The 115,343-nt window shown below is 37.4% G+C and carries 90 protein-coding genes, 4 tRNA genes and 5 pseudogenes (1 of these 99 running past the window's edge); 59 read left to right on the plus strand and 40 right to left on the minus strand.

What is annotated here, in order from left to right; translation table 11 throughout:
- The 3 genes from FY048_RS00005 to FY048_RS00015 all read left to right on the plus strand — a co-directional run.
- Window positions 1-5,758 (plus strand): BapA/Bap/LapF family large adhesin (locus FY048_RS00005; protein ID WP_446089683.1); only part of this gene is annotated, 5,758 nt, incomplete at its 5' end.
- A 145-nt stretch (window positions 5,759-5,903) separates the two neighbouring features.
- Window positions 5,904-7,559 carry a poly alpha-glucosyltransferase gene (locus FY048_RS00010; RefSeq protein ID WP_446089684.1) on the plus strand — a complete coding sequence of 552 codons (1,656 nt, stop codon included), beginning with the start codon at window positions 5,904-5,906 and terminating at the stop codon, window positions 7,557-7,559.
- Window positions 7,556-9,286, plus strand: a complete 1,731-nt coding sequence (locus tag FY048_RS00015) for a CapA family protein (protein ID WP_446089685.1) — start codon at window positions 7,556-7,558, stop codon at window positions 9,284-9,286. The genes FY048_RS00010 and FY048_RS00015 overlap by 4 nt, the downstream gene beginning before the upstream one ends.
- A gap of 5 nt (window positions 9,287-9,291) precedes the next feature.
- Here the strand turns inward: FY048_RS00015 and FY048_RS00020 are convergent, their stop codons facing one another.
- Window positions 9,292-10,008: a metalloprotease gene (locus FY048_RS00020; protein WP_446089686.1), complete on the minus strand. Its 717-nt coding sequence runs from the start codon at window positions 10,006-10,008 to the stop codon at window positions 9,292-9,294.
- An 81-nt stretch (window positions 10,009-10,089) separates the two neighbouring features.
- Between FY048_RS00020 and FY048_RS00025 the strand changes: the two genes are divergently transcribed.
- Entirely contained in the window at window positions 10,090-10,419 is a 330-nt protein-coding gene (locus tag FY048_RS00025; RefSeq protein WP_446090273.1) for an MGMT family protein, read from the plus strand.
- A 74-nt stretch (window positions 10,420-10,493) separates the two neighbouring features.
- Here FY048_RS00025 and FY048_RS00030 read toward each other — a convergent pair whose 3' ends face one another.
- The 5 genes from FY048_RS00030 to carA all read right to left on the minus strand — a co-directional run bounded on the left by FY048_RS00030 (window position 10,494) and on the right by carA (window position 16,712).
- On the minus strand, window positions 10,494-10,931 hold the full coding sequence (locus tag FY048_RS00030) for a universal stress protein (protein WP_446089687.1): 438 nt from the start codon (window positions 10,929-10,931) through the stop codon (window positions 10,494-10,496).
- Between the two features lie 124 nt (window positions 10,932-11,055).
- Window positions 11,056-11,688: a CatB-related O-acetyltransferase gene (locus tag FY048_RS00035; protein WP_446089688.1), complete on the minus strand. Its 633-nt coding sequence runs from the start codon at window positions 11,686-11,688 to the stop codon at window positions 11,056-11,058.
- Between the two features lie 74 nt (window positions 11,689-11,762).
- Entirely contained in the window at window positions 11,763-12,239 is a 477-nt protein-coding gene (gene greA / locus FY048_RS00040; protein WP_016137256.1) for a transcription elongation factor GreA, read from the minus strand.
- An 88-nt stretch (window positions 12,240-12,327) separates the two neighbouring features.
- On the minus strand, window positions 12,328-15,558 hold the full coding sequence (gene carB, locus FY048_RS00045) for a carbamoyl-phosphate synthase large subunit (RefSeq protein WP_016137257.1): 3,231 nt from the start codon (window positions 15,556-15,558) through the stop codon (window positions 12,328-12,330).
- A gap of 14 nt (window positions 15,559-15,572) precedes the next feature.
- Window positions 15,573-16,712, minus strand: a complete 1,140-nt coding sequence (gene carA, locus FY048_RS00050) for a glutamine-hydrolyzing carbamoyl-phosphate synthase small subunit (RefSeq protein WP_446089689.1) — start codon at window positions 16,710-16,712, stop codon at window positions 15,573-15,575.
- Window positions 16,713-16,835: 123 nt separating this feature from the next.
- Between carA and FY048_RS00055 the strand changes: the two genes are divergently transcribed.
- Complete coding sequence (locus FY048_RS00055; protein WP_446089690.1) at window positions 16,836-16,994, plus strand: hypothetical protein; 159 nt, start codon at window positions 16,836-16,838, stop codon at window positions 16,992-16,994.
- 29 nt (window positions 16,995-17,023) lie between these two features.
- Entirely contained in the window at window positions 17,024-17,611 is a 588-nt protein-coding gene (locus tag FY048_RS00060) for a hypothetical protein (RefSeq protein WP_446089691.1), read from the plus strand.
- Window positions 17,612-17,670: 59 nt separating this feature from the next.
- Here FY048_RS00060 and FY048_RS00065 read toward each other — a convergent pair whose 3' ends face one another.
- Both FY048_RS00065 and yhbY read right to left on the minus strand, forming a co-directional pair.
- Window positions 17,671-18,204: a DOMON-like domain-containing protein gene (locus tag FY048_RS00065; RefSeq protein ID WP_016137260.1), complete on the minus strand. Its 534-nt coding sequence runs from the start codon at window positions 18,202-18,204 to the stop codon at window positions 17,671-17,673.
- A 16-nt stretch (window positions 18,205-18,220) separates the two neighbouring features.
- Window positions 18,221-18,544: a ribosome assembly RNA-binding protein YhbY gene (gene yhbY, locus FY048_RS00070; RefSeq protein ID WP_446089692.1), complete on the minus strand. Its 324-nt coding sequence runs from the start codon at window positions 18,542-18,544 to the stop codon at window positions 18,221-18,223.
- Between the two features lie 199 nt (window positions 18,545-18,743).
- Between yhbY and rlmE the strand changes: the two genes are divergently transcribed.
- From rlmE to FY048_RS00090, 4 genes are all read left to right on the plus strand, one after another.
- Window positions 18,744-19,394, plus strand: a complete 651-nt coding sequence (rlmE, locus tag FY048_RS00075; protein ID WP_016137261.1) for a 23S rRNA (uridine(2552)-2'-O)-methyltransferase RlmE — start codon at window positions 18,744-18,746, stop codon at window positions 19,392-19,394.
- Between the two features lie 133 nt (window positions 19,395-19,527).
- Entirely contained in the window at window positions 19,528-21,423 is a 1,896-nt protein-coding gene (ftsH, locus tag FY048_RS00080; RefSeq protein ID WP_035366433.1) for an ATP-dependent zinc metalloprotease FtsH, read from the plus strand.
- 135 nt (window positions 21,424-21,558) lie between these two features.
- Window positions 21,559-22,410, plus strand: coding sequence for a dihydropteroate synthase (gene folP, locus FY048_RS00085; protein ID WP_446089693.1), 852 nt, complete (start codon window positions 21,559-21,561; stop codon window positions 22,408-22,410).
- Between the two features lie 134 nt (window positions 22,411-22,544).
- Window positions 22,545-22,859 (plus strand): DUF5713 family protein, encoded by a 315-nt coding sequence (locus FY048_RS00090; RefSeq protein ID WP_005038721.1) that lies wholly within the window; start codon window positions 22,545-22,547, stop codon window positions 22,857-22,859.
- Here FY048_RS00090 and FY048_RS00095 read toward each other — a convergent pair whose 3' ends face one another.
- The gene (locus tag FY048_RS00095) at window positions 22,860-23,201 is read right to left on the minus strand and encodes a hypothetical protein (RefSeq protein ID WP_446089694.1); all 342 of its coding nucleotides are present in this window, start codon (window positions 23,199-23,201) and stop codon (window positions 22,860-22,862) included.
- A 77-nt stretch (window positions 23,202-23,278) separates the two neighbouring features.
- Window positions 23,279-23,364, minus strand: a tRNA-Leu gene (locus FY048_RS00100).
- A 195-nt stretch (window positions 23,365-23,559) separates the two neighbouring features.
- On the opposite strand from FY048_RS00100, the gene FY048_RS00105 reads away from it, so the two are divergent.
- Window positions 23,560-25,323 (plus strand): alkaline phosphatase D family protein, encoded by a 1,764-nt coding sequence (locus tag FY048_RS00105; protein ID WP_446089695.1) that lies wholly within the window; start codon window positions 23,560-23,562, stop codon window positions 25,321-25,323.
- A 103-nt stretch (window positions 25,324-25,426) separates the two neighbouring features.
- Here FY048_RS00105 and FY048_RS00110 read toward each other — a convergent pair.
- Window positions 25,427-25,512 (minus strand) — tRNA-Leu (locus tag FY048_RS00110).
- 11 nt (window positions 25,513-25,523) lie between these two features.
- A tRNA-Cys gene (locus FY048_RS00115) sits at window positions 25,524-25,597 on the minus strand.
- A 152-nt stretch (window positions 25,598-25,749) separates the two neighbouring features.
- Between FY048_RS00115 and folD the strand changes: the two genes are divergently transcribed.
- Both folD and FY048_RS00125 read left to right on the plus strand, forming a co-directional pair.
- Window positions 25,750-26,598 (plus strand): bifunctional methylenetetrahydrofolate dehydrogenase/methenyltetrahydrofolate cyclohydrolase FolD, encoded by an 849-nt coding sequence (gene folD / locus FY048_RS00120; protein WP_446089696.1) that lies wholly within the window; start codon window positions 25,750-25,752, stop codon window positions 26,596-26,598.
- 225 nt (window positions 26,599-26,823) lie between these two features.
- Complete coding sequence (locus FY048_RS00125) at window positions 26,824-27,492, plus strand: class I SAM-dependent methyltransferase (protein WP_446089697.1); 669 nt, start codon at window positions 26,824-26,826, stop codon at window positions 27,490-27,492.
- Between the two features lie 22 nt (window positions 27,493-27,514).
- On the opposite strand, the gene FY048_RS00130 is transcribed toward FY048_RS00125, so the two are convergent.
- Both FY048_RS00130 and FY048_RS00135 read right to left on the minus strand, forming a co-directional pair.
- Window positions 27,515-27,937: a hypothetical protein gene (locus tag FY048_RS00130; RefSeq protein ID WP_003650088.1), complete on the minus strand. Its 423-nt coding sequence runs from the start codon at window positions 27,935-27,937 to the stop codon at window positions 27,515-27,517.
- A 117-nt stretch (window positions 27,938-28,054) separates the two neighbouring features.
- Window positions 28,055-29,386, minus strand: a complete 1,332-nt coding sequence (locus FY048_RS00135) for an MFS transporter (protein ID WP_446089698.1) — start codon at window positions 29,384-29,386, stop codon at window positions 28,055-28,057.
- Window positions 29,387-29,760: 374 nt separating this feature from the next.
- Between FY048_RS00135 and glpK the strand changes: the two genes are divergently transcribed.
- Both glpK and glpD read left to right on the plus strand, forming a co-directional pair.
- A complete protein-coding gene (gene glpK / locus FY048_RS00140; RefSeq protein ID WP_446089699.1) occupies window positions 29,761-31,269 on the plus strand; it encodes a glycerol kinase GlpK in 1,509 nt (502 codons plus the stop codon).
- 150 nt (window positions 31,270-31,419) lie between these two features.
- Window positions 31,420-32,937 (plus strand): glycerol-3-phosphate dehydrogenase, encoded by a 1,518-nt coding sequence (glpD, locus tag FY048_RS00145; protein ID WP_446089700.1) that lies wholly within the window; start codon window positions 31,420-31,422, stop codon window positions 32,935-32,937.
- Window positions 32,938-32,978: 41 nt separating this feature from the next.
- On the opposite strand, the gene FY048_RS00150 is transcribed toward glpD, so the two are convergent.
- On the minus strand, window positions 32,979-34,811 hold the full coding sequence (locus FY048_RS00150; RefSeq protein WP_446089701.1) for a phosphoenolpyruvate carboxykinase (GTP): 1,833 nt from the start codon (window positions 34,809-34,811) through the stop codon (window positions 32,979-32,981).
- 389 nt (window positions 34,812-35,200) lie between these two features.
- On the opposite strand from FY048_RS00150, the gene FY048_RS00155 reads away from it, so the two are divergent.
- The 8 genes from FY048_RS00155 (at window position 35,201) to FY048_RS00190 (ending at window position 42,277) form a co-directional block, all read left to right on the plus strand.
- Entirely contained in the window at window positions 35,201-36,139 is a 939-nt protein-coding gene (locus tag FY048_RS00155) for a diacylglycerol/lipid kinase family protein (protein WP_016137273.1), read from the plus strand.
- Complete coding sequence (locus tag FY048_RS00160; RefSeq protein WP_446089702.1) at window positions 36,120-36,878, plus strand: metallophosphoesterase family protein; 759 nt, start codon at window positions 36,120-36,122, stop codon at window positions 36,876-36,878. Before FY048_RS00155 ends, FY048_RS00160 begins: the two co-directional genes overlap by 20 nt.
- A 190-nt stretch (window positions 36,879-37,068) precedes the next feature.
- Complete coding sequence (locus tag FY048_RS00165; protein ID WP_002120604.1) at window positions 37,069-37,359, plus strand: co-chaperone GroES; 291 nt, start codon at window positions 37,069-37,071, stop codon at window positions 37,357-37,359.
- Between the two features lie 58 nt (window positions 37,360-37,417).
- Window positions 37,418-39,052 carry a chaperonin GroEL gene (gene groL, locus FY048_RS00170; RefSeq protein WP_446089703.1) on the plus strand — a complete coding sequence of 545 codons (1,635 nt, stop codon included), beginning with the start codon at window positions 37,418-37,420 and terminating at the stop codon, window positions 39,050-39,052.
- 292 nt (window positions 39,053-39,344) lie between these two features.
- Complete coding sequence (locus FY048_RS00175) at window positions 39,345-39,488, plus strand: hypothetical protein (RefSeq protein ID WP_446089704.1); 144 nt, start codon at window positions 39,345-39,347, stop codon at window positions 39,486-39,488.
- Window positions 39,489-39,629: 141 nt separating this feature from the next.
- Window positions 39,630-39,767, plus strand: a complete 138-nt coding sequence (locus FY048_RS00180; RefSeq protein WP_446089705.1) for a hypothetical protein — start codon at window positions 39,630-39,632, stop codon at window positions 39,765-39,767.
- Between the two features lie 944 nt (window positions 39,768-40,711).
- Window positions 40,712-40,894 carry a hypothetical protein gene (locus FY048_RS00185; protein WP_446089706.1) on the plus strand — a complete coding sequence of 61 codons (183 nt, stop codon included), beginning with the start codon at window positions 40,712-40,714 and terminating at the stop codon, window positions 40,892-40,894.
- A 696-nt stretch (window positions 40,895-41,590) separates the two neighbouring features.
- Window positions 41,591-42,277 (plus strand): O-antigen ligase family protein, encoded by a 687-nt coding sequence (locus FY048_RS00190; protein WP_446089707.1) that lies wholly within the window; start codon window positions 41,591-41,593, stop codon window positions 42,275-42,277.
- Window positions 42,278-42,290: 13 nt separating this feature from the next.
- On the opposite strand, the gene FY048_RS00195 is transcribed toward FY048_RS00190, so the two are convergent.
- Window positions 42,291-43,280, minus strand: coding sequence for a right-handed parallel beta-helix repeat-containing protein (locus FY048_RS00195; RefSeq protein WP_446089708.1), 990 nt, complete (start codon window positions 43,278-43,280; stop codon window positions 42,291-42,293).
- A 146-nt stretch (window positions 43,281-43,426) separates the two neighbouring features.
- On the opposite strand from FY048_RS00195, the pseudogene FY048_RS00200 reads away from it, so the two are divergent.
- Together FY048_RS00200 and FY048_RS00205 are read left to right on the plus strand one after the other, a co-directional pair.
- Window positions 43,427-43,790 (plus strand): annotated as a pseudogene (locus FY048_RS00200) (hypothetical protein).
- Window positions 43,790-44,394, plus strand: a pseudogene (locus tag FY048_RS00205) (N-acetylmuramidase domain-containing protein). The pseudogenes FY048_RS00200 and FY048_RS00205 overlap by 1 nt, the downstream one beginning before the upstream one ends.
- Before the next feature lie 67 nt (window positions 44,395-44,461).
- Here the strand turns inward: FY048_RS00205 and FY048_RS00210 are convergent.
- Together FY048_RS00210 and FY048_RS00215 are read right to left on the minus strand one after the other, a co-directional pair.
- Window positions 44,462-45,568 (minus strand): annotated as a pseudogene (locus FY048_RS00210) (tyrosine-type recombinase/integrase).
- Between the two features lie 276 nt (window positions 45,569-45,844).
- Window positions 45,845-46,219 carry a diacylglycerol kinase gene (locus tag FY048_RS00215; RefSeq protein WP_016137277.1) on the minus strand — a complete coding sequence of 125 codons (375 nt, stop codon included), beginning with the start codon at window positions 46,217-46,219 and terminating at the stop codon, window positions 45,845-45,847.
- Window positions 46,220-46,325: 106 nt separating this feature from the next.
- Between FY048_RS00215 and FY048_RS00220 the strand changes: the two genes are divergently transcribed.
- Entirely contained in the window at window positions 46,326-47,288 is a 963-nt protein-coding gene (locus tag FY048_RS00220; protein WP_016137278.1) for an MBL fold metallo-hydrolase, read from the plus strand.
- A gap of 45 nt (window positions 47,289-47,333) precedes the next feature.
- On the opposite strand, the gene FY048_RS00225 is transcribed toward FY048_RS00220, so the two are convergent.
- Entirely contained in the window at window positions 47,334-48,476 is a 1,143-nt protein-coding gene (locus FY048_RS00225; protein WP_446089709.1) for a glycerophosphodiester phosphodiesterase, read from the minus strand.
- A gap of 263 nt (window positions 48,477-48,739) precedes the next feature.
- Between FY048_RS00225 and FY048_RS00230 the strand changes: the two genes are divergently transcribed.
- Both FY048_RS00230 and FY048_RS00235 read left to right on the plus strand, forming a co-directional pair.
- Window positions 48,740-51,835, plus strand: a complete 3,096-nt coding sequence (locus FY048_RS00230) for a multidrug efflux RND transporter permease subunit (RefSeq protein ID WP_446089710.1) — start codon at window positions 48,740-48,742, stop codon at window positions 51,833-51,835.
- Window positions 51,836-51,907: 72 nt separating this feature from the next.
- Window positions 51,908-52,483: a DUF4112 domain-containing protein gene (locus tag FY048_RS00235; protein WP_013197011.1), complete on the plus strand. Its 576-nt coding sequence runs from the start codon at window positions 51,908-51,910 to the stop codon at window positions 52,481-52,483.
- A 49-nt stretch (window positions 52,484-52,532) separates the two neighbouring features.
- Here FY048_RS00235 and htpX read toward each other — a convergent pair whose 3' ends face one another.
- Together htpX and FY048_RS00245 are read right to left on the minus strand one after the other, a co-directional pair.
- On the minus strand, window positions 52,533-53,438 hold the full coding sequence (gene htpX / locus FY048_RS00240) for a protease HtpX (protein ID WP_446089711.1): 906 nt from the start codon (window positions 53,436-53,438) through the stop codon (window positions 52,533-52,535).
- 247 nt (window positions 53,439-53,685) lie between these two features.
- Entirely contained in the window at window positions 53,686-54,555 is an 870-nt protein-coding gene (locus tag FY048_RS00245; RefSeq protein WP_446089712.1) for a lytic transglycosylase domain-containing protein, read from the minus strand.
- A 504-nt stretch (window positions 54,556-55,059) separates the two neighbouring features.
- Between FY048_RS00245 and ttcA the strand changes: the two genes are divergently transcribed.
- A complete protein-coding gene (ttcA, locus tag FY048_RS00250) occupies window positions 55,060-55,965 on the plus strand; it encodes a tRNA 2-thiocytidine(32) synthetase TtcA (RefSeq protein WP_003650120.1) in 906 nt (301 codons plus the stop codon).
- A 205-nt stretch (window positions 55,966-56,170) separates the two neighbouring features.
- A complete protein-coding gene (locus FY048_RS00255; protein ID WP_002118641.1) occupies window positions 56,171-56,554 on the plus strand; it encodes an SCP2 sterol-binding domain-containing protein in 384 nt (127 codons plus the stop codon).
- 90 nt (window positions 56,555-56,644) lie between these two features.
- Here the strand turns inward: FY048_RS00255 and FY048_RS00260 are convergent, their stop codons facing one another.
- Window positions 56,645-57,754, minus strand: a complete 1,110-nt coding sequence (locus FY048_RS00260) for a transglycosylase SLT domain-containing protein (RefSeq protein ID WP_446089713.1) — start codon at window positions 57,752-57,754, stop codon at window positions 56,645-56,647.
- 372 nt (window positions 57,755-58,126) lie between these two features.
- Between FY048_RS00260 and FY048_RS00265 the strand changes: the two are divergent.
- The 7 genes and pseudogenes from FY048_RS00265 to FY048_RS00295 all read left to right on the plus strand — a co-directional run.
- A pseudogene (locus FY048_RS00265) lies at window positions 58,127-58,273 on the plus strand (transcription elongation factor GreB); the annotation flags it as partial.
- Between the two features lie 140 nt (window positions 58,274-58,413).
- Entirely contained in the window at window positions 58,414-59,730 is a 1,317-nt protein-coding gene (locus FY048_RS00270; RefSeq protein WP_446089714.1) for a hypothetical protein, read from the plus strand.
- Window positions 59,731-59,810: 80 nt separating this feature from the next.
- Entirely contained in the window at window positions 59,811-61,481 is a 1,671-nt protein-coding gene (locus tag FY048_RS00275) for a site-specific DNA-methyltransferase (protein WP_446089715.1), read from the plus strand.
- A gap of 9 nt (window positions 61,482-61,490) precedes the next feature.
- On the plus strand, window positions 61,491-64,193 hold the full coding sequence (locus tag FY048_RS00280; protein WP_446089716.1) for a DEAD/DEAH box helicase: 2,703 nt from the start codon (window positions 61,491-61,493) through the stop codon (window positions 64,191-64,193).
- A gap of 6 nt (window positions 64,194-64,199) precedes the next feature.
- Window positions 64,200-65,303 (plus strand): hypothetical protein, encoded by a 1,104-nt coding sequence (locus tag FY048_RS00285; RefSeq protein ID WP_446089717.1) that lies wholly within the window; start codon window positions 64,200-64,202, stop codon window positions 65,301-65,303.
- A 3-nt stretch (window positions 65,304-65,306) separates the two neighbouring features.
- Complete coding sequence (locus tag FY048_RS00290) at window positions 65,307-66,434, plus strand: hypothetical protein (RefSeq protein ID WP_446089718.1); 1,128 nt, start codon at window positions 65,307-65,309, stop codon at window positions 66,432-66,434.
- On the plus strand, window positions 66,434-67,090 hold the full coding sequence (locus FY048_RS00295) for a hypothetical protein (protein ID WP_446089719.1): 657 nt from the start codon (window positions 66,434-66,436) through the stop codon (window positions 67,088-67,090). Before FY048_RS00290 ends, FY048_RS00295 begins: the two co-directional genes overlap by 1 nt.
- 33 nt (window positions 67,091-67,123) lie before the next feature.
- On the opposite strand, the gene greB is transcribed toward FY048_RS00295, so the two are convergent.
- From greB to gmtY, 4 genes are read right to left on the minus strand one after another with little or no spacing between them, the layout of a single operon-like run.
- Window positions 67,124-67,594 carry a transcription elongation factor GreB gene (gene greB / locus FY048_RS00300; protein ID WP_446089720.1) on the minus strand — a complete coding sequence of 157 codons (471 nt, stop codon included), beginning with the start codon at window positions 67,592-67,594 and terminating at the stop codon, window positions 67,124-67,126.
- On the minus strand, window positions 67,591-68,202 hold the full coding sequence (gmtX, locus tag FY048_RS00305) for a gamma-mobile-trio protein GmtX (protein WP_446089721.1): 612 nt from the start codon (window positions 68,200-68,202) through the stop codon (window positions 67,591-67,593). The genes greB and gmtX overlap by 4 nt, the downstream gene beginning before the upstream one ends.
- Complete coding sequence (gene gmtZ, locus FY048_RS00310; protein ID WP_446089722.1) at window positions 68,192-70,960, minus strand: gamma-mobile-trio integrase GmtZ; 2,769 nt, start codon at window positions 70,958-70,960, stop codon at window positions 68,192-68,194. Before gmtZ ends, gmtX begins: the two co-directional genes overlap by 11 nt.
- Window positions 70,957-72,267, minus strand: a complete 1,311-nt coding sequence (gene gmtY, locus FY048_RS00315) for a gamma-mobile-trio recombinase GmtY (protein ID WP_446089723.1) — start codon at window positions 72,265-72,267, stop codon at window positions 70,957-70,959. The genes gmtZ and gmtY overlap by 4 nt, the downstream gene beginning before the upstream one ends.
- A 108-nt stretch (window positions 72,268-72,375) precedes the next feature.
- Here gmtY and FY048_RS00320 point away from each other — a divergent pair.
- The 5 genes and pseudogenes from FY048_RS00320 to FY048_RS00340 all read left to right on the plus strand — a co-directional run.
- Window positions 72,376-72,729: pseudogene (locus tag FY048_RS00320) on the plus strand (GreA/GreB family elongation factor); the annotation flags it as partial.
- An 89-nt stretch (window positions 72,730-72,818) separates the two neighbouring features.
- A tRNA-Ser gene (locus FY048_RS00325) sits at window positions 72,819-72,908 on the plus strand.
- Window positions 72,909-73,247: 339 nt separating this feature from the next.
- Window positions 73,248-77,246, plus strand: coding sequence for a delta-poly-L-ornithine synthetase PosA (posA, locus tag FY048_RS00330; RefSeq protein ID WP_446089724.1), 3,999 nt, complete (start codon window positions 73,248-73,250; stop codon window positions 77,244-77,246).
- Between the two features lie 464 nt (window positions 77,247-77,710).
- Window positions 77,711-78,589: a MetQ/NlpA family ABC transporter substrate-binding protein gene (locus FY048_RS00335; protein ID WP_446089725.1), complete on the plus strand. Its 879-nt coding sequence runs from the start codon at window positions 77,711-77,713 to the stop codon at window positions 78,587-78,589.
- Window positions 78,590-78,899: 310 nt separating this feature from the next.
- The gene (locus FY048_RS00340) at window positions 78,900-79,967 is read left to right on the plus strand and encodes a hypothetical protein (protein WP_446089726.1); all 1,068 of its coding nucleotides are present in this window, start codon (window positions 78,900-78,902) and stop codon (window positions 79,965-79,967) included.
- A gap of 240 nt (window positions 79,968-80,207) precedes the next feature.
- On the opposite strand, the gene FY048_RS00345 is transcribed toward FY048_RS00340, so the two are convergent.
- Window positions 80,208-80,714 carry a hypothetical protein gene (locus tag FY048_RS00345; protein WP_446089727.1) on the minus strand — a complete coding sequence of 169 codons (507 nt, stop codon included), beginning with the start codon at window positions 80,712-80,714 and terminating at the stop codon, window positions 80,208-80,210.
- 1,518 nt (window positions 80,715-82,232) lie between these two features.
- Here FY048_RS00345 and FY048_RS00350 point away from each other — a divergent pair.
- The gene (locus FY048_RS00350; RefSeq protein ID WP_446089728.1) at window positions 82,233-82,787 is read left to right on the plus strand and encodes a TetR/AcrR family transcriptional regulator; all 555 of its coding nucleotides are present in this window, start codon (window positions 82,233-82,235) and stop codon (window positions 82,785-82,787) included.
- A 100-nt stretch (window positions 82,788-82,887) separates the two neighbouring features.
- Here the strand turns inward: FY048_RS00350 and FY048_RS00355 are convergent, their stop codons facing one another.
- On the minus strand, window positions 82,888-83,493 hold the full coding sequence (locus tag FY048_RS00355) for a nitroreductase family protein (protein WP_446089729.1): 606 nt from the start codon (window positions 83,491-83,493) through the stop codon (window positions 82,888-82,890).
- Between the two features lie 58 nt (window positions 83,494-83,551).
- Entirely contained in the window at window positions 83,552-84,688 is a 1,137-nt protein-coding gene (locus FY048_RS00360) for a glycerate kinase (RefSeq protein WP_446089730.1), read from the minus strand.
- 397 nt (window positions 84,689-85,085) lie between these two features.
- On the opposite strand from FY048_RS00360, the gene FY048_RS00365 reads away from it, so the two are divergent.
- The 5 genes from FY048_RS00365 (at window position 85,086) to epmA (ending at window position 91,046) form a co-directional block, all read left to right on the plus strand.
- Window positions 85,086-87,494 (plus strand): FdhF/YdeP family oxidoreductase, encoded by a 2,409-nt coding sequence (locus FY048_RS00365; RefSeq protein ID WP_446089731.1) that lies wholly within the window; start codon window positions 85,086-85,088, stop codon window positions 87,492-87,494.
- Window positions 87,495-87,572: 78 nt separating this feature from the next.
- Window positions 87,573-88,358 carry a formate dehydrogenase accessory sulfurtransferase FdhD gene (gene fdhD / locus FY048_RS00370; protein ID WP_446089732.1) on the plus strand — a complete coding sequence of 262 codons (786 nt, stop codon included), beginning with the start codon at window positions 87,573-87,575 and terminating at the stop codon, window positions 88,356-88,358.
- Window positions 88,359-88,508: 150 nt separating this feature from the next.
- Window positions 88,509-88,901 carry a YkvA family protein gene (locus tag FY048_RS00375; RefSeq protein WP_174744009.1) on the plus strand — a complete coding sequence of 131 codons (393 nt, stop codon included), beginning with the start codon at window positions 88,509-88,511 and terminating at the stop codon, window positions 88,899-88,901.
- 106 nt (window positions 88,902-89,007) lie between these two features.
- Window positions 89,008-90,075: a 4-phosphoerythronate dehydrogenase gene (locus FY048_RS00380; protein ID WP_446089733.1), complete on the plus strand. Its 1,068-nt coding sequence runs from the start codon at window positions 89,008-89,010 to the stop codon at window positions 90,073-90,075.
- Window positions 90,072-91,046: an EF-P lysine aminoacylase EpmA gene (gene epmA / locus FY048_RS00385; protein WP_446089734.1), complete on the plus strand. Its 975-nt coding sequence runs from the start codon at window positions 90,072-90,074 to the stop codon at window positions 91,044-91,046. Before FY048_RS00380 ends, epmA begins: the two co-directional genes overlap by 4 nt.
- Before the next feature lie 59 nt (window positions 91,047-91,105).
- On the opposite strand, the gene FY048_RS00390 is transcribed toward epmA, so the two are convergent.
- The gene (locus FY048_RS00390; protein WP_446089735.1) at window positions 91,106-92,098 is read right to left on the minus strand and encodes a Tim44 domain-containing protein; all 993 of its coding nucleotides are present in this window, start codon (window positions 92,096-92,098) and stop codon (window positions 91,106-91,108) included.
- Window positions 92,099-92,180: 82 nt separating this feature from the next.
- Complete coding sequence (radA, locus tag FY048_RS00395) at window positions 92,181-93,569, minus strand: DNA repair protein RadA (RefSeq protein WP_016137303.1); 1,389 nt, start codon at window positions 93,567-93,569, stop codon at window positions 92,181-92,183.
- 489 nt (window positions 93,570-94,058) lie between these two features.
- Between radA and FY048_RS00400 the strand changes: the two genes are divergently transcribed.
- The 6 genes from FY048_RS00400 to FY048_RS00425 all read left to right on the plus strand — a co-directional run bounded on the left by FY048_RS00400 (window position 94,059) and on the right by FY048_RS00425 (window position 99,560).
- Window positions 94,059-95,465, plus strand: a complete 1,407-nt coding sequence (locus tag FY048_RS00400) for an amino acid permease (protein ID WP_016137304.1) — start codon at window positions 94,059-94,061, stop codon at window positions 95,463-95,465.
- A gap of 140 nt (window positions 95,466-95,605) precedes the next feature.
- Entirely contained in the window at window positions 95,606-95,830 is a 225-nt protein-coding gene (gene lptM, locus FY048_RS00405; protein ID WP_016137305.1) for an LPS translocon maturation chaperone LptM, read from the plus strand.
- A gap of 22 nt (window positions 95,831-95,852) precedes the next feature.
- Window positions 95,853-97,103, plus strand: coding sequence for a diaminopimelate decarboxylase (gene lysA / locus FY048_RS00410; protein ID WP_446089736.1), 1,251 nt, complete (start codon window positions 95,853-95,855; stop codon window positions 97,101-97,103).
- A gap of 5 nt (window positions 97,104-97,108) precedes the next feature.
- Complete coding sequence (gene dapF, locus FY048_RS00415; RefSeq protein WP_446089737.1) at window positions 97,109-97,954, plus strand: diaminopimelate epimerase; 846 nt, start codon at window positions 97,109-97,111, stop codon at window positions 97,952-97,954.
- Window positions 97,955-98,032: 78 nt separating this feature from the next.
- Window positions 98,033-98,956 carry an ADP-ribosylglycohydrolase family protein gene (locus FY048_RS00420; protein WP_446089738.1) on the plus strand — a complete coding sequence of 308 codons (924 nt, stop codon included), beginning with the start codon at window positions 98,033-98,035 and terminating at the stop codon, window positions 98,954-98,956.
- A gap of 1 nt (window position 98,957) precedes the next feature.
- A complete protein-coding gene (locus FY048_RS00425) occupies window positions 98,958-99,560 on the plus strand; it encodes an alpha/beta fold hydrolase (protein WP_446089739.1) in 603 nt (200 codons plus the stop codon).
- Between the two features lie 48 nt (window positions 99,561-99,608).
- Here the strand turns inward: FY048_RS00425 and FY048_RS00430 are convergent, their stop codons facing one another.
- Window positions 99,609-100,232, minus strand: coding sequence for a LysE family translocator (locus tag FY048_RS00430; protein ID WP_446089740.1), 624 nt, complete (start codon window positions 100,230-100,232; stop codon window positions 99,609-99,611).
- Between the two features lie 174 nt (window positions 100,233-100,406).
- On the opposite strand from FY048_RS00430, the gene xerA reads away from it, so the two are divergent.
- The 5 genes from xerA (at window position 100,407) to gyrA (ending at window position 107,103) form a co-directional block, all read left to right on the plus strand.
- The gene (gene xerA / locus FY048_RS00435; protein ID WP_080547634.1) at window positions 100,407-101,300 is read left to right on the plus strand and encodes a site-specific tyrosine recombinase/integron integrase; all 894 of its coding nucleotides are present in this window, start codon (window positions 100,407-100,409) and stop codon (window positions 101,298-101,300) included.
- Window positions 101,290-101,871, plus strand: a complete 582-nt coding sequence (locus FY048_RS00440) for a phosphohydrolase (protein ID WP_446089741.1) — start codon at window positions 101,290-101,292, stop codon at window positions 101,869-101,871. The genes xerA and FY048_RS00440 overlap by 11 nt, the downstream gene beginning before the upstream one ends.
- A 450-nt stretch (window positions 101,872-102,321) precedes the next feature.
- On the plus strand, window positions 102,322-103,071 hold the full coding sequence (locus FY048_RS00445; RefSeq protein ID WP_004643793.1) for an electron transfer flavoprotein subunit beta/FixA family protein: 750 nt from the start codon (window positions 102,322-102,324) through the stop codon (window positions 103,069-103,071).
- Window positions 103,072-103,088: 17 nt separating this feature from the next.
- Complete coding sequence (locus FY048_RS00450; RefSeq protein WP_016137313.1) at window positions 103,089-104,021, plus strand: electron transfer flavoprotein subunit alpha/FixB family protein; 933 nt, start codon at window positions 103,089-103,091, stop codon at window positions 104,019-104,021.
- A 367-nt stretch (window positions 104,022-104,388) separates the two neighbouring features.
- Window positions 104,389-107,103, plus strand: coding sequence for a DNA gyrase subunit A (gene gyrA, locus FY048_RS00455; protein ID WP_446089742.1), 2,715 nt, complete (start codon window positions 104,389-104,391; stop codon window positions 107,101-107,103).
- 50 nt (window positions 107,104-107,153) lie between these two features.
- Here gyrA and FY048_RS00460 read toward each other — a convergent pair whose 3' ends face one another.
- The 8 genes from FY048_RS00460 to FY048_RS00495 all read right to left on the minus strand — a co-directional run.
- Window positions 107,154-108,800 carry an ArnT family glycosyltransferase gene (locus FY048_RS00460; RefSeq protein WP_446089743.1) on the minus strand — a complete coding sequence of 549 codons (1,647 nt, stop codon included), beginning with the start codon at window positions 108,798-108,800 and terminating at the stop codon, window positions 107,154-107,156.
- Between the two features lie 9 nt (window positions 108,801-108,809).
- Complete coding sequence (locus tag FY048_RS00465; RefSeq protein WP_446089744.1) at window positions 108,810-109,190, minus strand: GtrA family protein; 381 nt, start codon at window positions 109,188-109,190, stop codon at window positions 108,810-108,812.
- Complete coding sequence (locus FY048_RS00470) at window positions 109,190-110,170, minus strand: glycosyltransferase family 2 protein (RefSeq protein WP_446089745.1); 981 nt, start codon at window positions 110,168-110,170, stop codon at window positions 109,190-109,192. Before FY048_RS00470 ends, FY048_RS00465 begins: the two co-directional genes overlap by 1 nt.
- Window positions 110,167-110,961, minus strand: coding sequence for a ChbG/HpnK family deacetylase (locus tag FY048_RS00475; protein WP_446089746.1), 795 nt, complete (start codon window positions 110,959-110,961; stop codon window positions 110,167-110,169). The genes FY048_RS00470 and FY048_RS00475 overlap by 4 nt, the downstream gene beginning before the upstream one ends.
- Before the next feature lie 259 nt (window positions 110,962-111,220).
- Window positions 111,221-112,312 carry an A1S_2622 family ABC transporter permease subunit gene (locus FY048_RS00480; RefSeq protein WP_446089747.1) on the minus strand — a complete coding sequence of 364 codons (1,092 nt, stop codon included), beginning with the start codon at window positions 112,310-112,312 and terminating at the stop codon, window positions 111,221-111,223.
- A complete protein-coding gene (locus FY048_RS00485; protein WP_446089748.1) occupies window positions 112,309-113,439 on the minus strand; it encodes an ABC transporter permease in 1,131 nt (376 codons plus the stop codon). The genes FY048_RS00480 and FY048_RS00485 overlap by 4 nt, the downstream gene beginning before the upstream one ends.
- A gap of 3 nt (window positions 113,440-113,442) precedes the next feature.
- A complete protein-coding gene (locus FY048_RS00490; protein ID WP_446089749.1) occupies window positions 113,443-114,564 on the minus strand; it encodes an HlyD family secretion protein in 1,122 nt (373 codons plus the stop codon).
- 12 nt (window positions 114,565-114,576) lie between these two features.
- Window positions 114,577-115,343 carry the 3' portion of a TolC family protein gene (locus tag FY048_RS00495; protein ID WP_446089750.1) on the minus strand. 721 nt of this gene lie beyond the right edge of the window, so 767 of the gene's 1,488 nt are visible here — the last part of the coding sequence; its start codon lies beyond the right edge, outside the window; it ends in the stop codon at window positions 114,577-114,579.

Below are 115,343 nucleotides of genomic sequence, written 5' to 3' on the forward strand. Positions count from 1 at the left end.
TAACGGTACTAACTACACCGTAACAGCAGCGGATATTACCAACGGCTTTATCACAGCAACTCTTGCGGCAACAGCGGCAGATCCTGTGACTGGCCAGATTGTGATTCATGCTGAGGCTGTAGATGCACAAGGTAACGTCGATGCAGCTGATGCAGATGTAACAGTAACACTCGATGTTACTCCACCAGATATCACTACAACTGTGTTAGCAATTGACCCAGTTACTGCTGATAACATCCTAGATGCCATCGAAGCTGGCGGAACTGTGACCTTAACGGGTACGTTAACCAACATTCCTACAGATGCGGTCACAACAGGTGTTGTGGTGACTGTAAATGGTGTTGACTATACTGCAGCCGTGGATGCAGCAACGGGTCTTTGGACTGTTGATGTAGCTGGTAGTGGCCTTGCAGCAGATACAGATTTAACTGTTGATGCTAAAGCTACCTTCACAGACCTTGGTGGTAATAGTAGTACTCTTCAAGATACACAAACTTATACTCTTGCAGGTTCTATTACTGCCTTTGACAACACTGATCATGCAGTTCTTAGTCCGCAACCATCTCTTGTGGGCGATGATGTAAGTCTAGGCAGTACTTCTTATTTAGTACTTACCTCTGTAGCAGGTTTAGACCTTCAACTGGGTGGTAATTCTCTAGGATTTACTGTCGCTGCTGGTCATGAAGGCGATGTAACTTTCCAATATAGTGGCTTAATCGACGCAGCTGTACTTTCTGATTACCAGTTAGTAGTTCAAAAGTTCAATACAACCACTAACCAATGGGAATCTATACACGGTGATGCGGGTTCATCCTTAATTAGCTTGCACTTGTTAGGTATCGGCACAGGAAATGTTCCTGGTGCAGTCCTTGATGGTTTAGATGCTGGTCAATACCGTGCCTTCTTAGCCTACGATGGATTGTTAGGAATTGGCGTGTTAGGTACTCTTTTTGCGACTATGGATGATTATGATTTGTCTGTAGCAGGTGGATATGAAATTGGTAATGCCGAAGGTAACGTGATTACTGATCCAGATCCAACAACAGGTGAAGTCGATCAAGTAACTGCCAATACTTATGTTTCCTCAGTGAATGGTCATCCGATTGATGCTGATGGAGAAACATTTGCAGGTACTTACGGAACAATTACTTTCTATCAAGATGGTAGTTATGTTTATGTACCAAATGCAGATGGTTCTGGTGTAGGTCAAACTGATGTATTCACCTACACGTTAACTGACTCAGTAACAGGAGCAACAGGACAAGCTAATCTTAATATCGTGTTTGATTCGATTCGTGCAGCTGATAACCTTGTTGAGGTTGAACTCAATCCACAATATCAATTGGTGGGTACAGAGACTGATTCAGCATTCTATGGCGTTCTATTGAATGTTGGAAACATTGTTGACTTACAATTACTCACTGTAGATACAGTTGACTTTAATGTTGCTGCTGGTCAGGAAGGTGTTGCAACATTTAGCTTCAATAGCTTGATTGGTGCATCTGCCTTAGGTGACTACAATGTTGTGTTGCAAAAATACAATGATGTGACAGGACAATGGGAAGCTGTGAATGGTACAGGTGATCGTTCATTACTGAACTTGACCCTACTTGGTTCTACACCAACTGCACAAATAGGTGGACTTACAGAGGGTGAATATAGAGCATTCTTATCATTCAATGGTTTGGTAGGTGGAGCAGTAGCTGTAACATTAAACGGCAGTGTAGATATTTATAACCCTGCAGTTATTACTGGTTACGATGTTGTAGCAGCTCATGGCAACCTAATCTCTGATCCAAATACAAATGGTGATGTTGATATTGCTACACCTAACAGCATTATCAGCGAAGTTAATGGTATTGCCGTTGGTGCATCTCCAACTGAAATTATCGGCACTCACGGTACTTTACTCATCTATGCAAATGGTGATTATACTTACACGCCAAATGCGGATAGTGCTGGTTTAGGTCAAGTTGATCAATTTACCTACACCTTGTTAGACCCAGCTTCTAATACAACTTCACAAGCAACATTCTATGTACATCTAGATAGTAAAGTTGTGGATATGAATTGGAATGCAGCTGATCCATCGCAACCTGCTACTGTAACGATTACAGCAGTTGATGATGCAGTAAATGCTGCAATTGCTGCTGAGCCTCATCTCATCGAAGATGACAGAGCATTGGGTAGTGCAACTTATCTTGCATTGTTATCGTTGGCCGGTATCAATCTACAAGCTCCTTTACCATTCGTGAATAGTACTGTGAACTTCAATGTAGGTGCTGGTGAAAATGGTACTGCAACCTTTAAATACAGCAGTTTAATCAATGAAGGCGCGCTTGGTGATTACCAACTCGTAGTTCAAAAATTCAATACTGTAACAAACAGTTGGGAGTCTATTACTGGTAGCAGTGAAGCTTCTTTACTGAATCTAAGCGTATTGGGTATAGGTGTGAACGCAACACCAGGGGTAGTTGTTGAAGGACTTGATGAAGGTCAATACCGTGCCTTTATGACCTACAACGGTCTATATGGTAAGAGTATCCTAGGTACCTTAACTGGTACGATGGATGTCTATGATCCAAATCAAATTGACTTTACTGGTTTAGCAACAGAAGGCAATATCATTACTGGTCTTGGCGTAGGTACAAATGCTGATACTGTAACTGGTTTCACAATCGTTGATTCAGTTACCGTGAACGGTGTGACTACGAATGTTGATCCAAATACTGGCACAATTATTCAAGGTCAATACGGTACGCTTCAAATATTCGCGAATGGTGATTACATCTATACGCCGACTAATACGAATGCAAACCTAGGCCAAGTTGATCACTTCACTTATACATTGTCTGATCCTCTGGGCGGTAATATTAGTGCAAGCCTAGACTTCACCATTGGCAATAACACACCAGTGATTGCGGTTGATGACCTTGCTGTTGCAGTAATTAACCCTGAGTATCTGCAAATTGGCAACGATGTAGCTGTAGGCAGTACCACTTATCTAGCATTATTATCATTGACTGATAATTTTGACTTCCAGGCAGGTGGACAAAGCGTCAACTTTACTCTGACTGATGCGACTTTAAATGATATAACGTTTAACTACAGTGCGCTTATCAGTGCGAGTTTATTAGCTGATTACGTGCTTGTAGTTCAGAAATTCGATACTGCAACTAACCAATGGGTAGCTGTAAATGGTACTGGAGATGCTGACTTACTCAGTCTTGCCGCCTTTGGTGGAAATTCGGTGACATTGGAAGGTCTAGCTGCTGGTCAATATAGAGCTTATATGACTTATGCAGGCGGTGGTGTCGGAATTAGTCTACTAGGTACATTGTCAGTTCAAAAAGATGTATTTGATGCGACAAATATCACAGGCTACAGTACACAAGTCGCTGAAGGTAACGTTATCCATGATGTTGGTCTAAATGGACACGCAGATACTGCTTCTGGTTTCAGTACAGTAACTAGCGTTGACTTTAATGGCACAGCACATGCGGTTAATGCTACAGGTGTAACAACCATTATTGGTGACCACGGTACATTGTCAATCTACGCTAATGGTAATTACAGTTATCAACCAAATGGCGATGCAACAAGTCTTGGACAAGTTGATCAGTTTACTTACACCTTGTCAGATGGTCTAAATACATCGCAAGCGACCTTGTATCTCCATATTGATAGCGACGCTGTTGATATGACTTGGAATACAAGTGACCCATCACAACCTGCTGACATCACAATTACTCCTGTAGATGCAATCGATAATGTGGCTTCTGCTGCTGTAGATATCGTGCCTCAAGGCGACCTTGGTGTAGCTGTCGGTTCTGCAACTTATTTAGCACTGATAGGCATTACAGAAAACTTAAATGTTTCCTTGTTAGGAACTCCAAATGTTGGATTTACGATTGCCTCTGGACATGAGGCAGATGTGACATTCGCATATGCTCCATTGCTTTCACTATCGTTGTTTAATGACTATAAAGTTGTCTTGCAACAAAAAGGTGCTGATGGCACTTGGCATAATATTGATGGTGGTTCGAGTACCGGTTTACTTAATATTGGTTTATTAGGAAGCGGTGGTATCGGTGTAACTGTTCCAGACTTAGGTCAAGGTGAATACCGAGCATTTATGGTTTACACCGGATTGGGTGTAGGTATTCTAGGTACAATGAGTGTAGTGAAAGATGACTTCAATTATACAGTTGCTCCTACCAATACAGCTGTAGTTGCAGATGGTAATGTGTTGACTGATGATGTAACGACCTTAACTACACAGGTTTCAACTGTAACTTCTGAGGTTGTAGGTGCGTTACCACAAACTGTTGGAACAGATACAGTTATAAACGGTGCATACGGTACATTGGTGATTTCTACAAATGGCCATTACACCTATACACCAAATACAACTGATACAAGTGCAATTGGTAAAGTGGATTCATTCACTTACACAATCCGTGATGTATTAACAGGAGCAACTGATACAGCGACATTACATGTTCAAGTTGGTTCGCCTGATGTAACTATCGTATGGGATGCTGCTAACCCAGCAAATGATGGAGTAGTACAGTTAACTGCTAATCCTGACCACGTTATAACAACTACAGATTTCTCAAATGCTGAGGATCTACCGGTAGATGTGGTAAGCCCTGTAGTTTCTGTAAATCTCATCGGTTCTAATTCGGTGTTCTCTGATCAGTTTGTAGTAGGAGCTGGAACAGTTGCTAATATTGATTTATCAGCGGTTTATACAGCGCAACCTTTAGCAAGCTTATTACCGACAGTAAGTTATGTGATCCAAAGCTGGAATGGTACAGCGTGGGTGAATACAACTTACTCAGGTTCTCAAACTGCTCTAGGAAGTGTGGCAACTATTCAAGCTGGTAGTGTTGCATTCCAAGATGCTGTTGAGCATTTAGCTGCAGGTACCTACCGCGTACAATATACGTTAACAGGTGTTTCACTTGGAGCGACTTCACTAGATACGAATGTTTCTACGACTACAGTTCATCTAGATACTTATCGTTCAGATTGGATCAGTGGAAATGTATTAGCAGGAGACAACATCGGTGGAGTAGCGGATACAGGCATACTATCTCATGAGGGAGCTAAACTCCAAGTTTGGGATAATGCTCAAAGTGCGTATGTTGATGCAGTTGGACAAACAATCAATACTGGTAACGGTCTATTGATTATGCAATCAAATGGTGAATATGAGTATCGTCCAAATGATGTGACTATAACTACACATTTGGCGTCTACAGATAGTATTAACTATAAGATTGTGTCTGTAACTGGTGGGGTTGAATCTCAATCAACATTAACGATTGATTTGACACATCCTGATTACAATCTACTTTATTCTAGTACTTCTGCGAATGATACATTCACTACAGGTACTGGTTCAGACACTGTGATTTACCAAGTGTTAAATAACGTTGCTATAGGCAATGGTGGTAATACTGGTGGTAACGGTGTAGATAGTTGGACTGACTTCCATGTGGGTAATGTTGCTACAGATAAACAGGCTGATCTGATTGATATCAGAGGATTACTCGATGGAGCCCAAACAGACGCCAATATTGGAGAGTATCTAAATGTCACTGTAAGTGGTGGTAATACAACAATCCAAATTGACCGTGATGGGTTAACTGGACTAATTTTACCTACAAATAACTTTACGACATTGTTAGTCTTGCAAGGTGTTTCTACTACTGAGGCAGAGTTACTTAATAATGGTCAAATTATCTATTAATAGATAATTAACCAAATAAAAAAAAGAGCCTTCGGGCTCTTTTTTTATGTTTAAACAATACGTTAACTTAGCTTTTAACTTGTCCGTGCTATGATGTATTGAAAATTTTATAGAACAACAATTAACGAATAAGGACTAAATTCGAGTGACGGCATTTTTAAAATTCCAAAGACAAATGAACCTTTGGTTAGAACAAGTTGTTCAGCACGTTCCGAGTCTTAAACAGGATATTATTTTATTTTTATCTTATGGTCCTAAAGATCGGAGATGTAGCGTTTGGCACAGTGAGAAAACAAATTTAGAGCAGGCTAAAAAACAACTATTAGATTTTATTAATGGCCAATTTGTACAGCCACCGTTGGCTGAATATATAAAAATTGATGTGGCATATAACTTAACCAAACAAGCTTGGAAGGAAGTAGAGCAGCAGGTTCACCATCAATTTCATAACAACCACTACCGTAAAGGCATTGGTTTTAATGAACACTGTTCAGTAGCTTTTCTTGAGCAAGAGATTTATGGAAAAGCAATCATTCGAGGCTTGAGCTACGACAAACCAAACTTTTTTGATGGAACAAATCTAAATTATGCCGTTAAGCAAAAATATAACGTTCCAAAACCACAGATTAAATTACAAGAACTGCAAGACATTTGGACTTTTGATACCTACGCAGCATTTTATGAAAATGAGGAATTTATTAACTTAGCGAGTGGTTATGATGTAAATGGAATTAGAGGAGTTTCAAGCAATAAAAAACAGCATTTTCAGCATCTAATTGAACAAAATTCGGCATTTCTGCATGACCAGATTCAAGAAAATGGCAAATTTATATATGGCTATTTTTCTGCCTATGATCGTGATATTCGTAACTATAATACGGTGCGCCACTGTACCTCAGTGTATGCCTTACTAGAAACTTTTGAAGTGCAGAGCAAGCCAGAATATTGGCCCAAAATACATGCTGCCATTCACTATGCACTGACCAACTTTTATAAAGAAAAAGACTCAGAAACAGCCTTTATGATTGATGGTAAAGAAGGGGAGTTCGAAATCAAATTGGGTGCTAATGCAGCCGCTATTTTAATGTTAACGAAATATCAAGAAATTACTCAGAAAAGTGATTATCAAAAATATGCAGAGAAACTCGCAAATGGTATTTTAAAATTGATAGATTCAAATGGCTCAACAACTCATGTATTAAATTATCCAGATTATGATTTAAAAGAAAGATTTAGAATCATTTATTATGATGGTGAAGCTGCTTTAGCATTATTACGTTTATATCAAATTAACCAAGATTCTAGATTATTAGAAACTGTTAAATTAATGTTTGAGTGTTTTATTGAAAAGAGATATGAAAAATATCATGATCATTGGTTAAGTTATTGTACAAATGAACTCACTAAAATATGCCCCGAAGATAAATATTTTATTTTTGGTTTAAATAACTATTTAAAACATTTTATTTTTATTAAAAATCGAAAAACAACATATGCAACTTTATTAGAAATGCTAATGGCTGCTTATAAAATGGTGAACCGTTTAAAAGAGCAGGGGCGTACAGCACTTTTTGAGCAGGCGTATATGCCTGAGCTTAAAAAGCTAATTGAGTTTAGAGCTGATTTTCAAACTACAGGATTTTTTTATCCGGAAATGGCAATGTATATGGCTCGGCCAGATAAAATTTTACATGCATTTTATATTCGTCATGACCGTTTTCGAGTACGGATTGATGACCAAGAACACAACTTATCGGGTTACATCGCTTACGTTAAAGACTACAAAGGTGATGAGCCATGAAGTATCAACCCGTTGAGATCAAGCTATTAGCACATATCGACACTACAAGTTTTGAGGAAGCTTTATGGCAATTCGAATTTGACGATGATATTTCAACACTACTGCTAATCGACTACGCATTAGAACAATTTCAGCAAAAAAGTGTACAAGCTCAAGATGGCTATGTTGTGCCTGAACACCTATCTGAGCAACTAGGTCAGCAAAATCTAGGCTTAAAGCCCTCGGAACATTACACCTTCATTGAACTATTGCAGTTGCTAATTTTTACTCAAGCAGCAGATGTAAAAGATGCTTTAAGCAATATGCTTTGCGGTACACATGAGCAAGCCTATTTGATTTTGTCAAAAAGAGCTGCTACCTATAATTTAAATTTGAAAAAAGAAAATACACAGAACCAGTTAAAATATTTGTTTTTATTAGTTAGAAATATTTATAGCCATCTAGCTGAAATCAGAAAACTATTCTTTATAAAAGAGCTGAATTTTAAAGGAAAGTCTTATCTTCCTCAGACGCCATTAATGGCACAGAATGTAGTAGAGGTCTTATATCTTACCAATTCATTTAGAAAAATTTATCTAACGTTCTTTGAAGAAAACCAGACCATCGGTTTCTTTTTATTCTTAGATGATATTCATCGTGCTGAGCACTTAATTCCTTATTATCATTGTTTTCAAGCACAGACTGTAAAACCTAAAGTTTGCTTTACCCAAAGCGGCATTATTAACATTTTAGGTGATACCTACTTTGGGGAAATCTACACCGAAAAACGTAATGCTAGAGGGCAGACAGATGCTCTACAACAATATGGATATAGTTATTCCTTTGAAAAAATAAAAGCTTTTTTAGGGAAACATGACGTAAATATCGCTAATTTTGAAGCAGTCTTTTCTTTAGAAAACCAATCTCCTTTAGTACATAAAAAGTCATTTATTCTTAAAGCTGATGCCGAACAAACATTAGCAGAGTTCAAAAATATTCACCTTAACCATGTGGTACTGGCGAATAACCATTTAAAAGATTACGGAGATCGCGGATTAGTCTATACATTACAACAATTTGATCAGGGTAATATTTCTTATATTGGGGCAGGGACAAATCAAAAAGATGCTCATAGCCATTTTGAAATCACTTTTAATAACAAGCATTACGCTATTTTTAACGGCTATTGGCACAGAGATACAGCCTATCTAGATTATGATTTTTATGCCTTAGCTCATAAGAGTGGAGTCGCGTGTTTAAATGGAGTTTTACTTGAACAAATTGCTCGCTATAAACTGACTCACCCAGAGCATAAAATTATTGTTATTTGCCATTGGGGCATCGATTTTAAGCCTATTACAAAGGAACAGAACAAGCTTGCTGATATTTTGACTCAAGCAGGTGCCGACCTTGTTATCGGTCATGGTGCTCATACCATCCAACCAATTAAAGTTATTCATCAGAAGCCTGTGGTATTTGGTATTGGCAATGCAGTTTTTAATAGCAATGGTGAATATACAGAGCAAAACGCTTTGCCGTATGGATGTATAGCACGGCTAGATTTGTCAAAAGATCGACTGCGTTTATATCCAATTTATACCAATAATTTGAAAACATTTTGGCAGCCGTATCCAGTCAATGAGGGCGACTTTTCAGAGGCCAGCAGTTATATGACTTCATTACTGACCCCTGAAAATTATTATGTAGCCCAAGATGATTTAGGTTTTTATCTCGAACTGAGTTTTTAAAATCTTTATGGGTAACGTTGGTAATTTTCTAAAATTGTTTGAAGTTGGACTGGTGTAAAACCTAAATTTCTAAGTCCACCGCTGCCACGTTTACATTCAGCGCTCGCCATGATGTTGGTTGGTGTGCGCTTTGTGGCATTCGGTGCACAGACATGTTTTAGTCCAAATACATGCCCCATTTCGTGTACGCTGCCAGCCTGAATATTATAATTAAGGCGATTCCAGTCTAATAAAACAAAAGGTTTACCATTATTGCGAAATGCTCTACTCGTTACATCTTCAAATTTCCATTTGGTTGAATAGGCATCATAAATAAAAACGATGACTTCCTTGCTGGCAGTTCTTTTAGGAAAACAGGTGTTTACACTGGCAGGAATGGTCTCAGTCGTAATTGGGTAGGGCTGGTTAATCTGTTGTTTTAAATCGCAATGTAATTTTGAAAACTCTTCGTAAGGGATATAACGGTGTAATTTGAACTTAAAAATCTTGTTATTTTTATCATCTACATAATATTTATTTAATATTTTGATTTCTTTACGCATTTGATGATGATTATCAAACTTTGTAGCTTCTGGAGAATTAGTAGTAAAAACGAAAGTAACAGGAACGATAGGACGACCATCTGTAGATACTTTAGGTACTTCTCCCGAAGGAATAGGGGGGCGAGTAGTGCAAGAAACGCACAGTAAAGTCCCAGTAATCACTAATAATGTTTTTTTCATGCAGATTTCCCTCAAGCCCACCTTGGATTGCATTTAGTTTTAGTCAAATTTTTTTATATGATATGAATTATGTCAATTTTTATGGAGTCCATTTTGACAACTCAGTATGAACTACATCGGCAGATTTTAGAAGTCATTACTTTGATTCCTTACGGAAAAGTCGTAACTTATGGGCAAGTGGCTCGAATGGCAGGGTTACCTACACATGCGAGATTAGTGGGCTATGTTTTGAAACATCTTGAAGCGGATCATCAAGTCCCTTGGTATCGGGTTATTAATTCTCAAGGCAAAATTAGCCTAAGCAAATTTAATGAAAAAGGTGAAAATGTTCAACAGTTAAAGCTAGAAGCTGAAGGAATCTATTTGTTAAATGGTAAAGTAAACTTAAAGCAATTTGCTTGGCAGCCTTAAAGGGACTAAAAAGGTTATTTATTTAAAAATCATTGCCTAAATTATTAGAGTTAACAAAATAGGCAATATGAAAGTTATCGAACAATTAAAACAGGAATATGACTTTCGCCTAAGACTTTTTGTGCAACGCTACCAAGTACAAGTTTTCGGACCCCTGTACGGCCATGAGAACCCATGACAATAAGATCTGCATTTAAATCTTGAGCGGCTTGAATAATTTCTTCATGGACAACAAAACCTTCAAGTAATTTGGTTTCGACAGTAATGCCTTCATCGGCAAACTCTTGTTTTGCGTGTTCTAAAATGTCGAGTAAATAGGTTCTTGTTCGTTCAATTAACTCATTCGTTTGACCGGTTTTTACGTAGGCGTCAGCAATAAACGGATCAAGAGCCATAACTTGCACAACCGTAATTTTGCTATTTAACGCTTTTCCCAGTTTAATTGCCTCTTTCATGGCAATCATAGAAGTTTCAGAACCGTCAATTGGGACAAGAATATGTTGATATAACATGAGTATTTTCCTTATTGTAATGATGCTTATTTATTCAATACTTTATACTTATTTTTTGACGATTTAAATTCAAGCACGTAATCATTTGTGATTTTATAACAACAAATTTTTGTAGATATATTTTTTATAGATTCCGTAAATTTTCCATATGTGTAGATAACGCATCTATATCTTCAGTCTGTAAATATTCACGTATTTTTAAAATTTGCTTCTCATCTAAATCATATAGTTTTAAAGCAAGCAATTTTTCGATTTGTTCTTGAGGGAAACGATATTTAATAATTTTTGCAGGTACACCACCTACAATTGCATAGGGTGGAACATCTTTAGTTACCACAGCTCCAGTTGCAACCACTGCACCTTCACCAAGATTGACCCCTTGCATAATCATTGCACGGCTACCAATCCAGCACCCATCGGCAATTACAGTATCACCAGCTGCTAAAAAGCTACGGGTATCAAAAGGAAAAGTCGAAATCCAATCTTGTCTATGAAGTTGGTTACCACCCATCATAATGACGCATTCAGCGCCAAAACAAACAAAATTACCAATATGAAGTTGATCAATCGGTTTGTCAGGTGTCGAGGCTTTGTCATGTAAATAGCGGACGACACAACGTTCAAAACCTTGATCCCAATAGGCTGAGTAATATGAGTAATTACCTTTAATATGGATATTCGGGTTTTTAACAGTTTTATGGATAAATTCAAATTCACACCAATGACGAACTGGAGTGTTAATTAAAGAGTTATCCATGTGTGACTTCCCAAAAATATATCAATGGTATTGAATAAAAACCCCTCATAAAGAGGGGCTAGTTGTGCATTATCTTAGAGATATTCTACACTTACGACTTCATATTCGACTTCGCCTTGAGGAGTCACGATTTTCACTTCATCGCCTTCACTCTTACTCAAAAGACCACGTGCGATTGGTGAGTTCACCGAGATTTTATTAATTTTAAAATCTGCTTCGTCATCGCCAACAATCTTATAAGTTTTACGTTCTTCAGTATCTAGATTTTCAATCGTTACTGTCACACCAAAAACAACACGGCCATTTTGCTCAAGTGTTTTAACATCAATTTCTTGAGCAGCGCCTAATTTACCTTCGATATCCTGAATACGACCTTCACAGAAACCTTGCTGTTCACGCGCCGCATGATATTCAGCATTTTCCTTTAAGTCACCATGTTCACGTGCTTCTGCAATGGCTTGAATAATACGTGGACGTTCAACAGATTTTAAATGTTGTAATTCTTTCTCTAAGGCAATTTTACCTTCAGGGGTCATTGGATAGCGTTGCATTTTGGTCCCTCTTAATTTGAGAAAACACAGTTAAAAAAAATGAAAAAATCCCGCCACCGATAAGGTGACGGGACTTATCGGTAACAAATTAACCTACAGTTAAATCTTGCAAGCGGTATACATCCATTGGCAATTTCACATCAAAAGCTTGGCAAACAGCTTCTGCACCATTGATAGTCGTTGTGTAATACACTTTGCCTTGTAGGGCAGCACGACGAATCATTGCAGAGTCATATTGAGCCTGTTTACCTTCAGTTGTATTGACAATAAGGTGTATTTCACCATTTTTCAAGCGGTCAACAATATGTGGACGACCTTCAGTTACTTTATTCACAGATTCACACTCTAAACCTGCTTCTTTAAGAACTTTGTATGTACCACCTGTTGCAAGAAGCTTGAAGCCATATGCAGCTAATTTCTTAGCGATATCAGCAATATATTTCTTGTCAGATTCACGTACTGATAAGAAAGCATTTTTGACTTCGCCTTCGGTTGGTAAACCAGGTAAGCGATCATTTGAGCCTAAAACAGCTTTATAGAATGCTTCACCAAATGTTTTACCAACACCCATTACTTCACCTGTAGATTTCATCTCAGGTCCAAGCATTGGATCTACGCCTTGGAATTTAGCGAATGGGAAAACAGCTTCTTTCACAGCAAAGTGTTTTGGAATGATTTCTTTAGTAAATCCTTGAGATTCAAGCGATTGACCAGCCATACAACGTGCAGCTACTTTTGCTAAAGAATCACCAATACATTTCGATACAAATGGAACTGTACGTGAAGCACGTGGGTTAACTTCAAGAACATACACATCTTCGCCTTTAACTGCGAACTGTACGTTCATCAAACCAACCACACCAAGTTCTTTTGCCATCGCAACAGTTTGACGACGCATTTCATCCTGAATTTCTTTAGATAAAGAATAAGGAGGAATTGAACATGCAGAGTCACCTGAGTGAATACCTGCTTGTTCGATGTGCTGCATGATACCGCCGATCACAACGTCTTTACCGTCAGATACACAGTCAACATCAACTTCAGTTGCATCATCAAGGAAACGGTCAAGAAGAACAGGGGCTTCGTTAGATGCTTGAACTGCTTCACGAAGGTAACGTTTAAGCTCTTCTTCGTTATATACGATTTCCATTGCACGACCACCTAATACATAAGATGGGCGAACAACTAACGGATAACCTACTTTCGCAGCTTCAGAGATACCTTCTTCAGCAGATTTTACAATGCTGTTGTTGGGTTGACGAAGCTGTAAACGTTGAATCATTTGTTGGAAACGTTCACGGTCTTCTGCACGGTCAATTGCATCTGGTGATGTACCAATAATTGGTGTACCTGCTTCTTCTAAAGCACGTGCCAATTTAAGAGGTGTTTGACCACCGTACTGTACGATCACACCTTTTGGCTTCTCAGTCCGTACAATTTCAAGTACATCTTCAAGTGTTACAGGTTCGAAGTACAAACGATCTGATGTGTCGTAGTCAGTAGAAACAGTTTCAGGGTTACAGTTAACCATGATTGTTTCATAACCATCTTCACGCATTGCTAATGCAGCATGTACACAGCAGTAGTCAAATTCAATACCTTGACCAATACGGTTTGGACCACCACCAATAACCATGATCTTGTCACGATTTGATGGGTTTGCTTCACACTCTTCATCGTAAGTTGAATACATATATGCAGTACCAGATTCAAACTCGGCAGCACATGTATCAACACGTTTGTAAACTGGGTAAACACCCAAATTCCAACGTTGTTTACGGAATTGCTTTTGTGAAATACCCATGAGGTCAGCAATACGCAGGTCAGATAAACCTTTGCGTTTGAAAGCACGGATATTGTCAGCGTTTAAGTCACCAAAACCTAAAGATTTTACTTCAGCTTCAGTTTTAACGATGTCTTGAATTTGGATGAGGAACCAACGGTCAATTTTGGTTGCTTCAAAGACTTCATCTAAAGAGAAACCATGACGGAAAGCATCTGCTACATACCAGATACGCTCAGGGCCTGGAACTTTAAGCTCTTTTAAAATGGTTTCTTTTGCATTTGTTGCACCAGCTTCGATTTTTTCATCAAAACCGCTTACACCAACTTCAAGACCACGTAATGCTTTTTGTACAGATTCCTGGAAGTTACGGCCAATAGCCATGACTTCACCAACAGATTTCATCTGAGTGGTTAATACAGGTTCTGCTTGTGGGAATTTCTCGAAGTTAAAACGAGGAATCTTCGTTACAACATAGTCAATCGATGGTTCGAAGCTTGCAGGAGTCACGCCACCAGTGATGTCATTTTTCAATTCATCAAGAGTATAACCAACAGCAAGTTTTGCTGCGATTTTTGCGATTGGGAAACCTGTTGCTTTAGAAGCAAGAGCAGATGAACGTGATACACGAGGGTTCATCTCAATGACAACCATACGTCCATCTTTCGGGTTAATACCGAACTGAACGTTAGAACCACCTGTTTCAACACCAATTTCTCGAAGAACTGCAACCGAAGCATTACGCATCAATTGATATTCTTTGTCTGTTAATGTCTGAGCAGGAGCAACGGTAATTGAGTCACCCGTGTGAACACCCATTGGATCGAAGTTTTCGATCGCACATACGATAATACAGTTGTCGTTTTTATCACGAACAACTTCCATTTCGTATTCTTTCCAGCCAATTAAAGATTCATCAATCAATAACTGGTGAGTAGGAGAGAGGTCAAAACCACGTTCACAAATCTCAAGGAATTCTTCGCGGTTATATGCAATACCACCGCCCGAACCACCCATTGTAAATGATGGACGGATAATGACTGGAAAACCAAAGCCTGACTGGATTGTTAAAGCTTCTTCCATTGTTTCAGCAATGGCAGCTTTTGGACATTCCAAGCCAATTTTACGCATAGCGATATCGAAGAGTTTACGATCTTCAGCTTTCTCAATCGCTTCTTTGCTTGCGCCAATGAGTTCAACATTATATTTAGCAAGAACACCGTGCTCATCAAGTGCGAGGGCACAGTTCAATGCAGTTTGACCACCCATAGTTGGCAATACTGCATCTGGACGTTCTTTTTCAATAATCTGTGCAACTGTTTGCCAAGTAATCGGCTCAATGTAAGTTGCATCAGCCATTGAAGGATCTGTCATGATGGTTGCTGGATTAGAGTTAACCAAAATAACACGATAGCCTTCTTCACGAAGTGCTTTACACGCTTGAGCACCTGAGTAGTCAAACTCACATGCCTGTCCAATCACAATCGGGCCAGCACCAATAATTAAGATGCTTTTAATATCCGTACGTTTAGGCATTATTCGCTCCGTAATTACTGTTTAGATGCTTCGATAAGTTCGATGAAATGATCGAACAAAGGTGCACAATCATGTGGACCAGGGCTTGCTTCAGGGTGACCTTGGAAGCTGAAAGCTGGTTTGTCTGTACGGTGGATACCTTGTAAGGTGCCATCGAACAATGATTTATGCGTTGCTTTTAAGTTAGCCGGTAAAGTTTCTGCATCTACAGCAAAACCATGGTTCTGTGAAGTAATCATCACTGTACCATCTTCAAGATCTTGTACAGGATGGTTAGCACCGTGGTGACCATGGTTCATTTTTACAGTTTTTGCGCCAGAAGCGAGTGCCAGAATTTGGTGGCCTAAGCAGATACCAAATACAGGTAATGTTGTGGTTTCAACAATAGTTTTTACAGCTTCGATCGCATAATCACAAGCAGCTGGATCGCCAGGACCATTTGAAAGGAATACGCCATCCGGATTAAGTGCCAATACTTTTTCAGCCGGAGTTTCTGCAGGAACAACGGTTAATTTACAACCGCGATCTGCAAGCATACGCAAGATGTTGGTTTTGACACCGTAATCGTATGCAACTACATGGTATTTTAATTCAGGTTGAGAGAAGCCTTGGCCTAAGGTCCATGAACCTTCAGACCATTCAAAACCTGTTGGATCACAACATTCTTTTGCCAGGTCTAAACCGTTTAAGCCACCAAAAGCACGTGCTTTTGCAATAGCTTCTTCTTCCGTAATATTTTCGCCAGCAAGGATACATCCGTTTTGAGCGCCAGTCTGACGTAAAATACGAGTCAGTTTACGAGTATCGATATCTGCAATAGCAATAACATTATGCGCTTGCAAATATTCACTCAACGACTGCTCAGCACGGAAATTACTGTGTAGTAGGGGAAGGTCACGAATAATTAAACCATTTGCCCATACTTTATGGATACGACCAGATTCAACGTCTTCCGCGTTGCAACCAGTGTTACCAATATGAGGGTAAGTTAATGTCACAATTTGTTGTGCATAACTTGGGTCAGTCAAAATTTCTTGATAGCCTGTCATGGCTGTGTTAAAAACGACTTCTCCAGTCGTACTTCCCGATGCGCCGATTGACGTTCCTTTAAAGATCGTTCCATCTGCGAGGGCTAAAATGGCGGGGATGCTCAAACCAAAGCTCCTGAATTTCGGCTGTAAAAAAGCGAGTAGACCCAAAAAAGATCGGCGATGTTTGGATAAAACATGCCCTCCCTATCGGTCTGCCCGCTTGTAACTTAACAGCGCATTATACGCATGGAACCCTCTAAAGTCTATTTCTTTTCTGCTAAAAAATATAATTCATTGCTTGCTTTTTATAAAAAAATTATCCACTCATCTGAATCCGATACTTTTGATAAATTGTCTGACAATTTGCAAGGCGAATTCTTGAAACTGGATTTATTGTATTGCTAGTTAAAAAATAAACAATATGAGGAAATAGTATGAGCAATAATGAAGTTTCAAAAGAGGTGAGTGAAAAAACTCAAGCAGTAGTTGAATCAGTAAAAGCTGAGGTTAATGAAGTGAAAGAAACCATAGCTGCGACTACAACTAAGGCTAAAAAAACAGTAACCGCTAAAACTGCACAGGTAAAAGAAACTGTTGCTGAAAAAACTGAGCAAGTTAAAGAAGTTGCTACGGAAGCAAAAGCTCAGGTAAAAGAATCAATTACTGAAACTCAAGAGCAAGTCAAAGAAGTTTTAAGCGAGACTCAAGAGAAAATTGAAGCTGAAACTCACGAATTAAATAAGAATATTCAAAATCAAATTGGTCAAATTAAACAAGATATTTTACAACGTCTTGATGTAATTAAAGCTCAGTTTAGCACTTCACAAGAAGGGTTGTCTGACCTTAAAAATGCTTTGAAAGCAGAAATTAATGCCCTTATTGAAGATTTAACAAAAGTGAGCAAAGAGCTTAAAGGTGATATTAGCCAGATTTCTTTGAAGCACAAAGATTCTCTAAGTGAAAGTATTAAGCGTACTAAAAATAATGCAGTCGAAGCTTGGAATAAAGCAAGAGACAATTAATGATCTCTGCTTTGGTCCAACTATAAAAAAGCGAGAATTAATTTCTCGCTTTTTTATTTTTAGAACTGATGTAACCAGTCACGTTTATTATGGAAATCTGCACTTTTTCCACTATGCTGCATTGCATAGTACTGCATACCATCTTTAGTCTTTAAAACTGTAGTTAAACCTAAATAAAGGTTTGACCATTTCAAGCGATGCTGTTGCATAAATTGCCCTAAATCGAGACTAACATTTAAGCCATAGTGAGTGCGCTTGAGGTGGTTCAGTTCAATATCGTAAGCAGCAAGGGGAGGTATGCTTTCTGGATAGCGATATTCTTCAAACTGATATGACTGCCATGCTTGAGAAGGGGAAAGATTAATTTCCCGATAATAATCTTCATCATGCACGCCAACAAAAATCTCGAAACAAGTTTCTTCCCACAAAAAATCTTGACGTGGATGACCCACGACTTCTTGAGGCCAGATAATAAGTTGATTTGGATCACGAATCCAAAAACCGATATTTAAGGACGATGCTTGCTGTTCAATTGCGCCAACAACAGAAACAGCATAAAAACGATCAAAAGCTGAAAGTTCGTAACTTGCCATAGTTTGTCAAATTAAATTAGTTTGCTAGGTGAGCGTGACGAACAAGATTAGACAAATGTTGGTTTTGTTTAGCTGCCTTTTTGTAAAGCAAAACAATTTTACCAATTTTTTGCACAGCTTGAGCACCTGTTGCGTCAACAATTGCGTCAATTGTTGCGGTACGCGCTTCACGGTCTTCACCAGCAATCTTAACTTTAATAAGTTCGTGGTCATTTAAAGCACGAAGCGTTTCTTCGATTACCGCGTCTGTTAAGCCTTGTCCACCAATCATGACAACCGGATTAAGCACATGACCAATTTGACGTAAACGTTTACGTTCATGGATAGATAAAGCGGCCATTAAAAATACCTGATTTTAAAAACGGCTTAGTATAGCAAAAAACTTAAATCCAGATGTACGAAAAACTGTATAAATAATCGATCAACATTATTGGAAAAAAACTGTAAAACTTAGTGAGATTACGCTACATCCGTACTGTAATGAGAGTAATTTTCACGTACAATGAACGATCAGAAGTTTTTTTGATATTTAGTGAGTTATGGCAACACGCATTACAAACCAGAAACTGTCGAAAAGTAGTCGTGTATGGATGAGGGAACATCTGGACGATCCTTTTGTAAAAAAAGCACAAAAGGAAGGATATCGCGCTCGAGCAGCTTATAAACTTCTTGAAATTCAAGAAAAATATAAGTTGATTAAGCCAGGCATGACTGTAGTAGATTTAGGTGCGGCTCCTGGTAGTTGGTCTCAAATCGCTGGGAAACTTGTTGGTAGCAAAGGTTTAGTCATTGCTTCCGATATTTTACCTATGGATGCTTTGCCTGATGTCACTTTCTTACAAGGAGACTTTAGAGAAGAAGATGTATTTGAAAATTTGTTAAATATTTTAAATGGGCGACAAGTAGACATTGTAATTTCTGATATGGCCCCCAATACATCTGGTAATAGGGCTGTTGATCAACCTAGACAGATTTACTTATGTGAACTGGCTTTAGATTTTGCTCAAAAGGTTCTTGGTCCGAATGGACAACTTGTAGTTAAAGTGTTCCAAGGCACAGGATTCGATGAGTTTCGTAAACAAGTAGTTGATAGTTTTGATGTGTTAAAAACAGTAAAACCAGCAGCTTCTCGGGCACGATCTAAAGAAGTTTTTTTGGTTGGACAAGGGCGTAAGAAAGCATTGCGATAAAGTTTACTTGCCAAGCTCCTAAAAATTGTGCATTTTGTACTTTTAGGTTATCCGCAAGCAATACAGTTGCTGCTTTTATGACGATCGGCCAAGTTTGGGCATGATCAAATTAGATCGATATGGGAATAAAGCTTTGAGCGATTACTTCAAGAATGCCGTATTGTGGCTAATAATACTTGGTGTTCTGATTTTAATTTTCAGTAATATCAGTGACCGCAACAAGCCTACTGCGATGAAATATTCAGATTTCGTTGCAGCGGTGAATAGTGGCCAAATTAAGCAAGTCACAATTGACGGTTTAAATATTAATGGTGAAAAAACTAACGGATCACAGTTTGAAACTGTTCGTCCGCAAGTTGAAGACACTGAGCTTATGCCAAGCTTAAATAAACAAAATGTTGTTGTTGAGGGAACAGCTCCACAACGTCAAGGCATTTTGATGCAACTTCTCATTGCTAGTTTCCCTGTACTGTTAATCATTTTGTTATTCATGTTCTTTATGCGTAACATGGGTGGTGGTGCAGGCGGAAAGAATGGACCGATGAGTTTTGGTAAGTCGAAGGCAAAAATGCTTTCTGAAGACCAGATCAAAGTCAATTTTTCTGACGTCGCCGGCTGTGATGAAGCAAAACAAGAAGTTGTTGAAATTGTAGATTTCTTAAAAGACCCTGCAAAATTCAAACGTTTGGGCGCTACTATTCCTCGTGGCGTACTTATGGTTGGTCCTCCGGGCACTGGTAAAACGTTATTAGCTAAAGCAATTGCTGGTGAAGCGAAAGTTCCTTTCTTCAGCATTTCAGGTTCTGACTTTGTAGAAATGTTCGTGGGTGTGGGTGCGTCCCGTGTCCGTGATATGTTTGAGCAAGCGAAGCGTCACGCGCCATGTATCATCTTTATTGATGAGATTGATGCAGTTGGTCGTCACCGTGGTTCAGGTACAGGCGGTGGTCATGATGAGCGTGAACAAACCTTAAACCAGATGCTTGTGGAAATGGATGGTTTTGAAGGCAATGAAGGCGTAATTGTTATTGCTGCAACTAACCGTTCTGATGTGCTTGATAAAGCATTATTACGTCCAGGTCGTTTTGACCGTCAAGTAATGGTTGGTTTACCGGATATTCGTGGTCGTGAACAAATTCTGAATGTACATTTGAAAAAGTTACCTTCAGTTACAGGTGTTGACATGAAAGTGTTAGCACGTGGTACACCAGGTTTCTCTGGCGCACAATTGGCAAACCTTGTTAACGAAGCTGCATTATTTGCTGCACGTCGTAATAAGAATACTGTCGACATGCATGACTTTGAAGATGCAAAAGACAAAATCTACATGGGTCCAGAGCGTAAGTCGATGGTTCTACGTGAAGAAGAGCGTCGTGCAACTGCTTATCATGAAGCTGGTCATGCAATTGTTGCAGAAATTTTGCCAGGTACAGATCCTGTTCATAAAGTAACAATCATGCCGCGTGGTTGGGCTTTGGGCGTAACTTGGCAGTTACCTGAGCAAGACCAGATTAGCCATTATAAAGACAAGATGCTAAATGAAATTGCGATTTTGTTTGGTGGTCGTATTGCTGAGGAAGTGTTTATTCAACAGCAATCTACTGGTGCTTCAAATGACTTTGAGCGAGCTACTAAAATGGCGCGTGCAATGGTTACTAAGTACGGTATGTCTGACAAAATGGGTGTAATGGTTTACGAAGACGAAAACCAAAATGGCTTCTTTGGAAATGTAGGTAGCCGTACGATTTCTGAAGCAACTCAACAGTTGGTTGACGAAGAAGTACGCCGTATTCTTGATGAGCAATATAAAGTTGCGCGTAATATCTTGGAAGGTAATAAAGATATTGCACATGCAATGGTAAAAGCTTTGATGGAGTGGGAAACCGTTGATCGTGATCAAATTCGTGACATTATGGAAGGTCGTGAACCACAACCACCTAAAGTCTATGTTGCTGAAAATCCAGTGGCTGCATTTGAACCACCAAAAGATGGTCCATCTACACCACCACCATTACCAGCAATGAACTAAATTAGTTAAAAAAAAGAGCCACAGTCATGTGGCTCTTTTTTTATGCATGTATTTCAGACAAAGCCGAAAAGAAATCAGCAGTATATCGAGCACAGACTTGTTAAAATGTTGCCGAATATTAAATTGGAGCTTGTTATGCAGCTAATGCCTTTACCTAAGCAAATTCTACAATGTGGACAGCTTCAGTTAGATTTATCACAGCCTCACGTTATGGGCATTTTAAATGTCACACCGGACTCTTTTAGTGATGGTGGAAAGCATAATCAAGTGGATCAGGCTATTGCGCATGCGCTAATCATGATAGAGCAGGGTGCTACCATTATCGATATTGGTGGGGAATCTACGCGTCCAGGGGCATCTGAAGTAAGAGTAGAAGAAGAAATCAGAAGAGTTGTACCTGTGGTTAAGGTTTTAGCTAAACATGATGTAATTCTGTCGATTGATACGAGTCAGCCTGATGTCATTCGTGCAGCGAAAGAAGCGGGTGCTCATATTTGGAATGACGTACGTGCGCTTACTCGACCAAACGCTTTAAAAACTGCGGTAGAGTTAGATATACCTGTAGTGATCATGCATATGCGTGGTGAGCCCACTACAATGAATCAACTAGACCAATATACGGATGTAACGTTAGATGTAATACAAGAGCTTCAGCAGCGCGTGGACGAGGCTTTAACTGCGGGCGTAAAAAAACAGAATATTATTATTGATCCGGGGTTTGGTTTTGCAAAAAATGCACAGCAAAACTTAAAATTATTAAATGAATTTTGGAAGCTCCATGGAATGGGTTATCCAATTTTATCTGGTCTTTCTCGTAAACGTTTTATTGGAGAAGCTTTAAAGGGTGTAGCTGCAGATCAGCGTGCGGTGGGGAGTGTGACGGGTCATTTGCTCAGTATTCAGCAAGGAGCATCCATTGTTCGTGCACATGATGTAAAAGCTATGCATGAGGCAATTCTTGTTTGGAAAGCGATGGAAAAAGCTTGAAGAAAATAGGCTTTTATAATCTGATTATGATTAATTGATTTCATAGATTAGATGGTTAAGTCAGGGAAAATTGTCGTTATTGTTTTAAAAATATGTTATAAGCGGCAGGTTTCTGCTGCTGTGTAAACTTTTGTATGTTCGAAGACTTACTTCTCCCAATGTTTGATGATGAGTATTATCCAGATATTTTAGTCGCTGAACTCAAGCAGTTAATTGAACAATTTGCCAAAAAAGTTCAAAAGTCTGCTTTAGCTGATCAGGATATCTATCGCTATGCTCATCAAACTGTTATTGAAATTAATGAAATGAAACCACAGTTTGAAGATCTGGATTCTTCGCTAGATGATAGCGCTGCTGACTATATTGCTGAAGCAATGATGATGGTGGCACAAGGTGCGGGATATTTAGATCTTGAGATGGAAGAGCTGGTGATGAATCGAGAGTGGTGATTACTCTCGATTCTCAACATTTTCAAATGCATCTAACAAATGACAAGATGCCTTTAAATGAATTTCATCTATTTCTTTAATTTTTAACACTAAAATACCATTCTCTTGGTATTCGGCATCTGCTAATAAACTGATCCAATAAGTTTCTCGTTTTTCTTCTAATGCTTTGAATTTATCTATTATCTGTTTAGGTGCTTTAATTAAATAATCATCTTTGGTGATAGAGCAGCGAGAAAAGTGCCAGTTGTCATCTTTAAAAGAAATAGTGCCAGAAAAAAGATCTGTAGCGTAAACCTTGGATATGGAAAGGATGCTACACAGAAGTAATAATATTCTTATCATAAAATTCATTTTTAATTAGGCATAAAAAAACCAGCTTACGCTGGATTCTTTGTAACACCAAATTCAATATTTGAAAATGGTGCCCGGGGCCGGACTCGAACCGGCACGCTTTGTGGGCGGGGGATTTTAAATCCCCTGTGTCTACCTATTTCACCACCCGGGCATGTGCGCAATAATAGATGACAAGAAGCAGATTGGCAAGAGAAAATCAGATAGTTTGCTTTATTTTCAATCAGTTCGTACATCTATTTAAAGATAAGATCTATTTAAGTCATAATTTCTTCATCAAATTGATATCAGTTGTTCATCTTCTGTACCTAAGTTTAAAGCACTCATTGCTTAAAACTTAGGTAGTTGTATGTCAGAGAAAATTTCACGCCGAGAATTAATTCAAAAAAGTCTATTCGGTTTTGGGGCGCTGTCTTTGCCTGTAGCTTTTACAGGTTGTAATGATGGTTCAGACGATGAAAATACAGAGGCACAAGCAGATTTTTTACATGGAGTTGCGAGTGGCGACCCTTTACAAGATAAAGTGATTTTATGGACACGATTAACACCACTAGACCTTAGTGCACGTCTTAAAGTAGCTTGGGAAATTACTACTGATAATCAGTTTAAACAGAATTTGAAGACGGGAGTGGTTGAAACGACCAAGACTGACGATTTCACCGTAAAGGTAGATGCAACAGGACTACAGGCAAATACTATTTATTATTATCGTTTCCGTTTTGGTAATAAAGTTTCCGCTGTTGGTCAAACTAAAACACTACCAATAAGCACTAATAAAGTTAGTTTTGCAGTTTGTTCTTGTTCTAACTATCCTGCGGGTTACTTTTATGTTTACCGTGAGATGGCAAAGCAAAATGTCGATGTAGTTATTCATTTGGGTGATTATATTTATGAATATGGGGCAGGTGGCTATGCGACGGAAGACGCCGCAAAACTTGGCCGAACCTTACCATCCGATAATAATAAAGAAATTATTAAATTAGATGATTATCGCAAACGTTATGCGCTATATCGTCAAGATAAAGACTTGCAGGCAGCTCACCAGCGTCATCCTTTTATTGTCATTTGGGATGATCACGAGTTAGCAAATGATGCTTGGCGAGATGGGGCAGAAAATCATCAGGATAAGGAAGGGCCTTTTTCTGATCGTAAGTTAGCTGCTCTACAAGCTTATTTTGAATGGATGCCTATTCGTCCCGTTTCTAGTACAGATCATCTAAATATTTACCGACAGTTTAATTTTGGCTCACTCGTACAGTTAACAATGCTAGATACACGCATTATTGCGCGAGATAAACAGCTTGAATATGCTGATTACATGACAGCTGCTGGTTTGAATGCTCAAAAGTTTCAGACTGACTTAACGAATCCAAAGCGTACTTTAATGGGTTATACACAAAGGGATTGGTTGGTTGATAAATTGAAGCAATCTACAGCAACATGGAATGTGATTGGTCAGCAAGTCTTAATGAGTAAGATGTGGATTCCTGCTGAGTTATTGTTGTCTTTAGGGCAAATTACTTCGGGTGGAGCTTCGGCTGAAACCTTGGCTAAAATGAATGCTCAAATTACAGAATTAGTCACTTTGAAATTACGTTTAGAGCAGGGTGATCCAACTTTAACCGCTCAAGAAAAGGCGCGAGTCACAACAGTGGTGCCGTATAACCTTGATGCTTGGGATGGTTATTATGCGGAACGTGAAACCGTATATGAAAACTTAGCAAATTTAAATAAGAAAGTTATTGTTCTGGCAGGCGATACTCATAATGCATGGGCATCTTATTTGCATAGCCAAAAAGGTCAGTATGTTGGGGTTGAACTGGCGACAAGTTCAGTTTCTTCACCGGGTCTTGAAAAGTATTTGAGTATTCCAATCGCTCAGTTGCAACAATTTGAATTTGCCTTTACTACGCTTATTGATGAATTGGCTTATTGTAATTTAAATCAGCGAGGTTATTTGGTGGTTACACTAGATGATAAGCAGGTGCAGTCAGACTGGATTTTTGTAGATTCAATTAAAAGTGCAGAATATAAAGTAGATGCAAGTCGAAACTTTCAATTGGTGTTGGATAAGAATTTAACACCTGAAAAAGATAAGCAAAAAACTGCTTAAATAGATCGAGTGGAGAAGGATGCTAATAGGCATCCTTTTTTATAGGCATAAAAAAACCAGCTTACGCTGGATTTTTTATTGCACCATTTTCTATACTAGAAAATGGTGCCCGGGGCCGGACTCGAACCGGCACGCTTTGTGGGCGGGGGATTTTAAATCCCCTGTGTCTACCTATTTCACCACCCGGGCTTTACCAAATTTGGAGGCGGAGGTCGGAATCGAACCGGCGTCCACGGAGTTGCAGTCCGCTGCATGACCACTCTGCCACCCCGCCTACATTTGGTGATGCACATATTAGCAACCTTTAGAAAAAAAACAATACTGTTTTTAGTGAAGATGAACATAAAAGCAACATCTAGAATAAAATTGTCCAAATAATCATGTATTATTGGCATATTAAATTCATGTCTACCTTGGAGATGTGCTGTGGCATTGGTTTTAGACGGTCGTGCATTAGCAAAGCAAATTGAAGAAAATTTGTCGGTACGTGTTGAGGCTTTAAAAGCTAAAACAGGTCGTACCCCAATTTTGGCGACTATTTTAGTTGGGGATGATGGCGCATCTGCAACTTATGTACGCATGAAAGGAAATGCTTGCCGTCGAGTAGGTATGGACTCTTTAAAAATTGAATTACCAGAAGAAACTACAACAGAACAATTATTAGCAGAAATCGAAAAGCTTAATGCCAATCCAGATGTTCACGGTATTCTTTTACAACATCCAGTACCTGCACAGATTGATGAGCGTGCATGTTTTGATGCGATTTCGTTAGCTAAAGATGTCGATGGCGTAACTTGTCTTGGTTTTGGCCGTATGGCAATGGGTGAAGCTGCATATGGTTCAGCAACACCTGCTGGCATTATGACCATTTTAAAAGAAAACAATATCGAAATTGCGGGCAAACATGCAGTTGTTGTTGGCCGTTCTGCAATTTTAGGTAAACCAATGGCAATGATGTTGTTGCAAGCCAATGCAACAGTAACGATTTGCCATTCACGTACTCAAAATTTAGCTGAACTCGTTAAACAGGCTGATATTATTGTTGGTGCTGTAGGTAAAGCCGAACTCATCCAAAAAGATTGGATTAAACAAGGTGCAGTGGTGGTCGATGCTGGTTTTCATCCACGCGATGGCGGTGGTGTAGGCGATATTCAGCTACAAGGTATTGAAGAAATTGCTTCTGCTTACACACCAGTACCGGGTGGTGTTGGTCCAATGACAATTACAACTTTGATTCGTCAAACTGTAGAAGCAGCTGAAAAAGCTTTAGGTTAATTTAATTTATTCACGACGGCGTCCTACCGTTTAACGCAAATGTTAGGAGCTCGTATGTTACTTTTCTTTCGGGATGAGTAGCGAAGCTACGCAAGACCAAAACGGTTGCTGTAATTAAAGCAGTGGAATTGAAGTAACTAGCCACTATCATGCTTTAAGCTACTGTTTTAGTCTTGCTCGCGATGCAGATGATCAAATAGTAATTATAAATTGTTGAGCTTATTTATGAGCTGCACCTTTCAACTTACCAAAGCCCCTGAACATTTACTTCAAGCCTTGCATGAAGTCATTCCTCATTGTGAGTTGATGGTACAACAGTTACCAGAAACACCTATTTCTTTATGGTTGATTCCACCCATTTTCCCAACTGATCGCTTAGATGATGAGGTTATTCGCCGCATCTGGAATGACACGCCATATTGGATTTTTTGCTGGGCATCTGGTTTAGCAATGGCGCAGTGGTTACTTTCAGAGCCACATCATGTTAAAGATAAAGTTGTTCTAGATTTTGGTGCAGGTTCGGGTGTTGTTGCAATTGCAGCTAAAATGGCGGGTGCTAAAAGAGTAATTTGTTGTGATATTGATCAAGTTAGTCTGAATGCTTGTCGCGAAAATGCTGTGTTAAATGATGTTGAGCTGGAATATCTGGACGATTTATATAAAGCAGAGCAAGTTGATGTTTTATTGGCTGCTGATGTTTTGTATGACCAGTGCAACCGTTTCTTTTTAGATGAATTTTTGAAATTTGCGCCAGAGGTTTGGGTCGCAGATAGCCGTGTTAAAAACTTTAGTCATCCAAAATATCAAAAAATTGATGAAAGAAGTGCATCAACATGGCCAGATCTTGATGAAGCTAAAGAATTTAGAAATGTAAGTTTTTATAAGACGCTGTAAAAGAACAGCGTCTTAATTTAGATTATGAGCAAGTATAACGAACCACTTTTAACGTACTTGGGCGTGCTTCAAGTGCTTGGCGAGTCGCATAGTCTTCGCCATTGTTTAAGCTTGGCGTATTCGATAAACCAAATGAGGCACGAGTTTCGCCCAATTGAACGCCATAATGTTCTTGTTGAGCCGGATTTGAAATCTCATTAATGCTTAGAACTGATAATTTATAAACTTTTTGAGCACCTAATACATTTTGACAAGCACGTTGCAATTTACGTTCGTCTAACTGCTGATTAGTGCGGCTAGCCAATGTATAAGCTAAAGTTGCCGAAGTTTTTGTTTGGTTTTCAATTTGATAGCCAGTTGAGCCATTATATTGTCGAGGGGTGGTCTGACAAGCAGTTAAAATAAACATACTGCTTAATGCCAAACATAAAATACTTCTATTCATCAGTATAATCCTTATATTCTTATCTCTAGTATCTCATAAAATACAGCGATTGTTGGGGCTTAATCGCACGATTTAAGCTAACATCAGCTGGCGATATTAACTCTTATTGGTAAAATATTAATGTTCTTTAATTTTTGAATGATGCTTAGTATCTTTCATAAAAATATAAATAATAAGTGAAATGAAGATCATAATACTTACATAAATAAAGTACCAAGATTCATGTCCAGCTTCTTTAAAACTTAAAGCAAAGAACTCTGCTGTACCGCCAAACAATGTATTGGCAATCGCGTAGGGTAAAGCTACCCCTAAAGCCCGAATATGCGCAGGAAATAGCTCTGCTTTAACCACGGCATTAATTGAAGTGTAGCCAGTTACCATGACTAGGCCTGCCAAGCATAACCAGAAAGCAGTCCAATAATTCTGTGTGGTTGCAAGCGCATTAAATAAAATATAAGTAAATAAAACCCCAGTTACACCAAAGGCAATCATAAGTGGTTTACGCCCGATCCGGTCTGACAAAGCACCGGCTACAGGTTGTAAGCACATGAAAATAAATAGCGCTAAAGTGGTAATTTGAGTGGCTTCGGGTTTTGTAAATCCGGAAGTATTCACTAAATATTTTTGTAGGTACGTGGTGTAGGTATAAAAAGCTAAAGTTCCGCCAGCAGTTAAAAATAATACTGTAAAAGCTTCTTTCGGGTAGTGCTTGAATAAGGCAAACATGCCTGATTCTGGTTGGTCTTTTTCAGCTTGAGCATTTTTAAAAGATTGTGTTTCTAATAAGCCACGACGAATACGGAACACAACAATTGCAAGTAAAGCGCCAATAAAGAATGGAATGCGCCATCCCCAATCATGCAACTGTTGTTCGGTTAATACCACTTGTAAGATTAAAAGAACACATAGAGCTGTCAGTTGTCCTGCAATTAAGGTGACATATTGGAAACTTGAGAAAAAACCACGCCGATTTTTTTCAGCCATTTCACTTAAATAAGTGGCACTGGCACCATATTCACCGCCTACGCTTAAGCCTTGAATTAAACGAGCGACGACTAATAAGAGAGGGGCAAATACACCAATACTTTCATAACTTGGCGTCACAGAAATAAGAAGTGAACCCACACACATCAAAGTAACGGAAAGTGTAAGACCTGCTTTACGCCCTTTGCGGTCTGAATAGATTCCCATAATCCATGCACCGATCGGGCGCATTAAAAAACCTACAGCAAAAATTGCAGCCGCTTGAAGAAGTTGAGCTGTTTGACTTCCTTTTGGGAAAAATGCATGAGCAAAATAGAGCGTAAATGCGGCATATACGTACCAGTCGTACCATTCGACAAGGTTGCCCGCAGAACCACCCAAAATTGATTTTAGGCGAGTTTTTGTATCTAAATTAGAGTGTGGAGTTGTTGCTGTAGAAGGTTGATCAACCATGGGTCGCTCCATGTTTCGCTTGGGTTGAATGCTAAAAAAAGAGAGGAATTATTCTGTTTTACATATTATCTAGAGGAGTATTTCACTTTATTTTTTTTATGTCTGTAAAACAATGTTTGTTATTTTGAGCAAAGGAATAAGTTAAATCTTTATGTGATTTCAAATTAGTTAATCAGCATATTTTCATAATCTAATTCTAAAATTTCGTATATTATTTTTTCCAACTAGTCAGAAATTGACAAAGAATGAGCAATGTTTAGGTGATGAAGTCCTGTATATCTTAAAAATAATGATATATTCCAAAGAAAATTTTGAATAAATACAGTTAGACATGATGTTTTGGCATTGTGAACTAGATGTGTGTGGATAATGAAAGGGACATTCAGATGTCAAATTGCCCAAAAAAATATATTGTTGCTTTTGATCAGGGAACAACAAGCTCAAGAGCAATTGTTTTAGATCATGATGCTAACGTTGTAAGTATTGCTCAAAAAGAATTTACTCAGATTTATCCGCAGCCAGGTTGGGTTGAGCATGATCCTATGGAAATTTGGGCGACGCAAAGTGCTGTTTGGGTAGAAGCTCTAGCTCAAGCTGGTATCAAGAGCGAACAAGTTGCAGCAATTGGGATTACAAATCAGCGGGAAACCACAATTGTATGGGATAAGAAAACAGGAAAACCTATTTACAATGCAATTGTTTGGCAAAGCCGTCAAACTACAGAAATATGTAATCAATTACAAAAAACGGGTTGGCAAGAATATATTCGTAAAACAACAGGTTTAGTCATTGATCCATATTTCTCTGCCACCAAAATAAAATGGATTTTGGACCATGTAGAAGGAAGCCGTGAACGTGCTGAGCGAGGGGAGTTATTATTTGGTACGGTCGATACATGGTTAATCTGGAAGTTAACTAACGGGGCAGCCCACGTCACTGATTTCACCAATGCTTCGCGAACAATGCTTTTTGATATTGAAAAGCTCGCATGGGATGAAAAACTTTTACAAGCTTTAGATATTCCCAAAGCAATGCTACCCGAAGTTCGTAGTTCATCTGAGGTGTATGGTTATACCCATACCATTAGTGGACAAGAAGTGGGGATTCCGATTGCAGGTATAGCTGGGGATCAACAAGCTGCTCTTTTCGGACAAATGTGTGTAGAACCTGGACAAGCAAAAAACACTTATGGTACAGGCTGCTTTCTATTAATGAACACGGGTAAAAAGATTGTCCGTTCAGAGCATGGTTTACTGACGACGATTGCGTGTGGTGCAAATGGTGAAGTGAACTATGCTTTAGAGGGCGCCGTGTTTAATGGAGGCTCTTGCGTACAGTGGCTGCGTGATGAGCTAAAAGTAATTAAGAATGCTAAAGACTCTGAGCTTTATGCAACACGTGTAAAAGACAGCAATGGTATATATGTTGTACCTGCCTTTACAGGTTTAGGTGCTCCCTATTGGGACCCGACAGCGCGTGGGGCAATCTTTGGTCTCACTCGTGGAGCAAGTATAGAACATATTATTCGTGCAACTTTAGAGTCAATTGCTTACCAGACAAGGGACGTACTTGATGCCATGCAGCAAGATGCAGAAGAAGAGCTTCGTACACTTCGAGTGGATGGTGGGGTAACTGCTAATAATTTCTTAATGCAATTTCAGGCTGATATTTTAGCCACTCCAGTTGAAAGACCAACTATGAAAGAAACAACAGCCCTAGGCGCTGCTTTCCTTGCTGGTTTGGCAACAGATTTCTGGCAAGATTTGAATGAATTAAGGAATAAGTCAGCCATAGAAAAAGTTTTTGAACCACGTGCCAGCCTTGAAGAAACTGAAGTCATGTATAAAGGATGGTTGAAGGCAGTTCAGCGTAGTCAAAATTGGGCAGAGGATTGATTTTTTCTTAAATTAATTAAATTGTAGAGTAATCAATGAGGAGCTTACCTAGTAGGTATTTAAAATTGATTATTCTGCTTTTTTGATTGTTGTTTCATCCATTTGATGTTTTAATTTTTAATAAGATAAACAATAAAAAGAAAATGAGAAATGACAGTACAAGCTAATGATTATTCGAAAATATATAACATTGCCGTGATTGGTGGCGGTATTAATGGCGTCGGTATTGCTAATGATGCAGCAGGCCGTGGCTTATCGGTATTTTTATGTGAAAAAGATGATTTAGCTAGTCACACCTCATCTGCGAGCAGTAAATTAATTCACGGCGGTTTACGCTATTTAGAACATAAAGAATTTCGGTTGGTTAGAGAAGCTTTAGCAGAGCGTGAAGTCTTGTTGGCTAAAGCTCCACATATTATTAAACCAATGCGTTTTATTATGCCTCATCGACCACATTTGCGCCCAGCGTGGTTAATTCGGGCAGGCCTATTTTTTTATGATCATTTAGGGAAACGAGAAAAATTATTAGGGTCAAATCTTATTTATTTCAAAGAAGATAGTCCCCTAAAACCTGCTATAACGCGTGGATTTGAATATTCTGACTGTACTGTAGATGATGCGCGTCTTGTAGTGTTAAATGCGCTACAAGCCAAAGAGAAGGGTGCCAAAGTTGTAACGCGGACAAGATGTGTTAAGGCTTATAGACAACAAGAATTGTGGCATTTGGAACTACAAAGCGGGACTGAGTCTTATCAAATACGTGCAAAAGCCTTGGTGAATGCAGCAGGCCCGTGGGTCGAAGAACTTATTAGTGAAAAACTACAATTAAAATCGCCATATCAAATTCGCCTGATTCAAGGAAGTCATATTGTTGTGCCTAAACTGTATGATTGTCATAAAGCTTTTATTATGCAAAATGAAGACCGACGTATTGTGTTCGCGATTCCTTATTTAGAGCAATACACATTAATAGGTACGACAGATCAGGAATATTTGGATGATCCTCAAAAGGTAGAGATTACAGAAATAGAAATTGATTACCTTTTAACGGTGACAAATTCACATTTTAAAAAGCAGCTCACCCGTGCAGATATCGTCAGTCAGTTTTCTGGAGTCCGAGCGTTATGTGATGATGAGTCAGATAATCCTTCGGCAGTTACACGTGACTATACTGTGGCACTGCAAGTGGAAGACAAAACAACTCCCTTGCTGTGCGTATTTGGTGGAAAGATTACAACCTATCGGAAATTAGCGGAATCTGCCCTAGAGGAACTTAGTCCGTTTTTTACAGATATGGGAGAGGAGTGGACTGCAAATGAAGTATTACCTGGGGCAGAGAATTGGACCACACTTGAAGATTTAGTTATAAAAATTCAAAACCAAGTGGAAGGGGTAACCGATCAGCTTGCTACGCGCTGGGCAAATGCCTATGGCTCTAGAGTTTGGAATATTTTGCATGAACGAAAAGCTCTTGAGCAGTTAGGGCAAAATTTTGGTCATGGTTTATTTGAATCTGAAGTTCAGTATTTATGTGAAAATGAATGGGCAAATACGGCAGAAGATATATTGTGGCGTAGAACTAAGTTAGGTTTGGCATTTGATGAAAAACAAGTAAAAAATTTGGAAAGCTATTTGGCTGGACGTCGACAAAAAGATGATGCCGCATAATAAAAAAGGCCGCACAAGGCGACCTTTTTTATATTTAGCAATTAGAAGCCAGTTTTTACAGCTTCAAGTAAAGCTGTTTGACGTTCTTTTAATGCTTTTGGTAAGCGTTCACCAAGTTTATTGAATAACTCAGTGTGGCTTTCAATTTCAGTAACCCACTGATCTTTATTTTGAGCTGTGATAAGGTCAAATTCTTCTTTAGAGAAATCAGTACCTTCCCAGTTCAAGTCATCGTAAGTTGGAACAAGACCAATTGGTGTTTCAACAGCGTTTGCACGACCTTCACAACGGTCAATAATCCACTCAAGAACACGCATGTTTTGACCGAAACCAGGCCACACGAAGTTGCCTTCAGCATCACGACGGAACCAGTTTACGTTGAAGATTTTTGGTAATTTATTACCAGCAGCTTCAGCTTTTGTACTTACTTCTTGACCAAGGCTTAACCAGTGATCGAAGTAGTCAGCCATGTTGTAGCCAGCAAATGGAAGCATCGCGAATGGGTCACGACGAACGATACCTTGTTGACCAACAGCAGCAGCAGTAGTTTCAGAACCCATAGTTGCAGCTTTATAAACGCCATCAACCCAATCAAAAGCTTCAGAAACTAAAGGAACCGTATCTGCACGGCGACCACCGAAGATAAATGCAGAAATCGGAACGCCTGCTGGATTTTCCCAGTCAGCATCGATAGAAGGGCATTGACCAGCAGCAACAGTGAAGCGCGCATTTGGATGAGCAGCTTTTTCACCATTTACGTGAGGTTGACCTTTCCAGTTAGTTAAGTTAGTTGGAATTTCTTTAGAAAGACCTTCCCACCATACTTGACCGTCGTTAGTTACCGCAACGTTGGTATAGATAACATCTTTGTGAAGAGTTGCCATACAGTTAGGGTTAGTTTTGGTATTCGTACCAGGTGCAACACCAAAGAAGCCAGCTTCTGGATTGATTGCGTATAGACGACCATCTTCACCTGGTTTGATCCAAGCAATATCGTCACCTACAGTCTCAATTTTCCAGCCTTCATAGCCTGCTGGTGGAATTAACATTGCGAAGTTTGTTTTACCACATGCAGATGGGAATGCTGCAGCGATATAGTGTTTTTCACCTTGTGGGTTAGTCACACCAAGAATAAGCATATGTTCAGCTAACCAACCTTGTTCGCGTCCCATAACAGAAGCGATACGAAGTGCTAAACATTTTTTACCAAGTAATGCGTTACCGCCATAACCAGAACCGTAAGACCAGATTTCACGAGTTTCTGGATAGTGAACAATGTATTTTTCAGGGTTACAAGGCCATGCAACGTCCTTTTGCCCTTCAGCAAGTGGAGCACCTACAGTATGAATACAAGGAATAAATTCGCCGTCTGTACCTAATACGTCATAAACTGCTTTACCCATACGTGCCATTTTGCGCATGCTAACAGCAACGTAAGGAGAGTCAGTTAATTCAATACCGATATGAGCAATATGGCTTCCAAGAGGACCCATAGAGAAAGGCACAACGTACATTGTACGACCTTCCATTGATCCCTCGAACAAACCATTTAACTTTTCACGCATAACAGCTGGTTCTTCCCAGTTGTTTGTCGCACCAGCATCTTCTTTCTTTTGAGAGCAAATGTAAGTACGATCTTCAACACGCGCAACATCAGATGGATCAGAATTTGCAAGATAAGAACCAGGATGTTTTTCTTGGTTTAATTTCTGCATGGTGCCGTTAGCGATCATCAAGTCGATTAGACGTTGATACTCTTCTTCGCTTCCGTCACACCATTCGATTTTTGCTGGTTTGGTTAAGTTTGCAATTTCTTCAACCCATGCGATAAGCTTAGGATGACGAACGAATTCTGGTGCGTTCACTGTGGTCATGGTGAGGCCTATTCAAAATATGTACAACGTACAAGTCATTCATTGAGGTACAATGAAAGATCAAATAAAAAAGTGGCTGTATTAAAGCACAAAATCATAAAAAAAATAAGACTAAAGAATAAGAAATAGATATTTTGGTTTTTAATTTTTTTTGATTCAAATCATATATTTATTGTTTTTTGGTGTATTTTATTCCTTACATTTTTATGTTGTATGTGTGTTATTTATATTATTTATTTTTTTTAAAATCAATGACTTGATGTTTAAATTTTTCTTGAGAATTATTATTGATTAAACAAATGATCATCATTCGAAATTTACATAAAGGGACTTTTATTAGGCGATTTTCTATACAAAATACAAGGTAAATCCTCTTTAAGATAATAAAAATGCGGACTTTAAAACCTCTCTCTATCATCTATAACCAGAAATCGGGTTTTCATGCTTCGAAGCATGAAGATATGTATGAACAATTAATGACTGTACTCACCGATTTTGGTTTTGAAATACAAGTTTTTGAATTATCAGAGGATGTCACCTTTGATGAGTTGATGAACAAAGTCATCCATCGGCATAGTCAAAGTGCAAATTTAGGTGTTGTTGTGGCAGCTGGTGGGGATGGAACGTTAAATGCAGTCGCTTCAAAACTTCGACATACCAATATTCCTATGGGAATTTTACCTTTGGGGACTTTTAACTACGTTGCTAAAGTTTTAGATATTCCTTTAGATTTGTTAGAGGCGGCTGAAGTCATTGCTACAGGTACACCGCGTTCTGTACATATTGCGACTATTAACGATCATATTTATTTAAATAATGCGAGCCTAGGCCTTTATCCTTTATTTATAAAAAAACGTGAGCTCTACAATAAATATTTAGGACGTTTGCCTTTACATGCCTATACCTCGGCTTTGGATGTTTTATTAAGAGAAAATAAATCAATGAAGCTCTCCGTCACGGTCGATGGAAAAAAATATCCAGTTAAAACACCTCTAATTTTCTTTGGTAATAATCAACTGCAACTATGTGATATGAAATTAAGAATTGCTGATTGTGCTGCACAGGGGAGAGTTGCTGGAGTGGTCATTACAAAAAGTGATAGGCTTAGTTTATTACATATGCTTTGGCAATGGATTCAGGGAAAGGTTGAAGAGACAAAAGATGTCTATAGTTTCTGTGCTGATCATGTCATCGTTGAATGTGCCAAAAAATCAAAACTTACTGTAGCTTTAGATGGTGAAATATTAGAAATGAAAACACCATTAAATTTCACTGTAGAAAAGAATGCTTTAAATATTATGGTGCCAAATGTTATTACATCTGTCTGATTTGCATTTTGGAACAGAAATCGAAGCCTGTTTAGATGCGATTCGGCTTTTTTGTAGCCAACATAAACCTGAAGTTATTGTAGTGAGTGGAGATATCACTCAGCGAGCCAGATATAAACAGTTTTATAATTGTCGCCAATTTTTAGATAGTCTTAATATTCCTTATCTTATTGTGCCGGGGAATCACGATATTCCTTTGTATCATGTCTGGAACCGTTTTTTTTCTCCATTTACTCGCTATCAATATTTCTTTGGTCAACTTGAGCCTACATTAGAAACTGAGCATTTTTATATTGTTGGCGTAAATAGTATACGCCGCCGTTATCATACTCGTGGACATATTTCGATTGAGCAAATTCAAACGACATATGAGCGCTTAAAACAAGGGCCAGAGAATAAAATCAAATTAGTGGTTTTTCATCAGCCTTTTTATACTCCACCTGATGACGAACATGGTATTAAAGATTGTCCTGTATTGGGAAAAATGGCTCTCGAAAAATGGAGTGCGACCGGGCTATTTGGTATGTTACATGGGCATTTACATAAAACGGCTGTATATGATTTAACGCAGATTTATCAATTAGAAATAGATCATCCTATTTATGATATTCATGCAGGCACAGCCACATCTAGCCGTTTGCATTATCATGTTCCAAATAGTTTTAATGTCATTTCAAATGAAGGAAAAATTGATCATTATTGGTTTAATTATGAAAAGAGAGAGTTTTCTTCTAGCTAACTTAAATTTTAATAAGATTAGTTAATGATGTGGTTGTCTTAAAAACGACCAAAAAAGATAAGTTTTTTTTCATTTTCCCCTTGAAGCCTTTTTTTTCATCCCCACAAAAGTGACATCTAAATATTTTGTTATTGCTCTGGATTAAGGCAATAGCAATTAATCAAAAAGACTAAGTCTGGTGGAGTTAATTATGAGCAACATTCGTCCATTACATGATCGCGTTGTAATTCGTCGCGTAGAAGAAGAAACCAAAACTGCTGGTGGTATTTTACTTCCAGGTTCTGCTGCTGAAAAACCATCTCAAGGTGAAGTAATTGCAGTAGGTAATGGTCAAATCACTGAGAATGGCGTACGTGCTTTGGATGTTAAAGTTGGTGACAAAGTATTGTTTGGTACTTATGCAGGTACAACAGTGAAAGTAAGTGGTGAAGAACTCTTAATCATGAAAGAGTCAGACATTTTAGCTGTGTTGGAAGGCTAATCAATCCATAACTCAATTCATTATCAGATTCAGTATTTAAAAAGATTCGGAGTTTAATATGTCAGCTAAAGACGTAAAATTTGGTGATTCAGCTCGCTCAAAAATGATTGCAGGCGTAAACGTACTTGCAGATGCTGTTAAAGTGACTTTAGGCCCTAAAGGTCGTAACGTTGTTATTGACCGTTCTTTCGGCGCTCCGCACATCACTAAAGATGGTGTAACTGTTGCTAAAGAAATTTCATTAAAAGACAAGTTTGAAAACATGGGTGCTCAACTTGTTCGTGAAGTTTCTAGCAAAACTAACGACATCGCTGGTGACGGTACAACAACGGCAACTGTACTTGCTCAAGCAATTTTAAATGAAGGGATCAAATCTGTAACTGCAGGTATGAACCCAATGGATTTAAAACGTGGTATCGATATCGCAGTAAGAACTGTAGTTGAAAATATCCGTTCAAATGCAAAACCTGCTGATGATTTTAAAGCGATCGAACAAGTTGGTTCTATCTCTGCTAACTCTGATACTACTGTTGGTAAACTTATCGCTCAAGCGATGGAAAAAGTAGGTAAAGAAGGCGTAATCACTGTAGAAGAAGGTTCTGGCTTCGAAGATGCATTAGACGTTGTAGAAGGTATGCAGTTTGACCGTGGTTATATCTCTCCGTATTTTGCAAACAAGCAAGATACTTTAACTGCTGAGCTTGAAAACCCGTTCATCCTTCTTGTTGACAAAAAAATCGGTAACATTCGTGAATTGATTTCTGTTTTAGAAGCAGTTGCGAAAACTGGTAAACCACTTCTTATTATTGCTGAAGATGTTGAAGGCGAAGCGCTTGCTACGCTTGTTGTAAACAACATGCGCGGTATTATCAAAGTATGTGCTGTTAAAGCTCCTGGTTTCGGTGACCGTCGTAAAGCAATGCTTCAAGACATCGCGATCTTAACTGGCGCAACTGTTATTTCTGAAGAAGTTGGTATGTCTTTAGAGCAAGCGACTCTTCAAGATTTAGGTACTGCGCACAAAATCACTGTTTCTAAAGAAAACACTGTAATTGTTGATGGTGCTGGTGATGCAGCTGCTATTGCTGAACGTGTTCAACAAATCCGTGCTCAAATTGAAGAATCTTCTTCAGAATATGACCGTGAAAAATTACAAGAACGTGTTGCTAAATTAGCAGGCGGTGTTGCTGTAATCAAAATCGGTGCGGCAACTGAAGTTGAAATGAAAGAGAAGAAAGACCGCGTAGACGACGCACTTCATGCAACTCGTGCAGCAGTTGAAGAAGGTGTGGTTGCTGGTGGTGGTGTTGCGCTAGTACGTGCTGTAAATGTATTAGACAACCTAAAAGGCGCTAACGAAGATCAAACTGCGGGTATCAATATTTTACGCCGTGCGATCGAAGCTCCACTTCGTCAAATCGTTTCAAATGCTGGTGATGAGCCATCTGTAGTGATTAATGCAGTTAAAGCTGGTGAAGGTAACTTCGGTTATAACGCTGCAACTGGCGAATATGGCGATATGTTAGAAATGGGTATTCTTGACCCTGCTAAAGTAACTCGTTCTGCACTTGAACACGCTGCTTCTGTAGCTGGTTTAATGTTAACTACAGAATGTATGATTACTGACATTCCAGAAGATAAAGCAGCTGTTCCAGATATGGGCGGTATGGGTGGTATGGGCGGCATGATGTAAACCGCTCATTTTTAAGTTAAGAGTTTGTAATATAATATTTAATTTTTTTATTTAAAGAATGGTTACTCACATTTGATTTAGCCACATAAGAAAAGGTCGCTTAATGCGACCTTTTCTTTAGCTGATTTTATGTTCTCAGTTACTGAATTTCATTTTCATCTGTACCTTGCCGAATACAGCTAAGAACATAACTATTTAAACAGAAGTTTTTTACAGTCATTAAAGCTCAGTTTGTAATGAGTAATGGCGGAAAAAACCAACAAGAAATAAATCATTTCGTAGTAATTGTCATGTGCTGACTACTCAGGGAAAAAGCAATATTATTGCTGATTATAATCAGAATAATGTAAGTATTGATGGGTTCCACTTTATTCAAGACAAAACATTGCCTATTGGTGGCGGGGTTTTAAATGACCATCATATGATCCGAGTGTAGGGCGGAGAGTTCTATCGTATTTTAAATAATCGATTTGATGGACAGTATGATTTTAGCCTTGCGTATAAATCAAATATTTTTACAAATCGAAGAGGTTTATTTGGGTTAATTATACTTAATGATGCTGATGATATCGAAGGGATGTTTATTGAGAACCGTGGTTCTTCATTTAAGCGAATAAGCGGTGATGCTTTGAATTCTCTATCACGCGGTGAGCAAATGGCTTGCCGCTTTACTGCCTACAATCCGGAAAATGATCCAACTCAAATATTGGCATAGCTGAAGGTATTGTCTGTACAGGTAATGTTTATCTAAACATTGCAAGCGGGCATTCATATCTAAACGCTACAAAGTTAACTTGTTCATGGGCGATTCATTTTGAAGATATGGGTACAGCCATTCACTCAACAAAAGGACAAGGTGCGATCAATGGGACTTTTTATCCTGCTAATGACCCAATGTTGCATATGATTTTCTTCACATGAGGGAAGTGTAAAAAAACATTGACAATTTATTCATGAATCATTCTATGTTTAATACTATTTCAGATGGTTCGGCATTAAATGAAACAGGAATTGAGGAGCTTACAGGTAGAGTAGGTACAGGTTTTACCCAATATTGAGGAGTACACTACGACACGAAAGCAACAGGTGCTTTATTTAGATATAGTTATAATTTACAAATAGATAAGTCTATAGGTGATGGTGTTGTTGTATCTAGAGATTATGGCGGTGGAACTATTATTGCTAATGCTTGCAACACAGGTGTCAACATTATAAGTAATTACAATAACCTAACTGTACTGTCTACAGGAAATGTATTTAATCGTATGGCAGTTAATGGTAGCTACAATACTATTGACATTCAAACTGATGATAATGTTGTAGTATCTGGATCTAACAATCAATTTTCTGGGTGAGCAGTTGGAACAGTAACGGGTAATGATTACACCGGCCTTGCTGGTTGGCCTGGTGTCGAAGTACTTGGTACTTAAGCCACCTCACAAATGGCTGTATCACGGTTAATGTTCCAAAACATACCAGAGTCCAAGTTAGGGCTGCAAAAGCAATGATTCAATCAAATGCAAGTATCTTTCAGTCAGAACTAATATTTATTAGTGATGCATCAGCTATTTTTGAATTTCGAGATAGTGCTGGTGCGGTATTAAATTCACAATCAAAATAACATTTAATTACGAGTATAAATGTTCATAGTGAGGAAATATGCTTACGCAATATACAGATTTAACTTATCAACAGCACATTAACATGTTTGCTGATCAGGAAATTTGTGAGCATAAGTATATCAAATACCCTGCAATGCAAACCTTTCTATCAGATGGAAGATTTTGCATTGCAAAACTTTGTGAATATTGCGGAAAAATAGAACCCGATGAAGAAGGCTAGTTATTACGGGTGCTAATTAAAGTAAGACCAATCACAGTGCCAATAGTAACAAAAAGGGAGAAATCTACAGGTTCAAAAGATTTTTTGACATTAAAGTATATAAAATTAAAGAAGCAATCATAGAAAATATAACAACAAGTAATTGTAATGATAATTTTTTCATGTAATTTACACTTTGCTATTTGCAATATTTAATTCATATTGAATGAAATATATCAAACCAGATTTTTTATAAATATCATATAGTGCTGTAATCTTATGAAAATTAACAGTAGTAGATTATTTGGAATAGGTGCATTTGTACTTAGTTCAATCATTCTAATTTTTATAGTTAGCATCCCTGCTTTAGCAGTTCTAAGGGTTCCGCTAATCTTAACTCATATTTTTATTTTCTATGGATATGTGTTTTATTTAAAACAAAGGCTTGGATTAAATTTTGGGTTAGTTGTCCTTTTGGCTCTTTTGCTTTATGCACTTTTACAAAGCTTAGTATTGCAGGATGAATGGATTGTAATAGCACAGTCGATTGGTATGGTTTTAATCCTTATACTAACAACACAGATAGCACAGATTAATGCCGTTCAATTCTATGATCAAAATCGTATGAATCGGCTTGCAAAAAAACTACTAATAATCTATCCGTTCTTCTGTGTGAGTTTTAATGCTTGGTCTGACACACGGAGCGCAGGGTTATTTATGAACCCAAACATTACAGCTCATATGGCTGTAATGTTATTGCCATTCATAATGCTTGGGATTAGAACATTCAAATTTAGATTGCTTGCTGTACTTATTGCTCTTGCAATCTCGATTGTTACAGCATCACGTAGTGCAACAATGGCTTTAGCCCTGAGCGTTGGGGTATTTGCATTATTTAGCTTCTTCCCACGTTTGCGTTTCGTCTCAGTTCTTATTGTAGTTTTGGCTGCTACTTTAATATCCGCTTATGGTGTTGACATTGTATCCGCTGTCATTGCTAAGTACTCAATTACTGGTGATTCACGTTTGCTCTATACTGGCTATAACTCGCGTGATATTTTAATGCAAATTGCTGTTGAACGCTTCAAAGGGCAACCTTGGTTCGGACTCGGCTTTGATGGTGCTAAATTCGAATTAGATGGTCATGAACTAGGAACACACAATGGTCTTTTAGACTTGCTATTGCGTTTTGGTATCATTGGTACATCAATATTTGCAATCTTTATGTTGTACTTAGGTTTTATGGTTAGTAGACAAAAGAAGCCATTTAAACCAGTATCGGCAATGGCTCTTGTTGCAATCATGTCTTTATCAACAAACAGTTCAACATTCTTTGTATTCAACTATTTATTCTTGTATGTAGTCGTACTAATTTATGTTGGCTATTTTAATAGAAAGAATTAATAAAACGGGTCCATTATTGGGCCCGACTTATTTTTATCTTAGATTCTTGGTTGTAGTCTAAACACCATGAATGTTTAGGGAATGTATTTTCTTTGTCATAACTAATGTTTTTGACATTGACATTGACATTGTTTTGCCAACTATTAAAACAAAAATTATTCTTCTTATTGGTTTTGTATTTGACCCCATCAATATCGATAGAACCTTTCACTGGTGAGGTTAGGCCATTAATAACAAACCCGAAGTTAGATCTACTGTCGTTGTGGTTGCGTAGTGAAATAGAGATAGGTTTAGGTGAGTTGTTGTATTGCTTCAAAGAAACTTGAAACCCTACACCTGTATTGTCGAAGGTATTTAAGCCATTAAAGTTGATATTACGCAAAACAACTTTATTATTATTTGGCTCAATATCTACAGCATTCGCGGGGTCTGTTCCACCAGTTTTGGAAATATTTAGGTTAGTTGCATTCAGAGTATCCACAGATGTTATGGTTATACCTTGGCGTCTATTATCAGTAAGATTTAAAGAATTAAGGGTAATATTCTTATTGCCATTAGCTCCATTAGTGGCAATGTAGATTCCATCACCCCACATTTTAGAAATCTTCATATTTGAAACAGAAATGTTTTGAGAATCTCTAATCTCAACACCCATACCCCATTCGCCTTTACCATTTAAGTGTGTGTACTTATCACCAATAAGCTGACCACCTGTAATTTTTACATTATTCACATTCGAAACTTTAAATATCCGAGAACTATCATGGCGATTGGGTATTACAAATAGCCGTGTGCCATTCTCCATTTTGATTGATGAGCCACTAGGTGGTTGAATTGATTTATTAGCATCAACCTTAAAGTCACCAGATGGAATCGAGACTGATTTATTCTTCGTAAGCTCAGCATTCACTTGATCAGTGATATCTGTATTCTCAACAAAGTTTTGGGCAAATGCAGAAGAGCAGAAAGCCCATACTGCAAGGGATAAGTATTTAAATTTCATGGCAGATAGCTCGAAATGAATCTTGTAGATTTTATTCTGCCTAATTATAGATTTTCTATGTGAATCTTGTATTACCCAACATCCACCCACAAGCCCTAGCTTTAAATAAGTTAGGGCTTTTTTATTGCTATTAAATTGAGAATGTTATGCAGGAGAACGCGATTCCATGGGTGTTAAAGATTTTTCCAGCAGCTATCGGGGTAATATTAGCGTTGGTACTAAGTGGCGATATTGATAAAGAGGGGAAAAAGTGTCAATGGGAGTTGCTACAAAGTTTGCCTGTAGCGTAACGGTAAGTTTATATGGTGGCCCCGCTTTTCTTGGAAACTTTGGTTTTCTTACTCATTCCACAATGTTCCAAGGTTTCATAATGCTGATTTTTGCAGTATTTGGCTTTTTGGCATTGTTTATCAATCAATTGCTTTAATGAAAGATAAATTATTGAGAGAAGTAATTGCCGAAGTTAAATCTGTATTTGTCGCGATTATAAGCGGTAAATGTAGTGACTAATGAGCAATAAGCTTACTGAGTCACAAATAATTCAACAAGCTGAATCTCTAGGCGTTGAGCCAGCAACATTACAAGTTCTTATTGATGTTGAATGCAAGGGCAGCGGTTTTAATCAAAATGGTACGTCAGTAATTTTATTTGAACTTTATGTCATACGTCAGCGATTAACTGCAAATAATAAAGCTAAGATTGCTGACGAAATGATACGTAAACGTCCTGATCTTTGCAGTAAGACTCCGGCGGCTACGGCTTATATTCTCAACAGCATGCAAAGCTTAATGATAGAGCTAAATATCACCGCACTTGAATCTTGTTCATGGGGAGTTGGTCTGGTATGGGGTGTAACGGGTATTCATTAGACTATCCATCATTACAAGCCTTCATTAATACCATGTATAAAGATGAAGCCTCACAGCTTGAAGCAATGTGCCGTTTTATCAGAGTAAATGGTTTGGATGCATTGAAGAATAAAGTGGAAGGCTTTTGCGCGAGGTTACAATGGCCCAGCTTATACAATAATAATTATGATATTAAGCATTGCCAATGCTTACAGGTTACACAGCTCACACAATTAATAGTAACGTTAATGTCCCTATTTGTGTGAGAACGCTTTAAATGGATTGTGAATAATTTTGCTCATTAACGGTGTGATATGAAGCTAATCAAGGTGGTTAAACCACCCAACTATTAACCTGATCTGCCCACCATATGCATCATATTTCTACGATCATTTAGCCATTATGCATGGTTATAAGAAGTACGCGTTTTATTATCCAAAACATGTGCAAGATGTAGTTCTCCCAGTCTTGGTTAAATCCATTTTCATTAGTAATAGTTGAGGCTGTAGCTCTAAGCTATGCATTCTAAAAGCTATATCAAGATTATCTAATGCTGTGTTTAGTGTGGTTTTTCCTATCGTCTCGTCATCTTCACCAGAAAAGATATATTCACTATTTGGATACAGTTCAAATTGTTCTTTAATGATTTCAATAAGCTGATCTAATAAAGGAACAATATGAATCCTGTTCTTTTTCATATTGCGTTTGCCAGTTAGAATTTCAGCCCTTGATACGGCTGGTATGGTCCAAGTTTTTATCGTCAAAATTTATAACTCTTTTTTCCCTCTTCGAATTTCAATAGATCTGAGCCGAGAATAAGCAGCCACTTTAATAGCATTACGAGTAATTATAGAGCCACCATATATATTTAACTTTGGGAGAAACTCTTTTCTCAGTTTATGTTAAAGGCCTCGCATGGGTAACTTCTGGAAGCTTGATATATCGTCTTAAAGCATAAGTAGGATCAATAGATATTCGTTTAGTGATAATGGTGTAAGTCATAACCTCGCCAATAATTTGCCTTACGAAAATTCCTCGTGCTTCACCATTTCCTTTACCTGACTTTCTTATTCTGATTACAGTGCTATCAAGCACATTTTTTATATCAATTGAATCAACTTCATGAATTGGTTTATTTCCAAGAATAGGGAAGATATCTTTTTTATAATAGCTTTTGCGGCGTATGAACCATTCTTCCGATTGCTGGTCAGTCTTGGACTTTAATAATTCAGAAGCAACTAAACTAAAGGTTCCGCTATTAGCCTGTATCACTTTTAATAGTTCTTCTTGTTGGTAACTTAAAGGGTCTACGCCGTTAGCTAATTGTTTTCGAAATTCTGGAGTTAAACTAACTTCTGGATATTGGCCGATAGTCAGCATATTTGCTTTAGTCAGATAGCGATAACGGAAACGCCAAAACTTACCACCAGATGGACGGATTTATAAACATAATCCAGAATAATCTGCAACTCGAAAGACTTTTCCAGTTGGTTTTATTCGTTTGATTTTTAGATCGTTTAACATGAAGTGTGAGTAATGATGTAATAACACATCAACCCCTTAACCAAAAAAATCCCTGTTTATACAGAGATTTTTTATTTTTACATGATTTTAAGAAATAGTTAAGTTCAATCACTTATATTAAAAAACAGGGACAGCAGCTAGAAGTTCCTCTTTGTTACAACCATGCTTATTTACTTATAAGCATGGTTTTTTTTATCCTAATAAAATGAACAACCATGTAATGGCAATGATAGAAAGTGCGACAAATTGAGCAGCACTTCCCATATCTTTTGCATTTTTAGAAAGCTGATGTTTTTCAAGAGAGACTCGATCAACGACTGCTTCAATAGCTGAATTGAACAGTTCAACGATCATTGCAAATAAACATACAATAATGAGTAAGACATGTTCACTGCGGGTTACATCAAGAAAAAAACTGACTGGAATTAAAATAAGATTAATCAAAACAATTTGACGGAAAGCTGCTTCATTTTTATATGCTGCTTTAAATCCGGAAATCGAGTAGCCCGTTGCATTTAATATACGCTTAAGGCCTGTTTTGCCCTTATAAGGAGAATAGCTATTCATTTACTTATATTTCTGACACATTTCATGCATTATACAATTTGGGTCTTAAAAAATTATTAAATCTTTTTTAAAGATTTTGACTTTATAACTGAATAGAGAAGAAGAGATGAAAAAATTATGTGTAGCTTTGGGTCTTGCATTTTGTAGCATGCATGCTGCGTATGCTGAGCAAGCGCCCACTCAACAAGTACCTGGATATTATAAGCATCAATTCGGAAAATACCGTGTGACTTCTTTACTTGATGGTACGATTTATCTAAATCCTGACTTGTTTAAAAATTTAAATCAGACTCAGAAAACTAAAATATTAACTAAATATGCTGCTGTGAATGAGAAGGGTATTCAAACTTCGGTCAATGCATTTTTAGTTGATGATGGCAAAAGTTTGACGCTTGTTGACAGTGGTGCAGCAAGTTGCTTTGGTCCACAACTTGGTTCGATTGCAAAAAATATTGAATTGGCAGGGTATCAACTGGCAAATGTAAAAACAGTATTACTCACACATTTACACCCAGACCATGTATGCGGAATTGCTCAAAATGGGAAAGCTGTATTTCCAAATGCAACCGTTTATGCACATGAACGCGAGGCTGATTATTGGTTAAATCCTGCTTCTGAAAAAACAGTGCCAGCGAATCAAAAAGCAAATTATTTAGGTACTGTTAAAAATGTAAAAGCTGCACTTGCTCCATATCAAGCAACAAAAGCATTCAAGACATTTAAAGATGGTGATGTCATTCAAGGCTTTGAAGTGATCGATACGCGTGGTCATACACCTGGTCATCATAGCTTTCGCTTAAAGAGTAATGATCAACAAATCATTTTTGTGGGAGATATCGTTCACTCACATTCTTTGCAGTTTGATGCTCCAAAAACAGGTGTGGATTTTGATGTGAATTCTGAGCAGGCGATTAATACCCGTTTAAAAATGTTCGCTGAAATTTCAAATAAACAGCAATGGGTCGCAGCACCACATTTACCATTCCCAGGCATTGGTCATGTTTATAAAGTAAACGCTGAGCAATATCAGTGGATCCCACTTTATTTTGATAATGTCGTAGAGAAATAAAAAAAACAGGGCATTTATTGCCCTGTTTTTTATTAAAAACTTTAATTATTTTGCGGCTTTTTCATAATTAATAACAGCTTCACGGCCAAGTGCTGGGTCATCTGTAAAAACACCATCAACACCCGCTTTGAAATAGGCTTCAAACTCTTTTAAAGCACCAGTTGGGCAGCGCTCAGCTGGTTTATCTTGACTGCATTTTAAAGGCTTTGGTAAGAAGTTATTTTCTGGACGGAAAGTATAAGGATGTACTTTTAAGCCAGCTGCATGCGCATCAGAAATAAACGAAGTCGTTTGAACTGAGCCATTGTCATTAAAGTTCAGAATATAGCCTTTACTTGGACCTACCCCGTTTGCATATTTAGCTACGTCTTTTAAGCTTTGTGCTGTGGCTAAATCGGCATAAGTTTTAGTTTCTCCAGATTCAACAAAGTCCGCTGGTTGAGAGGTTTTAGCGTCATATAATTGAATAATTTGTGCATGTTTAATGGTTTTATGAAGGTCGAGCTGATCTTTTAAATATTTTAAATTACTTACTTCAAAAGACTGTAAATAGACAGGGGCAATGTCACGCGTATATTTATATTTGGCTAAGGTTTTAAGAAGACTATCTTCCATTGCCAGTTTCTGGTTTTTAAAGTAAGTCGGATGTTTAGTTTCAATATATAAACCAATGATTTTTCCTGTTTTCTTATAATTTGCTTCAGCCAGCTCAATCACTTGTTCTAGAGTTGGAACAGGGTAAAGGTCGTTATAAGCTGTGTTTGCCGGTCGGAACTCTGGAATACGCTCACGCGCTTTAAGTTGCTGTAATTCACTTAAAGTGAAGTCTTCTGTAAACCAACCTGTTAAGTCTTTACCATCAATATTTTTTGTTATTTTACGGTCTGCAAACTGGCTTAAGGTACTTACATTGGTTGTGCCGCCAATCTCATTTTCATGGCGAGTAACCAATACACCATCTTTTGTGGATACTAGATCTGGTTCAATAAAATCTGCACCATCATCTATGGCTTTTTGATATGAAGCTAAAGTGTGTTCTGGACGTAAAGCGCTAGCGCCACGGTGTCCTACTACTAGAATTTTAGGAAGTTGATATTCTGGCGTAGTTGGTGTGTTTTCAGTTTTATCATCGTCATTACAACCAACTAAGCTAATTAAACTTAAGCATAAAATTGCTTTTTTAAACATAATTCTACTCATATTGTTTTAGTCTAAACGAAACTAGTCTCCCGATTGAACTTGACATGATCATGAAGAATTCATGAATTTTTAGTGACACTTGTTAAAACCTTGTTTATGGGTTTGTAGGAAATGCCCATTCTGGCTTTGTTTTTGTCTTAATTGCATTTATTGTGTTAATTCTACTTGTCTTTTATATATCGCTCGTTGATGATCAAGATGCCGAATTCGGTATTGCCACCTGTTAATTGACGACTTAATTCTGAGCAGCCATGCTATCTAAATTCTTTATTCAGCGCCCTATTTTTGCCAGTGTACTAGCAATTATTGTTATGGCATTTGGTATTTTCTCGGTGCTGAATTTACCCGTAGAACGTTATCCTGATATTGCCCCTCCAAAAATTACAGTATCGGCAAGTTATAGTGGGGCAGATGCACAAACGGTTGAGCAAAGTGTTACTCAGATTTTAGAACAGCAAATACAAGGTATTGATCACTTACTTTATTTCAGTTCGACCAGTGACTCATCAGGACGTAGCCGAATTACGATTAGTTTTGATAATGGAACAAATCCTGATACGGCACAGGTACAAGTACAAAATAGTATTAGTGGCGTAATAAGACGTTTACCAGATGAAGTGCAGCGCCAAGGGGTGACGGTAAGTAAGTCACTTGGCGACACTTTTATGGTGGTAGGTTTATATGACTCGACAGGTAAAGCGGGCAATATTGAGCTATCGGACTATTTAACAACGCACGTGGTAGATGACCTGAACCGTATTGAAGGGGTAGGTGAGTCGGATGTTTTTGGTTCGCAATATGCGATGCGAATCTGGCTAAATCCCGATAAATTAAAACAATATAATTTAATGCCAAGTGATGTTGCCAGTGCAATCACCGCTCAAAATACACAAGTGGCTGCGGGTGCGATTGGTGATTTACCTGTTATCGATGGGCAGTATTTAAATACGAAAGTTACAGCAGGTTCTCGACTAAAAACAGTCGAAGAGTTTAAAAATATTGTAGTGAAATCAAATCAAACAGCGAGCTATGTTTATTTAAAAGATATTGCCAGAGTTGAGTTGGGTGCAGAAAACTATCAGTCTTTTAACACCATTAATGGTTATCCTGCCGCTGGTTTAGGTATTTCGCTATCTTCAGGTGCGAATGCCATTCAAACCTCTAAGCTTATTCATCAAACTCTAGATCAGGTTACAAGCAAGTTACCAGCCGGATATAAAATTGTTTATCCACGAGATAACACGCCATTTGTGCAAGAGTCGATTAAGGAAGTTGTAAAGACGCTTATTGAAGCGATTATTCTCGTTATTTTGGTGATGTTCCTATTTTTACAAAGCTGGCGCGCTACACTCATTCCGAGTATTACTGTGCCCGTTGTTATTTTAGGAACTTTTGCTGTCTTATATGTGCTCGGTTTTAGTATTAACACCTTAACGTTATTTGCACTGGTACTCGCCATTGGTTTATTGGTGGATGATGCAATTGTGGTGGTAGAAAATGTTGAGCGGCTCATGCATGAACAGCATTTAACACCGAAAGAAGCAGCAATTGAGTCAATGGGCGAAATTAGTGGAGCCTTAATTGGGATTACATTAGTTTTAACGGCGGTTTTTATTCCAATGTCCTTTTTAGGTGGCTCAATTGGGGTTATTTACCGCCAGTTTTCCATTACGTTAGTTGCTGCTATGGCGTTATCGCTCGTTGTTGCATTAGTCCTAACACCAGCTTTATGTGCCCTAATTTTAAAGCCTAACCCTAAGCCTATGCGTTGGGCAGTTTGGTTTAACCAAAAAATTGATCAACTTAAAAATCAATATATCAAGATCGTAAAAACAAGTATTCGTTACAGTAAATCGGTTGTTGTGATTTTTGTGGCTTTGATTGCTGTTTTCGCCCTGTTCTATAGCGGTTTAAAAAGTGGATTTATTCCTAAAGAAGATCAAGGCATTTTAAGTGTTCAAATTAAGCTTGTGGATAGTGCCCCAATTTCGCAAAGTCAGAAAATTGGTGAACAAGTCCGTCAATATTTCCTGACTCAAGAAGATAAAAATGTTGACTTGGTTTTAATCCGTTATGGCCGAAATTACTCGGGTACAGGACAGAACTTGGCACAAGGATTTATTGCTTTAAAACCGTGGGATGTGCGTACAGGAAAAGATGATTCGGCAGACGCTATACAAAAGCGTGCGATGAAATATTTTAGCCGTTTTAATAATGCTCAAATCAATGTGACTTTACCTGCTTCAGTCAATGGTCTAGGTCAAACTGATGGTTTGGATTTATGGATTCAAGATTTAAATGGGCAGGGACAAGATTTTCTAGATAGCACTTTCCATCAGTTGCAAACTCAAAGTAAAAATTATTCAACTTTTGAAAACTTTGATAAGCAATCAACTAATAGTAAAGCAAATCTCAATATTAAAATTGATCAGAAACAAGCATTAGCAAATGGTTTAGAACTTCCTGCAATTAACAACACTTTGTCGAGTGCGTGGGGCGGAACATATGTAAAGGACTTTATTGACCGTGGTCGTATTAAGCGTGTCATGATTCAAGGTGATTCCGAGTTCAGATCGAAGCCTGAAGATTTATATAACTGGTCTGTGCGTAACAACCAAAATGAAATGGTGCCTTTTAGTTCATTTGCTAACTTTAGCTGGGGGGGCGCTCCTGAAATCGTAAAACGCTATATGGGTTATAGCGCCTTGCAGTTACAGGCAGATGTTGCGGGTGGCAGCAGTTCAGGTCAGGCAATGAAAGATGTGGAGCAACTTGTAAATCAGCAAAAAGATGTTGGTTTAGCTTGGACAGGTTTATCTTTTGAAGAACAGAAGTCGACAAATCAGGCTGTCTGGTTATATTTAATTTCGGCCGGCTTTATTTTCTTATGTTTAGCCGCTCTATATGAAAGCTTGAGCATTCCAGCCGCTGTGATGACCTCTATTCCGCTAGGTGTCGGAGGAAGTGTTATTTTCTCTTATATTTTCGGACTACCAAATGATGTGTATTTCCAGATTGCACTGTTAACCACGATTGGCTTGTCATGTAAAAACGCAATTTTAATTGTTGAGTTTGCAGCTTTGGCTCAAGAAAAGGGTAAGAACGCCATTCAGGCGGCTTTAGAGGGCGCTAGCTTGCGTCTAAGACCGATTTTAATGACATCTTTAGCTTTTGGTGCAGGTGTGATTCCTCTCGTGTTTGCTCAAGGTGCTGGGGCTGTGAGCCGTCAAGAAATCGGTATTAGTATTTTAGGTGGAGTGATGTTTGGTACGGTGCTGGTTTTATTCTTTATTCCAGTTATGTATGTGTTATTGCGCTCATTATTTAGATCGAAAGCATCTAGTTAAAAGTAAACAATTTAAAAAGAGGCATTAAATCAAGTATATTAAGTTTAACTTCTCTTCATATATTTGATTTAGATGCCTCAAGAAAAAAAATTAACAGAGCAACAGGTCATCGCATTAGAACGAGACCTTGCCAAGTTTGCCACCATGATGGATAGCGCAGTACGCATTCCTTTTACGAAGCAGGGCATTGGAGCCGATGCTGCGCTGAGCACGATTCCAATTGCTGGTGATGTCGCTGGTTTTGTGCTGACGTGTTATGCGATTTATAAGGCTAAACAGATTGGTGTACCACAACACAAGTTAACTCCAGTTATCAAACTTGCAGTTGTCGATGCTGTAGTAGGTTTTGTTCCAGTTGCAGGGACTATTTTTGATATTTTTATACGGCCTAGTAGAAAAGCCTTAGATGTGGTGCATACGCACATACGTGAAGAATATGCGATTCAAAGCGATATTCATGTTGTTCATCCATATTTGCATGAAAAGCTCGAAAAGAAGCAGCAACACTCAGCCTTCTGGCGTAATCCTGTGGTGAGTTGGTTATGGTTGCATATACCTGATTTATTAGGTGCGTTTGTACTGCTTTTAATTGGCTTCGCTGTTTGGTGGGGTGCAAGTTATCTTTGGGGTCTCTATCAAACCATGTAATAAAAATAAAGCCTCCAGTTGGAGGCTTTATTTCTTCACGTTAAACGTTTTATGGGCAATCTAATTGATGTAAAGCTGCCACACGTTGTTCAATTGTTGGGTGGGTTTGGAACAAAGCAGCTAAGCTGAAGCCTTGTTCTTTACCTTCCGCAATCGCGAAAGCTTTCATTTCTTTTGGCATTTGATCTGGCATTTCTGTCTCAGCTTGTAGACGTAATAATGCAGAAATCATTGCTTGTTTACCTGCTAAACGCGCACCTGCTTCATCAGCACGGTATTCACGATAACGAGAGAACCACATCACAATCGCAGAAGCGAGAATACCAAAGACGATATCTAATACCATCGTAATGAGGAAATAACCCATACCTGGGGTTTGATCATCTTGACGACCAAAAACATTACGGTCGATAAAATCACCGACTACACGAGCAAAGAACATAACAAAGGCGTTCACGACACCTTGGATGAGTGCTAGGGTAACCATGTCACCATTCGCAACGTGACCAATCTCGTGCGCAAGCACAGCACGTAGCTCATCTTTGTTCATACGCTCAAGTAGACCAGATGAAACGGCAACTAAGGCATCATTCTTATTCCAGCCTGTTGCAAAGGCATTGGATTGATATGATGGAAAAATACCAACCTCTGGCATGTTAATACCAGAACGTTGAGAAAGTTCAGCGACTGTTTGCAATAACCAGCTTTCAGCTTGGTTACGAGGAGCATTCGGGTCGATCAGTTCTGTACCAGTCGTTTTCTTAGCCATCCATTTTGACATGAATAACGAGATTAAAGATCCCACCATACCAAACACAAAACAGATCACTAAAAGGTTGCCTAGATTCAAGCCACCCGCGCCATGGTAACTACCGACACCGAAGAGTGACAAAATAATGCCAGCTACAACCAGTACCGCGAGGTTGGTAAGCAAAAACAAACCAATCCGCATCATTGAGAAAATCCTCTTATAAATAAAATGTTATCTGATTTACAAATTTTAAATCATCCAGCTAATATGCGGGGCTTAGGGGAAAAATTCAAGAAAAAAAATAAGGAATTGATACATTCTTTCATGTTGCAGAATGTACCTAAATTTAAAGAATTATTGGCTAAAATCGCCTAAATGGTAAGGATCAGGTAATAGATCATTACAATTTAAAGCACAGAAACTTGACGGAATAAACCGTCAGTAAACGTTCTTATTCTATTCGAATATGTGCAGTTGCCGTGGCGTTGTTTGTGACATAAGTACCTGTAGGCGCATCAGTAAATGTGCCATTTGATAAAGTCACAATTTGACGAGAATTGGAATATTTAGGAGCTGGTGCTGCAATTTGAGCTGTTGTGTTTTCCACTAAATTAGAAGGTTGAGAGGTGACTTGAGCTGAAGTATTAGAACTATTGGAAAAAGATGAAAAACCTGAACCAGATGAATATAAGTTTTGATATCGGCTCGTTACACGGCGCACGTAATCTTGGGTTTCACGAAAAGGTGGAATGCCGCCATATTTATCAACGTTTCCTTCACCAGCATTGTAAGCAGCAAGTGCCATTTGCGTATTGCCACGAAAACGCTTGAGCAACCAGCTTAAATATTTTGCACCTGCAAAGATATTTTGCTGAGCATCAAAGGCATTGGTCACGTTAAATCGACGTGCAGTCGCCGGCATAAGTTGCATAAGACCTTGCGCTCCCACAGGAGAACGGGCATTTGCATTAAATCCTGACTCGGTATGCATGACAGCCTTAATTAAGCCTTCAGATACACCATGCTGTAGAGCAGCTTGTTTAATAATATGGTCAAAAGCATTTTTATTTTTATTGTAGCTTGGCAGAACAGAAGCTTCTGATGCTCCCCAGTTCGTATAACTATGAATATTACTGTCAGGGTAATACGTCATTTTTACTTTTTTAAGTGACTGATCATAGCTTTTTCGGTTAGTCAGCAATGTACTACCATTTTTATCTTGGTAGACATACATTTGACCTGCTGAGCTCGACGTTATGCCGACCGAAAAAGTAGTCATCCCCAGTAAACAAGAAAAAAGAAATTGAACCGGTTTTTTCATTTTATGTTATTCACAATTTTAAGATATTCAAAACTTGTCGAAGAGTTTATCAAAAAATATTACAGAAAGAACTTTTGTGTAATTTTTTTTATTTCGACTCTTTCAAAAAATCAAGCTGTTTTGTTCGAATGCTCATCAAAAAAAATTAAAAATTATTTTTAAAATGATTCTATTGACTTGAATAACATGTTGATATTTAAGGGTAAAAAACATTGGTTAAAAAATGATCAATTTAAATAAAACCCTTAACAGAAGGTCTAAACAGTTTGTCAAGTACGAAGAAATCCACAATTTTATCCACAGGTTTTGTGGAAAACTGTGGAAAAGTCCAAAAAGTAAGCACTTTGCACAATTTTTGAACGCTTCAGTCAAAATAGAGCACGACTTTTGCATCATGCATGAGCAATGTGACGGCTTCAAGAATTGAAACTATTCTTTTGGTGCGATTCTCTTCCGAATCATATAAAATTGCGCGGTATTTTTATTTATGGGTATATCTCGTCTATGTACGCGCCAGTTGAGTCCAATCAGGGATTTAATTTTAAGCCTGAACTTCCAACAAGCTCGGCCTATTACCGTTTGCTCAAGAAGCTTCGCCGTCAAGTTGGACATGCTATTCGTGACTTCAATATGCTTGAAGAGGGCGATAAGGTCATGGTGTGTGTGTCTGGTGGTAAAGACAGTTATACCTTGCTCGATATCATGTTGCAGTTTAAACGTATTGCACCAATCAATTTTGATGTTGTTGCAGTTAACCTTGACCAAAAGCAACCCGGCTTTCCTGAAGATGTCTTACCTCGTTATATGGAAGAAAATAACATTCCATATTACATTTTAGAAAAAGATACCTACACCATTACCAAACGTTTAACGCCAGAAGGTAAAACCTACTGTGCAGTATGTTCACGTTTACGCCGTGGTTCTTTATATGGCTTTGCACAAGAAATTGGAGCGACTAAAGTTGCTTTAGGACATCACCGCGATGATATCCTTGCAACGTTCTTCTTAAATCTGTTTCATGGTGGTAGCTTAAAGGCGATGCCTCCAAAGCTTTTATCATCAGATAAGAAGAATATTCTGATTCGTCCATTGGCATATGTTGAAGAAAAAGACATCATCAAATATGCCGAGTTACGTCAGTTCCCAATTATTCCATGTAACCTTTGTGGTTCGCAGGAAAACTTACAGCGTGCCATGCTTAATGAAATGCTACGTGATTGGGATAAACAATATCCGAAACGCTTACACAGCATTTTCGGTGCGTTACAAAACGTATCGCCGTCTCAGTTAGCGGACCGTGAATTGTTCGATTTCGAAGCTTTAGATTCTCAGCGCGAGCTAGATTTTAAAGATCCGGAAGAGCTTAAAAACCGTTTAGATGTCGTGAACTTAAGCTTTGCTGCTGAGTAAACACTAGATATAGACAATGTTAAAGGCACTTTATCAACAAGTGCCTTTAATGTATCAAAATACTAAAAAATGAATGTTCCGTACAAAAAGTCATAGCCCTAAATTTAAATTACATGCTATAACAACGCTCAAGCAGAATTGCTTCACATGATGTTGTCTGGATAGACAACTAGAGAAATTGAACAAATAAATTTGAGGAAGAATCATGCCTGCATTTTTAACTGAAGATTGGTTTGCTACTGTCGAAAAATTAACTGCTGAAGCAGGGGATCTTAATTTGCCACCTGCTCTTGCGAATTTGGCAATTAATTTAGTAGTTACAGATGCTTCTGGAAATACCGAATTAGCTTTAGATGGGGGTAAAATCCAAAAAGGTTTGTCTTCAAATGCCAAAACAACTTTAAATATGGATGCTGAAACTTTACGTAAAGTATTCTTAGAGTTTGATATGGCTGCTGCTATGCAGGCATTCATGACTGGTAAAATTAAAGTTCAAGGCGATATGTCTCAATTAATGGCTTTACAAACAGCTAAGCCAAGCCAAGAACAAAAAGATTTATTTAAGAAAGTATTAGAGCATACAGCTTAAATCTAAAAGAATTCATATAAAAAGCTTACCCCAAGAGGTAAGCTTTTTATTCACACAAACAAAGAATTTATCAACTTTTAAATAATAAAATTAGATATTGATTCGTGTTTGCGCTGTTTTGATATGTTCAAGATAAGCACGAATACGAGTGACATATTGAACCGCTTGCTTATATCGACCATTACGCGTTTTATTACTTTGCAAATAATCGTAGAGATTAACCCATTGGTTCGGATCTTTCCCTTGTGCTTGCAAGCGCTTCTGAATCTGGTTTACCGCACCTGGTCCCATATTATAGGCCACCAGCGCATACCAGTTCCGATCAGGGAAAGGAATATCATCATATTCACTTAACATCTGGTCGTAATACTTCGCGCCACCTTGAATGCTTTGAGCTGGATCACTACGATTGCTCACACCCATTGCTCGAGCGGTGCTATTGGTCAGCATCATTAAGCCACGAACACCTGTGGGAGAAACAGATTCTGGCTTTAAATATGATTCTTGATAACCAATTGCGGCAAGTAAATGCCAGTCGAGATCGTATTTAGCTGCACTTTGTTTAAAGCTCGCTTTATAAATCGGTAAACGCGTCGTTAAGTCACGTTGAATGGTTGACCAAGACTCTGGTTTCACCACATTGCGGTTATAGAAAGAAGCGAGTTGCTGAGTCACACCATTTTGCTTACTTTGGCATACATAGCCACTAGCGGTCTGGGTGAGCGGGTCATCGGCTTGTTTAAACACCCAGCTTAACTCAGGATTTAAACCATTTTTTTGCAAATCGACTGTGTCACCACAGCTTGCAGAAAAAGACATCAAACCTTTGTTCTCGATGGTACTTAAACCAGCGGTCGTCATGGCAAAGTTTGCTTTACCTTGCTGAACCCATCTAAGTGCAGTGGCATTGTCTGCCACGATTTTAAAGTCCAGCTTTACATTAAGGGTCTGTGCATAGTTACGGGCTAAGTCGTAACCAAAACCATGTAAAAACTGATCTTCTTTGAAAACGGTTGTCGGGCTTTCTACCGCAACAACAGTTAGAGTATTTGTGTTTACTACAGTATTGTACTGTAGGGTTTTTCCTGCATTAATACTAAATGGAAAAAGCATAGTACTGAGTGCAAGTGCTTTTAACGGGAGAGAAGAAAATAAAGAGTTAAGGCAAAGCCTCGACCCTGAACTTGAATTACTGTGCATGTTGTCTCCGCTACAGATAATTTATGCCCAAAAAGTCAGACAATAAGCTGCCATAACTTCTAAAAGTTGATAAATTCAATAAGGGGTGGGCAGTCATGACGTCATTCAAAATGACATGAAATGAAAAAAACAAACTGTGTAGAAAATCTACATAGTTTTCTAAAAGGTTAAAAAATGCTCAACATTTAATCTGCGCGCATCATAGTATTGAAAAAAAGTATTGTCAAATTTCGTACAATTAAATATTCGATATATCATCATAAACACATGAATTTCTTAAGGAAGAAAATTTATACACTTCTGATATGAGAAAATAGGGTATAAAATGCTACATCTTGTAAGCGATATGTTGTTGAACAGTGGTTTTTAATCATGAAATCTAACTTAATTACTCGGTCAGGGCATGACAAATTAGTTGCTGAATTAAAACAACTTTGGCATGAAGAACGACCAGAAATCACCAAGAAAGTGAATTGGGCTGCAAGCTTAGGTGACCGTAGTGAAAATGCGGATTATCAGATATAACCTTTCTTTTTATACTATTTTAAATTATAATTTTATATACTATTACATATTGATAATATATCACAATTTTGAACCCCATTGTTAGCCTTAAAAAATCATGGTAAAGATAATTTTTTGTAATTAAGATTTTATCAATGAGTGAATTACAAACAGCTTTATCAGATCCACTACCATATGAAATGATAACTCTACCTGAAAATGAAGACTTCAATCTTGAGCTTTTTTATGATTATTGGGAGTTTAGTGATTTTTCACAACGCCAATTTGTCTATAAACTGAAAGAGTTGATGATTAAATATGAGTTAAAATCCATAAATACAGTTCAAAAGATTGCTAAAAAAACTGGTTATTTAGCTTTTAAAAAAAAATTAGAATGTGGAGCTTGTGAAAAGATTTTTAAAGTTGATCAACGTAAAGACATTGATTTTGATAAAGGTTATTTTTTTAAAGAAAAGTTAATCTGTGAACCATGTAGAATAAAAGCTATTGAATTACAAATAAAAAAATACATTCACTATTTTCAAAATTTTTTGTCCAAAGAGAAAGATGTTGAAGTTATCTATCCAACACAGGAATTAACATATCTAGAAAAAATTTTTATTCATTGTTTACTTTCTAAGGTCAATTTAAATTCAGAAAATATTGTTAAGAAAATTGATTGGGATTCATTTTTAGCAGTAGAAGCAAATGGTGTGGAATTTGTACTGCAAACCATTATAAAAAAGGGTTATATTTTAAAAAACCAATCTAATGATGAACTTTTAGAAAAACAGAATGCGCTTAGACTAATCATTTTTAAATATGAGAAACATGTAAATAAAGAGCTTAGACAAGAGGTTAATAGTTTTTTACATTTAAATTTTAATTCTGAAATTACAGTGGTACTTCCTGAAAAATACCAAACCATTGATGATTGGATTGAATCTTTGTATGAAGAAATCATTGTTTCAAAATTAAACATAAAAGATTGTAAAGATTTAGAAAAATTCATTATAAATAAGCGTTTAAAGGAAGTCTACGGATTGCTTGATTACGTGAGTTCCTATAGAAAAATACCAGTTAAAAAGAATAATGCTCTTGAATTAGATTTAATAAGGATGCTTAGGAAGTTTGATTTACAACATATTCTGTCTTTACTGTCTTATCAAAGCAAAATGTCAGCTTCGAGACTATATGATCTAGAGCATTCCGATGATCCAAATGCGAAATTCCAAAAAGATCTTGTGTTTGGTAATAAAATTTCATCGTACTTAGATCATTTAGAAAAAAAGAATGAACAACCAAAATTCTCAAGAAGCCTTCCTGAAAACTGGACATTTTCAGAAATTGAAATGTTTGTTATTAAAGATATTATTGGTAATTATGAAAAATGGGATAAATTTACCCCTGATGAAATCTTAGCTTTATGGGTTGAAGCAGTTGGAATGCAAAATGAAGAAGAAAATTTTTGAAAATTAGAGCCTCAATTACCCATTCATTGAGGCATTTTTGATAAGATTAAGTCAATTTTTATCTTATATTCAGTGATGTTATGCCTTTACTTGATTGGGTTAATCGAAACCAAGCTGAAGAAACAGCAACTCAAGTTCCATATCACCTTTTAAAATTCGAAAAATCATATGGTGATGCTGAACAGGCAAAAGAAAACCTAATTATTCAAGGTGATAATTTACAGGCATTAAAAGCATTGCTACCACTTTATGGTGGTCAGGTGAAGTGTATTTTTATTGATCCACCATACAATACACAAAAAGCTTTTGAATACTACGATGATAAATTAGAGCATGCTCAATGGCTTTCAATGATGTATACCAGATTACAGCTTATAAAAGAGTTATTAGCTGATGATGGGTTATTTTGGTTGATTTTGGATGATAGTGAAATTCACTATGCAAAAGTGTTATGTGATGAAATTTTTAAACGTAGCAATTTTGTCTCCCACATAGCTTATGAACGATCATCTGCTGCAGGTATTGGACAAGGTGGATTTATTGTAGATACTACAGAGCACATCCTTTGTTATAAGCGTAATAAAATATTAAGTCATGATGTTAAAAACTCTTATGAAATTGATCTGAAGACTCTTAAAAGGTATAACAAATATCTAGGCAAAGTAGGCACAAAAAAATTAATAAGAGAGTTTGTTTCTAAATCTAATGGATTACCTGTACAGGTATATGAATATGATGATTTTGTAATCGAATCAATTTCGTTGAAAGATTATGAAAAAAGAAAGAGTGAAATAAATTCAGCTATTATGGAAAATTTTGAAACTCTTTTCAGAACGAATCAGATTCAAAAAGAAAATTCATTTCAGAAGGATCTTGTTTCTGAGATGGATAAGAAGAAACTTTATTCCGTAGTATATACGCCTAGCCGTGGTAAGTATGAAGGAGTAGAAACTGAACTCTTTTATTACAATGCAGAACTATTTTCATGGTTAAAAGATACGGCTGATATTCAAGGTGATCAAGTAGTAAAATATAATAATTTAACAAATTTCTGGCGACACGAAGATATTCCAAAAGCAGATATCGCTAATGAAGGTAGTGTTGATTTTAGTAGAGGGAAAAAACCAGAACAACTATTAAAAAGAATCTTTGAAATTTCGACCAAACGTGGGGATTTAGTTTTAGATTCCTTCTTAGGCTCAGGCACTACTGCTGCTGTTGCCCATAAAATGGGAAGACGTTATATCGGCATCGAAATGGGTGAACATGCTAAAACTCATGTTATTCCTCGTCTTGAAAAAGTCATTGAAGGTGAGCAAGGTGGTATCTCAAAATCTTTAAACTGGCAAGGTGGTGGAGGTTTTAGCTTCTACAGTCTAGGCAATGTAGTGTTTGATGACCAAGGTTTTTTAAATACTGATGTTAAGTTTAAAGACCTTGCGAGCTATGTTTGGTGGCTCGACACCAAAACAGCACTAAATCAAACAAACAGCTTTGAAAATCCCTATTTAGGTACACATGATGGTGTGGCTTACTATCTTCTTTATAATGGTATTTTAGGTGACAGACGTCCAAATGGTGGAAATGTCCTCACTTTCCCTATATTAAAATATTTAAATGAATGTCATGCCCATGAGGGTAAACGAGTGATTATTGGTGAAGCAAAACGAATAGGAGATGCTCGACTTGAAGCTCTAGACATTGAGTTTAAACAAATTCCATATTCACTCTATGGTAATAAGGCTAAGTAAGGATTATTCATGTCACTTCAATTAAAAAATTATCAAAATCAGTCTTTAGAAGCCTTAGAGCAATTTTTTACCTTGGCTGCATCATTTGGGGCACAAAAAGCTTTTAAGCAGTGTGTGGGCGAAAATATACAATATAACGACCGATTAGAAGGCATTCCAAGCGTATGTCTGCGTGTTCCTACAGGTGGTGGTAAAACATTACTTGCATCTCATAGTATTCCTATCGCTGCTCGAAATTATGTAAGTACGGATACTCCTATTGTTTTGTGGCTTGTTCCAACCGATATGATTCGTCAGCAGACACTCGCAGCTTTGTCAGATGTAACCCACCCTTATAGACAAGCTTTGCAAAGTTACTATGGTGATAAATTAAAAATTTGTGATATTGAAAGTTTACAAACATTAAATAAACATGATGTTAATCAATCATGTATTGTGATAGTAACTACGATTCAGATTTTTAATATTGATAGAGAAAAGACGTTCCAACGTAATGCCTACGCTTTTGATGAATCTTTGAGTGAACATTTCACTGGTTTAACAGATTTTCAGACCAAAGATATGGACCGGGTTACAGCAGATACATTGCAATATCAGCCTTTCTTGACTGAAAAGGATATTGGACGTGTTAAACACTCATTAGTTAATTTCTTTAATTTGCATCGACCAATCATCATTGTTGATGAAGCACATAAAAACCGTGGTGGTAAGACATTTTTCCCTACACTAAAGCGATTAAATCCAAGTTGCTTGGTGGAACTAACAGCTACACCCAAAGATAATAATGTACTTTATTCAGTATCGGCTGCTGAACTAAAAGTCGCTGAAATGATCAAGCTTCCTGTTGTACTTACTGAACATCCTCATAGTTGGCAAGATTGTATTCGTGATGCGCTCATTCAACGCCAAAAATTAGAGGTGTTAGCTCAAGGCGAAAAAGAATATATTCGCCCAATCTTATTGATCCAAGCTCAAGATAAAAATGGTGAAGCTAACGTAGATGTTGTAAAACAGCATTTATTAAGCGAATATGAAAATATAACTGAGGATTGGATTGCAATTTCTACAGGGCAAACCAAAGAACTTGAAGATGAAAATCTGTTTAGTCCTACAAGTAAAGTGAAGATTGTAATCACGGTAGAGGCTTTAAAAGAAGGTTGGGATTGTTCTTTCGCTTATGTATTGGCAAGTTTGCAAAACATTAACTCAGCTACTGATGTTGAGCAGCTATTAGGACGTGTTTTGCGTATGCCTTACGCAAAATTACGTCAAAACGATGAGCTGAACAAAGCATATGCCCATGTTATTTCCAGTTCTATAGCTCAAGCAACCATGCTACTTAAAGACCGTATGGTGCAGAATATGGGCTTTAATAAATGGGAAGCAGACACAGCTATTGTCGTTAATCCTCAACCTGAATTAGATCTAGGTCAAATAGGTAGTGGAGGAGCTAAGCCTACACCAGAAGTTATTATTTCTGTACCATTTGAGGTAAAGGTAGACACTATTCCTACTGAATTAAAACCTTCAATTCAAACATTAGATAACAGTCAAGGTACATCTTTAGTTATCAACAAAGGTACAACTGACGAAGAATTTGATCAAATTGAACAGGCTGTTGTTGATCAAGCAACTCCGAAGCAAAAAGCACAAGTCAAAGAAGCTTTTAATGATGCTCGTGCGGAACGTCAAGCTTATCAAGCACCTGAAAACTGGAATGCGACATTTGCATTGATTCCGCAATTAGGTTTATTTGTAGATGATGAATGGCAAGTTGCTGATAAAGAAACGATTGAAGACTCTGTGGAATGGAATCTACTTGATTTCCCTGTGCAGCTTGAGGGCTTTAATATCAGAGAAACTGTAAACAGTTTTGAAATTGATCTAAATATTGAAGATCAAGAATTAAAGTATGGACAATTAGGTAGCCAACAAATTCATTTTTCTGACATGCCAACACTCATCACTGAAAATGATTTACTAAACTGGCTGGATCGCAAAGTAAGACGTCAAGGTTTAACACAACGTCAATTACGGACTTATCTAACGAAACTGATTAGTTATTTGCTGAATGTACGAAATTTCTCTCTAACTCAATTGCATCGTGCTCAGTTCCAATTGTCACTTGCAGTTTCAAATGAACTGGATCGTTTATTTGAACTGGCTCGTAAGAAGGCTTTTCAGGGAGATTTATTTAGCCAGTTACAGGTAGCTAATGAGTCTAAACTCGAAAATAGTTTTGAATTTAAGCGTGGTATGTATCCTGCTAAGAAACCTTATCGTGGGAGTTTCAAATTCAAGAAGCATTTTTATGCTCAAATTGATGATCTAAGGGAAAAAACAGACAGTGGTAATATTTCTGAAGAGTTCCAATGTGCTCAACTTTTAGACTTACACCCTAAAGTAAAATATTGGGTGAGAAATATTCCTAAGCAACTACAATATTCTTTTTGGCTACCAACTGAAAAAGACTATTTTTATCCTGACTTTGTTGCTGAGTTGGTCGATGGTTCTATTTTTGTTTTAGAGTACAAAGGTGGTCATTTAGATACTGCTGATGATGCTCGAGTGAAAAATGCTATTGGTAAGCAATGGGCTAAGGACAGTCAGGGCAAACGACTATTCTTGATGGCTAAAAAGCAAGATGAGTTTGGACGTAGTTTGGAAGAACAGATTAATTTAGTAATTAGTGAAAGTTTGAATCAGGGATAAAAAATAATGGCGGAAACAATCAGAATTGCTGAATTGGCAAATTTAATTACAAAAGAAATTGGAGATTTTCTAAAATGGACTATTCATCCAGAGAATGATTTGAATTTTCCATGTTTAATGAAAACTAAACATTTTGATGGAGCCAAAGAAACTGATGATAAAACGCATCCCACCGATTTAGTAATTTATTATGAGGATCCATATGAAAATAAGAGAGTTTATTTAAATACAGATTTAAAAAGTTATGAAACAAAGTCAATTGGTCCCGCATCAGTTAAAGAATGGTTAACTAGTATCACTAAAGGGACTGTTTGTAGTTTAGCTAGTGATGAATGGAGACAGCGTTACGGTATTGAAGGTAGTTATGAAATAAGAGGACTGCTTTTTATATATAACCATGATGGGAAATTTGATAAACCTTTTTTTTCATACATATATGACTATCCTAATCCACCACATACTGGTAAAAGAGCACCACAAAGATTTCATTTAAAAGATTTAAATGTACCTGCTAACTTGAAACTCCATGTAATGGATCCCTTATTGATAGACAATATTTTATCAATTAGACATGATTTGAATATATTGAGGTCGGAGCAAAAGGTTCCACTTTCAGATGCATATGCACCTATTTCATTCTTTTACCCGACTAGGCAGAGATTTAAAAGTAGGTTTACGCCACAGGAATGCCCAGCTACGATAGAATTGATAAGTGGCCCTTTTTTTATAATGGCCTATGATAATTATACTGATTTTATACCAAATCCGTCAGAACCTGGTACTTCTACTCCAGTACATAAAAGTAGAGGAAATATCATATATTACAAAGAAATGGGTAATACCGTTGATGAGTTTATATATTTGATTGAAACCTTAATGATGTATGAGTTAATTGCTGAAAACTGTATAACTCGTATCAGACATTGTACGAGGGATAAGGCTACTACAGCCAAGCAAAACTTTATTTCAGCAATTGAAAAATATTGTGTTATGTGGGATTACAGTGACAGTATGAGGTCAATATTTAATAAAATTGAATTCGATGAAGTCACAATAATACAAAAAGTTTTTTGCAATAAAAAAATTGATAGATCACCTATTAAGGATTGATAAATGAGTAAATCATATAATATACCTAATGATTATAATATATATAGTGCATTAAGTACTGGTAAAGTATCTGAGTCTGTTATTAATACTCTTTTTTTAAAAAGAGGTATCATTCTAGGAGGAAAAACCACTAGGGAAAATAAGGCTGATTACTTCTCCTCATTTATGCATAGTTTTGATGATTTTGAGGTTATATCTTCCCAACATAGTAAAGTTGAAAGGTCTGAATATATTAGCTCCACTAATTTGAATACAAAATTAGAAGTTGAAGATTTAACTCCAATTTTTTCATCTATAAAATCATCCTTACAAAAAGATTTGGCCAATATACAATTAAAAAATGTGTCTCAAACAATTAATGGAGATACTCTATCTCTTGAGTTTGAATATGAGAAATTTCATCCGGAAAAACAATTGTTTGCACAAAAGGAGGTCAAGAAGTCAGTATTAACATTTAAAAAAGTTGAAAATACAGAACAATTTTATTTAGAACATCCTTCTACTCCAGAAATGATAACTTGGAGTGAATCAGTAATTAATACGTTAAAAGAACATGATAGTGATTTAAATATTGATAAAATTGACTTAATTGGTTTAACAAGCCCAGATCTTTACTGGCAATTTTTTGATGAATTAACAGCAAAATTGGATAAATTTCATCGTACAAATGTGGTTGAAATTCTTTTTAAAGATCCGAGCCGTAATGCTGATGATGAAGATGATGGAACCTACAAACTTATAAGTGCATCTTATCGAGGAAACCAACTTCATTTATCTGAAGATTTTATGGCTAAGTTGGATGATGGATATCGCTTATATAGATTTAACTGGGATTGTATTGATTCTTCGATAAGTGATTCAGATAAATATAGATTATCTATCAAAGTTACTTATGATGAAGATGGTAGAAGTAACTTTTCATTTATAACAAAAGGTTTTTATAAGAAAAAGGAGGATAAATTTGCTAAAACACCTAATTCACTTCCAAAAAATTTAGATTTGGAGCTTAATAAAATAGTATTTAATAATGGCATAAGTTTAATAAACTCAATAACTTCTAAACCGTTAAAAGTTAAAATTTTAAAAAAGGATGATAATTCTAGTTTAGAAAACACTGGGAGTGGTGGGTAATGAAATTTCATATTTGGGAGTGTAGCTTTAAAATAACTTTTGATGAATTGATTGCTGATTTAATTAAGGAGAATATTAATAATTTTCTAAATATTAAGTTTGATTCTAGTATTCTGACCGCTACTTTTTACAAAGAAATGAAACGTGTTGAGAAAACAATAGATAAAGATGGAAAAGAGACACTAATTTCATTTGATTATTATCTATATCAAGATTTCTATTTCTACAAGATTGATGATAGATTATTTCTTGTTATAAATGAACCAAATAAATATACGAAATATTTTGTTGATTTTATTTCCTCTTGTTTGAAAACAAAAATAGCATTTAAAAATAAGCAAATAAATCTGAAAAATCTCATGGTTAAGGCAAGAGAGTTAAATCAGTTTCAGGTTTTTAAGGCAAGATTTAATGAATTGCCTCTGTCTAAGAACTCTAAAGGTTCATTAGATGTTTCCTCAACTCAAAATGCAATTTTAGATTTTGAAAGTATTTTTGGCGATATTTATTATGATTTGTCAAAAATAAAATTTTCCTACTTTGATGAGTTTATTCATACAATTGAGTTGTCTAAAAGTGGGCTCATCGTGATTTCAAAAAATACTGATGTTCGAATTAAAACAGTTTCTAGATTAATCAAGATACTTTTTTTCTAGCTCGAATCTAAAGGGGATCCAAAACTAACTATTTTAGTAATATCCTATACTTATAATATACCAACTTTTTTTACCCTTCGGTGTTTGTACTTGAATTTCATCATCTACAGATTTTCCTAAGCAAGCTTTTGCTATAGGTGATTGAAGGGAAATATAATCTTTACGACCATAGATTTCTTCATCACCTACAATTCGAAATTTAATTGTTTCCCCCTCATCATTTTCTAATTCAACCCATGCACCAAAATAAGCTTTCCCATCTTGTTCAGGGCTATACTCTACTTTATGAGCTACTTCAAAAAGTTTAGTTAAATATCTAATTCTACGGTCAATTTCACGTAGCTTTCTTTTGTTATAGTGGTAATCAGCATTTTCAGATCTATCACCAAGACTTGCTGCCCATGAAACAATCTTCGTAATTTCAGGGCGTTCGTTTCGAACTAAATCATTTAACTCATCTTGTAAGCGTTGATAACCTTCAGCCGTTAATAATTTACGATTCAAGACAAATACTCCAAAGCTTTGCGCAAGGCATCTAATGTTGAAATTTTAAAAACTGGCTTATTAGACTCATCGACTAGTTCACCAAAATGGGTAGGCTTTAAATTCCATTTTTTTTGAAAATCAGTAGACAGTAAATATTGTAATGCCCGTACTTCTTGATCAGAAAGCTTAAAAGATTCTTTGGGTATAATATTCTTATGATCATAAATATCAATCCTTTGCTTTGGTGGAATGATCTCACGGATCATTTGCTGAGCTTCTTTAAGCTCAGATGCCATAATGCGTACAAGCAACTGATGTTTTGGATTTTGAATCTCTTCAATCCATGCATTGTCTGTCTGAGATGGTTTTGTCAATTTAGCCGTCTGTGATGAAGCATCTGCAAAACATTGAATCAGTACTCTATATTTTTCACCTGTCTTATTCCTGATACTTTGTGCTTTTGGAACACCTCGATTAAATCCTAAATTAGCAATTGTACTTACAGAAAAATCCTGAATTCCGCGTTCCTGTTGCTCAATACATACATCATAGATTGCATCAAGCGACTGCTGAATTTTTAGAGATGAGCCATGTTTTAATTTATTTAATAACTCTTCAGGATTCATGACTAGCCTCAATCAATGTTGGTGAATTATGTAGAATGAGTTCAATTTCTGATTTTGAAATTTGTTCAGTTTCAGAAAGCTCCATCAATTTAAGCTTGCCATCCATAACACTTTGTACTTTATCCCAAGATTTGAGACGACTCATCAATAATTTAAAAATTTGATTGCCTGCCGAAAGTTGCTGTTCTTTAGATAACATGAATAAAGCAGGCATAATTTCATTAAATATCGCCATTTTATCAATGAGCTGAGTCCTTGGATAAATAGCTTGATCTGCATTACAAGATTTATAAATGACTGCATTTTCACAGACTTCTTGTAATTGTTGATAATGGCTCACTTCTTCCATTTCTAATATTAATTCAGCATTAGGGGCTGTAATTAAGGAAAGTTTTTCATCACTCTCTATAAGGAGATTGCTGTTGATGAGCTTGTGGCATTTCGTAATATGACTATATGCTGCTTGAATATCACACAAAAGTATATCCAATTTCTTAGCAGCAGTTTCATATTCTGATTCCAAATTTCTAAGTTCAGTCTCGAGATTTGATCTTTTTGCTGCACCTTCAAATTTTTCTTTCTTTAAGTTGGCTATATATTCTTCTTTTTCAATATTATCAATACTTTGATTAATCTGATTGATTTTAATTTGTAGTTTCGAACATATTTTATTTTGATCATTGGATTGGAGTGATATTTCATTTGTAATTGCTAATAAACCACCAATAAAGGCGGGTCCAGTAATGAAATGTCTACAACGTATACAATTTTGAGTTCCTAAATAACCTTGAGGTGTAGGGGTATAGAATGAACTACTTTTTATTAACTCTCCGCCATCTTCACATCTTGAAGCTGCAAAAGGGCATATACCATAATCTCTGAAAATAAAATTACCCGCAGGAACCTCATTAGATAAAGCTTGCAGTAACTCCATATTATTGCCAACTAATTGGTTTTTAACACTTTCAATTTTATTTTGCTCAATTGTTCTTTGAATAGATTCGACTTCAGATTTTAAGGCTATTTTTTCACCTTCCTCTAATCGAGTTCTAATGTCATGATTGGAAACTTTGCAATAATAGATCGACATGATCACAGAGCTGTGTCCAACAATTTTCATCACAATTTCAATTGGCATACCCATTTCAAGAACATAGGCTGTAATGAGGCTAACACGCATACTATGAGGCGTATATTTGGATTTATAGCTTCCGAGTGTGGCAGCATTTCCATCTAAAGTTGCTAAAACTAAATTTGAAGGTTGAATATGAAACAAAGCCGTAGCAAGCCTAGGTGTAAGTGCATTTGAAACAGCTGCTGGTTCAAAATCATTAAAGCGCCTAAAAAGAAAACAATTCAATCCTTTGGCTTTTCTTTGCACCTCATTTAAATTTGTTCTTTGGCAATCAATCCAAGCACTAGGATATGAGATAGAATTATATTTTTGTTGCCATTTTCGTAGCCTAATTAACCAATATGCTAAATCTTCAGATATCCACGGAATGGTGTAACCTTGCCCATTGTTATTTGTTTTATTTGTGGTGGTAAAAATACCTGTCTGACCATCAGGCATTCTTTTGATAAACGATTGTTCTTTGGTTAAACCCGAAAGTGGAGAACTATTTTTTTTCCAGATAATTTTATTTTGTGGGTCCAATTCAGCTAAATATTCATCAGCTTCACCAGAGTCATTATAAGCAATTTGACGACCACGTAATGGCACTTTAGTAAGTGCATAGGTATGAATCCAATCGGTAGGACACCACAAATAAGCTTGATTATCGACGATACGATAAACACAATCAGGATCATATAAGTCTAGTTGATCGAAATTGATTTTAATCCAATCTGCATCAAACTTATGCAAATGCTCTAGATCCTGAAAGCATTTTGCATTTGCAGGCATAATCCATTCTTGGACCTTTTTTACGAAATGATATTGTAAACATGGCTTTGTAGTTTCAGAACGGATTGAGTTAGATGATATATTTTGTTGATTGAGTAAAAGGGAGAATGGATTTCGAGCATTATCGACTCGTACTATTTCGCCTGTTTCTTCATCTTCAATCGTTAAATCATTATCAATGATGTAATCTAAGAATTCATTGACATAAACAACGAGTTTCCTCCTCATCGGTTCAGATTCTATATTTTCAAGAATATCTCGAAAGGGTCTTACATCGAATTTTTCCTGTATAAGAAAAGCATGTGGTGTTCTGCTTTTATCAAATTGTTCAATATAAAGACGGACGAAACGACAAAGCTGAGTTTCTTTAGTTCCACCACCACGGGCTTTAGCCATAAACTCTTTGATCTTCATTGCCCAAGTAACATAGTCTGGTGAAATAAAATCAGGCTTAAATGGCTCTGTTTTTCCTAAAAATTTATACCAGTTTTCCCATTCATCTTCATAACTACCTTGTGGATCAAGTGGGATAGATGGATCATTTTGTTTAATTACAAAGCCTTTATACGCTTTTGCATTTTTAAAACTATGCTGTTGAACAATAGTTTTTAGCTCTTGATATGGAATGAAGTCAGGGATATCAAAAAGATCTTTATAGCTGATCCATTCATCATAAATTCGTTCAGGGTGTGCAGGTAGCCCATATTCTTTGTAACTTTGTTTATATGATACTGAGTTCGTAATGCCTGTATTTTTACAGAATTGCTTTAAAGAATCTAAGTCAGGAAAAGTCGAAAACTCTTTATTAAATCGTTTACTTTCAATTTGTCTGATTACTTGAGGTTTAATCATTTAATCGCTCTCAACTTTTCTTGTACTTCTTCAATTGTTGGTTTGATATAAACAAGGCACGAAGTCGGACTTTTATGATGCATGGCTTTTTGAATTTCGACTTGATTTAAACCAGCTTGACGCGCACGAAACCCATATGAATGACGATGACCATGCTCAGTCGTACCAAGAGCTTTTTTACAAATTAATCCGATGCGCTCTACTGCACGTTTATGCAGTCGTTGAAAATTTTTTATAGTTTCAGGCTCACCTAAATTATTTGTAAATGCAAAAGGGTGAGGATTACTTCTCTGTGGTTCTATACGCTGATATTTGAGATAGTTTGCCCAAATTAATAAGAACTCTTTAGCTTTTTCAGGTGGATTAAATACAACCTCAAAGTAACCTTGTTTAGATGTAAGTAATGGGTTTTTCCAACCTGCATATAAACGTTCGGTAAATAGGTAGTTATTTCTAGGTTTAAACGATGTTTGGGATAAAAGAAATTCACGTCTATTTTTGAAATGAGGATCTGGAGCCATACCTAATTCAGGATGATAAATACGAACAAGAGCTTCTTGAGGACGGTTTGGATTTAATGTGATATCTGAAGTATAAATATGAAAAATTTCACTTTTCCTAAGTCCACCGTAATTCATCAACATCGTAATCGCTTGCGATTTATAGTCGTATTTTCCGTTTTTTTCGAACCCTAAGTAAATCAATCTTTCAATTTGATCTTCAGGAAAACGAACTGCATATTCAAAATCAATCAGGTCCTCATTGAATGAGCCAACCAAACGAACTTGCTGTTGTGATAAATCTTTTTTAGTTAAATGATTTAGAAAGACATTTGCTTGTTTATGATAATAAGCACACCAATTCAGACGTTCTTCATAACTTGTGGCTTTGCGAAATGGATTTATACGAATTGTTGAATGTTCATCTTGTAACGTCAGAAAATCTGTGTAATGGGTAATATGAAATAATAGGTTATTGGTATCTCTGACTGTGCGTGGTCGCCAATAAAGATCAAGAGAATCAGTACGGGTTGTTGGATCAATTGTGCCTGTGATTAATGCTTCAGTGAAAGCTTTGAGTAATTTAGTAGCATTCTCAATTTGTGGAACAGAATTTATATACTTCAATAAAAGTTTAAGTGCATAACAAGATCTTTCTTTCCATGATTCACTTTTTGAATTAAACCAAGCCAAATAGCGCAAATGAGAAATTATGACTCCTTTCTCAGTCAAGATACAAGGCAAGACCAAGGTAGTTTGAGTAGAACAATCTTTGTAATTTACATAAATTTTCTTAACGTAAGGCATATACTATTTAGTATGAAGTATGGGGTCTTTATAGTTTGAACTTATCATTATTTGATCAATTGTCAACATAGAATATTAAAAATAGTATGTTGAACAATGGGGTTATAATATCAATACAATAAGCAGCTACTTAGAAAAATTGATCGACGCGTACGCTATTTAGGAAAACGTTTAGAAGAATTAAAAATCATTGATTACGCACCTGAGCAAGACGGAAAGGTTTACTTCGGCGCTTGGGTAGATATTGAAAACGAAGAAGCCGAGCAAAAAACTTTACGTATTGTGGGAATCGATGAAATTTATGATCATCACCCGCAACATATCTCAATTGAATCGCCGATGGCTCGTGCACTGCTCGGTAAAGAAGTAGATGATGAGATTGAAGTACACACACCATCTGGAAAAAAGCTTTGGTATATCAATACAATTCGTTATGAAAAGAACGAAAACCCAGAAAACTAAATTAATTTGTATTTATTTTGAGCGTTTGAATTAAAAGTTAAATAAAAGGTTTGCCAACTTGAGTTTTTATTTATATTATAGCGCTCGTTGGAAGCGTGGCAGAGCGGTTTAATGCACCGGTCTTGAAAACCGACGAGGGTGTGAGTCCTCCGTGAGTTCGAATCTCACCGCTTCCGCCAAATTCTTAAAAAGCCCTTGTTAATGACGAGGGCTTTTTTTTATGCCTGTTTTTTTATTTTCTCTGCTTATATCAATTTTGAATAACGCTATTTAATTTTTATAAAAATATGTGCTTATATTTTTCCTTATTGTCATCTTAGTTTGATTTATAAGTAATAAAAATCGATTGTTCTTCTCATTTAATAACTCACTATCCACTCTTAAAATAAAAACTTTAATCTTCATTTAAGTTCAACTCTTTAATTTATTACATAGCAATTGATTTCTTTAATAGGTCAGAAAAACTCAAACATGACTTTATTTTAGCTAAATCAAAAAATTAAAGTGAGTTATAAAAAATGAACCAATTCGTAACAAGTTCGAAAAATATTATTCGTGGTAAATCTCACCCCGAATTTTTGCAAGATGAAGTACTCGCCGATATTTTTATTCAAACTGCTCAAAATCTCTCAGATAAAACAGCTTTAATTGAAGCAAATAAAACGTTGACGTATGGGGAGTTATATCAGCAAGCCTTAATTATGGCTCAACATTTGACGATAAGAGGGGTTAAACCAGGTCATATTGTTGGGTTATGGGTACCTCGTGGTATTGAGCTTTTAAAAGCCCAATTGGCTATTTGTTTGAGTGGCGCAGCGTGGCTTCCTTTTGATATGGATACGCCAGCCGACCGTATTGCGGTTTGTCTTGAAGATGCCGAAGCTGTCGGGATGATCACTACCGATGAATGGTATGAACACTTAGCTGAAGTGCCACAAACAAAATGGACAAATACAGAACTTCAAAAGCCACTCAGTGAAAATATTCCTTTAGCTAGAACGACCTCCGATCAACCTGCGTATATTATTTATACGTCAGGCTCAACGGGTAAGCCGAAAGGTATTGTGATTACCCAAAAAAATATTTGTCACTTTCTACGTAGTGAAAATAATATTTTAGATATTCAAGAGCAAGATAAAGTCTATCAAGGCTTTTCGGTCGCTTTTGATATGTCGTTTGAAGAAATTTGGCTTTCTTATTTGGTTGGTGCAACTTTGTGGATTGCACCTAAGTCGCTTGTCAGTGACCCTGAACGTTTATGCCAAACATTAAAGCAGGAACAAATTACAGTATTACACGCAGTTCCAACATTACTGGCTTTATTCCCTGAAGATGTACCTAACTTAAGAATTATCAACTTAGGTGGGGAAATGTGTCCGGATTCACTGGTTGACCGTTGGGCATTACCTCACCATCAAATGTTTAACACTTATGGTCCAACTGAGACTACGGTTACTGCAAGCCTTGAGTCGTTAGCACGTGGTAAACCCGTCACGATTGGGAAACCATTACCAAACTACGGTATGTTGGTGATTAATGCAGAACGAGAATTACTGTCTCAAGGTGAAACAGGTGAGCTCTGTATTTTTGGTCCGAGTGTGGCACCAGGCTATTTAGGACGACCTGATTTAACGGCTGATAAGTTTATTGAAAACCCATGGGCAATGAGTGCGGATGAAGAATTGCTCTACCGGACTGGGGATTTGGCAAAAATTGATGAATTTGGTCAAGTACACTGTTTAGGCCGTGCTGACGATCAGGTGAAAATTCGTGGTTTCCGTGTTGAACTCGGTGAAATTGAAGCTGCGCTTTGTGATATTGACGGCATTGGCACAGCAGCGGTAATTCTACGTCAAGAAGACGGAATTGATCAGCTGATTGCTTTTATTGCATCTGAGCTTGATGCGAAACAGCCCATAGAAATTAAGCAGCTTCGTCATACTCTAGGTCAACGTTTACCACCTTATATGGTGCCAAATCGTTTTGAAATTATTGAAGAAGTACCGCGTTTATTGTCTGGAAAAATTGACCGTAAGGCTTTAAAAGCAAGACCGCTTACGAGTGTGATTGACCGCAGCGAATCTGATCAGCCGCAAAATCCAGCCGAAGAAATTCTATTTGAAATTTTGAATCGCTTGTTTCCAAACATGCCGATTAAACTAGATTCGGATTTCTTTGATGATTTAGGTGGGCATTCGCTTTTAGCCGCTGTTTTAGTTTCAAATCTGCGTGAACATCCCCAATATAGCCATCTTACAATTCAAAGCTTATATCAAGCGAGAAGAGTGGGAGCAATTGCCGCTTTAATGTTAGAGCAACCAGAACCTACTTTATTTGATAGCCAGATTGGGCAAGACAACCCGCGTAATCAAACTTATAAATGGTTATGTGGTATTGCACAGCTTGCGACTATTCCCGTTTTAATTTCGATTAATATTTTGCAGTGGTTGGCGCCTTTCTTTACCTATCACTATTTTACTGGTGGAACCCGAGACAGCATTCCATATGCAATCGCGTTGTCTCTATTGGTTTATATCAGCGTTATTATTACCAGTTTCGTCGTTTCAATTGCCGTTAAACGATTATTAATGTTGGGCGTTGGTGCAGGGCGTTATCCACTTTGGGGAATGACGTATTTCCGTTGGTGGTTAGCAGACCGTATTAGCAATATTTCACCAGTTTATTTATTGTCTGGTTCAACTTTACTTAACCTCTATTTAAAAGCACTCGGCGCAAAAATTGGACATGATGTCACCATTAGTTCAGTTCATATTCGCATGCCATCTTTACTTACTGTTGAAGATGGAGTGAGTATTGGCTCTCAAGTGAATTTAGAAAATGCCAAAGTCGAGCACGGTCATTTGGTGTTGGGTTCAATTCATCTTAAAGAAGATAGCTATGTGGGTTCCTATGCTGTATTAGAAGAAAATACAGTGTTAGAAAAACAAGCTCATGTAAATGCCTTAACTTCAATTGAATATGACACAGTAATACCAGCCGGAGAAATTTGGGATGGTACGCCAGCTAAAAAAATAGGGCATATCGATGAGCAGGCTAAAATGCCAGAACGTCCTAAATTATCGTTTATTCGTAAGATTTCTGAATATGGATATTACGGAATTAGTGCGCTAATTATTGCTTGCCTATTCTTTATTCCAATTTTCCCAAGCTTTCTTTTGGTCGATTGGTTAGATGCAAATGTATTTAATATTAGTACGAATGACCACCTACAAATCGCACTTTATTATTTTGTTTTAGCCATTCCAGCTAGTGCAATGATGATGATGATTACTGCTGTCATTTCTTCAGCAATACGCAAAATTGCATTGCCTCGTCTTGAGACTGGAACGTACGCTGTTCATGGCAGCACGTATTATCGTAAATGGTTTGCATCTCAAATTTTAGAAACAAGCTTACAAACATTGCACGGTCTGTTTGCTACGATTTATGCGCCAACATGGTTCCGCATGTTAGGGGCAAAAGTAGGTAAAAATACTGAAATTTCTACCGCAAATGGCGTTATTCCTGAAATGCTAACTTTGGGTGAAGAAAGCTTTATTGCCGATGCGGTAATGTTGGGCGATGAAGAAATTAAAGGCGGTTGGATGACATTAAAATCGACCAAAATCGGTAACCGTAGCTTTGTCGGAAACAGTGCTTATATTGCTGATGGAACTGTTTTACCAGATAACGTTTTAATTGGCGTACAGTCAAAAACACCAGATAACCTTGAAATGTATGATGGTCAAACTTGGTTTGGTTCGCCGCCATTATTATTGCCTGCACGTGAAGCTGCCGAAAAATATCCAGACCATTTAACCTTTAAGCCAAGTTTCAAGCGCCGTTTCATGCGTGGTTTTATTGAAGGTCTTCGTGTTGTATTACCAGCCGCACTCGCAATTGGCGTGGGTTATATGATCGTGCTTGAGATTATTGATGTTATTAATAAATACAACATCCCAACTGGTTTATTGGCTTTAACGCTTGCTGGTTTACTCTATGGTGTCGGCTGCTTCGTTATTGTTGCATTGATGAAGTGGACTTTAATTGGTCGTTATCAACCGCGTTCAGCGCCAATGTGGACCATGTTTGTATGGTTAAGTGAAGGGATTACCAGCTTATATGAATCAGTTGCGATTCCTAACTTCTTAAACTACTTAAGAGGAACGCCAATGCTGCCATTCTTCTTGCGTATTTTGGGTGTTCAAATTGGTAAAGATGTTTACATGGATACGGCTGATATCACTGAGTTTGACTGTGTAAGCATTGGTGACCGTGCAGAGTTTAATAGCTTCTCAGGTCCACAAACCCACTTGTTTGAAGATCGTATTATGAAAATTGGACAAGTGAATATTGGAAATGATGTAGTCGTAAATTCACGTAGTATTATTTTATATAACGCCAATGTTAGCCACCATGCAGTGTTAGGGCCATTAACATTAGTTATGAAAGGTGAAAATATTCCTGCTAAATCTGCGTGGATTGGCTCACCAGCTGTGCCTTGGGTTCATAAATAATTGAAACTGAGTTTAACTAACTAATTTAAAAGCCTTTGTGAAAACAGGGGCTTTTTTGTGCATAGGACATAAATTACAGTCATAGTTAGCTTAAATATTGCTAATAAATCCTGAAAATTTCATATAAATCAAATAAGTACATATTTTAATCAAAACTGTTTTATTTATATAATATGTTTTTTATTATCAGTACCTTACCAAGAGCACGTCTATATATCAAAATCGAACAAGTTATTTGTAGAATATTCACTTATTGATATATGATGATCCAATATTTAGAAACTGATTCAAAACATAATTCTGTTGTTCAGCGAGCAAGATCAAGGAAGAAATAAGGCTGAATTCAGGCTTCTAAACCCTTATATATCTGGAATAACTTCCAGCCAAATATTGCATTTCGACCCAATGGTTGGGAATGCCGCGCTCTTTTGTAGAGTAGGCGTTTCCTATTTTAGGATGTATCTATGAAAAAATTATTTAGTGTCCTGTTCAGCGCATCTGTACTCACACTGACTGCATGTAATAAACAACCTGCACAAACTGAAAATACAGCACCAGCTAAAGACAAAACTGAATCAGTACGCACAATTAAACTTGTTTCAACAGGTTCAGATACTGACGTATGGAAATATGTTGCAACGCTTCCTGAGACTAAAGAAGCGGGTATTAAACTTGAAGTAACTAACCTGACTGACTACGTTGTATTGAATACATCTGTAGCAAGTGGTGAACAAGACGTAAATGCGTTCCAGTCATTTAACTATTTAGCAGCTTACAACGCTTCTAATACAGCTAAAGTTGCTGCTGTTGCAACAACTTACTTGGAACCAATGGGTCTTTATGCAAATACAGCTAAAACTGTTGATGAGTTCCCACAAGGCGCTACAATCGCGATTCCAAACGATACTGCTAATGAAGCTCGTGCATTAATATTATTACAGTCTGCTAAACTCATTAAACTTAAACCAGACTTTGATCCTGTAAAAGGGACGACCAATGATATTGCTGAAAATCCTAAAGGTTTGAAATTAAAACCAATTCAAATGACTACAGCAGTTCGTGTTAAAAACGACGTTGATGCAATTGTATTGGGTAATACATTGGCACTTGAAGGCGGTTTAAACGTACTGAAAGATTCTATCTTCCGTGAACCTGTTGACCAGTCTACAAAGCTTTATGTGAACTTATTAGGTGTGGCTGAAGCGAATAAAAATGACCCGATCTATACGAAGTTAGGTGAACTTTACCACTTACCTAAAGTACAAAAGTTTGTGAGCGAAAAATTTGCAGGTACAAAAGTTGAAGTTAACAAACCTGTTTCTGAGTTTACAGACATCAAATAAGTAATTTTTTAATTTAAAATTATTTTTCAAAGCTAAGCCTCGGTAATCGGGGCTTAGCTTTTTTTATTTAAATTATTGTAGGCGAATTAACTAATAATATTCAAAAGCATAAATCCCTATTAATATTGGAACTTTTTTGGTTCTAGAGTATGTAATTTAAGTTGCCAATAAGTAATTTTTACTTTAGACAGGATAGCCTAAAGTATTAAAGCTGGCGTCATATTCTGTCGTATAGCTTATTACACATTCTTCCTTTTAATTAGGTTTTTATATAATTTATATTTTCTTAATGTTTTTTAGGTGAATTTAAATGAGTGAAAACAAGGCAATCTTTATAAAACCGAATCATTTAGGTTTAAATATCCCCAAATTAGATCCTATTCTAGTAAATAGAAATAAAGCCAAGGGAATTGAAACTACTTTAGTATTAGATTGTAATATCTTAATAAAAATGGAACAGACAGTTAAAGCGGGAAATAAGTGGAGATCTGTTAGAGAGAATGGATTAGATAATTTAATTAAATTGCTTCAACGATGTAATCCATATAGTGTCTGCTTATCTCCAGGGTTTGCATTGAAAGAAATGCCCCCACAAAATGCTAAAATCTGTATGGATTTCTATGAGGCTTTTTGTTCAGCACATTTACCAAATTTCGTTGATACGCCTAATAGTACACGAAAGGCTTATACTGGTTTTAGTAGTGACTATGGTTTTGGAGATTTGACTACTGAAGCAAAGTTAGTATTCGTATTACCTTATCTTAATTTCCTTTGTTTAAATTACATTGAATATTGTTATTCAGGTACTTCAATTGAAAAATTTAAAGCTTATGTTGACCTGCTAGAAGAAAAAATTGATTTGTTAAGTGCTACAGAAATTGAAATAGCCAAATATTGTTTTTTTAATACAACAAAACTTGAAAAAGGAAACATTAAAGAATTTTGTAAACAAATTAGAAAAAACTCAGTTCTATATAAAAAGGGCAAGCGTGCTACAGAAATAAGTCAAATTTGGAAAATAGCGTTTAATGCAGCGAGTGATATTCATTTGTTGCATGCAGCAAATTCAATGGATAATAAATTTTTAGATAAAGTAAAACAAGATTGCTGGGTTGTGACAACGGATAAAAAACTAGCTGCTTTTTGTGAGCTTTTTCATCAAGTAAGTGTTGAAGGAGTATTGCAACCTTATGCTATGGCAACTATACCTGAAGAAATGGTTAATAGTGAATATTGGCAGTCTGCAAATGAATATTTTATATCAAAAAGTATGGAGCGTCGTGAACATCACTTATCAAGAAAAGTTAATCTAGAAAAACTACTTTTAGTAGTGGATGATGTGATCTCTATGCTAGGAAAAGATTTTAAACCAACTTGAATTTAATTTTTTTATAATATTGATATACATTTTATATTTAGTAACAGATAGGCTTATCTTAAGATAGGCTTATTTAAGTTTTTCAAACGAAAATTAATTTAGTTTTTTAATCTGATTAGGAGTTATATTCACTATTAAATATAGAAGATTTAATTGGCTTTAATGTCATTTGTAGAGGCTATAATTAAGAAAAATAGCCCCTTCTAATTAATAATATTCCGATTCAAATTTTTACTATGATTAAGAAGGATTCTTTTGTTTACCATCTCCATCTTTACTATTTGCTGATGTTGTGCTCTTAAATAAATCTATGGTGGCTTTAAGTATATCTGTATTTATTTTCATTTGATCTTGTAATAAATCTCCAGATTTATCTATTTGTGTTTTATCAACATCTTTACCAAAGTATTTCAGTGCAAGTTCTTCTCTGATATTATTGGCAACATCTTGATCCATTCCTGAAACATAATCTGGAAAGGCTTCTAACTCAAGTTTTGTTTGTTTTGCTTGCTCTTGTCTTAACTGATAGAAACTCGTAAGTTTTAAAAAATATGTTGATAGAGTGATCCCGACCAATAAAATTGCAAATTTAAAAATAATATATTTTAATGTGTTTCCATTGAATGGATATAAAGTTTGATTATTTAGTGTTAAGCAATTAGGACTTGTATTTATTGATAGGCTACAAGATAAACCTACTATATTATCCCATATTCCAATTAATGGATTGTAACCTACAGTAAACATAAAAGTTAAGATTACAAAAGTAAAAAAGTAAAATCTATACTTTGCTTCTAATTTTTTAAAATCATTTTCAATTTTTGAATAAATATCCGCACTTGATTGGTTCTTATTTGAATTTTCAATTTTATTGAGTTTAACTAAGTTGTCACTATAATATTTTTGTACAGATATTAATTCATCTTTTAGTTTTAAATTAGTTAACTTTTCTTCTAGAGAGTTTTTGCTTAATTGTTTAAAAGTAAATAAATTGAAGTTTGGGTCAAGATAGTTTTTAAATATTTCTGCTAATTCATTGTCAAGTGTTGTATTAATCTCTCTTAGTAATTCAGTAACACTAATGTCATATTCAATAAATTTATTGAAATTTTTATTTATAATAGAAAGTATAAATAAGAGTTTTTCATCTAATTTATGGTTTTCTTCATCAAAATTTACAAGAGTATTAATTACTCTTACTAATATGTCTAGTTTTTCTATTGCTTGATTTTTACCCTTTAAATCCTTTTCGGGTACAACTATTTCTTGAGTAAGTTTAATAAAAAAATCAAATGCTTCTGCGTATGAACTTGTATCATCTTTTCAAAACTCTAAGTTTTCAAAACTCTAAGTTTTCAAAACTGACCATTCCATTGTAAATGTTTAAGTTTAAATAATTTCTTTTCATCTTTCTGATCTTTGATTAAAGTTTAAAATTTTATGTAGGGAGAGAGTATAAATATAAATTCTAATTGAAGAAACCCTAGTCAGTTTTTTAGTTTACAAAAAAAATAAATAGTGTGTTTAATAAGCATTTTAATAATATTTTTAGATTATAAAATTTCAGGTATTAAAAATATTAGTGAACTATGGAAATACATAAATAATATAAAGGATTGCCTAAGATTAGCCTCTTCTATGATAAATTTCTTTTAAACACTCCTTTATAAACCCCCATTTAACAATACCTATCCCATTATTTATCCTTACTTTTTAATGATCTAATTTAAAACAAATGTCATTTTGTGTTCTTGACTGCAAAAGGGCAGAGCACTATCCTTTGCCTGCTGGCCTACATTGCCAGTCGGTTTTAGCAGACCGTACTCAAGAGCATTGAAAAAACTCGTTTTTTTAATGTGAACTCGTTCGTCTCCCTTTTGTTGCGGTAGGACGGAAGGGGGACACCTTCGGGTGTGCTGGGTCTTGAGCCAGTCTGCTAACCCCCTTTCGTTCTGCCACCATAATTCCTATTAATGTCTGGCAGAACTCCCAATAAAAAGGAGTTGGCTTTGCACATTCTTAATTTCTTGGCAGCCTTTGCCAAAGTCTTTATCGACACGACTTAAACTTTTAAAGCAGTTTGATGGCCATTAGGCTTTTCAGGCTTTAAATCGCTTCATCTAAAAAACTTAATCAACAATAAAACTTGAGATGTGCCAAGCACAGTCTTTACGGCTTTGCTATGCCTTTTTTTCTCCCTAAAAGGGTAGCGGCATTTTTATCTCATTTATATACAACAAAAATTTAATTTATAACGGTAAAACTATGCCATATTCAGATCTCCCTTTCCGTGCTTTAAGCGTGCTTCATACCTCCCGATTTCTTTTTAATAAATACGGTTTTCACAAAGTCGGGGTAGACCGCATTATTGAGTCGGCGAAAATCCCAAAAGCGACTTTTTATAATTACTTTCACTCAAAAGAACGTCTTATTGAAATGAGCCTGACTTTTCAAAAAGATGGCCTTAAACAAGAGGTCATTTCAATCATCTACGTTCAAAAAGAATTAACACTGCTTGAAAAAATTCGCAAAATTTACTTTTTACATGTCGACTTAGATGGACTCTACCATTTGCCTTTTAAAGCCATTTTTGAGATTTCAAAAACACATCCAAAGGCCTATCAGGTGGTCGTTGAATATCGAAACTGGTTTATTAATGAAATCTATAATTTGCTTTTAACAACCAATGTAAATGCTTCAAAACAAGATGCGCACATGTTCTTGTTTGTGATTGATGGGGCCATGGTTCAACTTTTAGACCCAAATAAGGCAGGGGAAAGGGAGAGATTATTAGATTATTTTCTGATCCAGTTTAAATAGGACTCAAAATCAGATTTATCATGATACAAAATTGAAGGCTTCCAACGATTCATATTAAAAAATATAGAATTGTATGGAAGCCTAAAATCTGACTAAAACCTTAGAATGTATTTTGAATAATTACATCATCAAAAGGAAGTTTGCCCACACGTGGGTAAGGTTGAGTCGCCGATTTACCAACTGCAATCATTAAACACACCACGTGATCTTCAGGTAAGTTAATCAGCTTCGCCATCGCATCAAAGTCAAAACCATCCATTGGGCAACTGTCTAAACCATGCTCTTGAGCAAGAAGCATCAAGGTTTGAGCAAAAATACCCGCACTACGCATAACTTCATCACGTTGAGTTTGTGGGCGGTCACGGTAATATTGGTCAATTGCACCAACCATAATATTTTGAACTTCCGGAGAAGCCCCATCCCACACACGTTTGGCATCGACTTCCCATGAGTTTACTTTTGCGCATAACACAATGAGTAATGATGCTTCTGTAACTTGAGGTTGGTCCCAAGCAATAGTACGAATTTTTTGTCTTAGTTCAGCGTCTTCAATTACAACAGGGCGCCAGTGCTGTAAATTAAATGCACTTGGTGCATTTGCTAAAACTTCATGTAATAACTGTTGTTTATTTTCTTCAGAGACTTGAAATGAAGGATCGAAGCGCTTAATAGCACGACGCTTCTGAATAGCATCAATAACGTTCATAAGACATTCCTATTTGTTGGTTTGACTGTTTTAAAGATAACTAAGTAATTTTTAGCGGTTATTTCATATTAAACTGAATTAATCTCGCAATATCGATTGTTCTTTCGAAAATGAGTTCTGCTGCATGTTCGCAGGCTTGTTCTAATGTGATTGGGCCATTTGTCAGTGAAAAAGCAGCCGTAACGCCGTGTTCATAAAGCGCTTGGTAACCTTCGCCTAAAGTTCCTGCAATCACAATAACAGGTATATTTTGCATTTTCGCGACTCGACTCACACCAAAAACTGTTTTGCCATTTAAAGTCTGTCGGTCAAATTTACCTTCACCTGTAATAACCCAGTCTGCGTTAGTGATTTTACTGGCAAGCTGATTGAGTTCAGCCACAACTTCAACTCCAGCTTTAAAGTCTGCGTTTAAATAACTTTTGGCTGCAAAGCCTAAACCTCCCGCAGCGCCAGAACCAGCTTCATCTCGCTTGTCGAAACCCAAAAGCTCCGCAGACACATTGGCAAAATGGGCAAGGGCTTGGTCAAGTAACTGTACTTGAGCAGGGGTGGCACCTTTTTGTGGACCAAAAATATGAGACGCCCCATTTGGACCGCAGAGTGGATTGGTGACATCGGCAGCCAATAAAAAACGTGTTTGCTGAATACGTGGGTCGAAATGCGTTAAATCAATTTTTGACAGTGTGTGTAATGCGAGGCCACCATCGGGCAAAACTTGTTGCTCCGAGTCTAATAACACTGCGCCTAGGGCACGGAGTAGTCCTGCACCGCCATCATTGGTTGCACTACCACCAACAGTTAAAATAATGTCTTTTGCGCCTGCGTCTAAAGCATCTAAAATGAGCTGGCCTGTTCCAAAAGTTGTGCTTTGGCAGGCATCACGTTCTGAAGGTGGCACTAATTGTATGCCGCTGGCTTGAGCCATTTCAATAATGGCTATTTTTTGTTGTTCTAACCATCCCCATTTTGCCTGAACAGGTTTACCTAAGGGTCCAATTACGGTTTTTTCACGCCATTCACCTTTGCAGACTTCTAACACTGCTTCAAGTGTGCCTTCACCCCCATCTGCCATAGGGCATAGAATTGTTTCGGCCTCAGGAAAAACCTCTTGCCATGCTTGAGCAATTGCCTGTGCTACGCCCAAAGCCGACAGGCTGTCTTTAAAAGAATCTGGCGCAATCACAACCTTCATACGTTCTCTAAATCTGTTTTTTTCAATTAATTTATACTGCTTAAACCAATAAAAACCTACTTAAAATGACGTAAATTTCAGTTCATCACACCATTTCTATTTGTGAAAAATATAAAGTTAATTATGTTTTTATCTGTAAAAAATAGATCTTTCTGATGTTAAGGTATTGTTATTATTTAATTTAAATGATTTTTTAGATTTGGCTAAATTATTGTAATTATAAAAAATATGGCACATATTATAAGAACGATTGAGCCAGCTTTTAAAATATTGGGAATAGCATAAAAAGCGGACTCTACCCATAAGCTAGACAGCAGATAGCGTAGATATAACCATAATTAAATTGTGAATTTATTGCATCTGTTGAATGTGTAAAAAGAAATAAGAGGATGACAAAGTGGATAATTCTGAAGAACAAAAGCATATACAAGAAAATAACGGCTTTGCGCGAATTGAACCCTACACTCATCCTGCTGGGGGATGGGGGGCACTACTGAGTGTCGCTCGAAATCTAAAACGACAAGATATTTTAAAAAAAGGTTCGATTACCTTACTCAATATTAACCAGCCTACAGGCTTTGATTGTCCGGGATGCGCATGGCCTGAAAAGAAAAATGCTCATGCGTTTAATTTCTGTGAAAACGGAGCAAAAGCGGTTGCCTTTGAAGCAACGAGTAAAACAGTTACTCCTGAATATTTTGCAGGTCATACAGTCAGTTGGTTGTCTGAACAAAGTGATTTTTTTCTTGAAGACTTAGGGCGTTTAACCGATCCAGTTCGCTACGATGCGGCAACTGATAAATATGTACCCATTTCATGGGATGAAGCTTTTCAGATTATTGCTAAGCATTTACATGCGCTAGACAACCCAGACCAAGCGGCATTTTATACGTCTGGTCGCGCTAGCAACGAAGCGGCATTTCTATATCAACTGTTTGTGCGAAGCTTTGGTACAAATAACTTTCCAGATTGTTCGAACATGTGCCATGAAACAACAAGCGTTGGACTGCTTGATTCGATTGGTTTAGGAAAGGGCACAGTCACCCTAGAAGACTTTGATTTAGCCGATGCAATTTTTAGTTTTGGGCATAATCCAGGAACCAATCACCCACGTATGTTAGGTACTTTGCGTGAAGTGTCTAAACGTGGCGGCAACATTGTTGCGATTAACCCAATTAAAGAACGAGGACTTGAACGTTTCCAAGACCCACAAGCACCACTTGAAATGATGACCAATGGCAGTACACCTATTAGCCGTTATTATTTCCAACCTAAAATTGGTGGTGACTATGCACTGATGTTAGGTATTTTAAAGCACTTAAATGAGTGGGATAAAAAAGCCCTTGCCTCAGGAAAACCAAGTGTTTTTGACCGAAACTTTATTGCGGTCAATACCATTGGTTTTGATGAAATGATTGCTGAGGTTGAAAAAACTGAATGGGCAGATATTTATAAACATTCAGGTTTGTCGGCTGAACATCTAGAAAAACTAGCCAAACTCTTTTTAGAGTCTGAACGTTCAATTTTTTGTTGGGGAATGGGCATTACCCAGCATCGCCACGGAACTGCCAATGTACATATGTTAGCGAATTTATTGTTGGCACGTGGTCAAATTGGCAGGCCAGGTGCAGGGCTATGTCCAGTTCGTGGGCACAGTAATGTGCAAGGCGACCGAACCATGGGCATTAATGAGTTACCTAGTCCTAAATTACTCGATAACATTGACCGCGTGTTTGGGATTAAATCCCCTAGAAAAAATGGGCATGGTGTCGTTGAAACCATTAAAGCTATGGCTGAAGGCGAGGTTAAAGTCTTTATTGGTTTGGGTGGTAACTTTGCAGTTGCGACGCCAGATACACCGTATACCCAAGAAGCACTTAGAAAGTGTAATTTAACCGTTCATGTTGCAACTAAGTTAAATCGTAGTCATTTGGTTTGTGGTAAAGAGGCGCTGATTTTGCCATGTTTGGGCCGTACCGAAATTGATGAGCAGCTGCATGGCCCGCAGGCCATTTCAGTCGAAGATTCAATGAGTAATATTCATTTGTCGGCTGGGCGCAATACCCCAATTTCTGAAAATATTTTATCTGAACCAGACATCGTGGCAAGAATGGCTGAAGCGGTGCTACCAGACAGCAAGATCAAATGGAAATGGTACATTGAAAGCTATGATCGTATTCGTGACTCAATTGCTGAGGTTTTTGATGAGTTCCATGATTTTAATTTACGTGTCTATAACCCGGGTGGTTTCCATCTAGAGCATCCGGCTAATCAGCATATTTGGAACACAAAAAGTGGTAAAGCTCAGTTTATGATTACACCACTCAATGAAGTCTATGGCGATAAAGAAAATCAATATGCTGCCGCCTATACCGAGAGCAAAGTTTATACCTTAATGACCACTCGTTCTCATGACCAATATAACACGACGCTATATGGTCTCGATGACCGTTACCGCGGAGTCTTTGGGCAGCGCCGTGTATTGTTTATGAACCAAGCCGATATTGATGAAGCGGGCTTTGAAGCAAATCAGTGGGTTGATATTGAAAGTGTTTTCTCAGATGGTGTGAAACGTATTGTGCATAGTTTCCGCATTGTGCCATACAACATTCCGCGGGGCAGCTTAGCTGCGTACTATCCAGAGACCAATCCTTTGGTGGCGTTAAGCAGTCATGATAAATACGCCAAGATTCCAGCTTCAAAAAGTGTTCCTGTGATATTGCATGCTGGTGATGCACCAGAGCATTTTAACTTGGCAACAGCAGTTGACCCTGAAGATGCCGATAAGAAAGTAAGTAGCCTTTAAATCAACAGCGATATTAAAAGTGTAATTCAAACAAATGGCGCTCTAAACAAGCGCCATTTCAAGATAAAGGAAATTATTTTGACACCACATTCTTATGGGGTTGAAACATTACAAGTAAAGCGGTTTAAGAAAACCGAATCTGAAAGTGTTTTAGATAATATTGTTCAAGAGCATCCGATTGCTTTGGTATATAACGGCATTTCTCATGCAGTAATGATGGCAACGCCTACCGATGTGAGTGTGTTCGCTAAAGGTTTTAGTCTGTCCGAAGGAATTTTAACGAGCTTAAAAGAGTTATATGCCATTGAGGTTTATGAAAGTGAACTGGGAATTGAAGTGAATATGACCATTTCATCTCGAGCATTTGCTGCGTTAAAAGAAAGGCGACGGATGTTAGTGGGTCGTACAGGCTGTGGTTTGTGTGGCATTGAAAGTTTGGAGCAGCTTCAGCTCGATATTTCTAAAATTACCATCGAACCTTCCAAAGAGTGGCTCGAACAAATTCCAGTCGCGATTTCTCAATTAAAAGATCAACAAAAAATTACTGCCTTAACAGGTGGTGCTCATGCCGCAGCTTGGGTGGTTCAAGGCAAAATCATGGCTTTATTTGAAGATGTTGGCCGTCACAATGCTTTAGACAAACTACTGGGTTATTTAGCTCAAGAAAACTATGACACCAGTTTGGGTTTTGTTGTCATGACTAGTCGTGCAAGCTACGAATTAATCCGTAAATGCGCTCAGCTTAATATTGGTTTATTGGCTTCAATTTCAGCCCCAACTAGTATGGCAATTCGGCTCGCAAAAATATCTGGCCTAACTTTAGCAAGCTTTTGTCGTGGAGATGATTTCGTTTTATATACATAAAGGTCATGCAAAGAAATATTGATCAGATCAGCTTAAATAAAAAGAATGATTAAACATAAGGGAAATATACATTTCTATTTTGCCTAATTTTAAGTTAAGTACGAGCTTTATACTTTATGATCAGACTTATATCGTTCAGAGTGTGTCCGAGTGGCTTGGTTACAGTCCTTAAAAGATTGGGCAAAACGTCTAAAAAAACAAATTATTATGCTTTGGTTTGCATCGAAGCATCCTCAAATGCCGATATTGCCTAAAATTTTGGCCGTAATTGCTGTTGCCTATGCTTTTAGTCCAATTGATTTAATTCCAGATTTTATTCCTATTTTAGGTTTTGTCGATGACGCTTTAATTTTGCCCATTCTTATTTGGTTAGCGCTTCGTTTTACGCCTAAGCAAGTCATTTTAGATGCAGAACAACAAGCTGATGAATGGCTAGAACAGCAGGAGCGACGACCTCAAAATTATTTGGTCGCTGTGTTAATTATTTTAGTTTGGGTAACGCTAGCGGTAATGGCCTATTTTTATTTTGGCGGCGGTTTGTAAGCCTTAAAAGTGCAAGATATAGAAACGTGAATTTAAAGGCATTAACATTGTGCTTTGCTACAACTCAAAGGATAATAACGTTTTTATAAGCTATGGGTTGCAGACAATGAAAATCGTCGCAGATGAGAATTTGGCATTTACCGATTACTTTTTTTCTGAGTTTGGCGATATTCAACACCATGCGGGACGAACCTTAACGCATGCAGATGTAAAAGATGCAGAAGCATTATTGGTCCGTTCAGTCACTGCGGTGAATGCAAGCTTAATCGAAAATACAGCATTAAAATATGTGGGCAGTGCCACAATCGGTACCGATCATTTAGATATTCCTGCCTTAGAAAAACAAGGCATTACGTGGGCAAATGCCGCAGGCTGTAACGCACAGGCAGTTGCTGAATATGTCATTACCGCTTTACTTCATTTAGATGCGAACCTTTTAGAACAACAAGAAAAATTTACCCTAGGCATTGTGGGGCTTGGAAACGTCGGTAAACGTTTGGCGTATATGGCGCAGTTACTTGGCTGGAACGTGATTGGTTTTGACCCATTTGTGCAGTTAGATACGATTAAAAATGTGAGTTTAGAAACTCTGTTGCAACAAGCAAACGCAATTTCAATTCATGTGCCTTTAACCAAAAATGGTGAACATGCAACATATCATCTTTTTGATGAAAAAGCGTTTGCAGCACTTCAACCGAACACGATTTTAATTAATAGTGCGCGTGGTCCAGTCGTTAAAGAGGCTGCTTTAATCGAAGATATTCAGCGTACTCAGCGTAAAGTTGTGCTCGATGTATTTGAGCATGAACCAGTCATCTCAGAACAGCTTATCGATATGTTGGCTTTAGCAACACCGCATATTGCAGGTTATAGCCTCGAAGGGAAGGCTCGCGGTACGCAAATGATTTATGAAGCGTTCTGCCAAAAGTTTGGGTTTGATATAAATAAACGTTTCGAGACCCAATTGCCTGCATGTGACGACTATTTTTCAAGAAATGATTTAAAAGCAGTGTTAAAGCAAAAACTAGCTCAGATTTATAATATTGCTCAAGATGATGCCAACATCCGTGCCTGCATTAAAGAGGGCAAAGTAGAGCAAAAAGCATTTGATTTATTACGTAAGAATTATCCGCTGCGCCGTGAATGGGCAGCACATGGAGGGCCGCAGGCATGAGCTTAAGTTATCAACCAACTTGTTCAATTGATGCCTTAAAAGCGCGTGCCAAGCTCTATAACCAGATTCGTCAATTTTTTGCTGAACGTGATGTCATGGAAGTGGAAACACCGATTGTTTCACAAGCAGGTGTCACCGATGTGCATTTAGCTTCTGTTCAGGCTTTGCGCCATATCAATGGTAAATTGCAGACTCAATATTTACAGACATCACCTGAGTTTGCCATGAAACGCTTACTTGCAAGTGGTAGTGGGCCGATTTATCAAATCTGTAAGGTTTTCCGAGACGATGAACACGGGCGTAAACACAACAGTGAATTTACCATGCTCGAATGGTACCGTCCGGCTTTTGATCTAAAAGCGTTAATGCATGAAACAGCTGATTTATTGCAAACTTGCTTGCAGCATCGATTTGGCGAAGTTCGACCGTTTATTCTAAGTTATAAGCATGCCTTTCAAGATCGTCTCGACATTAATCCATTGCAAGCAACGTTGAAGCAACTCAAAGATACGGCAAATCGGGTGGGATTAAACCTCGATTTAGGTGATGACCGCTTAGCTTATATCGATTTGTTATTTTCGCATTTTGTTGAACCAAGTTTAGGGTTTGATGCTCCAGTCTTTTTGACCGACTTTCCACCAGAAATGGCATCTTTGGCTAAAGTAAAAGTAGATGAAGATGGCGAAGAGGTGGCGGCACGTTTTGAGGTTTATATTGAAGGTTTAGAGCTTGCAAATGCTTACGATGAATTGCTTGATGCAGATGTGTTACGCTCACGCTTTGAAGTAGACAATGCAGAACGGGCTAAGCAAGGCCTTCATGTCATGCCTTTAGATGAACACTTGTTAGCAGCTTTACCTCACATGCCTGAATGTTCAGGAATTGCTTTAGGGGTAGACCGCTTACTCATGGTTGCAATGGATCAGGTTAAAATTGAAAAAGTCATTACCTTTCCAGCAGAAATTGCTTAAAAACTGACAAATAAAAAAAGCCACAATATTGTGGCTTTTTTATTGAGGGTTTATTTAGCTTAAGCTTGTTGAATACCTGCAACAACCCAGTCTTGTTGAGAGCCAGCAGGCTTAACAAAGTGCCAGATTTCAGTAAATGGTTGTGGCAAGCTGTTTAAATCTTCACTCACAGTACCAGTGAAACGTACGCTTACAACGTATTGACCATTTTCAGTCGCACTGTCTACAACCATCGCATTCAGATTGCTAAATTCAGCAACGTCTTGATCTTGGTTTTCCATGATGTCGTTATACATAGAACTATAAAGTTCTGGTGTTAAGTAACGGCGAATTTCTTCAATGTTACTTGCAGTATTCATCGACTGGATGTGATTAAAACGTTGACGTGCAATACGTAAGAAAGCAGCAGGTTCACTACCATCTGGAAGTTGATTGCCATTGCTCGTTGTTGCACTACCAAAAGGAGCTTGAGTTACTGCACCGCCACCAACAGATTGACCAAAGATGTTTGTATTATCTCCAGCGTTACGTGGTGTCGCTTGTGGTGCAGCAGAACGGCCAAATGGGTTTTGACCGTCATTATTTGGTGCGTAAGGATTATTACCCGCTAATTTTTTTTTTGCGCCCAATTTGCGAAACACAAAAAAGGCTAAAGCTGCTGCAAGTAATACCCAAAGCCAGCTAGGAATTCCACCTTTTTTCTCTTCTTGTTGCGCTTGAGCAGCTTGTTCTGTTCCAGCTTGAGTTGCTTGATGTTCAGTTGATGTTGGTTTGTCATCAGCTAAAGCATTTGCTGCAACAGCACCTACGGCAGCACCAGCCACACCAGCTGCAACCATTGAACCAACACCCGGACCTGATCTTTGAGGTGCAGTAGCAGGTTGTTGAGCAGGAGTCACTTGACGAGGTTGTTGATAAGACTGGCTTGAAGTAGAAGAGCGTGCCATACCGTGGCTTTTACCACCACCTGCACGTTTAGCTTCAGCAAGAGGCGAAATTGCTAAAGCAGCCATTAAAATACCGGTAATCAAGCCACGCTGGTGTACTTCCATAGGAAATTCCTGTCTAAAATTAAATTGTAATAGTATTTATGAAGGTATTTACGCTAAATTTCAACCATAAAAGTATGTTTTTTTATGTCAATTCATCACTGAGTTGCATTGCTTCAGTCAATGCTTCATGCAGACGGGCAACCGCAATGACTTGTACGCCTGGAATTGCTTTTTGCGGCGCATTACCTCTTGGCAAAATGACATACTTAAAGCCATGTTTTGCAGCTTCTTTTAAACGCTCTTGACCATTTGGTACAGGACGAATTTCACCAGAAAGACCAACTTCTCCAAAAACTGCGAGTTGTTGAGGCAAAGCTTTAGTCCGTAAACTTGAAGCACATGCTAACAAAACTGCTAAGTCTGAACCTGTTTCGGTAATTTTTAAGCCACCCACAATGTTCACATAGACGTCTTGACCTGTGGTTTGAACACCACCATGACGATGCATTACAGCAAGCAGCATGTTTAAACGGTTTTGGTCAAGACCCAATGCGACGCGACGTGGTTGTCCTTGAGCATCATCAACTAAGGCTTGGACTTCGACCAAAAGAGGACGAGTTCCTTCACGGCTAATCATGACAATTGAACCGGGAATCGCTTCATCATAACGACTCAAGAAAATGGCAGAAGGGTTAGCAACTTCACGTAAGCCCTTATCTGTCATGGCAAATACACCCAGTTCATTCACCGCACCAAAACGGTTTTTAACTGCACGAATCATTCGATAGCGCGAATCTGACTGACCTTCAAAGTAAAGTACACAATCCACCATGTGTTCTAAAACACGTGGACCTGCCAGTGCACCTTCTTTGGTCACATGACCAACAAGAAATAGCGCTGTGCCACTATTTTTTGCATAACGCGTCAGTAAAGCAGCAGATTCACGAATTTGTGAAACACCGCCCGGTGCCGATTGGAGCGTTTCCGTATAAAGCGTTTGGATCGAATCTAAGATAGCCACGACAGGTTTTTCTTGTTCTAAGACTTCGCAAATTCGTTCTACGCAGGTTTCGGCCATGACTTTTAACTGGTCGGTAGGCAAGTCAAGTCGTTGAGCACGAAGTGCAACCTGAGATAAAGACTCTTCGCCAGTAATATAAAGTGCAGAGCTTTTTGCACTTGCCATATGGGTTGCTGTTTGCAAAAGAATGGTCGATTTACCAATACCGGGGTCACCACCAATCAAGACAACAGAACCTGTAACTAAGCCTCCGCCAAGTACGCGGTCAAATTCGCTGATGCCAGTCTGTAAGCGGGTTTCATGCGAAAAAGTGACTTTATTTAACGTTGTAATATTTGCAGCTTGGCCTGCATAGCCGCCATTTTTTGGTCGTGCTCGGTGAGCAGTGGTAGGCTCAAGTTTGACTTCAGTCAAAGAATTCCATTCACCACACTCTGAACATTGACCTGCCCATTTAAGGTGGTCAGCACCACATTGTTCGCAACGGTAAACAGTTTTGACTTTGCTCATATTCGACTTCAGTTAAAAACTTCTAAATTATTAGTAGAAACAGAGTATATCAAAACCAAAATAGAGAATCAGTTTTGAAGTGGAATACATTTTGCTTAATTTAAAACAACGAAAATATTAGGTCATTGTCATGTGTTAGATAATTTAAAAGATTAAGGTCGAGAAGGGGTATTTTTTAATAAACAGATGAAGGACTGAAATGAAATTGAACATTAGAAAAACGGGCAATCGAGTCGTCTTTTTAATTTAAAAATCAGACAAGTTCAAGTCATGTTTGTAGACCGTAAAGTGCGTTGTATTGCTATGGGCTTGTGCGTATTATCGGATTTAATTGTATGTAGCTTGAAATCATCAGCAATACAGATAAAAATCAGTTAGCTGAAAAATTGTCAAAAAATATACATTTAAAAGATACCTGCAAATGGTGCGATATCGTCTTTTTGATTTTAGCTAACGGACTAAAAAAAATTACTGGAGTGTATTGATAAGATGTCGAATCAAAATCTGAGTGAGTCTCATGAACAAGGTGAGCTCCATCGTAGCCTCTCAAATCGGCATTTACAGCTGATCGCGATTGGCGGTGCAATTGGTACGGGATTGTTTATGGGATCAGGCAAAACCATTAGTCTTGCTGGCCCCTCAATCTTATTCATTTACCTGATCATTGGTGTGATGGTGTTTTTTGTCATGCGTGCGCTTGGCGAATTACTTCTTTCAAATCTTGCCTATAAATCATTTATTGATTTCACAACAGATTTAATTGGCCCATGGGCAGGTTATTTTGTCGGTTGGACCTATTGGCTGTGTTGGATCACCATTGGTATTGCCGATCTTTCTGCAATTATCTATTACTTACAATTCTTCAATAATGGTCTACCTTTCTCACCTGTCGAAGGTGCCATGATCAGTGTTGCAGCCATCGTATTCATTATGGGTTTGAACTTGTTAACAGTTCGCCTGTTTGGTGAATTAGAGTTTTGGTTTGCACTTATCAAAATCCTAGCAATCATTATTTTAATTGCTGTGGGTCTATGGATGATCTTTACGGGCTTTACCTCGACTACAGGTGAAGTTGCTTCATTTACTCATTTGTGGGCAAATGGCGGTTTCTTCCCGACAGGTGTGCATGGCTTCTTGGCAGGTTTCCAGATTGCGATTTTTGCTTTCGTTGGTGTAGAGCTTGTTGGAACAACGGCTGCGGAAACTAAAGATCCTGAACGTAATTTGCCTAAAGCAATTAACTCAATTCCAATTCGTATCATTATTTTCTATGTGCTCGCATTAGTTATTGTAATGTCTGTAACACCATGGAATCGAATTGATCCAGCGATCAGCCCATTTGTAAACTTGTTTAGTCAAGCAGGTGTTGCAGCAGCAGCAATCTTAATGAACTTGGTTGTGTTGTCATCAGTAATGTCATCAATGAACAGTGGCGTGTTTTCAACAAGCCGTATGTTGTTTGGTCTATCTCGTGAAGATCAGGGACCAAAAGCTTTTGGTAAATTGAACAGACGTGCAGTACCTGCAAATGCATTGTATTTCTCTGCTGCGTGTTTATTGTTAGGTGCGGCATTACAATATTTTGTACCAAATACCGTTGAGGCGTTTACGCTTGCAACAACACTTTCAACGATTCTGTTCATTTGCGTGTGGTTACTGATTATTTGGAGTTATATCCGTTATTACACTACGCGTCCTGAACTACATGCAAAATCAACATTTAAATTACCGGGCGGCCTATTTACATGTTGGATCACGATTATTTTCTTTATTGGTATGATTTACGTGTTGTCTTTAGAGCCAGATACGTTTAAAGCGCTTAAAGTCAGCCCAATTTGGTTTGTTATCTTGATCATTGGTTATTTCTTCTTCTATAAACCGCGTCATAAAAAATAATTAAATTTATTTGGTTATGATCAAACGCCAGCTTTAAAGCTGGCGTTTTTTATGCATATTGTTTTTCTCTTTAAGTTTACTCTTTAGCCGCTTGCATGATCACGGTATACTGCATCGAATTGTTTAAATCAGGTGCTCAGATGCGTCGTGTCATTTGCCTCATCAGTTTATTGAGCAGCAGTGTTTTGCTTAGTGCTTGTGGTCAGTCAGGAGTATTACAACTACCTTCTGATCCAAATTATGACAAACGTGCAAAATACTTGCTCTATCGTAATAAAGAACCAAAACAAGCTGTGCAACAGGATGAACAAGCTGATCAGTCAGTTGAATCATCATCAGTTCCAACCCAAACAACATCACCTTAAGCTTTGAAATAAGGACACATTCATGAGTTTCACTCGCATTAATGGAGTATTGCATGCAGAGCAATGTTCTCTGGAGCAGCTTGCGCAGCAATTTGGCACACCTTTGTATGTTTATTCAAAAGCAGCTTTTGAAAAACATTACTTAGATATGGATCGTGCTTTTGACTTTATTGATCATCAAATCTGTTTTGCGGTGAAATCTAACTCAAATTTAGCTGTTCTTAATGTATTGGCAAAACTTGGTGCTGGTTTTGATATCGTATCTGGTGGTGAGCTTGCACGTGTTTTAAAAGCGGGTGGAGATGCATCTAAAGTTGTTTTTTCGGGTTTAGGTAAAACCGAAGTCGATATCGAAACATCTTTAAATGTAGGCATTGCTTGCTTTAACGTAGAGTCTTATGCGGAACTAGATCGACTTCAAAAAGTTGCAGCTCGTCTAGGCAAAAAAGCGCCGATTTCTTTACGTGTAAATCCAGACGTAGATGCAAAAACACATCCTTATATTTCAACAGGTCTTAAAGAAAATAAATTTGGTATTCCAAGTGATACCGTTTATGAAACCTATCAATATGCTGCATCTTTACCAAACCTTGAGATTATTGGAATCGACTGCCACATTGGTTCGCAATTAACCGAGACTAAACCATTCGTTGATGCTTTAGATCGTGTCATGTTGATGATCGAAGAATTAAAAAAACTTGGTATCAATCTTAAACACATTGATATCGGTGGTGGTTTAGGTGTTTGTTATAAAGATGAAACGCCGCCAAGTGTTGAAGAATATGCGAACTCAATGAAACCTGCTTTAGAAAAGCTAGGTCTTAAAGTTTATATGGAACCGGGCCGTAGCATTAGTGCAAATGCAGGTGTGCTTTTAGCCAAAGTTGATTTGCTCAAGCCAACGACTCACCGCAACTTTGCTATTATTGATGCTGCAATGAATGATTTGATCCGCCCTGCATTATATGAAGCGTGGATGGATATCCAACCTGTGGTACCAAGTTCAGATACTGAAGAAAAAACTTGGGATCTTGTTGGCGCAATCTGTGAGACAGGTGATTTCATTGGTAAAGATCGCTCATTGGCTTTAAAAGAAAATGACTTGTTAGCTGTTCTCGGTGCTGGTGCTTATGGTTTTGTAATGAGTTCAAATTACAATACACGTGGACGTGCTGCAGAAGTGATGGTGTCTGGCGATAAAGCACATTTGATTCGTGAGCGTGAAACAGTTGAATCCCTTTGGGAAAAAGAAAGTTTATTGCCGGAGGAGTAAATGAAATGTTGTTAGAATTTACTAAAATGCATGGCCTAGGCAATGACTTTATGGTGGTTGATCTGATTAGCCAACGTGCTTATTTAGATACAGAAACAATTCAACGCTTAGCTGACCGTCATTTTGGTATTGGTTTTGATCAGCTATTGATTGTTGAACCACCAGATTTACCAGAAGCAGATTTTAAATATCGTATTTTTAATGCTGATGGTTCTGAAGTTGAACAGTGTGGTAACGGTGTCCGTTGTTTTGCTCGTTTTGTACATGAACGTCATTTAACAAGCAAAACCAATATTACTGTTCAAACCAAAGCAGGTATTGTAAAGCCAGAACTCGGGCAAAATGGTTGGGTACGTGTGAATATGGGTTACCCAAAATTTTTACCAAATGAAATTCCATTTGTTGCTGAACAACCAGAAGCTTTATATACACTTGAGTTAGCCAATGACCAAAACATTAGTATTGATGTGGTCAACATGGGCAATCCTCACGCCGTAACGATTGTTCCAGATGTACTCACAGCAGATATTGCTGGTATTGGTCCACAAGTTGAGTCACATAAACGTTTCCCTGAGCGTGTGAATGCTGGTTTTATGCAAGTAATTGATGAAAACCATGTGCGCCTTCGTGTATTTGAACGTGGTGTAGGTGAAACACTTGCATGTGGTACAGGGGCTTGTGCTGCTGCGGTAAGTGGCATGCGCCGTGGCTTACTTGCTAATTCTGTAGAAGTTGAATTGGCTGGCGGTAAGCTGCAAATCGAATGGCAAGAAGGCGATGTGGTCTGGATGACTGGTCCAACAACCCATGTGTATGATGGGCGTTTGGATTTACGTTATTTCCAAGGCTAAATTAGATTTGTCTTAGGGGAAAGGACTTAAAATAAGGCCTTTCCCCTTATTTTTATAAGAATAAATATTGAGAGAAAAATGCAAAATAGAATTAAAGGAGCAATTTATGGTTTGCTGATTGGTGATGCAGTCGGTGTACCTTATGAATTTCATTCAGCGTCACAGCTCCCACCTTATTCGCATATTGATATGATTCCACCTAAAAATTTTAGGCGAACTTATCCCGATATTCCAATTGGAACATGGTCAGATGATGGAGCCCAGACACTGTGCTTATTAGCATCACTATTGTATTGTCAAAAACTCGATAGTATCGATTTTGCTAACCGTCTTCGCAATTGGTACCGTTATGGTTATATGGCGGTTGATTATCAAGTGTTTGATATTGGTGTACAAACTGCTCAGGCGTTAAAACGTTATGAAGCTGGAGTGTCTATAGAAGAGATAGCGAATACAGATGAACATTCGAATGGTAATGGAGCGTTGATGCGCACATTACCTTTGACATTATGGCATAGGGGATCAGATCAGCAATTAGTTGAGTTAGCCTATCAGCAGTCCCATTTGACCCATGCTCATCTCCGATCAAAAATTTGTTGTGCATTATATTGCTTATGGGCAAAAAATTTATTGAAAGGACAATCAGTTAATGATGCTTGGAAATCTAGTATTTCAATACTGATGCAACTTTATAAAAATAGTGTTAATGAACAACAAGAACTCGATAATATTCTTGATTCAACACATGAGAAAAAAATATCAGGCAGTGGTTACGTAGTAGATTGTTTACATTCAGCCCGTTTTGCTCTGCAACAAGATAGTTATCAAGACGTCATTAAAACAGCTATTGCTTTAGGACAAGATACTGATACAACCGCTTGTGTTGCAGGAGGATTGGCAGGAATTGTGTTTGGATATGAAGGGATTCCTGAAATATGGTTACAGCAGTTAAGAGGGAAAGAAATGCTTGAACCATTATTAAAACAATTAGAAGAAGCATGACATGAATTTAATTTTCTTACCTGGTGCATCAGGCAGTACGACTTTTTGGCATCCCTTAATTGAAAAACTACCTCAGCAGTATCATACAAAAATTATTGGTTATCCTGGCTTTGGAGATACACCAGAATCTGTAGAGGTCAAAAATTTTGAAGACTTAACAAACTATGTTCTTAATCAAATTAATGATGAGTCTGTAATTATTGCTCAATCTATGGGAGGAATTTTTGCTGTTGCCGCAGCGTTGCAAAAACCTCAACTGGTTAAAGGGCTAGTCTTGATTGCAACTTCCGGTGGAATCGATCTCTCTGCATTTAATATTCAAGATTGGCGTGAAGCATATCGCCAAGCCTTTTTAAAATATCCAGATTGGTTTATTACTACCAATATTAACTATGAAGAATTTTTGTCAGATATAAGCGTCGAAACTTTACTAATTTGGGGCGACCAAGATCCAGTGAGTCCAGTTGAAGTGGGAACATACTTAAATCAGATATTTAAAAGTTCAACATTGCATATTGTTAAAGGGGGAGATCATCAGTTGGCGGAAAAATATGCCGATGAAGTTGCAATCCAAATAAAAGACTATTTAAAAAAGCTGAAGTAACTCTTTAAGTTATATTAAGCGTGCTAGATGTCAGCACGCTTTTTAGATTTACTTTTTGCTCAAAGCCAATTTCAAAGCAAACAACACAAAAATACTGCCTGTAATACGGTCCATATATTTCACAAATTTAGGTTGCTTTAGATAACGTGACAGTGGTTGCATGGCCAAAATTAATAGAGTTGACCATAACATTCCAATTACTACATGAATCATCACAAGCCCCATGACCCAAGTAACAGCTGATGCTTGAGGTGGAATAAATTGGGGAAGAAATGAAATATAAAAAATGCCGACTTTAGGATTAAGTAAATTACCCAAAAAACCTTTAATGAACCAATTCTGCGAAGTAGCCTTATTTGAATTACTCCCTTGCATGTCTGCAAGTTGACTACGCGGTTTTAAAATCATATTCAAACCCAGCCATGCAAGATAAACGGCCCCCATCCATTTCAATATATTAAAAGCTAAATCAGAAGCCATGAGCAAAGCACCCAGACCGCAAGCAACCACAATTCCCCATGCAATACAGCCAAGGCTAATGCCTACAGCTGCTTGGAATGCTTTGGATTTACCTTCAATTGTAGCGGTACGAATAATTAAAGTCGTATCTAGACCAGGGGTAAGCGTAAGTAAGGTAATTGCAAGTAGATAGGGTATGAGTATGGTGGTCATGGCAGCAAGGTTTCGACAAATACTTGAGCTAAAGTGTAATACATATATAAGGTAGTTAGTTGTTATGCTGTACGATCTCAATTTTCCTGATCAACTACTTTTTGGTACACTGAAAAAAATAAAATGAGCAAATAAATGGAGAGCAATTTGGATTTTGCATTACAACTGCTCTCAATGTGGTTAAAAGAAAGAAAAATTCAGAACCAGTCTGAGCATACGATTACTGCTTATGAAAGAGATGTTAAAAGCTTTCTTGAGTTTTGTGATCTCAAACAAATTGATTTAAGAAATGTTGAAGCTTCAGATTTACGTGAATATTTGGCCCAGCGTGTTGAGCAGGACCAGTTAAGTTCAAGCAGTATGCAGCGTCATCTCACTTCCATTCGCCAGTTCATGAAATGGGCAGAACAAGGAAAATATCTAGAAATTAATCCTACTGATGATTTTAAGCTCAAACGTCAGCCTAGACCTTTGCCCGGTATGATCGACATAGAAACGGTTAATCAGATTTTAGATCAACCTATGCCTGAAAAACCGGTTGATCAGCAACTGTGGTTACGTGATAAAGCCATGCTCGAGTTACTTTACTCAAGTGGTTTGCGTCTGGCTGAACTGCAAGGTTTAACAATTAAAGATATAGATTTTAACCGTCAACTGGTACGTATTACGGGTAAAGGAAATAAAACCCGTATTGTACCGTTTGGAAAAAAGGCGAAAGAAAGCCTATTGAATTGGCTAAAAATTTACAAAATCTGGAAAGGCCATTTTGATCAAAATGCTTTTGTTTTTATTTCTCAAAGAGGTGGCGTGTTAACCCCGCGACAAATAGAAAAACGTGTAAAGCTTCAGGCGCAAAGAGCCGGTGTAAATGTAGATTTGCATCCTCATTTATTACGACATTGTTTTGCAAGCCATATGTTATCAAGTAGTGGTGATTTGCGATCAGTACAAGAAATGTTAGGCCACAGTAATTTGTCTACGACACAAATTTATACGCATATCGATTTTGATCATTTGGCACAAGTCTATGATCGAGCTCATCCGAGAGCACAAAAGAATGAACACTAAACAAGGTTTGATTTTATCACTTGATCAAGATGCATTTAGGCAATGTAGTATCTTGATTGAGACAATTTTACAGGAATATCAAACTACTATTAAGGCTGATTATCAAGGCTACTTAAATCACTGTAAACGTGTGGCAGCATGCTGTCTAATATTAAGCCAAGAGAGTAGTGAAGAAACTATACAGAAAATAGCGATTGCAGTTGCTTTTCATGATATTGGGATATGGACAAGTAAAACAATTGATTATTTAGAGCCATCAGTCACAGTGATGTTAAATTATCTAACCTTGCATCGATTATTAGATTGGCAAATAGAAATAACATTGATGATTACAGAACATCATAAATTAACAACGACAAAGTGTTCAGAATATCCATTGGTTGAATATTTTAGACAAGCTGACTATGCAGATTTTTCTTTAGGCTTATTACGTTCAGATATTCCAAAAAGTGAGTTTAAAAAGCTAACGCGTCAATATCCAAACGCTGGATTCCATAAAACGCTAGTTTATTTAGGATTAAAACGCTTTTTTCAAAAGCCTTGGAGTCCTTTACCTATGTTTAAATGGTAACTTAATATTTTGTTTTTAATAGAAATATATGCTGAGAAATTAAATGATTAGCAGTAAATGGCTTTTTAATTTGTTCAATATTTATTTTATGGATGTTCTTACCTAATTGCCAGTTTTTCAGAGTAGCTTGAGTACTTTCATTGAGTGAAGAAATGATGTTTTTGTTGTTTTTTTATTCATTAAAATTGAAGGGTTTTAATCTATCGTATTTGTTAAAATATCAAGAAATTCAAGGTTTAAAATTTGTTTGGCTTATTTGCTAAATTCATTGAGCGAATAAGCAATTTGAATTAGTGAACTGGGCATTTCATCTTTTTTATAGCAGTAGCGAAAATTGTGACTTGACCGAAATGCCAAACACATTGCAAGATAGGGTACCTAAAAAATTTTAATTGAAGAGTTAATATACTTTTCTCAACATTTACTTTTGCTAGAACAGCCGAGGATTACATGAAGGCTCTTGTTGCTGTAAAACGCGTGGTTGATGCCAACGTCAAAGTTCGTGTTAAGCCGGACAATAGTGGGGTTGACTTAACTAACGTTAAAATGTCAATTAACCCATTTTGTGAAATCGCAGTGGAAGAAGCGGTTCGCTTAAAAGAAAAAGGAACAGTATCAGAAATCGTTGTTGTTTCTGTTGGTCCTAAAGAAGCTCAAGAACAAATCCGTTCTGCAATGGCTTTGGGTGCAGACCGCGGTATTTTAGTTGAAACTACTGATGAAATTGGCGCTTTAGAAGTTGCTAAAATTTTAAAAGGTATTGTTGACGCTGAAAAACCAGAACTTATCCTTCTTGGTAAACAAGCAATTGATGATGACTCTAACCAAGTCGGTCAAATGCTTGGCGCATTATTAGGTGCGGGCCAAGGTACATTCGCTTCTGAAGTGAAAGTTGATGGCGGCAAAGTACAAGTAACTCGTGAAGTTGACGGTGGTTTACAAACTGTTGAACTGGCACTTCCAGCAATCATTACAACTGACTTGCGTTTGAATGAGCCACGTTATGCAGCATTGCCTAACATCATGAAAGCTCGTAAGAAGCCACTTGATACTAAATCTCCTGCTGATTATGGCGTTACAGCTGGTACTAAGCTTAAAACTGTTAAAGTTGAAGCTCCAGCAGAACGTAAAGCTGGCGTACAAGTGAAATCTGTAGATGAGCTTGTTGAAAAATTGAAAAATGAAGCGAAAGTGATCTAATACGGAAGGATAAAATCATGAGTATTTTAGTTATCGCTGATCACAACAACCAAGTACTTAACGGTGCTACTTTAAACGTTGTTGCTGCAGCACAAAAAATCGGTGGTGATATTACTGTATTAGTTGCTGGTTCTGGTGCTCAGGCAGTTGCTGATGCTGCTGCTAAAGTTGCTGGCGTAAGCAAGGTTTTACTTGCTGACAATGCTGCTTATGCAAACCAGTTAGCTGAAAACGTAGCTGCTTTAGTTGCTGATTTGGCTAAAGGTTACAAATACGTATTAGCTGCTTCTACAACGACTGGTAAGAACATTCTTCCACGTGTTGCTGCTCTTCTTGATGTAAGCATGATTACAGACATTATTTCTGTTGAATCTGCGAATACATTCAAGCGTCCGATCTATGCAGGTAACGCGATTGCGACTGTTCAATCTGACGAAGCAATCATTGTTGGTACAGTTCGTGGTACAGCATTTGATCCAGTAGCTGCTGAAGGTGGTTCTGCTGCGGTTGAAGCAGTAAGTGAAGCGAAAGATGCAGGTATTTCTAACTTCGTATCTGAAGAAATCGTGAAACTTGATCGTCCTGAATTAACAGCTGCTCGTATTGTTGTTTCTGGTGGTCGTGGTGTAGGTTCTGGTGAGAACTACCATAAAGTACTTGATCCATTAGCTGACAAGCTTGGTGCAGCACAAGGTGCTTCACGTGCGGCAGTTGATGCAGGCTTCGTACCTAACGACTTCCAGGTTGGACAAACTGGTAAGATCGTTGCACCTGACCTTTATGTTGCTGTAGGTATTTCTGGTGCGATCCAGCATTTAGCTGGTATGAAAGATTCTAAAGTTATTGTTGCAATCAACAAAGACGAAGAAGCGCCAATCAACAGCGTTGCTGACTACTGGTTAGTTGGTGATTTGAACACTGTAGTACCAGAATTGGTATCTAAACTTTAATCTTCATTGATTAAAGTCGAAAAACCCTTAGTTTTTACTAAGGGTTTTTTATTGTAGGAATGAATAACTTAAAGGCTAAATTAGATTTGTTATCTCATTTTGGGTTTGATTTTTATAGAATAAAAATCACATAGTTTTAATATGGTGAACCTATGCTCATTACAGCGATATGATAAGAATAATATGCAATTAAATTATACAAATATCACCAGATAGACCCTGTAGATTCCATACATTCCAAAGCACTTTTGTGCTATACTATACAGCTATATTTTTTTCGATTTTAGTTCAGTTTTCGGAACTAAATTTTTTGCAAGATCAAGACATATAAGCAGATAGAAATTTCTATCTGTAAGAAGGAGTATGCATGAGCGTATCGGAAATCCGACCGATTGCCATTGAGGATGAACTCAAGCATTCATATTTAGATTACGCGATGAGTGTAATCGTATCTCGTGCATTGCCGGATGTGAGAGACGGTCTGAAACCTGTTCACCGTCGTGTGCTATTTGCCATGCACGAATTGGGCAATGACTATAACAAAGCCTACAAGAAATCTGCACGTGTTGTTGGGGACGTAATCGGTAAATATCACCCTCATGGTGACTCAGCTGTTTATGAAACCATTGTACGTATGGCTCAGGACTTTAGCTTACGTTATTTATTGGTAGATGGTCAGGGTAACTTCGGTTCGATTGATGGTGATAGCGCAGCTGCAATGCGTTATACCGAAGTCCGTATGACTAAGTTGGCGCACGAACTTCTTGCAGATCTAGAAAAAGACACTGTTGACTGGGAAGATAACTACGACGGATCTGAGCGTATTCCTCAGGTGGTTCCGACACGTGTTCCAAACTTGTTAATTAATGGTGCTGCTGGTATTGCTGTTGGTATGGCAACCAACATGGCACCACACAACATGACAGAAGTTGTGAACGCATGTTTAGCCTATGCCGACAATCCGAATATTTCGATTGAAGGATTGATGGAATATATTACTGGTCCTGATTTCCCTACAGGCGGTATTATTTATGGTAAATCAGGTATTGTTGACGCTTACCGTACAGGTAAAGGCCGACTACACATTCGTGGTAAATACCATTTCGAAGAAGATGAAAAGACAGGTCGTATAACTATCGTCTTTACTGAAATTCCATATCAAGTTAACAAAGCAAGAGTTATTGAACGTATTGCCGAGTTAGTTAAAGAGAAAAAACTTGAAGGTATTTCAGAGCTTCGTGATGAGTCTGACAAAGACGGTATGCGTATTGCGATTGACTTGAAACGTGGTGAAAACGCAGAAGTCATTGTAAATAACTTATTCTTAAATACACAGCTTGAAAACTCTTTCAGCATCAACATGGTTTGTCTTGATAACGGACAACCAAAATTGATGAATTTGAAAGATATTATTGCGGCATTTATTCGTCACCGCCAAGAAGTGGTAACACGCCGTACCATGTTCGAATTGCGTAAAGCACGTGAACGTGGTCATATCTTGGAAGGCTTAACTGTAGCCTTAGCCAATATTGATGAAATTATCGAAACCATTAAAACTTCTGCTAACCCAGCTGAAGCTCGCGAGCGTTTACTTGCAGGTGAGTGGGCTGGCGGAGGTGTTGTTTCTTTACTTGAAAATGCTGGTGCTATTTCTGTTCGTCCAGATGAGATCGAAGGTGAAAACCCAGATCGTCCATTTGGTTTAACTGAATCAATTTACCGTTTATCACCAACGCAAGTAGGTGCAATTTTAGAATTGCGTTTACATCGTTTAACGGGTCTTGAGCAAGATAAATTACATGCAGAATATACTGAAATTTTAGGTCAAATTGCTGAACTTACAGCAATTCTTAATGATTTCAATTTGTTGATGGCTGTAATTCGTGAAGAGTTAGCACAAGTACTACAACAGTATGGTGATGGACGTCGTACAGAAATTATTGAATCGCGTATTGATTTCAGTCGTGAAGATCTAATTCCTGAAGAGCAAGTCGTATTAACTGTTTCGCAAACAGGTTACGCAAAAACTCAACCACTTTCTGACTATCAGGCTCAGCGCCGTGGTGGACGTGGTAAGTCTGCAACTTCAATGAAGAGTGATGACTTTATTCAACATCTCATTGTAGCTTCAAACCATGCGACTGTGCTGTGCTTTACTAATGTAGGTAAAGTCTATCGTCTTCGCGTATTTGAAGTGCCTCAAGCATCACGTGGTGCAAAAGGCCGCCCGATTATTAACTTGTTACCTTTAGATGCGAATGAAACTGTAACTGCTATCTTGCCGTTAACCGAGTTCCCAGAAAACCATTACGTATTTATGGCGACAGCTTCAGGTACGGTTAAACGTGTTGATTTAGAGCAGTTCGCCAACATTCGTTCAAATGGCTTACGTGCAATTGAACTGAATGAAGAAGATACCTTAATTGGTGTTGCGATTACTGATGGTAATCAGCAAATCATGTTGTTCTCAAATGAAGGTAAGGCAATTCGTTTTGCAGAAACCGACGTGCGTTCAATGGGCCGTACTGCTAAAGGCGTCCGTGGTATGCGCGTTAGCATTGCAAGCAGCATTTTAAGCGAAGAAGATGCAGAAATTGAAAATGATGAATCTGATGATAACGACGATTCAGCAGATTTAGCTGTAGTAAGTCGCATCGTATCGCTTGTCGTTGTGCCTGAAACGGGTGAAGTGTTGTGTGCGAGTGCCAATGGTTATGGTAAGCGTACTCCTGTAAATGACTTCCCAACCAAAAAACGTGGTGGTAAGGGCGTTATTGCAATTAAAACAAGTGAACGTAATGGTGAGCTTGTAGGTGCAGTATCTATTGATGAAAGCAAAGAACTGTTACTTATTTCTGACGGTGGTACATTAGTTCGTACGCGTGCTGCAGAAGTTGCAATGACTGGCCGTAATGCACAAGGTGTTCGTCTGATTCGTTTAAGCGAAGAAGAAACTCTAGTGGGCGTTGTGTCTATTGACGCTGTTGAAGATGAAGAAGAATTTCTCGAAGGAGAAGTGGATACTTCAGAAGTAGATGGTGAAGATGCAGTTTCTACGAATGACGATGTGTCAGAAGAGTAAGTTTTAATTAAATAAAAAAGGAAGCGTAAGCTTCCTTTTTTATTGGCAGTTTATTTTGATTTATGAAAGATAAACACGTCATAATTTCGATAATGTAGCGTTTTAACAGATGGATCTTTAGCCGCAAAATTATGAGGTTGGCTGATGACAATCAAATCTTGCTTTTGCGTTAAAGCATCTTGAAGCTGTTGCTCACTCCATAAGTATTGTTTGCGTTGTGGTTCAAACAACAAACCATCTTTAATTTCTAAAGATGCACTATCAGAATGCACTGTATCCCATTGATTTACAATATATACAGGCTGTTTTAGCTGTAAAAGAAATGGAACATCATAGAAATAGTAATTGTAGAAAACTATTTTTGTTGATGGGGTTATGTACTCAGAAAAACTCGTTTGTCCCACATTATTTTTGGTATCTAAAATACGAACGGCAAAAGGAACTGAACTACACAGAACAATTAAACTGATAAAAATATAGTTCAAATAGTTTAATTTTTGATTTTTATATAACCAGATTAAAGTCAGCGGAAGCACAATTAAGAGAGCGCCAATGGTATAAATAAATACGGCTTGGTTTTGGAAAAAGGGTTGATGCGCACCCATGAAATGCGGTGTAGCAGTAAGACCTATTCCGACAAGCATAATAAATATAGGTAAACCATAAACCTGTAATTTGGTTTTATAGTCACTTTCAAGTACTTGGTTGATAACAAGAGCCAAGAAAACAGCGAGCGGGGGCACAGCAGGTAAAATATAGCCAGCTAGTTTAGACGGAGGAATAGAGAAGAAAACTGTGACAGAAATAAACCACCATACAAGTAGGGCAAGTAAAGCGGATTGCTTGTAATTTTGAAATACGGCTTTAATAGATTGAAATCTACTCGCAAAAATCCATGGTAAAAAACTGACAAGTAAAATAAGCAGATAGAAGCACCATGGTTGCTTATTATTAAACTCTTTTGAGCTAAATCGGCTAAATTGCTGGTCTATAAAGAAATAATGTAAAAATTGCGGGTATTTAAGTTGAACTGCATATAGCCATGGACTAACCAGTAATATAAATAGCAAAATCCCCAAAGGGTTAAGCAATGAAGGGATTTTTTTCCATTGTTTGGTGTAGAGCAACCACGGTAAAAGAATCATGCCAGGAATTAATACCCCAATCAGACCTTTACTTAAAAACGCAGCAGCACCTGCAAAATACCCTAAAAATAAAATAGATTTACGTGCTGAAATTGTGAAATCAGCAAAACATAAAACACTGACGGTAATCCATGAAGCAAGGAGTAAGTCATGATTAATATATTCACTGCTACCAAAAAATAGTAAATTGGTGCCTAAAATAATGGCAGTAAGTTGTGCTACACGTTCTGAAATGTGCTTTCTAACGAATAAGAACAGGCTGACGAGCATGAGTGTAGCTGCTAGCACAGGAACTAATCTCAACACCCAAATATGCATACCGAAAAGTTCCATAAATATAGAACTTAACCAGTGTAATAGAGGGGGCTTATGCATAAATGGCAAGCTATTGATGCGGGGAATCAACCAATCTCCCGACTCAAACATAGATCGACTAATATCTCCGTAGCGTCCTTCATCTGGCACAGAGAGAGGTCTTATCCAAGACAAAACAAACAGCCAAATCGGCAAAAATATTAATAAAAATTTGGAACGACGAAGCCATTGCTGCATACATAATCCTTAATGTTGAAATGCAAAAAAGCGGTTAAGCAAGAAAGTCACAATTGAAGTCAGGACAATAGCCACACAAACTAATGTTGAAACAGGGACGCTGAAATACAGATTAGAAAGCAAGAGAAAACTCTCATTAAATAAAAAACCTAATCCAGCGACTAACGTAAATTTGGGTAATGTTTGTCGATGAGAAATATGCTGAGCTTTAAAAGTAAAAATACGATGCCCAAAATAGCTCACCCAATAGGCAAGTAGAAAGGCGACTAAATTGGCGTAATGCAATGCAATGTTTCGTTTAAACAAGAGCATGACAATACTGTAGTGCGTAAGTGCCGCCGCGGCCCCAGTCGTGGTAAACCGCGCGAGCTGAAAAATATGTGCAAACATTAGAAACTAGAGAACGTATTTTCGGAGTGAGTGATTGGGTGTTCTTGCTTAATACGAGAATGTTCGGTTGAAACAATATATTTTGGTCGATTTTTAACTTCTGCATAAATTCGGCCAACATATTCCCCTACGATACCAATAAACAGTAACTGAATACCGCCCAGTAGAGTCATGCCTGCGGCAAGTGTGGCCCAACCAGGTACAGAAATTCCTTCAATCAGGGTTTTAATAATGATCCAAACACCATAACTCATAGCGCCTAAAGCCAATAGGGCACCTAGATAAATACAAATCCGCAAAGGTAAATCTGAAAACCCAGTTAAACCAGACATTGCCAGATTGAATAATGACTTTACGTTAAAACTAGAACGACCATGTTGACGATCTTGCTCCGAGAAATTGATCCCAATACTTTTAAAACCGACCCATGCATAAAGGCCTTTCATATAGCGATTTTTTTCTGGTAGTTGTTTAATCGCTTCGACAACTTTTGCGTCAAGAAGTCTGAAATCACCAGCATTTTCGGGAATATCAATAGGAGAGCTTAAGTTTAATATACGATAGTAACCTTGAGTTAAGGTCCGTTTTAACCATGATTCAGTAGTGCGATTACGAATGCCATAAACCATGTCATAACCATTTTTCCAAAGGTTAATCATGGTTGGAATTGCTTCAAAAGGATGTTGAAAGTCAGCATCAATCAGTAGTGCAACTTCACCTGTAACATGATCTAAACCCGCGCTTAAAGCAGCTTCCTTACCAAAATTTCGTGATAATTCCAGCACAACTAAAGGATAATCTTCAATCATCGTTTGTAAGATCGGAATAGTATCGTCCTTGCTTCCATCATCGACCACTATGATTTCATAGCTAAGATTTTGTTGTTTTAAGCTGTTTGCTAAAGCTGGAATAAATGTCTTTAAATTCTCTGCTTCGTTATAAGCGGGAACAACGCAGGATAAAAAAGGTTTTGTGCTCATTGCATTGCCCCTAGTCTGGTAAGTTGGATGCCATTTTTTTGGCAATCAAGAGGGAACTGATCAGAACAAAAATATTGGTATTCTTGGATGCGTGCATGCTGGATTGGATCTTGCTCACTTGGTGTAGAAAGTGAGGGATGGCACATAATCAGTAAGTGGTCTTTTGCTTGAGCAAGCCAATATTGATTCAGTTCGGCATAATCAGTTTGTTTAAAGTCATAGATACCAGCGAAATATTCATTTTGGCTAAACTGGTAGCTTTGGCATGCTTTTGCTAAGGCATTTGATCCAAGTGCAGAAAGCATATGAGTTTTAAAACGATAATGAGGTAGATAAATTGGATGTTGTAAATTACGTATCCAACCAGTGAAATTTTTCTCTTTTAAAAGTTGCAGCAAAATATCCCGTATAAATGGAAATTGATGAATATGTTGGTGTCCATCAATAAAATCGGGTTGCTTTCCCATGACTGAAACAAATGCATCCCATTGTTCTTCAATACACTGGGTAATTAATTCACGATTAAGATTTGATGACCATGCACGAAGCATAAGTGCAGGTAATGAAAAAACTGTATTACCTGAATTGAATGCATGGGTAAAATTTAAATGTAAACCAATATCAATTTGATTCGAAAAAGGTTTAAGTTTGGCAGCAGCAGTTTTCCATAGTTCAGATTGGGTCATACATGAGGTAGCTTGAAGTGCACCTCTTTCAATTAACTGAATAATTGCACTGGATATCTCTGCATTCATTGCAAAGTCATCTGCGCAATAACATACCTTTGCCATATAAAATTCCGTCATAGAGCAGGGTAGTAGAGTTACCCTTTTAGGCTGCTGAAAAACTAAACAGTTTTACTATGTAGAAATTTCCTTAATTTCAACTTAAAGTTTTTTTAAGGTTTTATGACAATTGTTACCAATTAATAATTTGAATTTATTAGTTTTTTTATATTTTTATGGTCAATAGTTTTTAAGAAATGACTTTTAACTATCAGATTTTATAGTAAATAAAAATATATTTTATGCTCCAAGTTTAGAAAACTCTTCACTTGGAGGCTTTTAAACGTGAATATGCCAAGATTAAAAAAATAAGGCCGATTGTCGCAAGAAAAATCAGTTTTGGTACAACCGTGGCTAAAGGAACACCCATCTGGTTAAGTTGCACAAACATTTGTACCCCATGTGTTGATGGTAAACACCATGCAAACCATTGTAACCATTCGGGCATTGCTTGATGAGGCCATGCAGCGCCTGTCAGTAAGAATAGGGGAACAGAGCTAAACACAATAATATGTCCAGCACGTTCTGGCATATCTAAAAGTGAGCCAATCAGCATGCCTAATCCAATCACACAACTAATAAAAATAGGAACGGCGACTAGCAAACCAGTAAAGTTCCCACCGTGTGGATAGTCGTTTAACCACAAGGTAAAACCGAAGAGATAAAAACACCCTAAACAGCCAATGGTAAATATACTTGCGAAAATTCCAGCAAAGCGAACACCTGTAATTTTTTGGTGTTGTTCACGGTAGCTTGCAATTAGCATCGCTAAACCTAGCACAATCGTTTGATGGATAATTAAACCTGCAACAGCTGGAAAAATATAACTTCCATATCCTGAAAGTGGGTTAAATAAAGGGACTTGATGAATAGAAAGGGCCGGTTGGAAATGTGTGCGCTCTCCAAATCTTTCAATATATTCTTTTAATGTGGTTTCAATGGATGTAGCTAAGCCTAAACCAATTTCTTTAGTTTTTAAAAAGTTGGTTGTGCTCAGATATAAGCCAATCCCACCTGTTTCTCCGCGGCGTAGGCTCTGTGTTAAGTTATTGGGTAAAAGCAAAATACCATCGGCCTTTTGTTCACGAACCATTTGTTCTGCTTGTAAGAAATTGCTTGTAATGGTAACAATATGAACATGCGGACTATTTGCACTTTGACCGATTAATTGAGAGCTTAAGAGGCTTTGCTCTTCATCAACAATCACGATTGGAATTGATTCTGCTCGCTCAGCTTTATATGCAGTAGGGTAAAAAAAACTATAAAGAATGACCGATAAAATCAGAGTTGTGAAAACTGAACTATTCCCTACAATATCTTTAAAAGTTTGCAAATATGCATTTAAAAACTCTTTCATTGTACTGCTCCCCGAATTAATTTTTTAAGAAGCAGACAACTTAAAAAGAAGTAAAAAAGGCAGTAGCCAATGAGTATTAAAAAGGGAGCCATTGAAATGAAAACTGGACTTCCAATCACCCATTGTTCAGTTTGCAGCTTGGCATAAGGGGTATAGGGAATAATGAGTGACCAAAACTTGGTAAAAATAGGGGCATTATTCAAAGGAAGAGTAACGCCTGCGAAACTTAAAGATGAACCGCCATAGACAGCGATAAAGCCAAAAGTTTTACTTAAATTTTTGGTTGCTAAAATAACTGTGCTGCTAATCAAAGCGTAGGCGAAATAAAGTAGAAACTGTGCGCATAGCAATAAGCCAAGAGAACCCGCTACAAACCAGCCACGGATTTCAACCAGCCAGAACATCCATAACCATGTCCAGAAACAGAAAATAAGGCTATAAAGCAAATTTTTAGCCAATAAACCTTGAATAAAACTTTCTCGGTTTGCCCAAGTGGTTAATGTGCCACGTTTAAGTTCTTGTCCAATAGCAAAGGCAACACAGCAGCATAGCAACAGATGTAATACGGCTGGAACCATGAAGGGTTCTAAATAAAACTCATAGCTCATGCTGGGGTTATAAAGCGTTGAGATTTTGACATGAGCGGTAGGAACATCTAAATAGGGAATATTATTGGCTAAATAACTTTGGCCTGCGTAGTCTGCTAAAGCATTGAGGGTACTGACCAACATTGCGGAGGAAATCGTGTTCCCGACACTAAAAAAAGACTGGTTAAATGCAATGCTGATTTGAGCATCTTGCGCTTTCACAAAGCGTTTTTCAGCGCCGTCTGGAATGAAAACATAGCCCCATATTTTAGTTTCGTTAAGTAATTGTTCCGCTTCAGTGGAGCTTGCCGTAATTGTTTTAATCTCTACCGTATGATTCAACGAAAGATACTTTTCAATATTACGGCTGAGTTCACTTTGGTCCTGATCAATAATCGCAATCGGTAAGTGTTCAGCTTTACCTGCGTAAAACATGCTGCTAAACATAAAAATGATAAAAGCGGGGATGAGTGTCACCATACACAAATCCCATTTATTGCTTTTTAGATAGTTTAGTTCACGTAATAGACTGGCAAACATGCTTTATTTTTCTTCTTTAATTTTAAATAGAACACTCATCCCAACTTTTAAATCTTGCACTGGACGCTCAGGCACAAGATGCAGTTTAAAGCTACGAATATCATAGCCCCCAGTCTGGCGAGTCGTTTTTATGGTGGCAAATTCACCTTCAGCATCTATATTCTTAATTTTAAAATTCACATTCTGATTAAGTGCTGGAATGAATCCTTCAAGGGTTTTATTTTTATAAACAGAGGCATATTGATTTTCACCTACATTTAAACTCACCCATAAATCATCATCTTCTAAAATGCTGACAACAGGTACACCCATAGCAACTAGCTCAGAAGGTTTACCATAAGTTTTTGAAACTGTACCTGAAATAGGAGAGAGTAAACGTGTTTCTTCCTCTAGCGCTTTTGCTTCGCCTACAGCTGCTTTTGCAATTTCAACCTGTGCATCTGCTGTAGATTTTTGTTGGCTCGTACTGCCACGTTTTGCACGAGCATATTGTTGATAAGAGGCTTCACTTAATTCTTGAGCAGAGGTCTGTGCTGCGAGCATTTCATCTCGTCTTTGACGCGAAATGACACCTTGTCTATATAAATTTTCACCACGCTGGTAAGTTGTTTTTGCAAGGTTTGCTTGTGCTTTCGTGCTTTGCCAGTTGGCATAAAGAGTATCGATATTTTCTTGTTGAGAACCGCGATCTACCGTAGATTGAAATGCTAAAGCAGATTGTAAGGTAGCCAAAGCCTGTTGCTTTTTAGCTTCTATTTCCGGGCTAACCAAACGAACAAGTGGCTGGCCTTTGGAAATTTTCTGGCCTTCTTGTACATAAATTTCTTCAATACGACTCGGAACTTTTGTACTTACGTGAATAGTTTCGGCTTCAACTCGGCCTTGTAGTTCAATAGGCTTTGGCTGATAACTTTTCCACAAACCAAAAATAATTAAACCTAATAGGGCAATAATGATTACACCAATAATCAGTTTAATTTTTGAATTTTTAGGTGGTTTAGAGTCACTTTCATTTGTGCTTGATTCTTGCTGATCACTAGCTTGATCATCTTTTTGAACTTGGTTGGTTTCTGCTGTATTCGCAACAGGAGCATCTTGTTCTGAATGAGCTGAGTCTTGATTCATTTTGTACTCCCCTTAACGAATATAGTCGGTATGTGGTTGATTAACGTAAGCTTTAAACTCATCAATTGAGCCGTGACTTTGTAGTAAAGTCGCGAGTGACATGACATATTTATACGCATTTAAAGCCATTTCAGTTTTTAATGCACTTAATGCATTTTGAGCATCAATCACTTGGGTTGCTGTACCCATTCCTTCACGAAAAGAAAGTTCTTGGATACGTAGGTTTTCTTGAGCGGCATTTACGTTTCTTTGTAAGAGCTGATGACTTTGCTGAGCAGAGTTAAGTTCGTTATATGACTTATTTAAAAGAGCTTCGATCTCTTGTTTAGTTCGTTCAGTCATGAGTTCAGAAGCATAGCGCTTCAATTCGGCAGCGTGAATATTCTTATTTTTATCTACACCTGAAAATAGGTTGTATTTTGCCATTACACCGACAATCCAGTTTTCATTTTTATCAAGAGCATATTCACCAAAGGCAAAAAGACTTGGTTTATTTGCAGCTTGTTGAGCTTGAATATTTACATTAGCCAGTTGAGTATCCATCTGCATTTTTTGTACAAGGCTAGATTTTTGAGAATAACTGGTTAAAAGTGATTCTAGAGTTTGGCTTGGCGTGTTGTTTACAAATAATGGTGTACTTAAATCTATATTATTTTGTTGATGTAAAAGATTATTAAGACTAAAACGGCTGGCATTTAAGTTAGCTTGAGTATTTTGTAAAGTACGTTCTGCATTATTACGCGCTACTTCAAATTGCATGCGTTGCCCTTTACTAATAA

The organism is Acinetobacter sp. 1124_18A (assembly GCF_052824995.1).

Coding starts and splice junctions, on each gene's coding strand:
- radA (WP_016137303.1), bottom strand. CDS start 93,569: ATGAGCAAAGTCAAAACTGTTTACCGTTGCGAACAATGTGGTGCTGAC.
- gmtX (WP_446089721.1), bottom strand. CDS start 68,202: ATGAATCCTGAAGAGTTATTAAATAAATTAAAACATGGCTCATCTCTA.
- FY048_RS00400 (WP_016137304.1), top strand. CDS start 94,059: ATGTCGAATCAAAATCTGAGTGAGTCTCATGAACAAGGTGAGCTCCAT.
- FY048_RS00105 (WP_446089695.1), top strand. CDS start 23,560: ATGTCAGAGAAAATTTCACGCCGAGAATTAATTCAAAAAAGTCTATTC.
- FY048_RS00485 (WP_446089748.1), bottom strand. CDS start 113,439: ATGTTTGCCAGTCTATTACGTGAACTAAACTATCTAAAAAGCAATAAA.
- FY048_RS00030 (WP_446089687.1), bottom strand. CDS start 10,931: ATGTTATATCAACATATTCTTGTCCCAATTGACGGTTCTGAAACTTCT.
- FY048_RS00355 (WP_446089729.1), bottom strand. CDS start 83,493: ATGAACGTTATTGATGCTATTCAGAAGCGTCGTGCTATTAAGCGCTTC.
- ttcA (WP_003650120.1), top strand. CDS start 55,060: ATGTACGCGCCAGTTGAGTCCAATCAGGGATTTAATTTTAAGCCTGAA.
- glpK (WP_446089699.1), top strand. CDS start 29,761: ATGTCAAATTGCCCAAAAAAATATATTGTTGCTTTTGATCAGGGAACA.
- FY048_RS00245 (WP_446089712.1), bottom strand. CDS start 54,555: ATGAAAAAACCGGTTCAATTTCTTTTTTCTTGTTTACTGGGGATGACT.
- FY048_RS00215 (WP_016137277.1), bottom strand. CDS start 46,219: ATGAATAGCTATTCTCCTTATAAGGGCAAAACAGGCCTTAAGCGTATA.
- FY048_RS00255 (WP_002118641.1), top strand. CDS start 56,171: ATGCCTGCATTTTTAACTGAAGATTGGTTTGCTACTGTCGAAAAATTA.
- posA (WP_446089724.1), top strand. CDS start 73,248: ATGAACCAATTCGTAACAAGTTCGAAAAATATTATTCGTGGTAAATCT.
- FY048_RS00125 (WP_446089697.1), top strand. CDS start 26,824: ATGAGCTGCACCTTTCAACTTACCAAAGCCCCTGAACATTTACTTCAA.
- FY048_RS00430 (WP_446089740.1), bottom strand. CDS start 100,232: ATGACCACCATACTCATACCCTATCTACTTGCAATTACCTTACTTACG.
- FY048_RS00270 (WP_446089714.1), top strand. CDS start 58,414: ATGAGTGAATTACAAACAGCTTTATCAGATCCACTACCATATGAAATG.
- FY048_RS00460 (WP_446089743.1), bottom strand. CDS start 108,800: ATGCAGCAATGGCTTCGTCGTTCCAAATTTTTATTAATATTTTTGCCG.
- FY048_RS00420 (WP_446089738.1), top strand. CDS start 98,033: ATGCAAAATAGAATTAAAGGAGCAATTTATGGTTTGCTGATTGGTGAT.
- folP (WP_446089693.1), top strand. CDS start 21,559: ATGCAGCTAATGCCTTTACCTAAGCAAATTCTACAATGTGGACAGCTT.
- FY048_RS00195 (WP_446089708.1), bottom strand. CDS start 43,280: ATGAAATTTAAATACTTATCCCTTGCAGTATGGGCTTTCTGCTCTTCT.
- FY048_RS00465 (WP_446089744.1), bottom strand. CDS start 109,190: ATGTTTGCACATATTTTTCAGCTCGCGCGGTTTACCACGACTGGGGCC.
- FY048_RS00135 (WP_446089698.1), bottom strand. CDS start 29,386: ATGGAGCGACCCATGGTTGATCAACCTTCTACAGCAACAACTCCACAC.
- carB (WP_016137257.1), bottom strand. CDS start 15,558: ATGCCTAAACGTACGGATATTAAAAGCATCTTAATTATTGGTGCTGGC.
- FY048_RS00160 (WP_446089702.1), top strand. CDS start 36,120: ATGTTATTACATCTGTCTGATTTGCATTTTGGAACAGAAATCGAAGCC.
- yhbY (WP_446089692.1), bottom strand. CDS start 18,544: ATGGCCGCTTTATCTATCCATGAACGTAAACGTTTACGTCAAATTGGT.
- FY048_RS00190 (WP_446089707.1), top strand. CDS start 41,591: ATGAACCCAAACATTACAGCTCATATGGCTGTAATGTTATTGCCATTC.
- gmtZ (WP_446089722.1), bottom strand. CDS start 70,960: ATGATTAAACCTCAAGTAATCAGACAAATTGAAAGTAAACGATTTAAT.
- FY048_RS00470 (WP_446089745.1), bottom strand. CDS start 110,170: ATGAGCACAAAACCTTTTTTATCCTGCGTTGTTCCCGCTTATAACGAA.
- FY048_RS00035 (WP_446089688.1), bottom strand. CDS start 11,688: ATGGATAACTCTTTAATTAACACTCCAGTTCGTCATTGGTGTGAATTT.
- FY048_RS00425 (WP_446089739.1), top strand. CDS start 98,958: ATGAATTTAATTTTCTTACCTGGTGCATCAGGCAGTACGACTTTTTGG.
- epmA (WP_446089734.1), top strand. CDS start 90,072: ATGAGCTTAAGTTATCAACCAACTTGTTCAATTGATGCCTTAAAAGCG.
- FY048_RS00185 (WP_446089706.1), top strand. CDS start 40,712: ATGCTTACGCAATATACAGATTTAACTTATCAACAGCACATTAACATG.
- FY048_RS00015 (WP_446089685.1), top strand. CDS start 7,556: ATGAAGTATCAACCCGTTGAGATCAAGCTATTAGCACATATCGACACT.
- FY048_RS00020 (WP_446089686.1), bottom strand. CDS start 10,008: ATGAAAAAAACATTATTAGTGATTACTGGGACTTTACTGTGCGTTTCT.
- dapF (WP_446089737.1), top strand. CDS start 97,109: ATGTTGTTAGAATTTACTAAAATGCATGGCCTAGGCAATGACTTTATG.
- FY048_RS00340 (WP_446089726.1), top strand. CDS start 78,900: ATGAGTGAAAACAAGGCAATCTTTATAAAACCGAATCATTTAGGTTTA.
- FY048_RS00220 (WP_016137278.1), top strand. CDS start 46,326: ATGAAAAAATTATGTGTAGCTTTGGGTCTTGCATTTTGTAGCATGCAT.
- FY048_RS00055 (WP_446089690.1), top strand. CDS start 16,836: ATGGAACCCTCTAAAGTCTATTTCTTTTCTGCTAAAAAATATAATTCA.
- FY048_RS00285 (WP_446089717.1), top strand. CDS start 64,200: ATGGCGGAAACAATCAGAATTGCTGAATTGGCAAATTTAATTACAAAA.
- FY048_RS00230 (WP_446089710.1), top strand. CDS start 48,740: ATGCTATCTAAATTCTTTATTCAGCGCCCTATTTTTGCCAGTGTACTA.
- FY048_RS00350 (WP_446089728.1), top strand. CDS start 82,233: ATGCCATATTCAGATCTCCCTTTCCGTGCTTTAAGCGTGCTTCATACC.
- xerA (WP_080547634.1), top strand. CDS start 100,407: ATGTGGTTAAAAGAAAGAAAAATTCAGAACCAGTCTGAGCATACGATT.
- FY048_RS00150 (WP_446089701.1), bottom strand. CDS start 34,811: ATGACCACAGTGAACGCACCAGAATTCGTTCGTCATCCTAAGCTTATC.
- FY048_RS00180 (WP_446089705.1), top strand. CDS start 39,630: ATGTTTATTGAGAACCGTGGTTCTTCATTTAAGCGAATAAGCGGTGAT.
- FY048_RS00225 (WP_446089709.1), bottom strand. CDS start 48,476: ATGTTTAAAAAAGCAATTTTATGCTTAAGTTTAATTAGCTTAGTTGGT.
- gyrA (WP_446089742.1), top strand. CDS start 104,389: ATGAGCGTATCGGAAATCCGACCGATTGCCATTGAGGATGAACTCAAG.
- gmtY (WP_446089723.1), bottom strand. CDS start 72,267: ATGCCTTACGTTAAGAAAATTTATGTAAATTACAAAGATTGTTCTACT.
- FY048_RS00280 (WP_446089716.1), top strand. CDS start 61,491: ATGTCACTTCAATTAAAAAATTATCAAAATCAGTCTTTAGAAGCCTTA.
- FY048_RS00475 (WP_446089746.1), bottom strand. CDS start 110,961: ATGGCAAAGGTATGTTATTGCGCAGATGACTTTGCAATGAATGCAGAG.
- FY048_RS00090 (WP_005038721.1), top strand. CDS start 22,545: ATGTTCGAAGACTTACTTCTCCCAATGTTTGATGATGAGTATTATCCA.
- FY048_RS00440 (WP_446089741.1), top strand. CDS start 101,290: ATGAACACTAAACAAGGTTTGATTTTATCACTTGATCAAGATGCATTT.
- lptM (WP_016137305.1), top strand. CDS start 95,606: ATGCGTCGTGTCATTTGCCTCATCAGTTTATTGAGCAGCAGTGTTTTG.
- FY048_RS00390 (WP_446089735.1), bottom strand. CDS start 92,098: ATGGAAGTACACCAGCGTGGCTTGATTACCGGTATTTTAATGGCTGCT.
- FY048_RS00480 (WP_446089747.1), bottom strand. CDS start 112,312: ATGAAAGAGTTTTTAAATGCATATTTGCAAACTTTTAAAGATATTGTA.
- FY048_RS00235 (WP_013197011.1), top strand. CDS start 51,908: ATGCCTCAAGAAAAAAAATTAACAGAGCAACAGGTCATCGCATTAGAA.
- FY048_RS00450 (WP_016137313.1), top strand. CDS start 103,089: ATGAGTATTTTAGTTATCGCTGATCACAACAACCAAGTACTTAACGGT.
- FY048_RS00060 (WP_446089691.1), top strand. CDS start 17,024: ATGAGCAATAATGAAGTTTCAAAAGAGGTGAGTGAAAAAACTCAAGCA.
- FY048_RS00065 (WP_016137260.1), bottom strand. CDS start 18,204: ATGGCAAGTTACGAACTTTCAGCTTTTGATCGTTTTTATGCTGTTTCT.
- FY048_RS00165 (WP_002120604.1), top strand. CDS start 37,069: ATGAGCAACATTCGTCCATTACATGATCGCGTTGTAATTCGTCGCGTA.
- FY048_RS00360 (WP_446089730.1), bottom strand. CDS start 84,688: ATGAAGGTTGTGATTGCGCCAGATTCTTTTAAAGACAGCCTGTCGGCT.
- glpD (WP_446089700.1), top strand. CDS start 31,420: ATGACAGTACAAGCTAATGATTATTCGAAAATATATAACATTGCCGTG.
- rlmE (WP_016137261.1), top strand. CDS start 18,744: ATGGCAACACGCATTACAAACCAGAAACTGTCGAAAAGTAGTCGTGTA.
- FY048_RS00445 (WP_004643793.1), top strand. CDS start 102,322: ATGAAGGCTCTTGTTGCTGTAAAACGCGTGGTTGATGCCAACGTCAAA.
- FY048_RS00260 (WP_446089713.1), bottom strand. CDS start 57,754: ATGCACAGTAATTCAAGTTCAGGGTCGAGGCTTTGCCTTAACTCTTTA.
- FY048_RS00095 (WP_446089694.1), bottom strand. CDS start 23,201: ATGATAAGAATATTATTACTTCTGTGTAGCATCCTTTCCATATCCAAG.
- FY048_RS00275 (WP_446089715.1), top strand. CDS start 59,811: ATGCCTTTACTTGATTGGGTTAATCGAAACCAAGCTGAAGAAACAGCA.
- groL (WP_446089703.1), top strand. CDS start 37,418: ATGTCAGCTAAAGACGTAAAATTTGGTGATTCAGCTCGCTCAAAAATG.
- FY048_RS00345 (WP_446089727.1), bottom strand. CDS start 80,714: ATGTTTACTGTAGGTTACAATCCATTAATTGGAATATGGGATAATATA.
- greA (WP_016137256.1), bottom strand. CDS start 12,239: ATGCAACGCTATCCAATGACCCCTGAAGGTAAAATTGCCTTAGAGAAA.
- lysA (WP_446089736.1), top strand. CDS start 95,853: ATGAGTTTCACTCGCATTAATGGAGTATTGCATGCAGAGCAATGTTCT.
- FY048_RS00335 (WP_446089725.1), top strand. CDS start 77,711: ATGAAAAAATTATTTAGTGTCCTGTTCAGCGCATCTGTACTCACACTG.
- FY048_RS00025 (WP_446090273.1), top strand. CDS start 10,090: ATGGAGTCCATTTTGACAACTCAGTATGAACTACATCGGCAGATTTTA.
- FY048_RS00380 (WP_446089733.1), top strand. CDS start 89,008: ATGAAAATCGTCGCAGATGAGAATTTGGCATTTACCGATTACTTTTTT.
- FY048_RS00295 (WP_446089719.1), top strand. CDS start 66,434: ATGAAATTTCATATTTGGGAGTGTAGCTTTAAAATAACTTTTGATGAA.
- FY048_RS00290 (WP_446089718.1), top strand. CDS start 65,307: ATGAGTAAATCATATAATATACCTAATGATTATAATATATATAGTGCA.
- FY048_RS00155 (WP_016137273.1), top strand. CDS start 35,201: ATGCGGACTTTAAAACCTCTCTCTATCATCTATAACCAGAAATCGGGT.
- htpX (WP_446089711.1), bottom strand. CDS start 53,438: ATGATGCGGATTGGTTTGTTTTTGCTTACCAACCTCGCGGTACTGGTT.
- FY048_RS00490 (WP_446089749.1), bottom strand. CDS start 114,564: ATGAATCAAGACTCAGCTCATTCAGAACAAGATGCTCCTGTTGCGAAT.
- FY048_RS00130 (WP_003650088.1), bottom strand. CDS start 27,937: ATGAATAGAAGTATTTTATGTTTGGCATTAAGCAGTATGTTTATTTTA.